Raw genomic sequence first — 115343 nt, 5'->3', positions numbered from 1 at the left:
TCCCCAAAGTTGATAGTTTTTCCTGATTTACAGCAGATGTGAACCGCAAACCAACCAGGATTAGCTAAAGCTAATTGCGGAATGCGATCGTTAACTCGCTCCTGTTTCGCCTGAATTTTAGCTTGTTGTATCCACGCTGATATGTCTGTAGTGGTTAGTTTGTCAAGTCTTTTCAAAGTGTAAATTTTCTAAAAGTTTATTTATTTGGATATAAACATCCTCTAAGAGCAAAGTATACTTTATGATTCCCCGTGTCAGAGCGCCAGCATTACCGCAAAATCACTCTTGGTTCAACACAGAAAAACCCTTGTCTCTTAAACAATTCAAGGGTAGAGTCGTAATTCTAGACTTTTGGACATACTGTTGCATCAATTGTCTGCATATTCTGCCAAACCTGAAATATTTAGAACAAAAATATCAAGATAGCCTTACCGTTATCGGCGTTCACTCCGCCAAATTTGACAACGAAAAAGAAACAGAAAATATCCGCCAAGCTATCCTACGTTACGACATTGAACATCCAGTTGTAGTTGACATCGGTTTTCGGATTTGGGAAGAGTATGCTGTGCGTGCTTGGCCTACATTAATAATTATTGATCCAGAAGGTTACGTGATTGGCCAGATTTCTGGTGAAGGAAACCGTGACACTTTAGATGAGTTGATTCAAAAGTTAATTCAGCAACATCAAGACAAAGGTACAATTAATTTCCAACAAATCAGCTTGACTTTAGAAAAACAGCGCCAACCATTAATCACACCTCTAGCTTTTCCTGGTAAAGTTCTAGCTACTCCAGTGGGTTTATTCATCGCTGACTCTGGACATCATCGCCTGATTATGAGTAGCTTTGATGGGGAAATTTTGCACTTAATTGGTACTGGAAAATCAGGTTTAACTGATGGTACTTTTAACGAAGCGGAATTTTTTGCACCACAGGGAATAGCTTATGATGCCGAAAATGAGATTCTTTATGTTGCTGATACAGAAAATCACACCCTACGGCGGGTTGATTTGAAGCGCCAAGTAGTAGAAGCGATCGCAGGAACAGGTGAACAAAGCCGCAATATCCATCCTCATGGCGGTGCTGGTTTAGAAACCGCGCTAAATTCTCCTTGGGATTTAGTGAAAGTGGGAAATACCTTGTTTATTGCAATGGCTGGGCCTCATCAAATTTGGCAAATGGATTTAGAAACTAGCATCATCAGAACTTATGCTGGTACTGGTGCAGAAGCTTGTATTGATGGTTCACTTACCGAATCTGCCTTTGCTCAACCTAGCGGTATCAGCACAGATGGGAATGAATTATATATTGCTGACAGTGAAGTTAGCTCAATTCGCGGTGTGGGAATTGTCGAACCCTATCAAGTGCGAACTGTTTGCGGTAGTGGAGGTTTATTTGGTTTTGGCGATGTAGATGGAGAAGGTGAAGATGTTCGTTTGCAACATTGTTTAGGAGTAGAATATGCTAATAATTTTCTGTGGGTAGCAGATACTTACAATCACAAAATTAAATTAGTTAGTGCCAGTGGGAATTGTCAAACAGTTTTAGGAGATGGTACTAGTGGCTTACAAGATAGTCAGGGTAAAAACACTCGGTTTTTTGAACCTTCGGGATTGAGTATTTTAAGTTCATATTTATATATTGCTGATACTAATAACCATGCTATTCGTTGCGTAGATTTGAATACTCTTGAGGTGACAACGCTCGAATTTCCTGGTTTATGTTCGCCAGATGTATGTATTCCACCGAATTTATAGAATCATAATCTCACGCAAAGGTGCAAAAGAAAGCTCTATGTCTAGGAGTAATTTCGCAAACACCAAGAGGCTCAGATCCCCGACTTCTTAAAGAAGTCGGGGATCTTTTTGTTCGTAACTTATTTAGAAATGTTGTTGAGCGATCGCTTGATGCTGCTTAGATTGTTTCTTTACAGTTCATACTTCAGTATTTATACTAAAGAACTGTTAATTAAATCACAATATAATTTAGTAGAAATTATAGACTGGCAACTTTGAATTGTCAGTATAAATATTGCTATGAAAGATAAATTCATTCCTCTAGACTGTGGAGATGATGTCATTTTATTGGAGAAAGATACTTATAAAGTAAGTAAATTAAGAGAGTTAGTTATACGAGATTTTATAAAAAAATGGCATCAGGAGATTTGTACATATAAAAGTCGAATTAACAATGATTCAGTTGGTAGTTTGTTTGGTAGTATCTCTGTTGGAGACGAGTCCATACCCTTTAGTGAAATTAAACTAAATGCTGTTAAAGATTGTCAGGTTCTTAAAATTGATGGTAAAGGCTGGCAAAAAGGCAAATTAGAAATTAAAATAATTATATATCCTAATAGCCATAAACGAAATAATGTATGTCTTGAATTTCATCCAGATGAACCTCTTGAGATAAAATAATCTTGATAAAAACAACATGAATACTATCCTACACATCACCAAACGCCAACAATGGGAACAAGCAAAAAACATCGGTAGATATCGCGCTGATTCGTTAGAGAGTGAAGGTTTTATACATTGTTCAAAATCAACGCAAATACTTAAGGTTGCAAAGAAATTTTTTGATAATCAAAAACAATTGGTAATACTTTTTATTGATTCTGATAAAGTACAAGCTGAAATTCGCTATGAACTTGCTGAAATAAGCGAATTATTTCCTCATATTTATGGTGAATTAAATATTGATGCTGTGTATCAAGTGATTGATTTTGAAGCTGGAGAAGATGGTTTATTTGAGTTACCGCAAGAAGTTATAAATTTAGAATTATGAACCGCAGAGGCGCGGAGGACACGGAGAAGAAGAGATGAAAAGAATTTAAGCGATCGCTTTTTGGGCATTTGCTACATCGAATTTGAAAAAATTCCCTTTTCGCTGATCTCAAATTTGAGTAAAAATGAAATTATTTAACAAATAACATCCTATGGTTACTCTTCAACTCAAACAAATTCGAGTTCCACCAGGACAGAGAATAATCCTGGAAGATGTGAGTTGGCAAGTATTTGAAGCAATTATCAACGAGTTAGGGGAGCATCGCGGGTGTAGAGTAGCATACAGCCAAGGAACATTAGAAATTATGGCTCCATTACCAGAACATGAGCGATCTAAGGTAATTATCGGAGATTTAGTGAAAGCCTTGCTAGATGTACTCGATCTCAATTGGGAATCTTTAGGTTCAACTAACTTTAAACGAAAAGATATAAGTGCAGGTATTGAACCCGATGATTGTTTTTATATTCAAAACTATAAGCTAATGATTGGGAAAGATAGGATCGACCTAACTGTTGATCCTCCTCCTGATTTGGCGATTGAAATTGATGTCACCTCTAAAACCCAAATTAGTGCTTATCAGGCGTTGAAAGTACCTGAAATTTGGCGATATGAAAGCAAAAACCTAGAAATTAGCTTGCTGCAAGGTGAGCAATATGTGAAGTCTCTCATCAGCCCCACATTTCCCACTTTTTCTATCACAGAACTGATTCCCCGATTTGTGGAAATGGCGCGAACTACAGGAATGAGTTCAGCACTTAGAGCATTTCGACAATCGGTAAGAGAACAAATACAAGACAGCTAAGGGAATACAATTCGCGGGTAGATAAACTCTCATCCGCCTCTGTGGACTAAGGTAAAATCAAAGTTTTACCTGGGTATACAAGATTTCTAACCGCCCTTTTAAAGGATTCCGCGCTTTACTTAAAGAAGGGGAATTAATCTAGAGCAATTGTGACCGAATTTAATTTACAAATCCAAACAAATAGCGATCGCATCTCTTCTGATATAGAGGATGATGTACCTAGCTTGCTTTCTCTTAAGAATACAATACAGTGCCTCAACACTAAAAGCAACGATCGCCTTGACCGTTACCTTTCCCAAGAATTACCAGACTTATCCCGTTCGCGTATTCAACAGTTAATCGAACAGGGTAATGTCCAACTTAACGACAAAGTTTGCACATCTAAGAAGATTAATGTCAAATTAGGCGATCGCATCACTCTCGAAATACCAGAAGCGCAACCTTTAGAACTCCTTGCAGAAGATATCCCCTTAGATATCCTTTACGAAGACGACCAACTACTCATTCTCAACAAACCCGCAGGTTTAGTTGTCCATCCTGCACCCGGTCATCCAGATGGCACTTTGGTAAATGCTCTATTGGCACACTGCCCCAATTTACCAGGAATTGGCGGAGTTCAACGTCCAGGAATCGTCCATCGATTAGATAAGGATACAACGGGGGCGATTGCGATCGCTAAAACAGAAGTTGCCCATCATCACTTACAAGCCCAACTCAAAGCTAAAACCGCACGCAGAGAATACTTGGGCGTAGTTTACGGTGCGCCAAAAGTTGAAAGTGGTACAATTGACTTACCCATTGGTCGCCATCCGCAAGACCGCAAAAAAATGGCTATTATGACTGTTGAACAAGGCGGACGAGTCGCCGTCACTCATTGGCAAATACTAGAACGCCTCGGTAACTTCACCTTAATCCACTTTCAACTAGAAACTGGACGCACCCATCAAATTCGCGTCCACAGCGCTAAAATGGGTCATCCCATTGTTGGCGACCGAGTTTATAGTTCTGGTCATTCAGTGGGGGTAAATTTACCCGGTCAAGCACTGCACGCTTGGCGACTAAAATTGCAGCATCCCATATCTGGAGAGTTGATTGAGGTGACAGCAAATCCTCCCAACCACTTTACAAAACTTTTGGAGATGTTAAAAAGACGAATTGTACTTTAAGGGACTGATACCATTTCTTTGTGAGGCTGCGCCAAACCCTCTTAACTTCTTCTTTCTTTCTTTCTTTCTTTCTTTCTTTCTTTCTTTGTGTTCTTTGCGGACTTTGCGGTTCGTTTTTCTTTCTTGTACTTAAATATGGTTTAGCGCATCTTCATACAGAATTGGTATGACAATAAATAAATTACTCAAATAAACGAACCACAGAGACACAGAGAACACAGAGGAATAAGGAGGAGAAAGTTTTTTGGGTATTTTTTTATTTGAAAGTCTCTAAGCTCATCCCACATCTGAAAGCAGACCCATTTCACAAACATAGGCATTGAGAAAAAACCTATACCAATCCCCAATTCCCAATCCCCAATCCCCCTTAACAACTAGCGTGCATTAGACATGGGATACAGTTTGTTCCACTAGTTGTACCTAAATGAAACTCCTACATAACCCAAGACTTATGCACGCTATAAAATGATCAAATGGATGTACTAGACAGCCGTTGAACAAAAATCGTTATTTAATTCCAGCCAGTTGCCGATAAGGTACAGACTTTTCGATATCGATGTTGAATGACGAGATCCTTTGTGGCGGATTGCCAGTTGCATTGACACTTTGTGCCATAGACAAGAATAGAGCCGGATCGCCTGCCTTGGGCTTTTGCTCTTGTGGAAGGAATCTGCGTACTTCGACCTGCCAAATGATTTGGGGGAAACCCAGTTTGGCACGGTGGTAAGCTTCGTATCGCGGAGATTTGATGTTAAATGGCAACTCACCTTCAGCGCGAGATGGCAGTATGCGACGGCGCTGATAAGGCACTGTGGAGTCTCCAAAACTGCTCAGGTACTCTTCAGTGTTGAGGACTTGATCAACAAACCCTCTAATACCCTTGGTAGCGACTACAATTGACCAGGCGATTTTTTCCCGTTCACTGTATGGGTCGCGTCCTAGAGCCCGCTGAATTACTTGCTCAACAAAGCGATAATTATTGTTGAGGTCGTAGAAGCTTTTCCTAAAGGTATTGGAAAGCAGCAACCCACGAATAAAGTCCCGCACTGTAATCTGTCCATTACGGAGTTGAGACTCTAAAAATGTTTCGCGATCGGCAGCAAAGGCATGAAAGAAAATTTGACGATATGCTGCTTCAATCAGAACGTCTAAATCTGACGGAGAAAGCAAATTATCTGTACTAAAAATCCTGGGCTGTTCATCACCCGGTACTTCGTATGCAGCTACACGCTGGTTCTGACTTGAAGGGTCGTATGTTAACAGAGGAATTGCCACTCTAAAGCCTCCATATTCTTAATTAAAGTTAACAACTTTAGATCACATATTAAGGGAGTAGTTGTATCAAAACTTCAGATTCTGATAAAATTTCACGAAACTTAACTAAGGCTAATTTAACTATTCCAAAAAACAAAGATTAGCTTCTTGGACTCAACCCATAGCTAATCTATAAAGCGAGTGCGGCTTTCAGCCTAATAACTACCTAAAAAACTTTGTTCACATACTTCAGATTAGAAGATTCAGTTTCACCTTTTTGAAATAAAGCAATAATTTTTAACATATAGCAAAAGAAATTAATGGGGAGTAGGCAATGGGGAATGGTTATTAATTCTTGTCCCTCACTCCCTCACTCCCTCACTCCCTCCTCCCTTGACCTATCCAAAATTGCAGGGGATCTATGGTTGACTTACAGTGAGGCCAGCTACGCAAGGTTGCTGGCATCCCTGCCTCCCAGTAGGGTGGTTCCAATCCTAGTCCTAAACATAGATGAGATAGGATGCTAGCAAATTGCTGATTGTGACCAAAGTCTCCTAGATGGGCATGGGCGTATTCATGGATGACTATGCCAAACCAGTCTCTAGGTGCAACTCGACCGACATCTACCAAAATAGTGATTGGGTTTGTGAGAATGTTGCACAGCCCATCGATGCCGAAGGATTGAGCTATGGGGACTGCAAAAATTTGGATGTGGCGACGCTCTTGGGGATGAAAGCACTCATGACAAAGCTCTAGATAAGTGTTTATCTGAGCATTAACGGTGTTAATATTATCCCCGATCCAAGTACAAATGGGGATGCGATCGCGCACGTTATCGAACACATCCACCATACCCGGTTCTAGGGCAAACCCCTGTACCTGATGCAGATAATCTCGGCCACGAGTGAAAGCATCGGTCTGCTTAAGAATCATTCACCAGCCCAAAACTGAATAAAACTGTCTTTTTGCCAGAACATCGGGCTTTTGTTGGGATGTTACTTCTTTTGGGTTGGAAGCCTCAACAGAAGTTTCAATGCGGGTTTCGCTACAAAATGATGCAGTGCTGAAGCCGCCAAAGCGTTTTACTGTACTGGTTCGCAGTCGCATATTTGGGCTGGCAAACCAGAATCTCTCAATGGAACTCATTGTTTCATATTCGGTTGTCAACACTAACCCATCTTCATCATCCAGGTGAAAAAGACCGACTACAGGCATAATTTCGGCGTAACCTCTTTCACGGAGTAATTTACCCGCTCTTGGGTTATCGCCATCAGGTACGATCGCAAATATGGTTTTCCCTTGATGGTTTTCATCATTTTCTCTATCCCAAGCCATTGTTCCTAGCCATTGTACCCGCGATCCGCCTACTGACAGGCTGGGGTCAATCTGATGATACTGGCACAGTTCAATGATTTCTGGATGATTGGCATCGAGAGTTTCTACCTGTATATCCGATTCTCCTGTTTCTGAGCGCTTAAAGGGCAGGTGATGAGTTGCACGTTGCGATCGCCACTTCCCAGCACTTAGGTGAAAAAAGTCCATTGCGTCTATCAATCTTCTAACTCCTACTTATTACTCCTGCGGATGATGTTTTGCGAGTTTTTTCTTTTTAAAGTTTTTAGTATATAAACATTGTGACATACTCCACACACTTCCTTGTGTAACCATTATAAAAAATAAGCAATTAAGATTAAGGATGTCAGAATGTCGTTTTAATATAATTGCAATTGTATGCAGTTCATAAAAGTAGTTAACTGTGATTTTAGGCACTTGTTGAGCGCCCATAAACCCCCGATAAATTGGGGCGAACCGGAGTTAAATATAAGAAAAAACCTCACCCTCAATCCCTCTCCGATACTTTGGAGAGGGAAGCCGGAGGCTGGGTGAGGTTTTATATTTAATTTGACCCAGTTACTTATCATGAGTTCAAAAAATGAGATGCATACATCTCTACATATCTAGGACTTACGCAAAATGACCAAAAAACGAACCGCAGAGGACGCAGAGAACACAGAGGAATAAGAGTTTGAGAGAGTTTTTGCGTAAGTCCTGATATCTACAAAGGTTTATTACTTGCTATTAGCGATCGCCTCGTTTAAGACTAACTCTGGTTGTGGTGTCTCCTCTTCTTCTGGCAAACCGTAAATTGACCTGTATAACTTCACGTACTCTTTGGCAGATTGATACCAACTAAAGTCTTCGGCCATGCCACGTTTTTGTAGTTCTTGCCATTGTGGTTTGAAACGGAAGCCTTCCCAAGCGCGGATCATACAGGTGAAAAGGTCTAGCGCTTCATAGCGGTCAAAGCAATAACCGGTGCCTGCTGCATTTTCGGGGTCGTGATGGCTTACGGTGTCAACTAATCCACCTGTGCGGCGGACAATCGGTACAGAACCGTAGCGTAAAGACATCATTTGGCTGATACCGCATGGTTCAAAACGACTAGGCATTAAGAAAGCATCAGTACCAGCGTAGATGCGGCGAGACAGGGCATCATTATACAGTAAGTAAGTTGCCATGCGTCCTGGAAAGCGGGATGCTAATTGCCACATCTGAGTTTCATAGTAGCGATCGCCTGTCCCTAACAGCACAAACTGTGCATCTGTATAGGAAAGGAAGCGATCGAGGATTTGCAATATCAAATCAATGCCTTTTTGTTCTACTAATCGGGTCACAATCCCAATTAAAAAGGCTTTGGAGTTAACTTCTAATCCTACTTCTTCTTGCAAAGCAATTTTGTTGGCTTTGCGTTTCTCCAGGCTATCAGCAGTGAAGGTTTGGGCAATGTATTTATCATTTTCTGGGTTATAAACTTCAGTATCAATTCCGTTGATAATCCCAGATAATTTACCGCTAATAAAGGACAGCAAACCTTCTAATGTTTCACCATAAGTAGGTGTCTTGATTTGCTCGGCATAGGTGGGCGAAACTGTATTTACCTTATTAGCAAATTGCACCGCCGCCGCCATAACGTTGTGTCCTTGCATATACCAAGGACACCAAGTAATTTTTTCTAAGTACCAACGCCACGGCCCTTGATAAGCAAGATTATGAATGGTAAAAACTGTGGTGATATCAGGATCTTGGTGCATCCACACGGGAATCATCCCCGTATGCCAATCGTGACAATGCATAACTTCCGGTTTCCAGTAATTCCAGGCAAACTCGGCTGCACCATTGGCAAACAATGTGAATCGCCAATCTTCACCATCTCCAGAATAAATGTGGCGGGGTAGGAAGGACGGATGTCCAAATAAGTACAAGGGAACATCAGTACCAGGCAGAACGCTTTCATAAACAGCAAATTCCTGGAACATCGCATTTCCCCGCCAGATGGGTTCTTTAGGAATTTCCATTTTGTCTGGTAAGAAGCCATAGTAAGGCAAAAATATCCGCACATCATGCCCCATTTCTCTCAGAAATTTGGGTAATGCCCCGACAACATCACCCATTCCTCCTACTTTGGCAATGGGTGCTGCCTCTGCTGCAACAAATAGAATCCGCATGGTAATTTTTGCTTCCCTGAGTCTATATTGTCAAATTAACTCTTGTCGCGTCTGGCACATATGAGAGTGCAACAGCGATCAACTCTTATCTAATCACATCGGCTTGCCCAATTGCTTAGGGACTGACAAGAAATAAATTATCCAATCTTGTGGGGTGGGCAACATCAGCGCCTTTGATTACTAGGCGTTTGTGTCACTCACCCCACAATAAATAGTTGGATATTTTTTTATTTGTCAGTCCTTTAGGAACCGCGTTGAATCACCGCAAAAATTTCTGATAAAATTTCTTGCGCTCCCTGTTCCCGCAACACTTGTGCTAGTTCTATGCCTAACGCTTCGGCATTATTGGCAATGCCTGTGACGGTATCTTTTACGAACTTTTGACCATCGACACTGGCGACTATCCCCGTTAAGGTCAAATTATCACCAGATATTTCTGTATTTACACCAATAGGTACTTGACAGCCGCCCTCTAAAGAGCGTAAAAAAGATCGTTCGGCGAGACAGCGATCGCGTGTTTCGGGGTGTTCGATCGCTTTGAGTAGAGATAGCACTTCACTATCATCAGCACGGCATTCTATACCCAAGGCTCCTTGTCCCACGGCGTGAAGGGAGATTTCTTTGGGGAGAATTTGATGAACGCGATCGCCCATTCCCAATCTCTCTAATCCTGCTGCTGCCAAAATTAGGGCATCGTATTCGCCTGCATCCAGTTTTGCCAAGCGTGTAATCAAGTTCCCCCGGACATCCTTAAATGTAAAGTGGGGGAAGTGATGGCGTAACTGTGCTAACCGCCGCAGCGAAGATGTACCAATTACCGCACCTTCTGGTAATGTATCAATTTGTTTATCTTTGTGCTTTTCATGCACTACTAATGCATCTGCTGGGTTTTCCCGCTCAGTAATTGCTGCCAATGTCAACCCTTCAGGTAAGTGAGTCGGCAGATCCTTCAGGGAATGAACGGCAAAGTCAATCTCTTGATTGAGCATTCCGACTTCAAGTTCTTTAGTAAAAAGTCCTTTATCGCCAATCTTAGCTAATGCTACATCCAAGATTTTATCGCCTTGGGTAGACATGGTGTGGACTTCAAAAGTGATGTCAGGGAATCTTTTCTTGAGTTGCTCTTGTACCCAGTAGGTTTGAACCAGAGCAAGTTGGCTTTTGCGTGAACCAATCCGAATAGTGCGTGGGGGACTAGAAACAACTGAAGTCATAAAACAATATATCAAACTAGGCGAGAAATTCACTCTCATCTAGACTACCGTAGTCAGGGACTCATACCAATTTTGGAGTTTGGATTTGGGATTTTAGATTACAATTCTTTACCTAAAGTTTGTTACAGCAATCTCAAACAATTCTATTTAGTTCAGCATTATTACGGCAAGAGACACTATATTTATTACTCTAATATAATTAAAATATACGGGGCATCGATTGAAAACTGCTATAAACTGAATGTAGGACTTTTGGAGTAGCAGAGGTATGATGTGCTAATTGCTCCGAACTGGACAATTGAAATTATCTCTTTACAGGGTTCTAATCGAGTTACCAGCAATATCTTACACTGCTTAAAATATGGTTGATTGATCCCGATGACCGTTTAGTTCTCGTTTTTCAACCACATCAACAACCAGAATTTTGTCATGAAGGAGATAGCTTGCCTGTTCTAGATGGTGTTAATTTAAAATTGACAGTAGAACAGGTATTTGGCTGCTTAAAGATGAAACCAGAGTGAGCAACTTCAGTTTTAATCGGGGTTTCAGTAGGGCTATTTCATTCTATAACCTTGATAGCCCTCATCCCCTAACCCCTTCTCCCATATTTGGGATTCGGGGAACTAGAATTATGTCTCCCCTCTCCCATATTTGGGAGAGGGGCTGGGGGTGAGGGAAAAGATTTAAGCCAAAATTGGGATGCTCCCCTAGAATCTTTTCTCAGTCATCTTTAGATGACTTTCGCTATTAGACTCAGAATTCATTCTGAGGTGGGCTAGATGAAAATGAAATACCCCTCGCTTTCGGCGTAGGACGTTCGACTGACTTGTACTTCGACAAACTAAATAAAAGTCAGTCGAGCAATTGAAATTATCTTATTAATAAGCTGTTCCACAAATAGATTTGCATATACTGGGCGGCCAGGATGCCCACCCCACAAGAGTTATATTTAATCTGACAATTCAGGTGATCTGGAAAACCTCACTTCTATTTCTCTCATCCTTTAAGGAGAGAGACTTTGAATTTTCCCCCTTCCCTACGAGGGAAGGGGGTTAGGGGGTTAGGTTTTTCCTGGCTTTTCCACATAACGTGAAAAGTCAGATATTTAATAAGGGTTATGCAAGTTTCTTTGTTTTTTAGCTTATCAGACTAATATAAACCACGCCCCCAAAGGCAGGGCTATTTCATTCTAAAATGTGACGTTTTCAAAGTCCCTCTCCCAGACTTGGGAGAGGGATTTAGGGTGAGGGCAAAAACTACGGTTCTCAACTTAAATCGCGTTTAAATTCTTATTTTTCTGAAAAAGATTCCTAAAAACTGCTGTAAAAATAGAATGAAATAGCCCTGCCCCCAAAGGATGTGGTTTATGTAATGACCAATGATTCTCACATTGCGGTTTTATTCAACTATATTAAGGATCAGATTTGAGATAACCCTGTAATTGTTGGGTACGCAGTTTTGTAGTATTTTCTAGACAACTAGAATAAATACTAGGGGCAATACTTCCTCCGTCGTATCTGCTTCTCTCAAACTCACAATTGATATCTCGAAACTTGAGCCATGCAACTTGTGCAGCAATCAATTTCTGTTTCCTAGACGTTTCTAAGGTAGGTAGCAATTGTTGATAAACTTGATTGAGTTTTTTATCTGCCCTTTGATAAGACAACTTCGCACATTCATTAATTGCTATTTGAGTTTGAGCATTATTGCAGTTGAGCTTTTGAACTAAACGCATCTCCCGTAAATGAGGCGTTGTGCCTGCTATTGTCACGGTGGGAGTATTTAAACTGCTGAGAGTTAGCATACTTGCTAAAACTAGTAATAATTGACGCATGGCAAAATGTTTATTGTTTAATTAGAGACAAAAGATACTTAAATACGCCTCAACATTGGTATGTTCCGACGCAGAAGACTTCTAAACTTCTTACAAAAGGTAAACCAGCCGTCAGAAGGAAGCCGAAATTTCACAAGAATGCTAGAAATAATTTGGTATTTTAGTGATCTAAGTTTAGCTTTTATATTTTATGAATCGTTCCGCCTGCCTCATTTTCAATCCAGTTGCGGGTCAAGGTGACCCAGATTTAGAACTGGCAGAAATTCGGACAATATTAGAGCCAGATATTGACCTAGATATTTATCTTACAACTGAAGAAATCGACGCTGACGAACTAGCTTTTGCTGCGGTAGCGAGGGGAGTAGATGCAATCATTGCTTCGGGGGGAGATGGCACTCTCTCGGCGGCAGCGGCGGCTGTAGTGGGTACTGATATTGCATTTGGGATCATTTCTAGAGGCACAGCAAACGCTTTTGCTACAGCTTTAGGAATTCCCGACACGATCGCAGGTGCGTGTGAGACAATTTTGCAGGGAGGAACCCGCCATGTAGACGTAGCCTATTGCAACGATCAGCCAATGGTACTTTTGGCAGGTATTGGCTTTGAAGCTGAAACTGTAGAATTGGCAGATAGGGACGCTAAAAATCGCTTTGGGATGATGGCCTACGTTTTCGCTGGAATTCAACAACTGAGAAACTTAAAAAACTTTGATGTTGAAATTGAAACAGAAGACAGGATAATTAAAACTAGCGCCTGTGCAGTCACAGTAGCAAATGCCGCACCTCCTACTTCAGTTTTAGCTCAGGGGCCAGCCGGTCTAATTTATGATGATGGGTTATTAGATTTGACGATTGTAGCTCCAGTTAACAAAGCAGGAGCGATCGCAGCTACATTTCATCTATTCCAAACGGCTTCTACAGGTAACGCTGTAGATCGCAATGATATTGGCTTCCTGCGAGCCAAAGAATTTAAAATTACAACTAAGCCACCGCAAAAGGTTGTTTTAGATGGTGAAATAGTAGGCACAACACCAGTAGAAATTAAGTGTGTACCAGCAGGTTTGAAGATTTTTGTGCCATTAGTAGAAGAAGTTGAGCCTACCGAAAAACTAGAGGGACTCCCTAATCTGATTATTGAGATGAAAGACACTGTGGAGGAGTGAGGGCAGGGGGCAGTTTTTGCTGGGGGCAGGGGGCAGTTTTTGCTGGGGGAGATAGGGAAGGAAATTGTTCCTTGTCCTCCTCATCGCCCTTATCATCTCTTGTAAAAAACTCAGGAGTAGGTTGCATTGAAACTTGTATCTGATCCAGCGATCGCTAACAAAATTCGTAAAATGAATCAACGGGTACGGTGGCAAGATCCGTTAATTGCAGAACGGAACATCGACCAAACTCGGCTGGTGTTGGAGGATGGCCAAACAGATAATTCTGAGTTCTCATTTTTAGTTGTAGGTGATAGTGGTTCCGGCAAGCACCGGGGACACAACCCCCAGCGAAAGGTGGCTGAACTGATGTTGCCCCATCACAGCGAATCCCGTTTTATGCTGCATACCGGGGATGTGATCTATTTAGTGGGATCGAGTGAATACTATCAGCAGAACTTTATCGAGCCTTATCGAGAGTTTCTCTTGGGAGGAGAACATCCCCAACGGATTGCTTATGACCAGATGATTTTTAAGCTGCCTATTTTACCTGTACCGGGTAATCACGATTACTATAACTTGCCGATTTTATTGAGCTTGGCCTCTCTGACAACATTACCGATTCGCCGCCTGTTGCGATCGCGCTTAGACTTGGATGTAGGTTTGCATGGTTCAGGAACGGGTGAAGCCTACGCACGAGCATTTCTAGACTATCTTCAGGCGTTTCAGCTTCCAGGAGAGTTAAATAATCATTTAAATCAGTATTACACAGCTAAAACAGATACAGGTAATTGTCTGAGCTATCAACCTGGGCATTTTACCCGCCTTCCCAATCGCTACTACACTTTTCGCTATGGTGGGATTGATTTCTTTGCCTTGGATTCAAATACATTTAACGATCCACCGCCTCTACCTAAAACAAAACAAGGCGATGCCGATCGCAGAACTTTAGAAAAACGTCGTGAAGATTTAGAGCAAGAAAAGCAACAAATCATTGAAATCTCAGCCAAGCTTCGTCCAGAAAACCCTATTGAAGCTGACCAATTAGACGACTACCACGCCAAGCTGTCACAAATTGAAGAAATTATTGTTGATATCGACAAACAATTAGCTGCTGATAAAACAACCCTGACTGACACTGAACAACTAGACTGGCTCAAGCAAAAATTAATTGAATCTTGGAATAACTCTGAAGTTCGCGGAAGAGTGATTTATTTCCATCATCCTCCCTATGTAACTGAAGCGACAAAATGGCAACAAGCACAAACTCTGATAATTCGCGATCGCCTTCGTGGTGTGCTGGATGCGGTAGCTAAAGAAATAGGTTCCCTAACTCAAGGGCGTTCTTTGGTCGATTTAGTATTAAACGGTCACGCCCACTGCTTAGAACACCTGGAGACAATGGATACAGGACACGCTGATTCTCATATCCACTGGATTGTTTGTGGCGGTAGCGGGTTTAGTTTGCGCCGCCAACGGATTGAGGGAGCAGATTTGATGGAGACTTTTGGAAATGAAAATAGATTAGTGGCGCGATCGCATCTGTTCATTGGTCGCAATGGTCAAGGTTTTCAAAAGCGACGACCTTACTCAGGTTTACGTATTGACGTTAAAGGCGAAGGCCATCCCAAGTTTATTGTTCGTCCCTTGGTTTCCGAATGGTATCAGCGACAATGGCACGATCGTGAACTTGATCCGTTTATTATCTAGTGGTCTGTCCCAAAGTGTTTCAGAGGTTTGTAGTGTTCAGAACCTCGGCTTCTTGAAGAAGTCGGGGATCTCGGAGTCGTGCAAAATTAATGGGACAGACCACTAGTAAAATATTTCTCGGAATATTGGCCTCATAGCCCATAAATACAAGTAGAGACGCAATCATTGCATCTCTACAAAACACTTATTTAACCTTCTTACGTGTAATTACACCCAGCAAAAAGTGATGATTGTAATTATGTAATTAAATTATTCCTGGGCCTCTACCGCGTGTATCACTATTTTCGGTCAACTTACCTTCCTCGTCCTGATTAACTTCTCCGAGTTCTTCAACACGTTGGGCGGTTTCGGCTGCTGCTTGTTTGCGTGCATCACCCGGTTCTTCGTAGTACATTTCCGGTTCAACTGCATAGTTGTTCAACAAACCTTCTTTGTCCACGGTATATCCGTCAGTGGTGCGTATACTGTCTGGAGCGGTTTGGTCATCGGTAGCTGCATCTGCCTCCCTTTCTTCTGTAGGGACTGTTTTGTAAAGATTTCCCTCTCTTTCCATCCGAGCAGCTGTTTCAGCTGGGATAATGCCGCGATCGTATGTATCTACTTCAGCTCTATCAGATGAATCTATACCTTGATTAACTGGTTCATTAGCCATAAATTATGTCCTCATTAAAGAATCTATTAAATAACCTCAAAGCCTAGATTAGGTTGTTTTTCATCTTCAAACTACTATCTTTAGAAGTGATTTAAAATTAAATATAATCTTATGCTCTCTATCTTTTGATGTATCCAAAAGACTAATCTCAAGTCTGGCTCAATACATGTAATTTCCGTTCATGATATAAAACAAGCGTTTTAGCTGAAGTTGACACTTGACAGCAACATTCTTGTGTCTCCAGTGGGTTTTGTATCCGAAATAAGGTACTTACAAAATTCCCGACTTGTCTAAGAAGTCGGGAATGTGAACATTTAAATTGTATATATTTAATTAGCGAAGCCACAGACTAGTCTATTAAGGCAGACAAACTTACGCCACAGTGTAGTATTCTAATGGGTGGTAAATTTATTCGCCTAAAAACTGGTTTTTCAGTGATTGAATTTCATCGGCTAATTCTTGCCGGGTTGAAGCCTTCAGTAGATAACGGGAAATAAACCAAGTGCCATAGCTAATTCCAACTAACTCAAAAGTCGGTGATAGTAATGGAATATCATTGATTGCATCCAGTACTGCTAGTACTAGCTTGGCTGTAACAATCGCCGCCAAAATCAAACCAACTGTTGTTAGAGCCTGCTTGTAGTTACTAAAAAAGCTACCTAAATATTCGGGCAATTGCTCCAAAAATTGAGAAACTTGTCTACTAATTTGCTGCCATTGAGATTCTGGTTCAGATGCTGGTGGTAACTTTGGCACGTTTGCAGTATCTGTACCTTCAATTGCTAGCGTACCTTGTGAAAAGGAGGCATTGATGGATTCACGTTGCTGTTGTTCGGTTTCCATAATTTATATTTTCCGTAAGTAAAAACTTGTATAACTGTGAGCATCAATAAATATAATTATTCAGGTCATCAGTTGTCAATTCTTAGTAGTCAGTAATAAATATAACTGACCACTAAGATTTAGCAGGAGCATCTCAATTTATTTTTGCCTACCTACTCAGTTGAATTTGTTGCTAGCTGCTCTATTTTGTTGGAGCAATAACAGTTGCTTTAACAACTACAGTTTTGACACCTTTAATCTGTTTAGATAAAGGTTCAATCTTAGCTAACTCCTTCTGATTGTTCACAGTTCCTCCGACAGTGACAATCCCATCTTTTGTTGCATCAACTGTTAGTTGACCCTTGGGTATGTTAGCTTCTAACTTGGAGCGAACTTCACTTGCTAGGTCGCCTGTAGCTCTTTGTGCATCGCCACCAGTTGTATTATTGCGCTGTTCGCGGGCGCGGATATCAGAATTAAGTTGTCTTTTGCGAACATCACTTTGAGCGTCTTGTTGAGAAGCTGTTGTTGTTTGTGCAGTCGGTGATGATGGAGCTTCGTTAGGATTATTGGGTGCAGATTCACTTGTTTTAGAAGCGTTATCACAAGCAGCAACACCAAAAATTAAAAGTGAACTAATTAAGAAGGGAGTTAGCTTTTGCATAGATTTAATTCAGAATCGGAAAGTGAAACTTGTCGAGTGTGTGGATATTTACGGCAGAAGTAAGGAGCAAGTTTCTTAAGTTAGGAGCAAATTTATTTTATTGCTCCTTAAATTAAAGCAAATTAGTGTCAGTGACAACTACCTAGAGTTAGAGTGTTTCATCACGACGGTCAATAATGACTACAGCAGGATCGTCTCCATGAAGACCTGTTGAATAATTGGTGCGATCGCTATTAACTACTGGTGGAGCGCTATTCACAACTGGTGTCTCCTGATGCGTTCCTCGGTCTAAACCTGGGCGATGTTCGCCTAAATCAGTGGCATCATAAATAGCAAATTCTTCAACACCGCGACGGTTGAGAATCGCTTCAGCTTTGCGGATTTCAGCTTCGGTACCATCGATAATTAGCAAGTAGTCGCCTTTTTGGAAGCGATCGCTATATACTCGGGCCCTGTCTTCAGGAATTCCCAAGCCAACTAGTCCGCCAACAATACCCCCAGCAGCAGCACCGATCGCACCGCCAGCCACTGTTGATGCTAAAGCCGTCGCTGCTGCACCACCTGCAATTACAGGGCCGATTCCAGGAATTGCTAAAGTTCCCAGACCAACTAATAAGCCAGTTAAGCCGCCTAAAACTCCGCCTGTAGCTGCTCCAGCTTTTACACCATCGTCTGCTTTATTACCTGCAACATTTCTATCTACATCTACACCAGCGATCCCCTGACCGTTTGTATCCTTGGCTATGATGGAGACTGTATTTAAGGGAAAACCTGCATCTCGTAATTCTGTAATTGCTGCTTCTGCATCTCGACGATGAGAAAAGACTCCAATCGCTCGTTTGGCAACACCACTATTAGCAACATTGGCAACACCAGTATTAGCAACATTAGATGTTGGAGGCACATAATCAGCATTTATCTTTCTACCATCTGGGTTCTCATAAATGCCAAACTCTTCAACACCACCCTGATGTAGAATTGCCTCTGCTCTAGCAATTTCTGTATCTGTGCCATCTATGATGACTAAATAATGTCCCCGTCTCACGCGTTCGTCGTAAACTCTAGCTCGTTCTTCGGGAATTCCTAAACCAACTAATGCACCAAGCAAACTACCAGCTACTGCACCAATACCAGCGCCAGCGAGAGTAGTAGCTAAGGTTGTTGCTGCGGCTCCAGCCAGCATAATTGGCCCGAGTCCAGGAATTGCCAAAGTACCAAGACCGACTAATAAGCCAGTTAATCCGCCCAAAGCGCCGCCTGTAGCTGCTCCAACTTTAGCGCCTTCGTCAGATTTATCACCTACGCGATCGCGTACTTCAGCCCCAGAAATATCATCTCTGTCCCCATCCTGGGTGATGACAGAGACTCTGTTCATGTCAAAACCAACTTTTTTTAATTCATGTAGGGCATGTTCAACATCTCGACGATGAGAAAATACACCTACACCACGTTTGTGTACACCTACAACCATTATTTTTTCTCCTCAGCAAAAATTAATTATTCACTAATTTATAGCTCCTAACCACCTTATTAATACATGTTTGTGTTTATATTTCATCAATCGCTTGGAAGAAATTTTATCTCTATCATTAGACATACGTGGCTGTATCTAAAGATAGCAATAAATTTTAATAATCAAATAACTTATACTTGATGAAAAGTAGATGTTGATTATTTTATTTATCAAAAGAATCTCTAAAACAATTTGTTTTAAAATTAACTAAATTTCTCTTAAAAACCTATCTATTAAATTTAATTTTTAATAAAAATATCTAGTTATGTATTAAATTAAACTTTTGGTTGCAAATTTTACTAACAATAAGCGGATGAAGTTTTATAAAATAAGTTAAGTAGGTAGGCATAATTAAATATAAGATCAAACCTCACCCTCAATCCCTCTCCTTACTAAGGAGAGGGAAGCCGGAGGCAGGGTGAGGTTTGATATTTAATTTGACCCAATTACTTAATAGAAAATCATCAAACTTTACATTATTTACTTTAGTAAAAAGATTTGTTTCTTATAAAATACGACTTTTGACAAGAAAACTTCTTACCTAAGAAAGTGTCAGCTTATCTAACAGGTAAGTAAATTGATAAATAGATCATTTTACCAATGGTTATTTAATTGACTGCAAGTGAGAAAATACTATGTTTCAAGGTGTTTTAACTAGTTTGGAATCGAACTGGCTATCTTTTGGATTAGCGCCAATAATAGCTCAGGAAGCACTAACTCCAGAAGAGGCATCAGTTCTTTTTTCTGGCCCTAAATTCTTGGTAGCATTGGTGGCTGGAGTGTTAATGGCATTTGCCTTTCAATTATTATTGACTAATTTTTCAGTCGCTGTAGGAATTTCATCTTGGGAAATTGACTCAGATTCTGATGATGAGTCAGAAAGTTTGGGTAGTAAAATTCGTTCAGTTCAGACCAAAATTGGTGCTTGGGCGTTACTAACCGTTAGTATTGCATTATTTATTGCTTGTTTTCTAGCGGTAAAACTTAGCTTAATCGAAAGCGAAACTCTAGGTTCAATTATCGGTGTAGTCATCTGGGCTACCTATTTCTCACTGGTAATTTGGTTTGGTTCATCAGCAGTAGGTTCTTTTATTGGTTCTATCGCTAGTACTGTCACTTCTGGGTTTCAAACTTTGATGGGTACAGCAACTGCTGGTATTAGTGCTAATACTGCGAAAAAACAGTTAGTTTCTAGTGTTGAAGATATTACAGCCGCAGTCCGACGAGAATTAACTTCAGGTTTTAATCCTGAAGATATTAGAAATACACTCCAAAGTTCTTTAGGTTCTCTGCAATTACCAAAGCTGGATATCACAGAAATTCGTCAGCAATTTGACCAGCTTCTTAAAGATACAGATTTGCAATCTGTTACAAATAACGACCTATTGCAAAATATCAATCGTCAAACATTTGTTGATTTAATTAGCAGTCGAACAGATTTATCTCAAGAAGATATCAATCGCATAGCTGACCAATTTGAAGGTGCTTGGCAACAAGCTTTGAATCCGAGCAATTCCACAGAAAAAGTAATTAATTTGTTGAAGTCTGCAACACCTGAAGAATTGAATTCAGAGCAATTAGGTGAACGCCTTCAACAACTGGTTACAGTCGGAGGTGGAAATGGCAATGGTATAATCAAGCAAGCTATTCGATATGGCTTGAGTGCGGCTGTACCAGCAGTACTAAATCAGACCAACCTTTCCAATATTGATATCAACAAAATTACTAATCAGTTGCAAAAACTGAAAGGAAAAGTTCAAGATGTCGATATCAATCAAATCACGCAACAATTACAAAAGCTTAGAGAGCAAGCAACTGAGCAAGTATCTGCAAACTTGCCAATATCACCCGAAAACACAATTAAGGCAGATGTAGAAGATTACATATTGAATTCCTTTCCTTGGCATTTTAACCGCATTACCCTAAAAGATGAATTTAAAGAACTCATCTATGATGTTAATGCAGATCCGACAACTGTGAGACGGGAGTTAAAAGAAATCAATCTTGAATATTTCGCCAACTTGCTGAAGCAGCGAGGTGATATCAGCGAAGCTAGGGTGAAAGAAATCTCCGAACAAATGGAAAGCGATCGCCAGGAAGTTTTAGAAACTGTAAAACAAGCCCAAGGGCGAGAAAAAGGGCAAGATTTCCGCAGCCGCATTGAAGATTATCTGCGTTCGACGGGGAAAGAAGAACTCAACCCTGAAGGTATTGAACGCGACTTTAAGAAGTTGGTAGAAGATCCAGAAGCCGGGTTTGAAGATTTAAGCGATCGCTTCGGGCAATTTGACCGCGATACTTATGTACAATTGCTCCAACAGCGTCAAGATATCAACGAAGAGGAAGCTAATAATATTGTTAGTCAACTCGAAAGCAACCGCGATAATTTCTTAAATCGTGCTAGAGTTCTGCAAGAACAAGCAAAAGCCAAAGCCGATGAACTGCGCCAAAGAGTTGAAGATTATTTGCGGAATACTAACAAAGACGAACTCAATCCCGAAAGTATTAAACGTGAGTTTAGAATTTTGTTAGACGATCCCCAAGCTGGAATTAGCCTTTTAACTTCGCGCTTATCGCAATTTGACCGGGATACACTAGTACAATTGCTCAATCAGCGTCAAGATTTGAGCGAAGAACAGATAAACCAAACTCTCGATCAGATTGAAGCAGTCCGAAATAGTATTTTGCAAGTTCCGCAGCAGGCGAAAGAACAGTACGAAAAAACTACAAAAGCGGTTGCTGAATATCTCCGTAATACCAACTTAGAAGAACTTGATCCCGAAGGTATCAGGAGCGATTTGGAAAAATTACTCGACGATCCCAAAGAAGGAGCCTTAGCACTGCGCGATCGCTTATCTAATGTCGATCGAGAAACCTTGGTTAAACTCGTGAGTCAACGGGGAGACTTGAGCCAAGAGCAAGTTAATCAGATAATCGATCAAGCACAAGATGCGATCGCTAGTATTGTGAGAGCGCCACGACGTTTAGCCAAGCGGACTGCTCAACAAGCTTTAGATTTTGAAGCCAATCTGGAAGAATATCTGCGTAACACAAACAAAGAAGAACTCAACCCAGAAGCAATTAAACGCGATTTGCAATTGCTGCTGTCTTCTCCCCGCGCTGGAATTGGAAGTTTAAGCGATCGCGCCTCCAAATTCGATCGTTCGACAATTGTGGCGCTCTTATCCCAACGAGAAGATATTTCAGAAGAAGAAGCTAACCGGATTGTGGATCAAATTGAGTCGGTTCGCACTTCCATTGTCGAACAATTCCAGCAAATCCAGCAAAGAGTCCAATCGGTGCTTGATGGAGTTTTTGCTAAAGTTCGTAACTATCTCAACTCCCTGGATCGTTCCGAACTCAACTATGAAGGTATTAAGCAAGACTTTGCAAAAGTCTTCGACGATCCCCAAGCCGGATTTGAAGCATTGCGCGATCGCCTCAGTGAATTTGATCGTGACACCCTAGTTGCTGTGATCAGTTCTCGTGAGGATATTTCCCAAGAGGATGCTAACAGGATAATTGACCAAATAGAAGCGGCGCGAGATGGCGTACTACAACGAGCCGAACGCATTCAACAAGAAACACAAAAACGCCTGAAAGCGATCCAACAACAAGCTAAAAAGCAAGCTCAAGAAACCAAAAAAACCGTTGCAAATGCTGCTTGGTGGTTATTTGGGACAGCACTGACTTCGCTCTGTGCCAGTGCGATCGCCGGAGCAGTAGCCGTTACAGGGTTACCTCTACCTCGTTAAAATTCATCAGAAATTTATAAAAAAAAGTGGTAATTAATGTAATGACACTTTTTTTTATAAATAAAATAAACTACCCCCAGAGTACTATCATGACTTTATTCTTCCTACATATATTACAAAACCCTATCTAAGCAAAGGTTTCAGATTCTTTTGTGGGCGATAGCAACAAAAGAGGATTAATTATTATTTCTTATAGATCCAAAAAAGTAGCCTTCAGGGTAATATCATAATCTTGTGATTGTGAATACAGTAAATACGTCGTAAAAGCTATGCGATTCTGTACTATAAAATCTGCTTGTTCCCTAGCAGCCTAGTACTTGTAACCACTGAATACATAAAGCACAAACATATAGAAATGAACCTTGGCACGATTTTGATGCCAAACTCATCAATATATGCAGTGCTTTTAAAATCTTTGGAATTAACAGAAAAATCTGTTCCAATCAAGTGTGGTTCAGTTATCTCTTATGACTCGTTATTTCTTTACCTAATTTTTTCGGCATTGCTCAATAAAAGTGTGAAATTCAAAAATTTAATGTTTGAAACTCTTTCCTTTGCGCCTTGGGGGTAAAGGAAATTCATACTCTTAATCAGCGACACCGTTTTCTGATAGTGAAGTGACGAGGTAATTTCTACCCTCTAAACTCAGGAGAAGCTAATTTATGGCAATCATTTCCGATCTCGGTGGTCTTATTCCCAACAACATCATTAGTGTCAGTCTTCCTAACAACTCTGTCCAAGTCTTCGGTAATGGTAACAAGGTGATTAACGGCACTAATGGCAACGATGTCATTACTGCTGGGAATGGCAACGATCGCATCGATGGCGGTGGTGGTAACGATGTCATTACTGCTGGTAATGGCAACAATACCCTTATCGGTGGTGCTGGCAACGATGTCCTTACCAGTGGTAGTGGTAGGGATAGTCTCGTTGGCGGTGCTGGCAACGATGTCCTTATTGGTGGTGCTGGCAACGATACCCTTCTCGGTGGTGCTGGCAACGATACCCTCGTTGGCGGTGGTGGGACTGATATTCTGACTGGAGGATCGGGTAACGATACTTTCAAGTTCAACTCAGTTTCAGATAGTCCTGCTGGTTCTTCACGAGATGTTATCACTGACTTTTTTGGAAACGGTAAGTTGCCAGGTGATATAATCGATCTATCTAATATCGACGCCAACTCCACTATTAAGGGCAACCAAGCCTTCACTTTCATTGGGGCTGCCGCATTTACCGGCGCAGGTCAGGTTCGTTATTCAGGAGGTATTCTTCAAGCTAACACTGATGGAAATCTATCGCCTAACTTGGAGATTCGATTGGCAGGCGCACCACAATTAGTGGCAAACGACATTGTTCTTTAATTTAATAGACCTGCCTGCAAAATAAAGCACGAGGCAGAATTCTAATAATTTAACAGTCGTAGGGAGAGGTAAGCTTAACTTGCCTCTTCCTTTTATAGTGATTATTATTACGCAAATTTATTTCTGTATTTAGGGGGATTGACAAAATGCACTAGTCTTTGACTGTAATACAGTTCGTTTCAGATAGGTTCTGCTGAGAGTTATAAAATAAATTTACTTATTATTTCTTAATATATATAAAAGTCTATCCTTGAAGGTAGTATCATACTCTTGTTATTCTGAATGCAGCAAAAATTTCCTACAATTTATGCAATTCCGTAGGAGATAATCTGCTTTTTACCTAGCAGCTTACTACTGTAACTTATGAACATATAAGACACAAGAATATAACACAACTATTGGCACAATTTTGATGCCAACATCATCAATGCATCAAGTGGTTATAAAATCTTCTCAAGTTTTCAGATTTAACAGCAAACACCTGTTCTATTCAGGTGTCGTTCAGTTATGTCTTCCACTCGTTATTTATCCACTTGTATTCTCGGTGTTGCTGAATAAAAGTTTGAAATTAAAAAATTCCATGTTTGAAACTGTTTTATTTGGGCTTTTGGCGGAAGCCAAATTCATACTCTTAATTAGCAACGTAGTCTTCTAATGGTGAAGTGACGAGGTAATTTTTTTCCCATCTAAGTTTAGGAGAAACTCACTATGGCAACCATTAACGGTACTAATAGCCCTGACAATCTGTCTGGTGGAGTTGATTTTTTTAGTTTCGGTGATATCATCAACGGATTTGATGGCAACGATACAATTAAGGGCAAAGATGGCGACGACACACTCATAGGCGGTGCTGGGACTGATACTCTGACTGGAGGATTCGGTAACGATGTTTTCAAGTTCAACTCAGTTTCTGAGAGTAAACCTGGTGTTTTACGGGATGTTATCAGCTTCGATCGCGCCACGTATACATGAGAAAATCAGTTAATACAATCGCAACAGTTGCGATGATGTCAGGGAAGAAAAAAAGATGTCGGAGAATTTAAGAAGCCAAATTGTGACGCAAGGAGTGCAGCGATCGCCTAATCGAGCTATGCTGCGGGCAGTTGGTTTTAAAGATGAAGATTTCAATAAAGCCATTGTGGGTATTGCCAACGGTTACAGTACAATCACTCCCTGTAATATGGGGATAAATCAACTGGCGCTCATAGCAGAGGCTAGTATAAAATCTGCCGGAGCGATGCCACAAATGTTTGGCACAATAACCATCAGCGACGGTATTTCAATGGGAACAGAAGGAATGAAATATTCCCTAGTATCGCGGGAAGTCATCGCCGATTCCATTGAAACCGCCTGTACTGGACAAAGTATGGATGGTGTGCTAGCGATTGGCGGTTGTGATAAAAATATGCCAGGGGCAATGCTGGCGATCGCTCGGATGAATATCCCTGCAATATTCGTTTACGGTGGCACAATTAAACCCGGTCACTACAACGGACGTGATTTAACTGTTGTCAGTTCTTTTGAAGCTGTTGGTCAATATAGTGCTGGAAAAATTGACGAAAAGGAATTATTAGAAGTTGAAAGTCGCGCTTGTCCTGGCGCTGGTTCTTGTGGGGGAATGTTCACAGCTAACACCATGTCTTCAGCATTTGAAGCCATGGGGATGAGTTTACCCTATTCTTCGACAATGGCAGCCGTTGATGCCGAAAAAGGCGACAGCACGGAAAAATCGGCTTATGCGTTAGTCGAAGCTATCCGCAAACAAATCTTGCCTCGGCAAATTATCACCCGCAAATCGATAGAGAATGCCATCTCTGTGATTATGGCGGTGGGTGGTTCGACCAATGCAGTGTTGCATTTTTTAGCGATCGCCCGCGCTGCTAATGTAGAGTTAACCCTGGATGACTTTGAAACCATCCGCGCCCGTGTTCCCGTTTTATGTGATTTAAAACCAAGCGGTAAATATGTAGCTACAGATTTGCACAAAGCTGGTGGCATTCCGCAAGTAATGAAGATGCTACTTGTGCAAAACTTGTTACATGGTGATAGCATTACTATCACTGGCCAAACCATTGCAGAGATATTGGCAGATATACCAGAAGAACCATCCGCCAATCAAGATGTGATTCGGACTTGGAATAACCCGATGTATCCTCAAGGACATTTAGCTATCCTCAGAGGTAATTTGGCAACAGAAGGGGCTGTAGCCAAAATTACCGGGGTGAAAAAACCAGTAATTACCGGCCCCGCACGGGTGTTTGAATCGGAAGAAGCTTCTTTAGCTGCAATTTTGGCGGGTAAGATTCAAGCTGGTGATATTTTGGTTATCCGCTACGAAGGGCCCAAGGGTGGCCCTGGAATGCGCGAAATGTTAGCTCCTACCTCAGCAATTATCGGTGCTGGTTTGGGTGATGCGGTGGCATTAATTACCGACGGGCGCTTTTCTGGCGGTACTTATGGCATGGTAGTTGGTCATGTTGCACCAGAAGCAGCCGTTGGTGGTGCGATCGCTCTTGTAGAAGAAGGGGATAGTATTACTATTGATGCACCCGCTCGTTTATTGCAATTGAATATATCCGAAGAAGAATTGGCTCGTCGTCGTGCCAACTGGCAACCCCCCGCTCCCCGTTACACTAAAGGCGTGTTAGCGAAATATGCCTTTTTGGTATCTTCTAGCAGTATTGGTGCTGTGACAGATTTAGACTTGTTTTAATTAACCTTACCTAATAGACATCTCCGAAAAAGAATTGTTTTGACGTAGCAGTGCTACGTCTTTTTGATTTCTAGTAATTTTTACCTAACTTTTATGAGTTTTTATAAAAATATTGATAAAATTTCAGGAAATTTACAGAGAGGATATGATGTCAATAGAGAAATTACGGAAATATAGTTGACTCTCAACTGCATAAAAACCGAAAAGGGTACAAAATGAGTCCTGAATCTAACGTCAAGTTAACGATCGCTCTTTCTAATCCAAACTTAGATGCAGATGAGCAAGAACGCGAAACACGGAATCTGCTCAGAGAGATTAGAGATTTAGATGTAGAAAGTGCTGAACTTGTAGCAGTTGCACAAACTCCTCCAGGATCAAAGGCGTTTGGGGCTTTTCTGCTGGGAGTTTTGCAAGCAGAGGTGAGTGTTGCTAATTGTAAAAAATTATTGGGATTTTTGGGCGATCGCTTAGGTAACAAAACTATAGAATTGGAAGTTGAGGCTAACGGTAAAAAACTCAAAGTAAAAGCCAGCAGTCAGGAAGAATTAACAGCAGCGCTGGAAGCCGCGCAAAAGTTTGTAGCCGTAGGTTGAAAAATCCCATAATAAAAGAGAGGATAGCAAGATGGTAAAGGTGGCCTTGCTAATCGGAGTCAGCGAGTACGAGCCTGGTCTTAACCCATTACCTGCGTCGGTAAAGGATATGCAAGCGATCGCCAAAGTTTTGCAGCATCCCGAAATGGGAGATTTTGCTGAAACAGATATCCAAAAACTGGAGAATCCCGATCCTCAGAAAATGCAGGAAGCGATGGAGACGCTGTTTAGTGATCGGCGTAAAGATGACCTTGTAGTACTTTACTTCAGCTTCCTTGATATTGCCAATAACTTCTGTTTTCGTCTTCCCTTGACTGATACAAGCAGGTAAACTAGGACATTCAGCTACCCAATAACCATCTTCTCCTGGATAGATAATAACTTGTCTTTTCATCTATTGCTCATACAAATCAAAAAATCAAAACTGTAGTCTAAACAAATCAAAAAAGCCAAAATTCATAACAAATCTGGATTTTCCCCTAGTTCTCTTAATCTAGCCGCTAAACGAGCCACCTGTGCAGCAGCCGCTTCTGCTTGTGCAACTGCGGCTTGTGCTTGTACAGCAGCAGCCTCCTCTGGTAACAAAACCAAATTGCTAGCCACATCGTAAAACCGCAACCATACCGCCGTTTCTCTATCTATTGTTCCCTCACTCGTCCCTAACCATAAACCTAAACGCTTACACCATAGCCACCCATGCTCATTTGGTGTTAAAGGCTGATACTGCTGATTATCATCTAAATGCCACCCCTGTAAAGAATTAGGATCAAAAGGATCATAGACAAAATAATCTGAGGTACGGAAAGTTTCTTGGTAAAGATTTTTCTTAATCCCCTTGTCAATTGCTGCTGTAGATGGTGACATTAATTCCACGATTACATCAGGATAGCGACCGTTTTCTTCCCAAACTACCCAACCTTGTCTTGAGTTATTGCCGTCAACATTTAGCACCGCAAAGAAATCTGGGCCTCGGAAATCACGGTTACGAACCTGAGTGCTGCTGTAGTAAATAAACATATTGCCCCCAGTGAAGAAATCATTGCGATCGCACCAAGCTTGTTGCAATGACCGAATCAGGACATTCATAGCAATTTGGTGGCGATTTGATTCCAAGGGTTCACCATCATCAAAAATTAAATCTGTAGGTGGGGTAGGGGGTTCCCAGTCCACAATGGCTGCTGGATTTGTCTCAGTAGTCATGAGCGATCGCCTTTCTCAGAAAGCCTTAGATTTCTATCATAATCTGTCAATAGCTTGCTGAAGTAAGGCGTACAGATTACAAATGGTTATAAATTATTCTTCATGCAATCTCGAAAATTAGGCATAGCTTGAAAAATCCCAATTGATTGCAACAATACCAGAACAGATAAACTCGGATTGCCGTGATGATTCGCTATTATGAGCGATCGCTTCATCTACAAAAATATAAACATTAACAATCCTTAATAGATAATATTATTAAGGATTGTTAAGAGGAGCAAAAACTGCTCACAAACGCGATTGTTTCTTAAAAATCATCGAGAAACTGACTAAGGCGACTGATTACGGGGTCAACCTCTTGAGGAGGGGTAGCAACAGTATAAGAAGTATTATTTACTACTTCTAATTGACTTGGAGACTGAATGAACGATCGATCATTGACAATGATCGCCAGTTGTGCAACTTGTTGAGAAAGTTGCAGTAGATGGTGTTCCATCGCCTCCAAACGATTAGATCCCTTGGCAAAAAAACGTTCCTCAAGTCCAGCCACTTGACGTTGCAGTTCACCGATTTGCTGATCAATCGGTGTTGTTGCTGCTGTTTGTGGAGCAGGTTGTACAGGTTCCGGTACACATAAAGATTGCCATAAGGCTTCTTTACAGAGGTCGCTGAAAGTCTTGTCTGGTTGTTTGTCCAAATAACTTTCTACTTGCGCTAACAAGCTTTCATCAGCAAGCTCTGGGTTGAACGTGACGGATTTAACTACCTTTTTTGACCATTGGAACATCAGCTTTATGCCCTAGCAGCGCGATTGGAGGATAATTGTGCCTCTCCATAAATATACTGCCCCAAAGCATTCGCCTGTCGTGAAGGTGCTGCTAAATGAGCATTAATCTTTGCTTCTTTAAGCAGACGTTGAACGTCGTCCCAGAAGAACTCACCACCCCCGCCAGTCAGAATCACATCGGTGACACGTTCTGGCAACCAGGCTAGCACACGGCTACAGATTTCCCGCGAAAACATCTCCGTGAGGTTGGGAAGAAAATCATCTAGGTTGGTGGGCTTGCTAGCGCCTTTAGGACGGTAATAACGTTCACCTCTGGGTTTGTTGACTGCGGAAATCAGAGCTAGAGATTGACTATCTGCTCCCTCGATTTCGGCGGACACCAATTCATAAAACTTGTTCATCCCGAAGTCTTCGCTCTTAGAAGCACCTCTGGCAAAACGGAAGTTATCTACCATCAAAAGATCGACGGTTTGATGTCCAATATCAACGATCGCCACCGATATTTTTGTAAAATCGGGACTACCAGGACTTTTCTTCGGTTGAGCTTCAGACCACAGCAGACTGCCGTAGCCTTCTGGCATTACCCATACCTTACTGACATTCAGCGATATAGATTCGCCTCGGAAGTTCAACACATGAGGCCCGCCTACTTGGCTAATCAACTGGGCTTTTTCTTTTTCAAATTGTTCTAAGGAAAGAAAAGGCAGACCTAGTACGACTGAGATATCGTCTCTAAGTTTGAAGTAGCCAGCACTTGCTAACACTTTTACCAGTGCAGCCTCTACCTTAGATTGCCCAACTCCTAGATTTGCGCCAAAATCGGCTGCCAGTTGACCAACAGCATATCCATTTCCTTGATACTCCAGCCACAAATCCATTAAGGGGTCAGTAGCCCTAGCTTCAAAAACACCACCGCGGACTTGTTCAATTGACATCTGCTTGACGTTGGCAGGTACAAACACCACATTACCGGGTTCACGACTCACACAAGTTTTTGTGGAAGTTCTGCCTAAATCAACACTGAGAATGGTTTTTCCCGGAACAGCGCCCGTCTTGGGAGGAGTATTATTAACAGCATTGATCGGAGTCGATGCTGACACTCTATTCATGGGTATAGCAGCAGCATTGATGGGTGTAGCGGCGGAAGGTTGGTCTGTCATGAAAGCTCCTAGTTCAAACTTAACTGTAAAAAGTTGTCATGCTCATCTTACAAAAATGCGAGCAACCATAAATTCTAGGTTGCGTCAAGTGTAGCTAGAAATACGCCAAAAATTAATTTCGGCGATATCTCTGATAAGCTCATGCCTTCGCACATCTAGTATTATTTGGCATAGTGTAGGCGAATTTTGGCCAGATGTAACCCCTGCTTTTACTGCTTTCAAACCAAAAGCCTCCGTGTTTCATCTTCTAGAACGTCTTAACTGGCGCTTAAATATCCAGAAAATAAATGCTAGTACCAAACCGCCAAGTACGATTTTGGATACAGGAGCAAGGTACTTGTCCACAAGTTCATACTGACTACCCAATATGTATCCTGAGTATGTTAACAAACCCACCCAAGCGGCGCTACCCAATGTTGTGTAAAACAAGAATGGCAGCAAGGGCATATTGCTGATACCTGCGGGAACAGAAATCAAGGTGCGGATTCCTGGCACAAGGCGGCCAATTAATACTGCTTTTCTACCTTGTCGGTCAAACCACTCTTTGGCCTTGGTGATATCTTTACTAGATATAGCCAGCCATTTGCCATACTTGTCAGCCCAAGCTTTCAAACGGGTTTCACCCAAAAACTTACCTGGATAATACCAAATAAGTGCGCCCAATACAGAACCCAAAAGTCCTGCGAAAAACACACCAATGATATTCAGCTTTGCCCCCCCTGGTTGATATGGACTTGCTGTAAATCCAGCCAGTGGCATGATCAATTCTGAAGGAATGGGGGGAAAAAGGTTCTCTAAGAACATTAGTAGGGCGATTCCCCAATAGCCAAAATAGTTAATAGTATTAGTTATCCATTCGAGCATTGAGTCAATTCCTGAAATTGCTGTACTATTCCTGTGACTAAGATTCCGCTTTAGCTTTTAAAAAAGCTAATTATCCCCGCCAATATCAAGGTAATTCGGCTACACGAAAAGTTGACATTGCAATGAAGAAACAGAGTAAGACAAGTGGAAGCTAGCGGTTCATGTAATTAATTTTGAGGCGTAAAAAAGTTCGTAGTAAGGACTTTAGTCTTAGATTTTGCACATGTGCTTACTAAGTAGGTAGGCGTAATTAAATATAAGATCAAACCTCACCCTCAATCCCTCTCCGATATTTTGGAGAGGGAAGCCGGATAGAAGGTGAGGTTTTATATTTAGTTTGACGCACTTACTTACGAAGTAATCAAAATTAATGAGACAGTCCACTAGGGCGCTATTTCATTAATTGCAAGGTTTCTCAAAATTTGTAAGTAGCTCTAGCCCTTAAAATTTAACGATTTATCGCTCGCTACGAACCTGACAAAATCAATGAAACTAACCACCAGATTTTATTTTCTAATTTTTTAGATCCCCCTTAGTCGGTTTTTTAAAAGGACTAGAGAGGATCTAAAGATTTGATGGCAAATTTAAAAATATACTAAGAGGGTTTTGTTCTGAGGTTGTGAGGTTGCGCCTGTAGGAGAGCAGGGAGAAAATTTTACTTTATCCCCCTCATCCCCCTCATCCCCCTCATCCCTTCTTCTAGGCTGTGGGGGTCAATGATTGTACTCTTGGTTCTGATTGCCAGTCTAATGGATTCAAAACTCGATCTTCCAGCGCCATCTGCTCAATCAAACTTGCCAGTCTCAGAGCTTTGAGAGCTTGTTCGCCGCCTACTGAGGGTTGATTGCCCCCATGTACACAGTTGACAAAATGCTCTAATTCTGCGCTTAAGGGTTGAATATTGCTGGTGTAGACTTTTTCAATTACACCATCTTGCCTGTAAAGTACTTGTCGGTGATCGGTGAGAGAATTGGCAGTCGTTTGTCGGTGAATCAAAATTTCATTCTTGAGAAAATCTGCTTCAGTGAATGAATTTTTGCAATGGGCGACAATCCGACGAATTTTGCGGTGGGTAACTTTACTGGCGGTCAGAGTAGCAACAATACCATTGGCAAACCCCAAGGTGGCAGTTACGTAATCTAAATAACCAGAGTCTAGGGCGCGAGTCCCGCTAGCAGTCAATTTTGTGACTGGGGAAGCAGCTAATTCCAAAAGTAGGTCGATGTCATGGATCATTAAATCCAGCACAACCGAAACATCGTTTGCTCGATCTGAGTAAGGACTCATTCTATGGGCTTCTAGCGCCAGCAATTCTTCAGTTTTAAGCACTTGGCTTAGTTCTTTAAAAGCTGGGTTAAAACGCTCAATATGACCCACTTGCAGGATACACCCAGACTCAGCTGCGGCATTTACTAAAGACTCTGCCTCAGAAATACTGGCTGCGATCGGTTTTTCAATCAAAACATGAATTCCCGTTAACAGACAGTTAATGCCCACGGCATAGTGCAGACGGGTGGGAACAGCTACACAAACTGCTTCCACAAGGGGTAGCAGGTCACAGTAATCTTCAAAAAAACGCACTTTGTACTTGCTGGCAGTTTCTAGCCCTCGCTCAACATTAATATCTGCCACTCCGACTAGTTCAACATCTTTCATTGAACTCAGCACGCGAGCGTGATGTTGTCCCATGTTACCCACTCCAATCACGCCTATGCGGATCGGTCGTGGCTGGTTACGCTGTGTATATAGATTCGGTTCTGCCACTGACATGCTATCTTGCACTATTATTCTCTCCTCAACCACCAAATTTAGAGACGCTACGGCCGTTGGCGTTTATACTCGAAATGCCAGTTACGATCCGTCTAAAACCATCCAGATGGTAACATAGAGCCTATGTTTATGAAGAATTTCAAAGTTTGCGATCGGTTCCCGTAATCCAAATATCTTTTGTATAGATAGTTCGGGTTTGTTTTGGATTTTGCACTTTCTACAATAAATATGTGTCTTTTTATTAAATTTAAAACATTAAGTAAGGTTTAAGTGTAAAATTTTCAAATTTATAAGAATTGCCTTTCTTTGCTCCGACTTAACTTAATTGTTGCATTTAGGCAATTAATTACCAGGATCAATATTTAATTGATACTACTAAAATTACAAAGTGATGAAAAAGTAACATTTATGCTTTTTTAAAGAAAAACTATTGGAAATGATCGGTACTGATTAATTGAAAATATTTTTGTATGATTATTTGCAGTATCCATTGTATAAACGTACTCCTGCAAAGAAGCAAGCTAAGCGTAGCGTCTGGTAGAGAAGACATCACACCGCTTTTTGAGAGAAACTAGTGTAGATTGTTTCTTTGAAATATCTAAGGTGCGGCGTTGTTTGTCATCACTCACAGGGTTCAGGAGTCGCTTTGGCATTGCTTCGTGACAATTTGTTGGAGTGTAATCTGGCGATTTAAAATCCAAAATTTGCAACTGAGATGAAAGCTGTAATTCTGTTATCTGGGGGATTAGACTCTTCCACAATTCTATACAAAGCTAAGGCTGATGGCTGTGAATGTCATGCTATTTCCTTTGATTACCAGCAGCGACACCGACGAGAGTTACAGTCAGCCGTGACTATTGCTCAAAAAGCTGCGATCGCAAAACATCAGGTAGTTAATTTTGACTTACGACAATGGGGCGGTTCAGCACTTACCGATGACGCGATTGATTTACCTCAAGAGCGATCGCTGGATGAAATGTCTCAAAATATTCCTGTAACTTATGTTCCGGCTCGTAATACCATCTTTTTAAGCTTTGCTCTTGGTTTTGCCGAAGCGATCGCAGCCGAACGTGTCTATATCGGCATCAATGCTTTAGATTACTCAGGATATCCTGACTGTCGCCCCGACTATATCCAGGCGATGCAGGAAGTTTTTCGTCTGGGAACCAAACAAGGGCGTGAGGGACAACCAATTAATATTGTTGCACCCTTAATTAACCTGAAAAAAACTGAAATCATCCAACTGGGTAACCAGTTGGGAGTTCCTTGGGAGTTAACTTGGTCTTGCTATGCAGGTAATGATGTCGCCTGCGGTATATGTGATTCTTGTCGCTTGCGGCTAGCAGCTTTTGCCGAATTGGGACTTGTTGATCCAGTGGAGTATGCTTTTTGAGTTAGGAGTTAGGAGTTAGGAGTTAGGAGTTAGGAGTTGGGAGTTGGGAGTTGGGAGTTGGGAGTTGGGAGTTGGGAGTTGGGAGTTAGGAGTTGGGAGTTAGGAGTTAGGAGTTAGGAGTTAGGAGTTAGGAGTTTGAAGTTAGGAGTTTGGAGTTTGGAGTTTGGAGTTTTAATTCTTAACTCCTAACTCTCAACTCCTAACTCTTCTAACAACCGTTGCACTTGAATTTGATGCAGGCGTGGGCCAACAATTGATACCACGGTGAATTCGAGATTTTGATAACGGAAGCTTTCGCCAATGACCGGAATTTTCTGTAACTGATACAGCAAAAAGCCCCCTAGTGTTTGGTATTCCCTTGTTACGGGCAAATTCAGATGCAAAACTTCGTTGAGGTCTTCGAGATTAATTTGCGCCTGCACTAAAAATTTATCTTCATCTAACATCTGAATCAGCAAGTCGTCGTTGCTTTCAGGAACGCTTGCGTCGCCAATGATTTCAGCAATGACATCTTTGATTGTCACTAGTCCCACAGTAGAGCCAAATTCATTTACTACCATGACCATAGCTGGTTTCTCTTGCTGCATCATGGGCAAAAGTTCACTCAGGGGCGTGTATTCGGGAACAAATCGGGCGGGACGCATCCAAGGTTGGATTTGTGTCTCTAAACTGAGCTTTCCTACAGCTAAAGGTTGTGCTAAATCTTTAAAATAAACAATGCCGCGAACATCGTCTAAAGATTCACCAATCACGGGATAACGAGAGTAACCAGTAGCAGCCATTTCCTTGAGTAATGTTTGGAAGCTAGCATCTTTTGGCAACGTGATAATACTGGTGCGGGGGATCATCACATCTTGGGCCATGACATCCCCAAACTCAAAGACGTTATTGAGCAATTCTCGCTCTGCACGCTGTAAACCAGTAGATCCCCATTCTGTAGAAATAATCAGTTGCAATTCTTCGGGAGTTACAGGTGGTCTCCAGCCTTGACCTGTGTATTGGATACCAAAAATCCGCAATAAAAAACGAGTTGATTGGTTGAGAATCCAGATGAAGGGGCTGAAAAAACGCACGATCGCTTTTACCGAAGGCCCCAAAAACCTAGCTAGCTGTTCTGAGTACAGCATGGCTAAGGATTTGGGACATAGTTCTCCGATCACAATTTGCAGATAGGTAATCAAGAAAAAGGCAATGGGAATTGATAGAGAATGCGCCAGGAAGGTAGTCATCCTACTTGGTAAAGGCCAGGATTTTAACCATGCATTAACCAGCACGACAATCGTACTTTCGCCAATCCATCCCAAAGCCAAACTAGAGAGGGTAATACCTAACTGGGTGGTAGATAATAGTCGGTCAATACTACGTTGTAGCATTTCGACTGCGATCGCTGGAACATCCCCAGCCTTAACTAGCTGGTGAATACGCGATCGCCGCACGCTCACCATTGAAAATTCCGCCGTCACAAAAAAGGCATTTATGGCAATAAGCAGTAGCACTGACAATAACCGTAGCGCCACATCTGTCCAAATTAAATTAGGAAAACCACTCACCACTAAAGCTCGTGTAAAACTCACGCCCTCCATTTTTGGATTTTGGATTTTGGATTTTGGATTAAGTTTTGGCTATTAGGGACTAGGTAAATTGCTTAGTACCAAGTCTCCAATCTAAAATCTAAAATCTAAAATCTAAAATTGCCCAATCTACCTTTCTACAGGAATATTCAATGCCTCTAGCTTCAATTCTTGAGCGGGATAATCAGTAAGAGCAAGTGATATTTTCTTGACATCATCAAGTAAAGCTGTGGGAATGCTCACTGTACCTGTAAATGCTGGCCCATTTGCAGGCAATTCTGTGGGTAAACTCTCTGTACTAGCACTCAGGGTTCGTCCTTTATCATCGGTAACATCTAAAAAACTATACAGGAAGCGCACAGAATCTTTACCTTTGTTCTGCATTTTCACTTTCAGTAGCAAATCACCACCAGAGTAGCGGACAGATTGCACAGACATGGTTACACCCTGGCTCTGGGCAGTAACTGGAAAACCTGGCTGGAGTTTTTCTTCAACCACTGCTGGGGGTTTTTCCTCTGGCTTCTGCTTGCTGCTATTGGTTTCTTCATCATCGTCCTCTAGCTTTTCCGATTTAGCAGCCTTGGTCTTACCCTCAATTCGCGCTTTGACAATTTTCAGAATTTCGTCCTCTTTTAATAGCACTAGCCCTCCCTGTTGGGAGTTATTTGTCTTATTGCTGGCAAATTTGGTTATGGGACGCCCATCTGGGGTAGTAACGCCTTTAAGTGCTGAACTTCCCAGTTGAAACCCCAAAAGGGCGCTCACAGAACCTGCTCCCATCATCAGGATTAACAAAACCAAAGTAAGAAGTACAGTAGAATTTATTTTCATAAGCTATCACAATAGAATGCTGGTCTATTTAAGAATAGTGAAGCTTTTGACCTCAATCCTTAAAGGAACTTAATCAATATTAGTCTGCACTATTTTATGATTAAATTATGTAGTATAAAAATCTGATAAGCTACCGTAGAGTATTGACAGGTAGTAAATCTGTGCTAAAATTACGCAATTGGCTAAACTCAGTGGATGAGGTATTTTCCTCCCTCTAAAATTAGCAAATCAGGGTGACCTAAGATTTGAAGTAATAGACTCTTAATATAAACCCGAAAGCCAACAAAATAAGCGCCTTTGGCCGATTGGGGAGGCAACGAACTCATAATTCGTCTTCAGGCTGGTTCGATTCCAGCAGGGCGCACTGAATGATCAAAAAGTAGTAAGTAAGTCGGTGAGAATAAATCAAACTAGATTGTAAAAAATCTTGAGATTAGTTATTAGTGAGCGGCTCTAGCCATCTTATGAAGACTTTAGTCGTCACCCAACGCGTTCGTTAGTCGCTCATGGGGGCAAACCCCCAAGACCCCGCTAACTCACTACATACAAACCTTAAATTATTCACTCCGCTCTACTTAATAGAGGCATAAGGGCATTGGGCATTGAAAAGAGCCAGAGCGGCGGGGTGTTCTTAGCAAAGAAGAAATAGCTAATTTTTTATTCTGCCCCCTGCCCCCTGCCCCCTGCCCCCTGCCTCTTCATCTCCCCAATATTACCGAGGTAGTATTTCAAACTTCAATTCAGTTCCCACTTTGAGTTTGTTGCTATTCAAACCCCGATACATCATTAATGATGTGTCATAAGGATTTGGTAAATCAGGAGTACGAATATATGGATCGTTGCCAGCTTGCTGAGTCAGGGCATCATGATATAAAGTGTTAAGCAACTGAGCATCGTGAGCAATTTCATTTTCTGGGAAGGAACCACCAAAACCGTAACCAGCTCCTAGAAGTGAGTCTAGCTGGCGCTTGAGGCTACCATTTTCGTAGAAATTGCGATCGTGACTAAAATAGGCTCGTTCAAATACATCATTCGTAGTTTCTGTTTTGGGGGTTTCCGTTTGGGCAGATGCAACAGAGGGAAAAGCAATACCAGCAGCAAGCAGTATTAATAAACCACCAAAGGTTTTAAATTTTATACCCACGTTCCTAACTCCTCAATTTTTGGGCAATCTTAATTTATGCTTAATTTCAGAACTCTGATGAGTTCAACCTTTGGTGTAGCACAACTTTTAATGTTTTGTAATGACGTATCCTACTGAAACTCTTAGCCACTCAGATATTTGGGCAAGCACTGCTGATTTGACTACTTTGCGCCACAAGCTACTAGATTTATTTTGCCAACTTGCTTATCAAGAAGGTGATTTTCTCCTCTCTTCTGGGTTGCGTAGTTCTTATTATGTAAACAAGACACAAGTAACACTCCATCCTCAAGGTGCTTTGGCAGTCGGACGTTTACTGTTTCCTTTGCTACCTATAAATACACAGGCTGTAGGTGGTTTAACAATGGGGGCTGACCCAATTGTGACAGCAGTGAGTGTAGTTTCTGTTTATGAAAACCGACCGATACCAGCGCTGATTATTCGCAAAGAAGCCAAGGGTTATGGGACGAAAGCTTATATAGAAGGCCCCACTTTACCAGAAGGTGCAAAAGTAGTAGTTTTGGAAGATGTGGTTACAACTGGGCAATCTGCTTTAAAAGCAGTTGAGCGTCTTAAAGATGCAGGTTATACCGTAAATGAAGTAATTTCACTGGTGGATCGACAGCAAGGAGGAGGTGAACTGTATCAGTCAGCTGGGTTGAAGTTTGAAACTTTGTTTTCGATTCAGGAAGTTCAGGAACGCTACCGACAACTTGCAAATTCATGAACATGATGTAAATATACGGTTTAGCTGAAACAGCATTGAATCACCGTTACCGCGAACCAGCGAAATAGGCGATTTGTAATTATAAAATGGCGATCGCCTGTTGCAAAAGTTCGGCTCTATTGATGTCGTCTTCTTTTGTGGGTATTACTGGTAAAAAAAATTTGTTCTCGGAATATTTACCAGAACAAATAGCTGTAGAGTAAGTATTATTTTACAAATTGATGCGAGTTCCCACATTTCTAGCAGAGGGAGATAAGAGAGAATAACTCCTAACTCTGCCAATTTTAGATTTTGAATTTTGGATTTTGAATTGAAGGAAAATCTAAAATCGAATGACTCCTAAGTTTTAATTTCTGAGGGTACTAAAACAGTTATAGCTTTAGGTATAACTCGAAAATAAGCAGGTGTGTAGGTAGTGATTTCACCATCTGTATTGATAGGGTGAGGTTTGCGAGTATGCACCTCTATTTCTTGACCTTGAAGAGAGCGTACACTCTCCCAATGTATATGTCGCCCTTGTCGCATCGCCGGGAGTAATAGTATAATCTGCCACCAATCTTTAATCTCCAAGCTATAGAGGTCTAGCCTTTGGTCATCTATTGTCGCATCGTCAGCCACTGCCATACCGCCGCCGTAATAGCGGCCGTTACCCACAGCAATTTGCACTGTTTTCACGCTAATTGATTCACCATTGATTAAAATCTTTGCAGTAAAAGGTCTAGCTTCCAAAATCACTTGCAATGCAGTGGCGGCATAAGCAAATATTCCCCAACGGCGTTTAACTTCTTTGGTAAGTCGCTGGGTAATTTTTACACTCAATCCCAGACTGGCAACGTTAAAAAAGTGCTTGCCGTTCACCCAACCTAAGTCGATGCGGTGTAAATTTCTATATGAAATAATTTTGCAAGCTTCGCTGAGGGAATTCGGGATTCCCAAAGTCCTTGCTAGGTCGTTGGCAGTTCCTAAAGGCAAGATTCCCAAGGGCAACTGAGTCTCAACTAAAGCATCTACTGCGGCATTGAGAGTCCCATCTCCTCCACCAATGATTACCAAGTCAACTTGATGCTGATAGCGAAGTATAACTTCTGCAAGATGTTTGGGGTCTTCTGTAGACTCCTCAATTAAATCAAAGCCGAGTGTCTTCAGATATTCAATCGCTTCTGATAGACCTTTTTGCCCTTGGCGGGCATGACGATTTACTAACAGCAGTGCGCGAGAACTCATGGGTAGTACCTTTTGTAGTTGATATGTCCAATTATCCGCATCCATGTATTCTGCTTCAAGTTGACTATCAGAAAGTGTTGAATTTATTATGCCACTTATCAAAAATTCATTTAGTCAATGATTATTATGTTGTGCTTAGGAATTTTTAATTTCTATTTTATCTCTATTAACCGTCGGTGTGTTAAGTAGGTAAGCGTAATTAAATAATAAGAGCAAACCTCACTCTCAATGTCTGTCCTTATTCTTTCGGGGGAAGCCGGAGGCAGGATGAGGTTTTATATTTAATTTGACCCATTTACTTAATACTCCGTAAATAGATTTTTTACTCATTAAATAATTGAATTTAGCTATTTTTGATACAGCATATATGTCAATATTATAATAAAAATATGGTTAAGGCTAGGACTCTTTTTTTTAACGAACCACAGAGGCGCAGAGGACACAGAGAGAAGAGAGAGAAGGAAAAATTGCCTAACTGAACTGTATTGCACTTTAGTGGACTTGGGCTATGAGCGGCGCAACTTTAGTTGTGGGCAGTTTAGTTTATGTCTACAACGAAATAGCCCTGCACCTTAACCCAAGCGTATTGATTACAGCATTTCATTAATTAAAGTAACTCGGAAAAATAACTGAAAAATTATTAGGTATCGGACTTTTTGTGCCGTTTAACCGGATTCATCCACACTTCTAAACGACTAAATGCTTGTGAAGAAAGTAACGTCAAACATAAATAAACCACCGCCACAGCCGCGTAAATTTCAAAAGCACGATAGTTATCGGCGACAATTAGCTGTCCTTTGCGAAACAATTCTTCAAAACCAATCACTGCAACTAAGCTTGTATCTTTCAACAAACTAATAAATTCATTACCTAAAGGTGGAATCATCCGTCGGAAAGCTTGGGGAAAAATTATATAACTCATTGTTTGTACAGAACTCAAGCCTAATGACTGTGCTGCTTCTGCTTGTCCTGTTTCAATTGATTGAATCCCAGCCCGAACAACTTCGGCAATGTATGCGGCGCTATTCAAACTTAAGGCAATTACCCCAGCTAGCAAACGATCAAAACTAAATGTCAAACCAAGTTCTTGCAAAATTGCAGGTAATCCAAAGTAAATCATAAAAATTTGTACCAATAAAGGCGTTCCTCGGAAAAAATCCACATACGCTCTCGCTAGCCAACGCACAGGTGCAATATGAGAAAGGCGAACAATACCAATCAATGAACCCCCAATTAAGCCAAACACTACAGAAAGTATCGTCAATTGCAACGTTACCAACGCACCTTGTAATAAAGTTGGAAAAGCTTGCAAAATCACGCCAATTGAGGTCAATATTTTAGGCGCGTTAGTGTTATTTTGATTCTCAAATGGTGATTTAGCTGGTAGTGATGGCGGTTCAGCTTTAAACCATTTCTGGTAAATTTGGGAATAAGTACCATTTTTGAGTACCCTATCCAAACCGTTGTTTATTAATGCCAAATTCGGCGAATTTTTAGCTGTAGCAATGCCGTAAAACTCCTCCGTCAGTAATTGCTGTACTATTTTAATTCCTTGAAGATTGCCCGTATTAATAGCATATAAAGTCACTGGTGCATCATTAATTACTGCATCCACATTACCATTGAGCAATTCTTGCAGGGCTAAAGGCGCTGAATCAAAACTGCGGATTTGCACTCCAGGAATACTCTTAGCCTTTGCAGCCCCGGTTGTGCCAATTTGTACAGCAATTTTTTTATTTTTGAGACTGTCAAAGTTAGTAATATTTTGATTATCTGCGCGAATTGCGATCGCTAACCCAGCCTTAAAATAAGGACGGGAAAAAGAAATCGTCTTAGCCCTCTCCTCTGTAATCGTGATCGAACTAATCGCCGCATCTACCGTTTTGCCTCGCAAAGCTGGGATAATACCATCAAAAGGCAGACTTTGAAAATCCGCTTTAAACTTAGCAGAGGAAGCGATCGCATTCATCAAATCAATGGAAAAACCCTGCAACTCACCGCCTTTTCCCTGAAACTCGAAAGGTGGAAACGCCGGTTCAGTAGCAACCCGCAGAGTTTTTCCAGCACTAGGATTCACCCCACAACCAGCCAGTAACAAACAGCTAAAACTTATAATTAGAGATAAGCACAGCCAACGGATAAAACTAAATGTAGCCATATTATTTTCTCTCTTTCTCTGCGCTCTCTGCGCCTGGAGCGGTTCGTTCAATATATCTTGCAACTGTCCAATCTCCCGCCAATAAATTAATTCTGAGGTCTTTTTAGGACTGCTACAGGTTTACATTAAAAACCTTACAATCAACTGTAGAGTAGTTTGACAGAAGTAATGAACAATACTATCCCTGCCATTATTTTTGACAATATCGAAAAAAACTTTGGTTCCCTAAAAGTCCTCAAAGGAATCACCGGCGAAATCAACCGGGGAGAAGTCGTTGCAGTTATTGGTTCCTCCGGCTGTGGTAAAAGTACCCTACTACGCTGCTTCAACCGCTTAGAAACCATTGACAAAGGGCGTTTAATAATCAACGGAATTAACTTATCCCGACCCACTCTCAACTATAGCCAAGTGCGGCAACTACGAACACAAGTAGGTATGGTTTTTCAACAGTTTAATCTGTTTCCCCATCTGTGCGTATTAGAAAATATGACACTCGCACCGCGTAAAGTCTTGGGAAAAACAGCAAAGGAAAGCGCCCAACTAGCGAGGTTATATCTCGAAAAAGTTGGCTTATCTGAAAAAGCCTCGGCTTATCCCGAACAACTTTCTGGGGGACAAAAACAACGAGTTGCGATCGCTCGTAGTTTATGTATGAATCCTCAAATCATGCTATTTGACGAACCCACCAGCGCCCTAGATCCTGAACTCGTCGGCGAAGTTTTGCAAGTGATGCAACAATTGGCATCAGAAGGCATGACAATGGTGGTTGTCACCCATGAAATGCAATTTGCAAAAGAAGTAGCCCATCAGGTCATATTTTTAGACAATGGTATTGTGACAGAACAAGGCCCAGCCTATGAACTGCTAACCAATCCCCAAAGCGATCGCCTACGTATTTTCCTAAGTCGCCTCAATGTTAGATAGTTAGGAGTTAGGAGTGAGGAGTGAGGAGTTAGGAGTTAGGAGTTAGGAGTGAGGAGTGAGGAGTTAGGAGTGAGGAGTTGTCAATTAAAGTTTTTTTCATAACTCATAACTCATAACTCATAACTTATAACTCATAACTCATAACTCATAACTCATAACTCATAACTCATAACTCATAACTCATAACTCATATAACTCATCACTTTTCAAAGATACTCGCGCAAAAAATCAAAGGGATCATCTTCCCAACAAGGTTCAGGTATCAGCCAAAACAAACTCCTGTTAATGTCGGCTTCAATTTCATCACCGTCGTCTCTATGAAATAGTTCTATCAAAGCTGTCCAATCACGCTCTCTCAGAGACGTTAACGATGGGGCATATACCTGAAAATTATTTGAGTAATTCACGCGCAAAGTTGTGCTTGAGTACCGGAAAAATTTAGTATAGAAATTTGTAAATAATCAAATTTTAGCTTTGACAACCGTAGTTAGATAAGTAGGTCGGCGAGCAAAAACCAAACTATGTAACGAAAAGTAAAATATCTGGATTTGGCTCGTAGCTGTGCTTTAGCGCTAAAGCGCAACTACAAACCAGTTATGATTATTTGCACCGATTTACTTAGTTATTTTCATACTATTAAATGTGGATTACTCTCATCAGTGTCTCACAATTTAAACAGGACTGCTATAGTATTTATTACATAATTACAAGCTTAATTTACTCGCACCGGAAAAATTCTTGATGCTGCGAATCGACTAATTGCACACTAAAGACTTCAGCAAAGGACTGTGCTACATAAAAACGCACTTCTTCGCAGGTGATACCTGGAATCGATTCGGCTAAACTGCCTACAGGTTTATCAGAAATACCGCAGGGTACAATGCGCTCAAAGCCTGTCATGTCTGGACAAACATTTAATGCAAAGCCGTGCATGGTAATCCAACGACTGACTTTTATACCAATAGCCGCAACTTTTCGCCCTTGTAACCAAACACCAGTAAAAGCCGGAATTCTTTCTCCCTGCAATCCATAAACTGCCAATACGCGAATTATGACTTCTTCGAGTTCGCGTAAGTACCAATGGAGGTCTTTACGATAACGTTGCAGATTTAAAATTGGATACCCCACTAGTTGACCAGGACAATGGTAAGTAACCTCGCCGCCTCGTTCAACTCGATGCACATCATATTCACTTTTGTCAATATCAAATTTGATAAAATCTGAGTTGCTGCCTTGTCCTAGAGTGTAGACGGGTGGATGTTCTAGCAAAATTAACACGTCGTCTAGACTGGGATTATGGATACGCTCAGTTAGGAGCGATCGCTGCCATCTATGAGCTTCTAAGTAAGGCATTAATCCTTGATTATACAACAAACAACGGTTTTTATCTAGTTCCATACTATGGATTATGCCAAAAATCAACTGTATTAATAGCGAAATATATTTCAAATTAGAGGATTGGAATCAAAAAATGTCAAGATTTGCAAAGGATTTTAAAGGAAAGTCAAGGGAACAGGCATAAGAAAATACAAAGTGCTAGCTTGAATATACAACCTCAATAATAGGTTTTTAGGAGGAATTCTCTGCAATAAGCATCATGCCAAGACGATAAAGACAAATGTACTGGCTGATGACTCTCATAAGATTAATTTGCAATTCAAACAGAATCAAATTTCCCCAAAGACTTGTATTATTGAACAACAGCAAGCAAACTTCAACCGAACACAGAAGGAGCAACTATCAACAGTTCTGTAAGCGTTGTTTTAACACAGAAGACAGTTACAGGAGCTATTGCTCAAATTTCCTCACCAAAGAGTTCTAGGTGGATATCCAATTGGATATCAGCGCAGAGATGAGGAGGAAAATCAAGGATATAATGAGCAAAAGCTTAAATGCAGTAAGTCTAGAAAAGCTTACCAGCACTACATAGAAAGAGTTCACAATTTGTTTTGGCGGGAGTAATAGACCTTACCGCAATTTCTTTTCATACAAAGCAAATTCACACATTAAATATTCAGTGGGAGAGTTTACATGAAGCTTGTCATCCACGGCAAAAATATTGAGATCACCGATGCGATTCGGGAATATGTACATCAAAAGATTGAAAAAGCAGTTAGTCACTTTCAGAGCATTACAAATGAAGTAGATGTGCATCTTAGCGTAGCCCGTAATCCTCGAATTAATCCTAGACAAGCGGCTGAAGTAACTATTTACGCTAATGGTAGCGTTATCCGTGCCGAGGAGAGCAGTGAAAGCCTCTATGCCAGCATTGACTTAGTTGCAGATAAAATTGCCCGTCAACTGCGGAAATACAAGGAACGCCGTCAAGACCAGAAAACTCAGTCCCAACCAGAAGAAGTAGTTGTTGTAGAATCGGTAGTTACAGATTTAATTGGCGATCGCACCCCCGAATTACCCAACGAAGTCGTCCGCACCAAATATTTTTCTATGCCGCCGATGACCCTTGCAGAAGCCCTAGAACAACTGCAACTTGTGGGACACGACTTTTATATGTTCCGCAATTCTGAAACTGGAGAGATTAATGTAATTTACGAACGCAACCACGGCGGTTATGGCGTGATCCATCCCCGCAATAATAACGGTCATACTAACGGCAAGAATGGTAAAGCAACCCACGCTAATATTGTCATGCCGGAAAAGTCGCATTCTAAATAGGGAATAGGGAATAGGCAATGGGGCATGGGGCATGGGGCACGGGGAATAGGGAATGGGTGGATAAGGGAGAAATAACTAATCTCCAATGCCCAATGCCCAATGCCCAATGCCCTATTTCGCAATCTGTTGCAAAGTTTTCAGCGCTTCCTCAACGTGACCTTTAAAGTTAAACATTGAATCAAAGACGTATTGCACAACTCCTTGTTGGTCAATAACGTAAGTAACGCGACCAGGGAATAAGCCAAAGGCTGCTGTTGCGCCATATAGCTTCCGCACTTGGTCGCCTTTGTCAGTTAACAGGGTAAAAGGTAGATTGTATTTCGTAGCAAATCGTTGGTGAGATTCTATGGAGTCAGAACTCACACCGACAACTTCAGCGCCAGCACTTTTAAACACTTCATACTGATCGCGAAAGGCGCAAGATTCAGCCGTACATCCCGGTGTGTCATCTTTGGGGTAAAAATATAGGACAACATTTTTGCCGCGAAATTCTTGAAGACTAATTGTTGAGCCGTTTTGAGCAGGTAAAGTGAAATTAGGAGCAGTATCTCCAACTTTGATTGGCATAGCGAGTTGTGGTAATTATTTAACAAAATTTTACCTTGTATCTAAGTTTATAAATTTTGCTTGATTACTTGCATCAAGCGGGGTAACTTAGTACAACTTTGCGTAAAATCGTAGCGTTTTTAATGCAAGGGGACACATTGGCATTGTCAGTCGATGCATTGGCATTGTCAAATTTAATTCGCTACGAATTAATGAAATGCTGTACTTAGATACTCATCTAACAGAAAATTCCGCCTATGCGCCTGACTTCACTGGATGTTTTTCGCGGTATTACCATCGCTGCGATGATTCTCGTCAATATGGCGGGAGTCGCAGATGATGTATATCCTCCCTTAGCCCACGCTGATTGGCACGGTTGTACACCAACTGACTTGGTATTCCCCTTTTTTCTGTTCATTGTTGGTGTAGCGATTACTTTCTCGCTGTCAAAGTACACCGAAGACAAGAAACTAACCTCAGCTGTTTACTGGCGCATCTTACGCCGCGCTGTCATTCTTTTTGCCTTGGGATTGCTACTAAATGGCTTTTGGAATCAAGGTGTTTGGACTTTTGACTTGGGTAGTATCCGCATTATGGGAGTGTTGCAGCGCATCAGCATTACCTATTTGCTGGCTTCCTTAATAGTTCTCAACCTTCCGCGTAAAGGTCAATGGATACTAGCAGCAGTGATACTTATCGGCTACTGGCTAACGATGATGTATCTACCAGTACCCGATTTTGGCGCGGGAGTTCTGACGCGGGAAGGTAATTTCGGCGCTTATGTTGACCGCCTGATTATTCCCAAAGTACATCTATATAAAGGTGATGGTTTCAACTTTATGGGAGATCCAGAGGGACTGTTCAGTACTATCCCTGCGATAGTAAGCGTCCTCGCTGGCTATTTTACTGGTCAATGGATACGCAGTCAACCTGTAAAGTCACGCACAAGTATCGGGTTAGCATTATTTGGGGTTGGTTGTTTAATTATCGGTTGGGCGTGGGGGTGGACATTTCCCATCAATAAAAAGCTGTGGACAAGTTCTTATGTAATCTTTACTAGCGGTTGGGCGTTACTTTTGCTAGCAGCTTGTTATGAACTCATCGAAGTCCGGGCAAATCGTCGCTGGAGTAAACCTTTTGAGATTATGGGCTTAAATGCGATCGCACTTTTCGTTCCATCCGTTTTATTGATTAAAATCTTAGTGAAAACCACTATTGGCACAGCTAAAGACGCTCCCAGTACCTACAATTGGATTTACCATAATTTTTTCGCATCTTGGGCCGGAGTTCTGAATGGTTCGCTATTATTTGCCCTAGTCACCGTGTTGTTGTGGTGGGCTGTTGGTGTTCTGATGTATCGCCAACGCTGGTTTCTCAAAGTGTAATAATTGCAAGCAGCCATCATAAAATGAAAATTAATCTATAGAAAAATTGTGAGGTAATGGATGCGTCGCATGAAATTTTGGGTATTTTTACCAATTGGGTTGATATTTGGCTGCTCAGATCAACTGTTTCAATCTAACCCGTGTGTAGCCAATTCTAACCCAGTAGTAGTTTCACAAACTAGTCCGACTTTATCAAAAGTGAGTTACCTTTCATCGTTGGAAAAAGAAGTAATTGTTGAAACAAATAAAGTACGAACAAACCCCCAGTCATACCTCCCGATTTTGGAAAACTATAGAAAGCGCTTTGAGGGAAACCTAGTCAACATTTCTAATAATACTTATTGGCAAACTCAAGAAGGAGTCAAAGCAGTTGATGAGGCGATCGCATTTTTGAAATCAGCGCCTCCTGTAGGAGCATTGAGTGTATCTAAGGGTATGTCTTTAGGAGCAAAAGACCACGTTGAAGACCAAGGCCCAAAAGGTATCACAGGTCATGATGGTAGCGATGGTAGTACCCCCTATACTCGCATGAATCGCTATGGTAGATGGCAAACAACCGCAGGCGAAAATATCATTTATGGCTTTAACACTGCTGAAGATATCGTCATGCAATTAATTATTGATGATAGTGTGAGCGATCGCAGTCATAGAAAAAATATTTTTAACGGCGCTTTTAAAGTGTCTGGTGTTGCTTATGGAACTCACAAATTATATAGAACAATTTGTGTAATTGATTACGCTGATGGCTATAGGGAGAAATAATTGGAGTTGGGGAGTGGCGACAAATACCGAAGGTTCTGAATTATTGTACTTAAAAGCAGGCGTAATAAAGTAAAAAAATTTTTGTGCTTTACGTTTCAGTGTTAGCTAGGTTACAACAGGTATTAAGTAACCTTTTTTAACACTCCAGGAACAAAGACGATCCCAGCGTTATCTATACTCTTGATCAACTCATTTCCGTTCTTGTTAGGGGAATGATTCAAGTTCTGATGTCTGATAATTCTGAATAAAGAAGCGTCTACATACTTCTGTGTGTGTTTAAAATTATTATTTCTTCTAATTCACTAAATTAATCCATAGAAAAAATTCTGAGGTAATGAATGCATCGCATTAAATTTTGGGTACTTTTGCCAGTAGCCCTGATATTCGGTTGCTCAAATCAACTGTTGCAATCTAACCCATCTGTGGCAAATTCTAACCCAGCAGTAGTTAAACCTAGTAGTCCAACTTTATTAGCAAAGGCGAGTTATCTTTCACCACTAGAACAACAGGTAATTGTTGAAACAAATAAGGTACGAACAAATCCTAAGTCATATCTCCCAATTTTGGCAAACTATAGAAAGCGCTTTGAGGGGAACCGAGTCAAAATTTCTAATAATACCTATTTGCGAACTCAAGAAGGAGTTAAAGCAGTTAATGAAGCGATCGCATTTCTCAAATCAGCACGTCCTGTAGGAGCCTTGAGTGCATCAAAGGGTATATCTTTAGCAGCAAAAGACCACGTTAAAGACCAAGGTCCAAAGGGTGCTACAGGTCATGATGGTAGCGATGGTAGCAACCCTTTTACTCGCATCAACCGTTATGGTACATGGCAAACAACCGCAGGTGAAAATATCAGTTATGGGCCAAATACCGCTCAAGATATCGTCATGCAATTAATTATTGATGATGGTGTGAGCGATCGCGGTCATCGAAAAAACATTTTTAACGGCGCTTTTAAATTGTCTGGTGTTGCTTATGGAACTCACAAATTATATAGAACAATCTGTGTAATTGACTACGCTGGGGGGTATAGGGAGAAATGATTTGAGATGAGGGAGAAAGAACCAATGCCCAAGGTCCCATACCCAATGTTAAAATTATTTAAGTACACCGGAGAATTCGCAATGGTCAGCAGCCTTAAAGAACTAATTGATGAGCCAGAATTGGGTGATGCTGACGACCCTGAGGAAAGGTTTATCAGCAGTGGGGTAATTTGGGAAAACTACGAATTGCTATTAGCAAAACTAGAAGAAAACTCTCATTATCGTGTTACTTATTTAGATGGAATATTAGAGATAGTGTCACCATCAATCAGGCATGAAAAAATCAAAACAAATTTAGGGATGCTGTTAGAGCGTTTCTTTTACAGCAAGCGGATTCGTTTTGTACCTATGGGAAGTTCTACTTTTAGGAACAAAGCAAAAAAAGCAGGTGTCGAACCAGATGAATGTTACTGCATAGGTGAAGAGAAAAATGTACCAGATTTAGCGATCGAAGTAGTTGTCACCAGTGGTAACATAAATAAACTGGAAATCTACCGAAGATTAGGAGTTGCAGAAGTTTGGTTTTGGGAGAGAAACCAGTTTAAGTTATACCACCTACGGGACAATTCTGAGACTGAGCAAGCCATTCTTTACCCTGATACCTATGGGTATGAGCAAATAGCAAAAAGTGAGCTAATACCAACATTGGATATTTCTTTATTAGAGCAATGTATTTCAATTTCAGATTCAATTCAAGCTATTGATGAATTTGAACAAGGGTTAAGTAATTCGTAATTCGTAATTCGTAATTAAGTAGACATGGGTGAATGTCATAAAGCTTTTTGAGAGCGATCGCAGATTAATTTCCGGTCAAAATTATCCTAAACTGAAAAGATTGGCGATCGCAGGTAATAATTTATTACCCGCTTCAACCAGAGAGGCGATCGCAGGTAAACCAGAAAATATCCCTTTCAACATGGTGATTGCAGTTTTTGCCGTCTTCTGCTTGGTGGATTCTTGAGGAGTTTTACCCGCTTCAGCTAAAGCTTTCACCTGTTCTAAAGCTTCGGCTTTCTCTTCTTCTGGCAAATATGTGGATTGGATGATTGCATCTTGCAACTGCGACAATAATTCTTTAATTCCTGGTTTGTCGGCATCGGTTGCATCAGGTAACTCATTGAGGGCAATACTCACGTTACCGCTAATGGTTCCTAGATTAGCAATAGAATTATTGCCAGCTATCCCGCTAACATTACTGCTGCCTTCAATATTGATGCCGCTAATATCTGACATGATGGTATCTCCTTGTGTATAAAATTTCGGCTGCCCAAATGCAGTTGTAATCATATTTTCTAAACTACGAATGCGGTCGCTTCTTTCTACAAGCAATAATTGCTGACTCTGCTGTAAAGCTTTGGATTTATTATAATCATCAAAATATTCGGCACTCAGTTGAGATTTATCGGTACTTGCTGCGGTTTTGGCTCTGAGTAAGATTTTATCATCGCCGCGTTTCTCCATTCCTACGATTTATAACTCAGCTTCGGGATGGTTTTCAGCGAGGTTTTTCAAGGCGATCGCGATCGCGCGAGGGTCAACGCCTTGATTATGGTAAAGGTCGAGAGTGTCAAAAATTGGTTTGATAAAATCGGCAAAGTCGCCGTCTGCAAATACCTCTCGTTTATTATCAGGTTTGCGGAGGGGGTCGGGGTCTTCTTTTGTGGGTAAGCGCATGAAGACATATTCACACCTTACCCCATGCAATTTAGTTGTATTTGTAATCCCCCAATCTTCAATATACGCGCCGGTGAGGGTTGCACCTGTTAAATCGGTTCCGTCTAGTTGCGTTTGTTTCAGCTTTGCTCTTGACAAATCGGCATCTTGCAAGTTTGCTTCACTGAGGTCAGCGCCGATAAAGCTGGTATCAGCTAAGTTTGCTGCTTGTAAGTTGATACCCCGCAGGTTTTGACGGTCAAAGTTTGTGTCTTGTCCCTGTCCGGTAACTAGCAGTTGTCGTACTTGTGCATACTGAAGATAAGTTAAACCAGGACGAACACGGTCAAGCATTTTGGCTTGATACCAACGGCTACAGATAAGGCTAGTGTTTCGGAAATCTGTACTTTTGAGTATGGCTTGGGTGAAATCAGCATTGGTTAAATTAGCGCCACGAAAACTTGTACCTCCTGTTGCAGCAAAAGCGATCGTAATATTACGAATTAAGGAGTGTTTTTGATCTCCTTTCATGGCTCGCCAGCTGATGTAGATACTAAATAACGTTCCGGCTACGGCTCCGGCTACGGCGAAGGCTCCGGCTCCGGCGAAGGCTCCGGCTACGGCTCCGGCTCCGGCGAAGGCTCCGGCTACGGCTACCGCTACGGCTCCTAAACCAGCTATTATTCCTTGGCGAATTGTGATGAAGAAAAAGGCAATTAATACGATTAAAGCAACCCAGCCGCTAATTCGATTCTCTAACCTGGAAGTATCAAATATTTGTGATACGAAATAACCGTTGACAGCCCATAAATATCCTGACAGTCCCGACAATAAGAACGAGACAATAACTAGGAAAGTTGCCCAACGGCGTTGCAGTCCAGCTTTGACATGACTGAAATTTGCGCCTGTTAAATTAGCGTTAGTGAAGTTTGCCCCTCGGATGTCGGCATAGCTAAAGTTTGCACCCGCAAGGTCTTGTCCTTTGAAGTTGCGTCCTCGGAGATTTTGACCGGAGAAGTCTAAAGCCATGTTCCACTTTACAGAGGTGAGCAAATTTTACTACACGCTCACCCCTATAAATTCAGGAATAGTTAGATATATTTCTAAATTGAGGTTAAAAGGTGCAACTTTGAGGATAAAAGGTGCAACGTTGAGGTTCAGAGGTTCAATTTTGAGGATAAAAGGTTCAACGTTGAGGTTCAGAGGTTCAATTTTGAGGATAAAAGGTTCAACGTTGAGGTTCAAAGGCTCAATGTTGAGGTTCAAAGGCTCAATGTTGTGGTACTACAATGCTCTAAGAAGCAATCATTTGGTGTAATTGTAATGCAATCAATTTTCTGGACTGTAGAAGAAGTAGCCTTAAGAGCTAAACAGTTTTATGAAAACGGTATTCGTCAAAATGTCGAATGTGGTGACAATATCGGCAAGATGATTGTGATTGATGCAGAAACTGGTGAATATGGAATAGATCCAACTGGTGTAGAGACAGCGTTAAAGTTAAAACAGAAAAACCCTAATGCTAGATTGTTCACCATCCGAATTGGTTATGATGTTGCCGTCAGTTTTGGTGGTGCGATCGAGCGTACTGCTGAATGATTTATGGCAAAGTAATCAATAGTAGGGTAATAATTCCAGTGGTTTTTCGTTTACCTTCGCAACCAGATTTTTCTCTAGATTTTGTCATTGATACTGGTTTTATATCATGTCCGCATAATTAGTTATGATTCCCACAGTCATTGCACCCCACCCCTTAATCCCCTCCCCGCTTGCGGGGAGGGGAGACAAAGCGTAGCTTTGGCGGGGTGGGGTTCTTCAGATGCGGTACAACATTATATCGCCAGGTGTAGGGGCATGGCACTGCCTGGCCCTTACCGATGTACCTCACATAAACGAGAACCGCTATAGTCTTTCGTAGAGACTGCGATTCATTGCCTCTGTTGCCTTAACTGAACGGTATTATTTACCTAATTTATTCCCCTGCAACCCAGCCACCATGAAACCCATAAGGCACCCGTTGAGGAATTATCACCCGCGCTACAGGTTCAGCCGTTATATCTTGGGCATTCACCACTACCAATTCTGAAGTATCTGAACTCTCATCGTGGACGAAAGTCATAAGCCAACCATCATCCTCAGCCGTTGCACCAGAACGCGGCGCAAACACAGCTTCACCGCCATAACGTCCGTGTCCGAATTCATGAGTTTGGGACTTTCCACTGCTGAAATCGTACTTAATAATACCTTCAAATAAAGGTAGGGGATTGTTTGCCATTTTGTTAGTGTAACCATATCGGTTTTGTCGCCCCACTAGGTTTTCGTTGACGCGGGGAAATTCAGAAGCTAGATCATCTAACATTTCTTCGCTGACTTTCCCGGTTTTGAGGTTAAATCGCCACCGATACAAACGGGGGATATTTCCTTCTGGGTCGCGTTGCGAATCATCTGAACTCAAAACAGTAGTAGAACTCATGCGACAGGCGATAAGTACTACTTCGTCTCCCTCTTCGTAAGCGTTGAGGGTATGGAAAACGTAGCAGGCAGGGCTTTCAAACCACCGGATATTACTGTTGTCACCGTGACGTGGTAAAATGCCAAAACGACTAGGGCGATCGCGCTCAAACATCATTACAGGTTCTCCCCGTTGCGCTCTTTCTGGGCTGAAAGTCAACGGCAAATCCATAAAAATGGTGTAGTTTTCAGTGATGGCGAAATCGTGCATCATCACCCCTATTGGCAGATCAATTGGCACTGTCCGTAACAGTTCCCCTTGTGCTGAGACAACACTATATTGCAGGTAAGGTGGCGCAAAAAAAGAGTAGCCAAAGAAAATCATTTCACCTGTAACCGGGTCTACCTTAGGATGGGCCGTGAAGGGAGAAACCAACTTGCCATTGTAAGTATACTCGCCAATGGTATCTAATTCAGGAAGCTTGATAGCGTGAGGTCTACCCCCCTCATTCAGCGCCAACATCTGACCAGCGTGGCACACTAAAGCAGTGTTGGCAGTATTTTTGTAACCACCATAAGGATTATCCTTCTGCCGTGGTTCTAACAATCCACTCCAAATAGCCTTACCCGCCTCTCGTTCTTTTTTCCATCCGCCTGTCTGGACGTAACGGTTGCGATAAGTGGCTACACCGTTGCTAATTTGCACACCATGTAACATCCCATCCCCATCAAACCAGTGATATTCTCCGATGGGTTTCCATTGAGGGTTAGGGCCATTTCGGACAAACATCCCCGATAAGTCAAGGGGTAATTTACCGATGACTGGCAATTTGTCGGTAGTGATTTCTTCACGAACTGGAGCAAAATTGCGATCGAGATAAGGATTGACTGCTATTGTTACCATTGCCTTGATTTATCAGAGTTACAGAAAAACGAGCTAGAGCCAACGGCTTCCTCTTTTTGAGATGCTAGCGCAAAGGTTCTGCTGAAAACGCCCTATAGTAGATAGAATTTTAAGCCTGTGTAGGTTTTGAAGTCTCAAAGAATCTGGTAATTTGATGCATAAGGCTTTTCGTGAGCGATCGCATTAAGCGCTATCTTCAACCAATCAATATAAGTCTGTTCTCTTCGGATCACTAACTCCAGCACAAGCCTTTGCATTACTTGCTCACGGTTGGCAGACTGATCGCCAAGTGATGGTAAATCGATGGTTTCACATTCAGCAAGCTTTTTCCTTCGAGCTGCTAATTGTTGCTCTAGTAAATAAATGATAGTTTCATTCGGCAACTGTTGTCCAAAATGCAACTGAGCTAGCATTGGTTCTCGTACAGTCGTCAAGGGCTGATGAGTTCCAAGCCATCGGGCTAATTCGCCTTTCCCTGGCTCCGTTACGCTGTAGACTTTGCGGTTGGGGCGATCGCGCCCAATCTCAATTGTACAGGTAATCCAGCCTTGCTCAACTAGCTTATCGAGAGTTCTGTAAATTTGTGCCTGGTCTGCTGGCCACAAATGGGCAATACATCGATCAAAGCAGCTCGTTTTCAGGTCATAGCCCGTCATTTCTTGCTGCTGAAGAAGACCTAGAATTACGTATGCTAGCGACATTAAGACAGTTTTCCCATAATTGATATTTTCTCGATAGGTTCCACAGTATGTACTTCTTATAAGTTTATGCTAATATATGAGTAATCAAATATAAGATACAACAGTTATAAAAAAATATGTTGATTGTCATGCGTCTTAACAAGGAAACCGAATACATGTACTGAGGTTGGGCAGATGGCTAATAATGCTGTTTGCACAAGACAGTGAGGAAGTGGCAATGTATGTTGAGTGCCGCTCCCGTACACCTGCGGGGATCTTGCTACGCCATGATTGGATATGCTACTCATCGCTAGCATATCACTCAACAAACCAGTTATTCGCTACAGTCTATTCGTGATGAATACTGAGGCAGCAATTATTTAAGCCATTGAAGACTATCGTAACGAAAGGATGGGTAACATTGACTTCTAACGCACTTTCACAAAGAATCCGTCAACATCAATATCTGCGTGATTTACGAAATAAATTACTCCACCTTCATAAAATGTTGTTGGATACAGAACGGATTGCCTACGAACAGGTTAGTGGACGAGTATCAAGCGGAGAACTACTTCAGCTAGTTATCGCTCATGAACAATTTGCTTGGCTACATCGCATTTCTGAGATGGTTGTGCAAGTTGATGAAATGCTCGAAGCAGATGAACCGATAGCAATAGAGGATTTTGAAAAGTTGATTGCTGATGTCCGCACGCTGATTATACCGTTAGAGACGGGCAATACCTTCGAGAGAAAGTATTACAACGCTCTCCAGCGCGAACCTGCTGCTGTGTTGGCACATGCGGAAATATCAAGATTTCTCACGTCTAAGGTTTAAGGGTAGCTATGTGAAGGTGACATCGCTTGACTTGGGGCTTAAGCCCCAGAATGATCCCAATACAATAACCTTTGTAGGACTTACGCATTACATACGAAATGTAGGGGCAATTCATGAATTGCCCCTACGATAAATCAAGGCTTTCACTGCCTTGAAAGCGTAAGTCCTGCTTTGGTGAAAATGTGGAAGACTTGCGGCGGAATCGTCAGCCTTGATTCAGGAGAATGGTTGCTTTTATCTGGGGTTGGTTTCAGTAATTTAGGTAATCTGCATCGGCTGCATTACCCGCCTGGGATTCAAATCCCAGTCTAATAGCTTAACTCCTCTAAAGAGGACTAAGCCATTTTTTGAGATTAATTGCAGTCCACTTGAGTGGACTTAGGCTATTAGCCCGGTACTTTGAGTGCTGGGCGGCATAGGGAGCTAATTAAGATACATTAATGAGTGCTTTTAGTTATCATCTGCGGTTAAACACAAGTTAATTGCGATCGCAGTGTGGCAATCTAAAACCTTACCATTGCGATCGCAATACCTGCTGTTTAGATTTATTTCCCACGTCTCTGTTGTTTAACTGCATAGCCGTAGGGCAAAGCCCAGTTTGGTTCTTCATCCAACTGGCAACGCGCACGAATCGACCAATAAGGATCGCGGAGGATTTCTCGACCGATAAGAACTAAATCCGCACATCCACGAGTAATTACTTGGTTGGCATACTCAGCCTCCTTGATCATCCCCACAGCCCCAGTCCTAATCCCAGCCTCTTCTCGGATTTTGGCAGCAAAAGGCACTTGATAACCTGTCTGCACGGGAATCCTGGCATGAGGGACTAAGCCTCCTGTGGAAACATCGATCAAATCAACGCCTAATACCTTTAGTTCACGGGATAATATCACTGACTGCTTGAGATCCCAACCTCCCTCTACCCAATCGGTAGCAGAGAGGCGCACAAAAAGCGGCATCCCCGTTGGCAGAATTTCTCGGATTCGTCTTGTCACCTCCAGTAACAAACGCATTCGGTTTTCCAACGAACCTCCATAACGATCTGTTCGTTGATTACTTAGCGGCGAAAGAAAAGAATGCAGTAGATATCCATGAGCCGCGTGAATTTCGATAATCTCAAAGCCCGCTTGAACAGCACGCTGCGTTGTGGTAACGAAGGCTTCAATCACCTCTTCAATCCCAGCTTCATCGAGGGGTATGGGAACGGGGCCACCCTCTTGAAACGGAATTGGGCTTGGCCCAACTACCGGCCAACCGCCTTCTTCAGGTGTTAACGGTGTACCACCCAGCCAGGGAACATTGCAACTCGCCTTCCGGCCAGCATGGGCTAATTGAATCCCTGCGATCGCTCCTTGCTCACGAAGAAAGCGGACAATCCTAGCTAGTGGCTCGATGTGCATATCGTCCCAAAGACCAAGATCGCCGGGAGTGATTCGCCCTTGGGCTGTTACGGCTGTCGCTTCCACTACAATCAAATGAGTGCCTCCAGTAGCTCGACTCCCCAAATGGACAAAATGCCAATCATTTGCGAATCCATTTTCTGCCGAGTATTGACACATTGGTGACATCGCTATGCGATCGGGCAGGGTAATGTCTCGAATTTTCAGTGGACTAAACAAGTCCACTTCCGTTACATCCGAGTCGTGCAGACTTGTTGATTGACAACCGGGAGAATCTATGAATTCTAATTCCGTCTGGGCTGGAGATGATGGCAAAGTAGTTAGGTTCTCTGTAGTCATGCTGTTACTTTTCCGTGCTTTATGGACTAACACCCGTGTCCTTTGTTAGCTCGTCAACATCAATGCTGGATAACGAGTCTCAGATATTGGGTGTCCGATATTTTGTCGCTTCCCAAACGATTTTTAACTAATTGCCATAATTCCCCATCCCTCTATAGTGTAGAGATGTAGAATTTTCTCCCTTATCCCTCCTCATCCCCCTCATCTCCCTTATAACCCCGCAAACCACTCATAGCCCTGATCCTCCCAATAGCCTTTACGAGGTAACAAATTGCTGACGAATGTAATTTGAGTCACCCATTTACTTTGCTTGTAGCCCAGTTTAATTGGGGATGCTAGGCGTATGGGCGCACCATTATCAACTGATAAAGGTTGTCCATTCTTTTGATAAGCCATGAGAGTTTGGGGATGTACAGCAGAGGCAATATCCCAGCTTTCATAGTAGCCATCAGCAGATTTGAAGTAGACATAGCGGACGTTTGACTTAGGCTGTACCAGTGCTACTAAGTCTCGTAATCGCACACCTCCCCATTGAGCGATCGCAGCCCAGCCTTCAACACAGACATGGCGAATTACCATTGAAGTCAAGGGGAGTTTTTGAATATCTACCATACTCAATTGCATCGCGTTACTAACCTCGCCATCAATTTTCAGGCGAAACTGCGCCGGATCAATTTGCGGCGTGAAGTCAAAGGTATTAATCAGCAATTTGTCTGGTTCTATGGCACTAACAGGAAATTCTGGTACTGGTTTTTGACTTAGCAGGAGTGCTTCAAGACGTTGGTTTAGTGGCTCAGATATTTGCCGCAGATTATCTGAGAACAAATTTGTCCCACAGCCACCTAAAAGAAAGCCTACCCCTGAAAGTCCAGATACTTGCAGTAACCGACGACGGGATAGGGTGCGTTTGGGAAGAATCAGACTCATAAGTACCTCTACAGGAACATAGACTTAATTAGACGGATGCTTCCTAGCTTTAAAGCAAGTAAAGATTGAGGAATTATAAATAGTATGACAGTGGGGATACTAAGGAAAGTGGATTAAATAAAATACAAAACTTCATCTTGTATCTAGCTTCCCTCTGCTTTATTATCTAGCTTCCCTCTCCTTTATAAGGAGAGGGATTGAGGGTGAGGTAAACCACGGACATAAATGTATGTTATTTAATTCTTATTCCTAAACTAAAACTTGATATGCGATGCCTACGACTGCAAGCTACGCAACTCAATTTCTTTGAGTAATATTTTGTTATTGAAGAATATCTGCGCTTTGATGCTCCTGAAACTAATCTATGGGTAACAGAAAAACAAAGCGACTTTTAAGCAACTGTTGGGACATGCGATCGCTAAGTATAAATTAGGGTGGACACTGTTACCCACCCTAACACTCTAACTTGCTACTGCCTCAGCAGGGACTGCCTCAGCAGCAGTTATCGGTAAATAAACACTAACTTTTTTACGAGTCTTGCCCTTTCTCTCAAACATTACAACACCGTCGATTAAGGCAAACAGAGTGTCATCGCTACCAATACCGACATTGTTACCAGGGTGGAATTTGGTACCACGCTGACGCACGAGAATGTTTCCTGCACGTACAACTTGACCACCATAACGCTTGACACCCAGACGTTGGGCATTAGAATCACGACCGTTGCGTGTACTACCTGTTCCTTTCTTATGAGCCATGATTTCCTCTTGTGTATCTTCTTATTAATTATTATTCAGCAGCAGCTTCAACTTCTTCGGCAGGAGTCTCATCTAAAACGGGGGTTTCCTTCTCCGTTTCTCCTTGGAAAGCAAATACTGCACCGTTAAGGGTGATGGAGTCAATCATAAGTCTGGTAATTTCCTGACGATGCCCCCGCTTTTTGCGGGTTTTCTTTTTAGGCTTCATCTTGTATACCAAGACTTTACGACCCCTGTAATGTCGCATTACAGTGCCTTCTACAGTCGCACCTGTCACTAGTGGCTGTCCAATGGTAACTTCACCATCGTGCTGCACGAGTAATACAGAGTCTATTGTAACTTTTTCATCTGGTTCGGTCGGAAGCAGTTCAATATCGTAAAACCGGCCTGGCTCTACTCGTATTTGTTTGCCGCCAGTTTCAATAATCGCGTAGGTCATGAAATTGTCCTTGAGGTTGCCGTACAGGTAGCTGGTTCTGATCTCGTGTAGAGAAGCTTTTGCCAGCTTTTGTAATATGTCTACCTGATCCGAGCAGGAATTAGACAGACAATCTAAAATTCTATTTTATTAACAGGTGTTAAGTCAAGCTTCTATTTGCCAGAAGTCGTCATGGCTAAATCACCCACGCAAAGAATGTAAGGTAAATTTACAATTAAAAATAAATCTTATTTAGTTAAATACTGCTTCCATCTTAGGGCTGACTTTTACAAAATAGTAAAAATATTTAGACTAAAACTTATATTTTCTTATCAGAATCTACACAATTATCTTCTTTGTTTTAAAATTAAACTTACACTCTTAATTTAAAGGTTCTTCACAAAATTTAGTGATTCCACAGGAGTCAAATTACTACATTCAAACCTGATATTTAAAACAGGAGATGGACTGTCATGACACAGCAAAATGCTACCCGACTTTTTAAAGCTGTAAAACAAGATCAAGCATTACAGCAAAGACTCAAAGCAACAGCTAATCCAGAAGCCTTCGTTAAGATTGCTCAAGAGCGTGGCTATGATTTCAGCGTCGAAGAACTAGAGAGTGAAATCAACAAATTGTCTGAAGAAGATTTAGCCGCCATTGTTAATCCAGGATGGGGGACTAGACGGCACATTAATCCTAGATAATTCCTGTTCTAGGAAAGCAAAAGTATAGGAACAACTGAATTAATTTGTTAAGTTTTGCTCCTCAAGGAGATATCGTTGCATGATCTCTTTTAGGGGCATTTTTATTAAACTAAGCAACTCTTGGTATTAGTCATTTGTCATTTGTCATTCGGTATGGGGATTTTTATTCTGCTCCTCTGTAAGTAGGTAGGCGTAATTAAACATAGGATAAAACCTCACCCTGAATCCCTCTCCAAACTCACGGAGAGGGAAGCCGGAGGCAGGGTGAGGTTTTATATTTAATTTGACCTACTTACTTATCACCATTTCTCACTCACTTCCCACCTGCTTAAATCATGAGTTAGGATGGCTGTATTTTAATCAGGTGATATGAAAAGAATAGAAGTTGAACAAAGAACTATTTTAATTGGTTTGGCGGGTAGCCACGGCTATGGTTTAAATCGTCCTGATTCAGACTTTGATTATCGGGGAGTATTTATCGCACCCAAAAGGTACTACTTGGGATTTGATTGCATAGAACAAAAAGATACTGGTTGGGATGAACCAGGAATATTTCCATTCGTTGATGGTAATAAAGATACAGTTATATATGAATTAAGAAAAATCCTCCAATTATTAGCGGGCGCGAATCCCAATGTTTTAGAATTGCTGTGGTTAAATAACTATCCTTTTTTAAACGCAGTCGGACAGCATTTAATTAATCATAAACAGTTATTTTTGAGTAAGAAAGTAAAACATACTTACACTGGTTATGCCTTTGCTCAAATCAAAAAGATGGAAACTCATCGTAAATGGTTGTTAAAGCCACCGCAAAAAAAGCCAATACCATCTGATTTTGCCATAGAAGACGAAGCGCCCTTAAGCAAAGATGAGTTAAATGCTTTTCTGGAATATCTTTATAACTTAATCAGAGGAAGGATTGAGTTTTTGGAAGAAGCGGAACAATTATATCAATTGCTGACGGCAGATATTGATTTTAAAGGCGTGTTGAAACAATACACTTTACCCGATGAAACTTTGGAATATACCCAAAAGTTAACCAATAGCCGTAAAGATTTTATCCGCCTGCTTCAGAAAAGCCAAAGTTATCAAATAGCTTTAAGAGAATGGAAGGCTTACTTATCTTGGCAGGAAAATAGAAATCCGGCTAGGGCAGAAATGGAAAGACAATCGGGTTTTGACCTCAAGCATGGAATGCACTGCATTAGATTGTTACGCAGTGGAGTAGAAATATTGCGGCGAGGTGAAGTGATTGTAGATAGGAGAATAGCTGGTGATTTTGAGGATTTAAAAGCTATTTTAAAAGGTGAGTATTCTTATGAAGAGGTGATGAAAATGGCAGAAGATTTGGTCGCTGAAATGGAAATGGTTTACGAACAATCTGGTTTACCTCAAAAACCTGATTTAGAGCAAATTAATGAATTGTGTATGGAATTGGTGGAAATGCAGAATTGGTAAATGAAAAAGTTAGGAGTTAGGAGTTAAGAGTTTGGAGTTAGGAGTTTGGAGTTAGAAGTTAGGAGTTTGGAGTTAGGAGTTTGGAGTTTGGAGTTGGGAGTTTGGAGTTGGGAGTTGGGAGTTTGGAGTTGGGAGTTTGGAGTTTGGAGTTGGGAGTTTGGAGTTTGGAGTTTTTAATTAATTTTTTGCTCATAACTCAGGGAGCATCCCGTCAGGTGCAAAAACTTTGATAGCCCTCATCGGCTAACCCCGAATCCCAAATGATGGGATTCGGGGAACTAGAATTATGTCTCCCCTCTCCCGGAATCGGGAGAGGGGCTGGGGGTGAGGGAAAAAATTTAAGCACTCATTGGGATGCTCACCATAACTCATAACTAATTTTATAGAGTGTGCATTAAGTCAGCAAAACCATAGAGGCTGATGATGAGCAATAGCGATGCTGTTAGTTGGGTAATTCGCCTCTGGGGTGAGGGCGCGATCGCTTCTCGCACTAAAATAGAAATAGATGCCCCAACTACTAAGCTCAAGCCTAAGATTAAATAGGGTCTATCGGGTAAAATACTGGCTATTGCCAACATAGCGATCGCTAATAAGAGCATCAATAATTCTACAAACCTGGGCGGGTTGTATTGGCTAGATAGAACAAAGCTGTTAAACCAAAAAGACCAAAATCTCATAATCAGTGTTGAATTAGAAGTTAGGAGTTAGGAGTTAGGAGTTAGGAGTTAGGAGTTAGGAGTTAGAAGTTAGGAGTTTGGAGTTATATAGTCAGTGCTGAATGCTGAGTTAGGAGTTGTGAGTTATATACTCAATGTTGAGTGAGAAATTAAAGTTGTGAGTTATGAAGCAGCTTTCCATTCAAAACTCCTAACTCCTCACTCCTCACTCCTAACTCCTAACTCCTAACTTTTGACCTGTGCCATTTTTTTGTGTAATATCACTTTCTGGTAGTTCAACCCCAAAGACGCGGCTAAAAACTTTGGCGACTTTGTAACCAGAATCAATCGATTCTAAGGGGTCTTTTCGCAGCCTGTGACGCAAGCATAGCGTAATTACGCGGTGGATATCATCAACTGTAACTTCAGTACGTCCTTCATAAGCTGTTAAAGCTTTGGCGGCGCGGTTACTAACAATGTCACCCCGTAAACCATCTACATCAAGTTCTGAGCAGACTTCAGAAATTTTTACCCGTAGTTCATAGTCCATTTTCACTTCTGGCAAAAGCTGTTGAGCATTGACAATTTGCTCTTGCAGTGCTTCTTGCTGGGGTTTGTAATTTTCGAGAAATACTGGAGGATTTTGGTCAAAATCCGCCCGTTGTTCCACGATTTGCACCCGTAAGGCTGGTTCTTTTACGGTGTGAATTTCTGCGTGCATCCCAAAGCGATCGAGCAATTGCGGGCGTAGTTCGCCTTCTTCTGGGTTTCCAGAACCTACAAGAACGAAACGCGCAGGGTGACGAATAGAAATACCTTCTCGTTCTACAGTGTTCCATCCACTCGCGGCGGAATCGAGTAGCACGTCTACGAGGTGGTCATCTAGTAAGTTGACTTCATCCACATAGAGAATGCCTCGGTTAGCCTTTGCCAGCAGTCCCGGTTCAAAAGCTTTCACACCTTCAGATAAAGCTTTCTCAATGTCGATTGTGCCACAAACTCGGTCTTCTGTAGCTCCTAGTGGCAGGTCTACCATTTGGACTTTTTTGTGAGCTACAGGTATTTGGACCCCTTGTTCTAACATTTGGCGGACTTCATCGCTCATCAAGTCGGGGTCGCTAGGATCGCTACTGAAGGGGTCATTGGCAACCACAGAAATTTCTGGCAGCAGGTCTGCTAGCGCCCGGATAGTTGTGGATTTACCGGTGCCGCGATCGCCCATGATCATTACACCACCAATTTTGGGGTCAATCACGTTCAATAGCAACGCCAGTTTCATTTCTTCCTGGCCCACAATTGCCGTAAAAGGAAATACCACGCGACGCGCACTTGCCGTGGATTGAGCAGTTGGACTCACTAAATTACCTTAACAATATTTTTCTTATTACAGTTTTCTATTGTGACACAGTTGGGGTGTGGAATAGGTTAGTAATTTTCAAAGTATTATTCAATACATTATTTTGAGTATATACACTAAAATAATAATCATTTAATAGTGTCGCGGCAAAATCACTGATTGCGGAAAATGCTATTTAAATGAGTATGTAACAGAGAAACTAATGAATCAAAATACAGTACAACCTGGTCTTTTTGGATTAGCTAAATCTAATAGAGATTTCTCTCAGGCTAATAGTTGGGGAAAAAATCAATTTAATAATTCTTTTCCTGCTTCATTGGCTTGCTATATGCACAGTCAAGGGCTACAGCTAGTCTATTTAACTCTTGATAAAAACCTAAACATTAAACATGGGAAAATTGATGTAACCGATATTTTTGGTATTACACCACTATCTCCTAACTTATTTTTTGCATTTGAAAGCGATTATCTTCCTTATAGAAAACTAGTTATAGGAAGATTGCCCAGAGTAGACTTAGTTACATTAAATACTTTTAATAGTGATGCTTGCTTGCGTGGCATAGAAATTAAATTAACAGCCTTACCAGATAACTCAACTTGTCGCTTACCTGATCATAAATATGGTTGCGAAATTGTTACTCGTCCAGATACCATAGTGTATTTAGCATTAAGTATTGCTGACAGATTTAAAGACTCTAGAGAACAAATAGTTAAATATCTTGATCCTGTTTGTAGTGAAATTAGTGATTGGATTAGTATTCGTAATATGCTTCCTTATATTTCAAGATTGATAGAAAGTCTAGATAATCTACTTTACGATCATATAGAAATGCAATCTCCATTAGTAATGCAGCCAGTATGGAAAACCGTAGGTAAAACATCAAAATTATATCAAAATTGTTTAGATATATTTATTTGGAGTGATTTTAGTTTTACTAGATTATTTTTTGATGTTACAAAAAGATTACTAATTGGGGCAGAAAGTATCCAACGGCATACGCGAACAGTAATATGGCTGGCAAAAATGTTATATGAATTTGCCACAAATGGGAAAATACCATACGCATCAATAATTGACATATTGACGTATCATACTAAGAATGATAAAGCTTTTGCATCAAGTGGATTAAATACTCACCCTTATATGATTTGCGATGAATTGATTAAACCTAGAATTACTAAAGAAGAGATTGGGAATATTATTTTAGGTGGAGGACAAAATTACTTAAGTCCTGAAAGAAGATTTGATGGTATTATTCTAAGTAATCCAGAGATATTTGATGAAGTATTAAAAAACATATAAATATATGAAAGAAAAATATAGAGATGATACCAAAAGCTCTTCAATTAGAGTTTTAGACCTTTTCGCAGGTTGTGGAGGGTTATCTTTAGGCTTTCAAAATGCTGGTTTTAATATCTTAGCAGCATTTGATAATTGGAAACCAGCTATAGATGTTTATCAAAAAAACTTTAGCCATGAAATTTTTGATTACGATCTTAGTAATTTAAGGAAAAACTATCAAATTTTTAGAGAAAGGTGTCCTGAAATTATTATTGGGGGGCCACCTTGCCAAGACTTTTCTAGTGCCGGGAAACGCAATGAAAATTTAGGAAGGGGAGATTTAAGTATTGTATTTTCTGAGATAGTTACAAGTGTTCTTCCTCAGTGGTTTTTGATAGAGAACGTAGACTTATTTCGTAAAAGCAATAAATATAAAGAGGTTAAACAAATATTCAAAGGTGCTGGATATGGGTTAAGTGAAATAATTTTGGATGCAAGTTTGTGCGGTGTCCCTCAAAAGCGAAAAAGATTTTTTTGTTTTGGAGAGTTACAGGGAAAAGACGAAAGTCTAGAACCTTACCTGAAAAAAAAGTTAGCAGATAAACCAATGACCGTTAGGGATTATCTGGGAAATAAATTAGAAATTGAATATTACTACAGACATCCAAGAAGTTACCAAAGAAGAGGAATTTTTAGTATTGATGAACCTAGCCCAACAGTAAGAGGAGTTAATCGTCCTATTCCTAAAACCTATAAGAAACATCCTAAAGATCCAGTAAGCGTTATACAAAACTTGCGCCCATTGACTACAATTGAAAGAAGCTACTTGCAGACTTTCCCTGAAACGTTTATTTTTGAAGGTACAAAAACAGACCTTGAACAAATGATAGGAAATGCTGTACCAGTTAAGCTTGCAGAATATGTTGCTCAAAGTATCCTTGAATATATTAAAGATAATTTAAATAAATCTATAAAAAATATTGAAAAAACTTATGTTTTAGAATTCAGTTCAGATAAACAAATTGAATAACTATATCTTTTCTAATAGTTCCTTCAAGGTGATAGCTAATATGCTAAATTTACTTAGCTATTTGTTAACATTATCAATGTTAGTCTAGGTTATTTATGAAGTCATGTTTTGCAAATTAAAATATGAACGTCAAATCCATAATTTCGTCCGAAGAGAATGATTTTTTGAGTATAAAGTAAAAGCGCTCATTGGATCGCACCTCAAACAAAGAAATGGTAAGCTAATAGATTCAGCTTAATTTTATGGATGAGATTATTGTTATTTAAGAAAAGTTGAGTATGGAAAATTTAATGGAAGAAAAGAAATTTAAACAATGGTTAGAAAATAAGGTAGGTCTTAAACCTAGATCATCTCGTGATGTTATATTTCGCTTAAAACGAGCAAATAGATTTGTTAATATTACCTTATCTCCAACATCTGATCATGCAATTTCTGAACTTTCTTATCAGCCTAATTTTCAAGAGCTTAGTATCATACTAAATCACAACTTTGCCGCTCCATCAATTTTTTTTTCAAATTCCGTGCTTATAACAGTATTATATAGTATAATCAGCGAAAAAAAGTAGAAATCAGTTATTAAAATAAAATGGGAGATTTCATTCAATAGTTTAAATCTCCCAAAGTGTTTTTACTTTATTCATTAGTTTAACTCATATTTATCCAAGTGTACATCAAGTTCTTAGCGAAACTTTCTGCATCAATGATTATCATTCCAATAAACTGGTGATTTTATTTTTTGGAAGTGCAAAAGGGAGATGGAGTATAACCAATGCCCATTAGACATTGGACACAAATGCCTAGTAGCTGCGTCAACTATCTTAATTTGTCTGCTTTAGTTTTTCTGCTGCAAAAGTTTCATAAGCAGGGAACGAACAACTACCAACTCATCAATCCTGTACTAAGCATAAATACTTGTAGACTACATGGTTAGTAGATTCAATCATCAAAAGCAGCAATTGCGTGTGTGAGTAGGTAATGTATCATTCAAATTTATGAAATCACGAAGTATTATTCAAACTTGGCGGCGACTACTTAAGTTTGTCTTTAAATTTATCGTCCGAATCTGCAAAGTTTTGTCGCTAATATTTCCCGCCCAGAAATTCAAGAAGCGCAACAAATAATTCCAACTGGAATTGGCATTATGACAGGGTTACGAAATAATCCAGTTCCCATCCAGCAAATTAAGTCTCAGGTGCGGGCTGCCCAAGAACGCAGTTTAGGCGTAACCTTCTTTTATTATGAAAGTCTTTGGAACGATGCTCTAGAACCTTTAAACGAGCGCCAAGCTGAATTTGAAAGTCTCTTTCCATCGCCTGCACTCCGCGCCAAAGTTGAATAAATTTCTGTTGAAGATGATGTTATAGCATTTCACTTTAATAATGATACAAATATGTTAGTAAGGCCATGGCATTTAACAGCGCTTGGTAGGGGGTTTAATCCTGGCTCATATTCACCCTATGCTAATTTTGCGCCGTAACGCACTCTACAGAACTAAAATATCTGAAGTTGGGGATATGGAATTGCGATCGCTATATGCTTTTATATATTCTGATGGTACTGCGATCGCTGCATAAAATCGATAGGGTAAATTTTATCAAAAATCTATTCATCGTCCACATCTGCAACTATAGATTTTAAATCCCGATAACCGCTAATTGCCCGCACAATCACAACACTATCTTTAAAAACTCGATAAAATATAATTTAGCCATCTAAGGGCATTCCTCTAAGAGGATGTTTGTAAAGTCTAATTTCTTACTAGCCGTGGCGATTATAAATCGCGGTTACACAGCCTAAACCCACCTCCGTGGGTTTAGAAGTCTTGATTTTCTCTTAGTCCACGGAGGTGGACGAGAGTTTGTGTAGTAGCGAATTCCAGGGCTATTTCATTCTAAAATGTGACGTTTTCAAAGTCCCTCTCCCAGACTTGGCAGAGGGATTTAGGGTGAGGGCAAAAACTACGGTTCTCAACTTAAATCGCGTTTAAATTCTTATTTTTCTGAAAAAGATTCCTAAAAACTGCCGTAAAAATAGAATGAAATAGCCCTGTAGCGAATTCTATTCGCCCAATACTTTTTAAACATCCTCTAAGGCTTAGATCAAACTTGGCGTAACTTCGTCCTATATTTGCAAATTGAGTTATGTTTTGCCACTTGTTATTAAATTTTTGAATAAATCTTTCCCCTGCGTTGATATTGCGAACTATAAAATAATCCAAAATTTCATCTAATTCTTGGCTTGCTTCTTTGGCAATAAAATATTCCATTATCCTTGGGCTATTTATCAAGGTTTGTTGCAGTCAATTTGTGGCAGAACATTAAACCAATTCGCAATTACGTTTTGTGACTCTTATTTAGACCCCGACACAAAACGTGCTGCCCTTCAAAGGCTAGGACTTAAACCCCCAAAGTTCGTTAAATAAAACAAGTTTAGTGGAACCCAACATTATATTAGGTTAACGTTGGGTTTCACAGCATTCAACTAGCTTGATTAGGCCGTATTTCTTCAGGTGGTGCTTCCGCCGGGGGAGCGAGTACCGCATCGGGAGCAATTTCTTCTACAGGAATCGGTTGCTTCTCCTCAATTTCAAAATCTGGTTGCGCTGCTTCCACCAATTCAGGAGATGGGGGATGTGGTGGAATCGCTTCCGGTACACTCTCAGTTTTTGCTGTCTCCTCTGCTAGTGGTTCTGGTATGGCAGTAGTTTTGTCGATAATCTCAACAGTAGGTTTCTCTGCTATTACAGAGGTAGTGTTTTCAGGTTTGGGGGTTGTGGGTGTTTTTTTACTCCCAGTCTGTTGCACTTTATCTTTCACGCCACTGAAGGTGCTACCAAGACCTTTTTGCAACTGGCCTAGCCGTTGCTGAAGCGAGAACTTATTTACCTGTTCCTGAATGCCAGTTTTCACCGTCTCAGGACTGGGTACTTGGGTTTGTTGTGGGTGGGGGGTCAATTGGCGACGTAATGATAGAGTTTGCCAGCCAAACCAGACCAAAAGAGCCACACTAGCCACATGGCCCAGCAACAAACCTCCAGTAATGCGTGGTGCAAACACCCATAAGACTAAGGCATAGAAAAGTCCTACACCACTCCAGATAAAGTCATTCTTACGGTGGATTTCTGGGAAAAAGAAAGCTGCTATGTAAATGGCTAAACTACCAAGACCGACCACCAAAGCTAGGACATATGCCAGCATTATTTGGTTACTCCTTTCACTAGGGATTGGGGATTGGGGATTGGGAATTGGGTACTAGGAAAGAATTTCTCAGTCCCCAGTCCCTAGTCCCCAGTCCCCAATACCTTAATTAACAATTTTGCCCGTCAATTGTTGATTTAGATACAAATTAAAATTAATTATCCGTGTTAGTTGTGGATTTTTGTCATTTATTCAACTCTTAAGGTCTTCTTTAGGAGAGAAGGGAAAATATCGGACTACCCTTAAAGTAAAAGGATCTGCAAGAGTTAGCCAGAAATTTTTTATGACACTACAAAGCTTTGGTGTGATTGGATTAGCCGTTATGGGTGAGAACATCGCTCTAAACGTGGAGCGCAATGGCTTCCCAATTGCAGTTTACAACCGCTCCCGCGAAAAAACGGATGCGTTTATGGCGCAACGTGCGCCAGGAAGGAACGTCAAAGCCGCCTTTACTCTAGAAGAATTCGTTGCCTTATTGGAACGTCCCCGCAAAATTCTAGTAATGGTGCAAGCTGGTAAGCCAGTAGATGCGGTGATTGCTCAACTCAAACCCTTGTTAGAGGAAGGCGATATCATTATCGACGGTGGCAACTCTTGGTTTGAAGATACGGAACGACGCACTCAGGAATTAGAACCGGCAGGGCTTCGGTATCTTGGCATGGGTGTCAGTGGCGGTGAAGAAGGGGCGCTAAATGGCCCATCTCTGATGCCTGGAGGTACAACAAGCTCTTACGAGTTTCTATCGCCAATTTTCAACAAAATTGCTGCCCAAGTCGATGATGGCCCTTGTGTAACCTACATTGGCCCTGGTGGTTCTGGCCACTATGTCAAAATGGTACACAACGGCATTGAGTACGGCGATATGCAGCTAATTGCTGAAGCCTATGACTTGCTGAAAAATGTCGCTGGATTAGACCATAATCAGCTACATGAGGTGTTTGCTGAATGGAACACCACCGATGAACTCGATTCATTTTTGATTGAGATTACGAAGAATATCTTCCCATATCTTGACCCAGAAACAAATAAACCCCTGGTGGATTTGATTGTTGACGCAGCAGGTCAAAAGGGAACTGGACGCTGGACTGTGCAAACTGCCTTGGAATTGGGAGTCTCTATTCCCACAATTACAGCCGCAGTTAATGCCCGGATTATATCTTCGATTAAAGAGGAGCGGGTTGCAGCATCTAAAGTCCTTACAGGCCCGGGTGGCAAGTATGAAGGGCAAACTAAGGACTTTATCAACAAAGTTCGTGATGCTCTCTATTGCTCAAAAATCTGTTCTTATGCTCAAGGGATGGCGTTGCTATCCACAGCTTCAAAAACATATAATTGGAATTTGGATCTGGGCGAAATGGCGCGGATTTGGAAAGGTGGTTGTATTATTCGCGCTCGCTTTTTGAATAAGATTAAGAAGGCTTTTAGCGAAAATCCAGCTTTGCCTAACTTGCTGTTAGCCCCCGAATTTAAGCAGACAATTCTCGATAGACAGACTGCTTGGCGGGAAGTGATTGCAACAGCTGCAACACTGGGAATTCCAGTACCCGCATTTAGCGCATCCTTGGATTATTTTGACAGCTATCGCCGCGATCGCTTACCTCAAAATCTAACTCAAGCACAACGCGACTACTTCGGCGCACATACCTACCTGCGTCTTGATAAGCCCGGAAGTTTCCACACTGAATGGGTACCAATTGCTGAAGCTAAGAAGTAAATTTTCACAGTTAGACAATCAGTGAAAGGTTAATAAGTTTCAGAATACAGTTTTAAGAGTGGCTCTGAGTTTCAGAGTCACTTTCTTTTTAAAGAACCGCAAAGGAGGCATAGAATAGCAATCCTATCTGATTTGTGAAAATTCTCGGTGTCCAAATCCCCGGTGGATCTAACTTTTCACAAATGATTTTAAGGATTGTTATTACCAAGATATTTGGCTTTTAATTCTTCTAATTCTTCATCTATTTTGCTCTTACTAGAAGCCCCAGATGTAGTATTTGGTGGTTGTATTTTATTTTGTTGAGGTTTGTTGCTACCCAAAAATTGGGTTTTCATTTCCTCTAATTCTAGATCAATTTGACTAGGAGATGGCGATACAAATGTGAGTGGAGAATTGGGTGGGGCTTGAGCAATAGGTTTTGGCGCACTCGCTGGCGTGGCTGCTACTTGCGACTGTTGATTTAAGTCTTTGAGAACTTCATCTACTGTTTGATAACGCCGAATTGGGATACTTTCTAACATCTTGTTAAGAATGCGGGTCAACTGATTACTAACATGAGTTTTCAAGTATTGTTGCCAAGCCCATGTACCATCATTGGTATCATAAGAATCGAAAGGCGATCGCACTGTTAATAAGTTAATACAAGTCGCACCCAAACTATAAATATCGCTGGCGAAAATAGCCCTACCTTTCATTTGTTCAGGGGCAACATATTCTGGACTACCAATACTTGTACCAGTTTTATTTAAGGCAGTACCAGTAGCAGATTTAGCCGCACCAAAATCTACTAAAACTAGTTTGCGATCGGTTTCGCGTAAAATAATATTTTCTGGCTTAATATCGCGGTGAATTACGTGTCTAGCGTGACAAAATTGTAATACTGATAATAAATCATTTAATAGTTGCCGGATTTGCGTTTCATTAAAAGCACCCCTATGTGTCAATTCCTGGGCTAAGTTTTTCCCGTCGATAAATTCTTGTACAAGATACTGTCGGTCTTCTTGGGTAAAATATGCCAGTAGTTCGGGAATTTGGGAATGTTTGCCCAATTCGTCTAACTGCACTGCTTCTTGGTTAAATAACTCTACGGCTTTGGCAAGAGTGTTAGTGCCTTGGGCTTGAGGATAAAATTGCTTAATTACGCAGCGTGGTTTTGAGGGTTTATCTTCATCCACAGCTAAGAAGGTTTTGCCAAAACCACCTTGTCCGATTGGTTTGATAGCCCGGTAACGTTCTTTGAGGAGTAACTTAGAACCACAAGTCCGGCAAAATTTGACATCATGAGGATTTTCCGGCTTGGGACAATGGGGATTAAGGCAGTAGCTCATATAGGCGATCGCTCTTATATCTCTTTATTTTCTCCTGTTCCACGTAAAAGGGTGTAATCAACAGATTTTGGATTTTAAATCAGGACTTACGCACAGGTAACGGAAAATCGAACCACAGAGGACGCAGAGAAGCCAGTGTGTTGGGCGGGTTCCCCGACTTGTCCCTTGCGCGTCTCCCCTTGGGAGAAGCAACTGGCGCGACACGGAGGAATAAGAGTTTGAGAGTTTTTTTGCGTAAGTCCTATTTAAATTTTAAATTTTGGATTTATGTCACCCAGAAGGGTTGAAACCGCGTTGCTCCCGTATTAATCTGGGATGAACCAAAAGAATCTAAAATCTAAAATTGGCTCGATCAAGTGCCGCAGCTAACTAAGTAGTACAGCTTGGCGGAAATCAAGCTACCATTTTAAAATTTGTAAAAGCCTTAATATACAAAACTTTTGACTTTTAACTTTTAACTTTTGATATCATGTCCGGCTAATTAGTTACAGTTACCACATCTGTGCAAAAATTGGAAAACCCTCTTTCCCCCAGCAAGAACTGCCCCCTTGCAGTCTTAATAATAAGTCTTTAACCGGACACGATATGACTTTTGCCCTGCGGTACTACCCCATACCTTCCATAACTGGATGGAAGTAGAAGGCGAACCCCAATACTGTATAAGCAGCTAATAACAAAGTGCCTTCGAGCCAATTGGATTTACCATCAGAACTAATACTGTTTGCAATCAACACTGACACAACCACAGCTACTAATTCAAAGGGTTTAAAATCCAAATCCATTGGTTTACCCAATATCCGCCCTGCTATTACCAACACGGGCGCGACAAATAGGGCAATCTGCATACTTGATCCCACAGCTACCGAGAGGGAAAGATCCATCTTATTTTTCATGGCCACGGTGACTGCTGTGGCGTGTTCAGCCGCGTTACCAACGATGGGAACCAAAATTACCCCTGTAAACAGCGCCGTCAAACCTAGCTGAGATGTGGCCACTTCCAGAGAATCCACTAGCATTTCTGATTCAATTGCCACTAGCAAGGTACATACTAGCAACACACCAACCCACAACATCATATTTGGTTTGGCGTGAGGCGTTTCCTCTGCTTCTGTCTCCGCTACACCCACATCATATAAATAGGAGTGGGTTTTCATCGAAAATAGCAGCGTTAGGGCGTAAACCAAGATTAATACTACAGCAACAGCAATAGAAAGATTTTGCAGTGTTTCTTCGTTAATTCCTTCAGAGGTATAATTCATTGCCGTTGGCATCAAAATGGCAATCACTGCCAAATTCATCGAAGCAGCATTCACCCGCGCCACAATGGGCTGAAATGTCTGTTCTTTGTAACGCAGTCCTCCCAGAAGCATAGAAAAACCCATCACCAGTAATAAGTTGCTAATAATCGATCCCGTGATACTAGCTTTGACTACATCTATCAACCCAGCATTAAGCGCTACTAGGGCGATGATTAGTTCCGTAGCATTACCAAAGGTGGCGTTTAACAAGCCCCCCAATGATGGCCCCACTACAACAGCAATTTCTTCTGTAGCTGTACCCATCCAAGCTGCTAAGGGCAGAATTGCTAATCCAGCTGTAATGAAAACTATCAATTCTCCCCACTCCAGAAAGTGGGCTGCTAGGGAAACTGGGATAAATAGTAATAAAACGAAAAGAATAATGTTTTTGGTTGACATTTGTTCTTTTGGGTTGAAGGTATCATTCACAGCGAGCAATCCTAAATTTGAAATTTGGAGTGTTGAATTAAAAATTACTTTCACTCATCACTCCGATATGGTACTCTTAACCGTCTGTAGAGCAATTCAGAAATTGTACTGTTTTCAGTTCACTGCTGTGTATGTAAAATCAGATTGCGATATAATCAGTTTTTGTAATCTTTTGTTGCAAAAGTATGAATTTGAGCCAAAATTTTACACCCAAAATGGGGTTTAATATATTAAAAGACAATTAAAATTTTGATTAGCGCCCAAGAAGAGAAAATCCCTAACTGAGGCTTTGTTCAATGGCTAATTACTTTAAGCCTTCAGAAAAAGGGCTGTGCGATAACGCAGATTTCCCACTAGAATAAAACAGCTTTATCAAAATTGGCTGGGATTTCATAGTTGTTATTTATACCGGATTTTGTGTTCCAACTATTGTAGAAAGGTTTACGCACAATGCTTTCGGTGCAACTGCAAGTTTTTTGTTTTGGATAAATATACATGACTTCTGCTGACCAAATGCCAGCTAGTGGCTCAACGTTAACATTACATTCAGATCCCAATAACACCAAAGAAACCGATCCCCTGAGAAAGGCGAATGGTGTTTATGTGACGGTGCATGGTCATTTTTACCAGCCACCAAGGGAAAATCCTTATCTGGACGCAATTGAACGCCAAGCGAGCGCTGCACCTTTCCATGACTGGAATGAGCGGATTCATTGGGAATGCTATCGTCCAAATGCCTTTGCCAGAGTCTTAAATGACCAAGGCGAAGTGGTGGGGATCGTCAACAATTATGAGTATTTTAGTTTTAATATTGGGCCAACGCTGATGTCGTGGCTAGAACGCTACGATGTGGAGGTTTATCAGCGAATTTTAGAGGCGGATGCCAAGAGTAGCGATCGCTTGCAAGGTCACGGGAATGCGATCGCGCAAGTATACAATCACATCATCATGCCTCTGGCGAACGAACGCGACAAATACACCCAAATTCGCTGGGGTAAAGAAGACTTCCGCTCCCGCTTTGGCCGCGATCCCGAAGGCATGTGGCTAGCAGAAACTGCTGTAGACTACCCCACCCTAGAAGCTCTTGTTGCTGAGGGTATTCGCTTCATTGTCCTTGCACCGTCTCAAGCCCTGCGTTGCCGTCCCCTCCCCACTGAAGATCATCCCGATGCTGAATGGATCGAAGTCGGGGGTAGTCAGATTGATTCTACCCGTCCCTATCGTTGTTATTTGAAAGATAGTCAAGAGTCAAACCAAACAAATGACAAACCCTACATTGATATCTTCTTCTACGATGGGCCGATATCACGAGACATGGGTTTTAGTGATGTCGTTTTTAATTCCAGTCACTTTGCCGGACGTATCGGTTCGGCAGTGCGTGGGGATCATCGTCTGGCACAGTTAATTTCTGTGGCGACAGATGGGGAAACCTTCGGACACCACAAAAAGGGAACTGAGAAAACTTTAGCCTACGCCTTTACTAAAGAGTTTCCCCAACAGGGTTGGACGGTGACGAACTTCGCCCACTACCTCAGCTTAAATTCTCCCGGTTGGGAAGTGGAATTAAAGTCAGTCACAGCCTGGAGTTGCGCCCACGGTGTCGGCAGATGGGAAGATGACTGTGGTTGCGGTGGAGAAGGTGGAGTTTGGCATCAGAAATGGCGTCGTCCGTTGCGGGATTCCCTAAATTGGCTGCGGGATCAGCTAACTGAGGTGTATGCAGAACATGGTAAGCAGTTATTTCGCGATCCCTGGCTAGCACGAGATGAATATATCCAAGTATTGCGCGATCGCTCTGCTACCAATGTCAACCGTTTCCTCGCGCGTCATCAAACCCACAAACTAACCGCAGCCGAACAAGTAGACGCTTTGCGCCTGTTAGAAATGCAGCGTCACGCTTTATTGATGTTCACTAGTTGCGGTTGGTTTTTTGAAGAAATTTCCCGTCCAGAGGGGACACAAATTCTGCGCTACGCCGCCCGTGCATTGGAATTGGCAGGGGATGTAGCTGGTGTACAGTTAGAAAAAGGCTTCGTCAAACGTCTTGGTTTAGCCCCCAGTAATGTAGATCAGTTTAAACACGGTGCGGAAATTTATCGGCAACTCGTGTTAACTGCCCAACTTGGATTTAAGCAAGTAGCAGCCCATTACGCCATTACTTCCCTATTTACTAATCAGAAACCAGCAGAGGCGCACAATTCCTTACCTAGAAAAGATGCTGCTGACAAACAGTCTCAGCGTTACCACAAAAAGGTTTATTGCTACGCTGCTAATGAGTTAGATTACCAAATGCAACGCATGGGATCGCTAACTCTGGCTATCGGAAATTTAAAGCTGGTATCAGAGATTACTTGGGAAAGTGAGCATTTAGTATTTGCAGTTCTGCATTTGGGAGGCTGGGATTTCCACTGCTGCATTCAACAATTTACTGGGCGGCGTAACTACAGCCAATTAAAAGAAAAGCTGTTTGGGGCGCTAAAACAAGCGAGTGCGGCTCATACTATCTTGGTGATGACACAGCTATTTGGCGAAGAAGCTTTTAGCTTGCAAAATCTATTTGCTGAAGAACGCCACCGAATTATGCGGCTACTTTCTGAGGAAACACTCTCACGCTTAGGACAGTTGTATACCCAAGCGTACCGTGATAATTATGGTGTGCTGATGGCATTTCATCGAGATGAAATAGCAGTACCGCAAGAATTACAGGTTGCAGCAGATATTGCTTTAGGGCATCGCTGTTTGATGACATTACGATCGCTTGAGCAAGATATCGCTGATCCCCAAAAGAGTTGGAATCACATCTTAGAATTGGAGGCGATCGCTACTGAAGCAAAACATCTGCGTTGTCGGCTGAATATTCCCGACGGTAAGCAGATGTTAGAACAATTAATTGCGCGATCGCTCTGGCAATTATTGCACGATGCCAATGGTAGTTTTAATGCAGATATCCAACTGTTGGAGAGATTGATTGATGTCGGGGATCAACTAAATATTGATGTTTCCCTACAGCGATCGCAGGAACTATACTTTAGTTGTCTGCAAAGTCAGATAGCGCCAGTGTGTATCACTAGTTTTGGTAATGAAGCAGAGAATCAGTGTCTTCAGTTGCTCAAGTTGGGCAAAAAGTTAGCCGTTGATGTCAGCACCATCTCAAATCAGTTGGCATAAATGTAGTAGCAAACAGCAGTACATTGGTGTCAACTTCAGCCATAATCAGCAGTTTGTAGTGGGGACTTCAGTCCCCCAAGACAGGACTAAAGTCCTTATACCATTTCTTTGTGAGGCTGCGCTTTCTTTCTTTCTTTGTGTCCTTTGCGCCCTTTGTGGTTCGTTCCTTGTATATTTTGGCGCATCTTCATACAGAATTGGTATTACTACGAACGAACATTTTGATTTAGCTTGATTTCCCAGACAAGTGTTTAACTAAACTTGATATTACTTAACGTGGGAGCGATCGCAATGGTAGGGATAAAGCCACTCACACCTGAACAGTCCGTGGGTATGTTTCTCAAAAAAGGTTCCTGCATGGCGTCCAGGTGATATATCGATCCCAGCTTTGGTTTTAATCTCATATAACCAGGGAAAGGCTACTACTAAAACAGCTATGACAGCGAAGAGGTAGAGAATCGTAGTTTTAATATTGAGGAATCTTAGGGAATTGCTATTTTGATCTTGAGGCATAAATAATCAGAAAATAATAGCTCATCCGATCCTAACCTAAAGCTGAAAATATTGCCTGAAGCGGGGATCAATGTTGTCTGTTTTCTGTTGATTCCAGTTAAGACAGAGGGTTTGTAAATTGCTGATATGATTTTGACCCCCACGGGCAAGGGGAATGATATGGTCAATGCTGAAGTTAGTTTCTATAGTAATTTTACCGCAGCTTTGGCATTGATATTTGTCACGTTGAAAAACATATTTATTTACTGACGGCGGGATATGAATACGGGGAGTTTTGCTCATGTTCTCTCTAGTTACTAAGAAATTCTTCCAAGCTTGGTACGTCTACCCAACTTGCTTTTTGATGCGATTCATGAGATAAATCCATCAACAACTGAGAATAAATTCCTTCTCGCAGCGATGGTATAATTTCTTGATTGCGGTCAATTCCTTGTATCCATTGGTCTACTACGCGGATAAATGCCGAAATGCGTCCATCAGCATAATTATTGGTAAAAATTAACCGATTCGGTATTTCGATTTCCGTCAAAGGTTTACCTACCTGGGAACCCCAAACACGAAAACCATGTATATAATCTTTTTGATTTTCACTACCCACAATTAATGTACCGCGATCGCCATATACTTCTACCCAATGAGTTCTTGATGCATGAACCACCGCACTGATAGAAAGTTGGCAAGGTGTACCATCTGCTAATTCCAGTGTTAATATACAGTTGTCATCTGTATCAACTGCTTTAGATTCCCCACTAACAGGGTCAACTCGTCTAGGAATAGCAGTAGTTAAATGGGCGTTTAATCTACGCACTGGGCCGAATAACCAGTAAATATAATCGAAAGCGTGGGAACCCAAAGATCCCAATGCACCGCCTCCTTTCTCTTTGTCAGAATACCAATTCCAAGGGCGTGAAGTATCAGCACGAGAAGAACCTAACCAATCAATTTTAATTAAGCGTAACTTACCCACATAATCTTCTGACAATAATTCAGCAAACAACTGCCATCCTGGTACAAAGCGAAATTCAAAATCTACAGTTGCAATAACACCTTTTGCTTTAGCTAACTGATAAAGTTCTTTAGCCTCAACTGCATTTAAACTTGTCGGTTTTTCTAATAATAAATGTTTCCCAGCTTCCAATACGGTTTTTGCCATTTCATAGTGCAAAAAAGGCGGCGTAGAGATGCTAACTGCTTGCACTTCTGGTAATGCCACAATATCTGTCAGTGAGTCGGAAGCGTGGGGGATATTATGGGATTCTGCTATAGCTTTAGCTTTATTTATATCTCGGTGATAAACAGCAACTACCTCAGTTTGAGGATGTGCTTGGAATCCAGGGATGTGGACTTTTTGACCAAATCCAGTGCCTGCGATCGCAATCCCAATCATATCATTATTTACTCCTATAATTATCGAACAGAATAAAAGCGCCAGTCGTCAGAATATTGTCTATAAAAAAGCCAAATAAGAGTTTAAAACCTGAGTATTCCTCTGTCATAGTTCTTGGTAAGAGGTTATATAGACTATACCTTTTTCTGGCAGCAGCGCAACTTCTAAAGCTTTGAGGACTTTATCAAGAGCAATGTCTACGACGGGTTATTCGGCGTCGCAATCTGAAGACAGTTTGCCATATACTCAGTAGCAAAAGTGTTGAATGTTAAGAAAAATCCGATAAAAACAGCCCAAAATATGTTAAATTTTGGGCGGAAGATTAAAGTATATCTATTTAGTAGTGATTATAAATTCATTTCCCAAGATTGTCAAAGGTATCTTGAGAGGACTGCCAAAAAACGATTATCCAGTATTGAACAGTCGTCTGTTCTTTGAGTGCTGGTTATCTTATGCTATGGATAACAGTTTAACAAGTATGCGAGATTTGTTTAACAGATTAAACAACACAGGATTTGAGGTAGATATTTCTACTTTCTCGAAAGCAAACTTACATCGAAGTCAAAAACCTTTTCAAGAAATTTACCAAAAATTAAATGAACTAGTACAGAAAAAAGTTCAAAAAAAGTTACATGATAAATATGCAATTTGTCCAATAGATTCAACAATTATTACTCTCACAAGTAAATTGTTATGGGTATTAGGACACCATCAAGTAAAACTTTTCAGTTCTCTAAATCTAGCTACTGGAAGTCCATCAGATAACTTCATCAATTTTGGGCATGACCATGATTATAAATTTGGCTCAAAAATGATGTCTAATCTACCAATAAATGCTGTTGGAGTAATGGATAGAGGGTTTGCTGGATTGAAATTTATCCAAGAATTAGTGCAAGAAAACAAATACTTTGTTTTGCGGATTAAAAACAATTGGAAACTAGAATTTGAGGATGCAAGTGGATTAGTCAAAGTAGGTGCATCTGATGATGCTCAATCCTATAGAGTCATTAATTTTTGTGATCTAGAAACTAAAACTGAATTCCGTTTAGTAACTAATTTACCTTCATCGGAAGATGCAGCTGTTAGTGATGATGAAATTAGGGATATTTATCGATTACGTTGGGGAGTTGAACTCTTATGGAAGTTTTTAAAGATGCACTTGAAACTTGACAAATTAATTACCAAAAACGTCAATGGTATCACCATACAAATTTACGTTAGTTTGATAGCTTATCTGATTTTACAGATATTATCTATCCCACAACAATGGGGACATACGCTATTAGATAAATTCCGCTATTTACAATCTTGTATGTGTCAGAAAATCAGTTATGTTCATTGGTTTGAGGAGATGATGTCATGTTAACTATTTTAGGCTTTTTAGAGTTAGTGTAATTAAATATGTAAAGTTTTGTATTAGGATTCAACATTTCTGACTCAGTAGTTGCACAAGCAACCGGATTTTGGGATACCCAATAGCAAGGTTCATCTAGAACTTACGCACAACAGATTCGCTTTACGTGGTAAAGTTAATAACACTAACGGATTTTAAATATGCGAGTTCAAATAACTGTAGTTGCGATCGCACTAATGTTAGTGGGTGGGAAAAATCTAGAAGCCCTTGCAGACTCGCAATCTTCTACTCAGGATACATCTAGTGGTATTGTGACCCCAGAAGCTACGATCCATATAGAAGAGGATGCCAAATATGCTGATTATATAGCAGGGACTTCAGGAGATAACCAGACCCTTGAATTTTCCCAAAAAGTTGTCAAAGACATCCAAATTCGTTTTATTAATGACAAAGGTGAGTTGTTTGATGATAAAGGTCAGCCGATCAAAGGGCGGACTCAGACAGATTTTATCATTGGATTGCTAAGACTCAAACCTGGTCAAGTATTCCGTGAAGATTTACTTCAAGCAGACTTGCGACGATTGAGGAGATTAGAGTCATTTAATCAAGTAAATGTCGATCGAAAAGAAGATGCAAACAGTGTTAATATCATCTATAAAATCAAAGAGCGTCACTTTCCTTCTCTAATCTTAGGAGGCGGAAATAACGATGATGTTGGGCTATACGGTCGGGTAGGTTATAAAGATGCAAATATTAGCGGTTTTAACGATAAATTAGATACAACTGTGCAGTTGAGCAGTAAAGATGTCCAGTTTAATGGTCAATTCACTAGTCCTTATCGTCCTGGAGAACCAAACCGCTTAGGCTATAGCATTAGAGGTTTTCGTAGTCGAAATATATCGGGAACCTTCAACGAAGATATCAGATTGTCTAACGGCAACAAAGTGCGAGAGGGAAGGTTTGGCGGTTCTGTGGCACTTTTACGAGCTTTTGATGAGTGGAATACATCAGTGGCTCTCAACTATACCCGGATTAGCCTACGCGATGGAGAATATAACGTTGTACAGGTCGATAGATTAGGGAGTCCCCTATCTGTGAGCGGTACTGGCATTGACGATCTATTTACAGTATCATTTGCTGTATCCAGAGATCAACGCGATCGCAAAGACAAGCCGACTCAAGGATCAATCCTCACCTTCAGCACAGAACAAGCAATACCTATTGGATTGGGTAATATTTCCAGCAACCGCCTACAGGGAAATTATATTCAGTATTTACCAGTCAGTTGGATAGGGAATGGTAGACTAACTGACAATCCCGAAATGTTGGCGATTAATTTACAAATTGGCACGACTATTGGAGATTTTCCACCAGCAGATGCCTTTAATATTGGTGGGCTAAATTCTGTCAGAGGTTACGGTTATGGTAAAGTTGCCAGTGGTCGCAGTTATGGTTTAGCTTCGGTTGAATATCGTTTTCCAATTTTACAGTCAATCGGAGGAGTTCTCTTTACTGACCTCGCCTCAGATTTCGGGTCTAGCGAAACCGTATTAGGAGAACCAGGAGTCCTGCGAGACAAGCCTGGAAGTGGCTTTGGTTACGGCTTAGGATTGCGAGTCAAGTCATCCTTTGGGTTGATTCGAGGCGACTTAGGAATTAGCGACCGGGGAGAAGTTAGATTTGAAGTTACCACAGGTCAGCGATTTTAATCCCATTAGTTTTTACTCTGCGAACCGACAGCGTTAACCTCCGCGTTTCTACCCTGCGGGAATAGTTACCTAGAGTTTTCCAATATCCTTAACTCTTCAGCAGTAGGCTTAGGATGACTAGACTCAAAGCTACCTTTAGGGCAACGTACTTCAAGCATTAGATTATCACCAGTTTCCGCATCCAGCACTTGAGTCAACTTGGCATTTGATTTACAACGCCCACTGTCAAAGTCGATACCGCCTACATAATCAGCTGTAACTTTCCAAACCTTACGGTTGCCGTCGATATTAGGATTATCTTCTTTTGGTGGTTTAGCATCTTTCCACTTTAGGAATTTAATTTCTTTAATTTTCCGATTGCCTAAAAGCTTGGTTACGTCATCTTGCGTTTTGAGCTTCAGTTCGCTATCAAGCTTATTTGAGTTATCACTGTATTTACTGTTAAGCTTATCTGTGGTTTGATTAAAATACGGCATTTACATCAAATTATCGTAGTTTGTTGATGACTCAATTACCTGAATTAACTTGTCAGCCACAAAGTAAATATAAAACTTTCCATGCCTATCCAAACTATTGGTATTTTAAGTCCAGGTGATATGGGACAAGCGATCGCAGCCGTTCTCAATCAAAATGGATTGAAAACTATTGCTGCTCTAGACAATCGCAGTGAACGAACTCGGCAATTAGCAGCCGCAGCCAACATTCAAGATGTGGGTTCCCTCACGCAACTAGTAATTGAATCTGATGTAGTCTTGTCAGTTCTAGTCCCCGCAGCAGCCACCGAAGCAGCGAAGCAAGTAGCTGAAGCGATCGGCAATGTTAGTAAACCCATTCTCTATGTTGACTGTAATGCAATCGCACCCCAAAAAGTGATCAGTATCAGCCAAGTGATTGAATCAGTTGGGGGAACATTCGTAGATGCATCAATTATTGGCCCACCACCACGAGTTCCCAATCGCACCCGCATTTATGCTTCGGGAAAACAGGCCAGTCAACTCCTACAACTGCGGGATCATGGCTTGGATGTGCGGGTGATTGGTGATGAAATTGGTCAGGCTTCCGGTTTCAAAATGACCTATGCAGCCCTGACAAAAGGACTTACAGCAATCAGCACAGAATTACTAATAGCAGCCCATCGTTTAGGCTTGGATAAGCAATTATGGGATGAAGTGTCTAGTAGCCAACAGGAACTTGCTAGCATATTAACCCGTTCGATTCCATCTATGACACCGAAAGCGCATCGTTGGATAGGAGAAATGGAAGAAATTGCAGAAACTTTTAAAGAGTTAGGTCTGACTGAGCGCATTTTTTACGGCGCAGCCGACGTTTACCGCTTGGTGAAAGAAACCTCCTTGGGTAAGGAAACACCAGAAGAATGCAATCGCGATCGTCCATTGGATGAAATCATTACAATCCTCTCCAATGAAGCAATATCTGACACCTAATCTTGAATATTTTATAGATTAATACGCTTGGATTAAGGGTTGATCCTCCCTAACCCTCGTTAAAAAGGAGGGAATTAGAGCAAGCCTTTTTAAAGTCTATGAAACGAGCGATCGCTGTATCTAAATATTTCCTTAAGCCCCCCTTAAAAAGCAGGGCTGTTTCATTCCATTTCAAACAGGATTTGTCAAGATGGTTAGCGAGAAAAATTGTAAGTGAGGGTGACGATGAGATGAACTTTTAAGCACTTAAACAACAGTAAAATTGTTCATTTTATCGGCACGTTAGTAACAAAATAATCAATTTTTAATCGCTAGAAACCTTGATTTTTCTAGCTATTTAGGGAATGAAACAGCCCTGCCCTTAAAAAGGGGGGTTGGGGGGATCTTTCTTTCATGGCAAAATATCAAATAACACCAAGCGTATTGTTTTATAGATAGGGTAAAAAGCGAGAATCTATGACTCAAGAGCAATGGACTGCGGTCGATCATTACTTTACCGATCTGCTTGTGCCGCCCGACCCGGCGCTGGATGCGGCGCTCCAGACCAGCGCGGCAGCCGGACTGCCACCGCACAACGTTTCGCCAAACCAGGGCAAGCTGCTGCTGCTGTTGGCACAAATCCAAGGGGTGCGAAGCATCCTGGAGATTGGCACCCTGGGCGGCTACAGTACTATTTGGCTAGCGCGGGCTTTACCTAGAAAAGGCCGTCTGATCACCCTGGAGGCTGACCCAAAGCACGCCGAAATCGCCCGTGCTAACATCGCCTATGCTGGTCTGTCAGATATTGTTGACCTGCGCCTTGGACAGGCACTCTCTACGCTGCCACAGATTGCCGCCGAGGGTCATACATTTGACCTGATCTTCATTGACGCCGACAAACCTAACAATCCAGATTACTTCACATGGGCGCTCAAGCTTTCCCGTAGCGGTAGCCTAATCATTGCCGATAATGTTGTGCGTAACGGAGCGGTGATTGATGCCACCAGCAGCGATCCTAGCGTCCAGGGGGTGCGTCGCTTCAACGAACTACTCGCCTCTGAGCCGCGTGTCAGTGCCACGGCAATCCAGACCGTGGGCAGCAAAGGATACGATGGCTTTGCGATCGCGATCGTCACTGCTGACCAATAAGGCATTCAACCAAGAAGCTTGAATTTATTACTAAATTTTGGCAGTCGCTCTTTAAGCTTGAATAGCAAGAGATTGTTATTTGCTTAATCTTGGGAACCATTTCGAGGGAAGAGGTAAGCGATCGCAGCGTAACCCGAAACACTGAGTAAACTAACCAAAAAAGCAGCCAAAATAAAAGCAGACATAATGTTATACTCTATGCACTTCCAAAACCTTGGCATCCATCAAAAAACAAAGACTTTGGATACTTTCAAATTAGCAATTGCGTATGACACAGGAGTGACTAGCTTATGTCAATCCCTTGTATCTCCTGCCTCCTGCCTCCTGAACTTAAGCCAAAGGCAGAAAAAACCGAAACGTACTGCCAACTCCCAACTCGCTTTCTACCTGAATCTGACCGCCTTGTAGTTCAATCAAACGATGGGAAATAGTTAAGCCAATACCCGTACCTCCCGAATGGCGATCGCGCGACTGATCGGCTCGCCAGAAGCGCTCAAACACATGGGGCAAATTCTCTGGAGCGATACCTATACCTGTATCTATAACCGCAATCCAGAGAAGAGAAGCTTCAGTCCCAACACGAATCGTAATTGCACCTTCATTCGTGTAACGCACTGCATTACCTAGCAAATTAACCAACACCTGTTCTGTGCGGTCAATATCTGCCAATACAGGAGGCAGCACAGATGGACATTGTAATACCAGAACTGGCCCATCTTCCAACAGCTGGTCAGTGAATTTCTCCACTAATGACTCTAACAATGGACGCAGATTTACCCGTTGGATATTAATTGGCAAATAACCAGCTTCTGCCTTAGACAGTTCTTGTAAATCGTTCACCAACCGCTCTAAGCGCCTAGTTTCTCTAGCCAAACGCCGATAAATTTCAGGAGACGCTTCAATTTCTCCATCAGCTAGTTCTTCTAAATAACCGCGCACCACTGTTAACGGTGTCCGTAATTCATGGGTCATGTCTCCAATTACTTCTCGCCGCCGCGCTTCTACCCCTTCTAAACTGGCCGCCATCAGGTTGAAACTAGCACCCAGTCCATTAAGTTCTGGAATGTCAGACATCGGTAGTCGTGCATCCATCTGACCAGCAGCAAATTTTTGGGTGATTTGTTCCATCTCGGTTAGCCTCTGCATAATCCGTCTAGACACCCAGTAACTCAATCCTCCGGCGGCGGTGGTGCCAACTAACACTGACCAAATAGTGCTTCGCTGCCAAGCAAGTTCAAATCCTGTAACCAATTCAGTACGGACATCGATTAAGTCAAACCCCTGATTTTCTAATCGTTCCAAATGCAGTACAAACAAGCGAGGGGAAGAGATTTTACTGATGCTCACCAGACTAGCTACCCCTACGATCATTACTACTAAGTGGGAGAGAAATAGGCGCCCTCTCAGCCCTATTTTCATAAGATTTAGCCTACCAGAGGATCTTCAAATTTATAGCCCACCCCAACAACAGTTTTAATAAAAGTAGGATTTGCCGAATCAGGCTCAATCTTTTTTCGCAACCGAGCTACATGAGTATCCACCACTCGTTCATCCCCAAAAAAGTTATCTCCCCAAAGTTTATCAATTAGTTGAGTGCGGTTCCAAACTCGACCAGGATTGCTGACAAAGGTAGTTAGCAAGTTAAATTCTAGGGTAGTTAAATCCAAAATTTCAACTTCCTGAGAATCCATCTGACGACTAGCAGTGCGCTGGTCTACATCGACAATAAAGTGTTGAGTACGATTGACTTGATGCTGTCCCCCTTGGCGGAGACTACGCCGCAATAATGCCCGTACCCTAGCTACTAACTCTCTGGGGCTAAAGGGTTTGACCATGTAATCGTCAGCACCAGTAGACAGACCAATGACGCGATCGATTTCCTCACCCTTAGCCGTAAGCATCAAAATGTAAGGATCTTTTGCACCTGGTTTTTGGCGAATTCTGGCACAAACTTCTAACCCATCCAAACCAGGAATCATTAAATCCAGAATAATTAAATCAGGTGGTTGTTCCTGAAACATCCGCAAAGCATTCATACCATCGCGGCTAGTGCGACAAAAAAATCCTTCTTTTTCTAAAGATAGTTCGATTAAATGAGCAATTTCTGGTTCATCTTCAACGATTAAAATATCCATTTAAATTAGGTCTAAGCAAAATGGGACTGAAGAAGATAAAGGAGAGTTCTTTCACCGCGTCTGGTAGTCTTTGCGTATTCTTGTTTGCATGATGTACATTTTTCAACCTCACCCCCAACCCTTCTCCTTGACAAGGAGGGGGGAGTGTTTGTGTCAGCAAATACGGGGTGAGGTGACTAGTGTATGCACCGAAGTGAGAACCGCTATAATTAAAGGTTTGAATTTGACGGCGTGCGATAACTATAGCCAACATTAGAATCTTTTTGAATGTGTGTTTTAATACTATCAAGGTCAATGAAGCAGTCAGCAACATCAATCAAGCTTTCACTAGTGCTATTTTGTAGACTCACCACTTCCACCCGAACCCCTATTCTGCTAACAGCGTTTACAGCATAGGCTAGATCCCCATCGCCACTGACTAAAATCGCAGTATCATAATAAGGCGCTAAAGTTATCATGTCTACAGCAATTTCTACGTTCAGATTTGATTTTTTGAAATTTTCTGCTGGTTGCGTGATATCTTTACCTACTACACGATAGCCATTACGACGCATCCACAATAGAAAACCCTGTTGTTTTTCATTAGTGATATCAACCCCAGTATAGAAGAAAGCACGCAACAGTCTTGAACCGTTAGTTAAATGACAAAGCAATTTAACATAGTCAATTTCTATACCAAGTTGTAAAGCTGTATGAAATAAGCTTAAGCCATCAATAAAAATGGCAACTCGACCACGATTCAAGTTATTTAAAATCGAGCTATCAGGTACAGGATCTTCCGTCTTGGTATCTTTACCTTTGACAGGAGTATCGTTCAAATTTTGCCCTTGCCAATGTGGTTTAGCTTTGAGTACTTTAGGTTCTTTAAATTCATTTCTTTGTTTGCTAAAATTAGTTATAATCATTGATACCTCTGATTTTAAAGCTGGAAAGAGTTTTAGGTAAATTGTCTATACTATATATAGTCTAATCTGTGCTGATTTATAACCCTAGCAGGCAATGGTCTTAAGTCACTACATCTAGATAAACTTAACTAGTGTCTTCTGCACAAGCGGGGAATAAGTTCTAGTGCAAAGCTTTCGATCTGCCCTAGAATTGGCAAACGTCATCTATCTATATTTTATTTTACAGCTAGGAATTTGAAATTTACCGCAGGCTAAGGACGCTCAAATACTGCCAGAGTTACAATCATTTATAATGTAATATGCGATGCCTGCGGCGGGCTACGCCAACGCGCCTCAAAAGGTAAGTTTTAGTAAAATATTTAAGTAATCTTTAATACAACTTTTATAAAAGTTTATCTACAGGCAGTGCTAAATGGTCAATAGTCAGAAAGCGCTGACGAAAATACAAGATTCCCGACTTCTTTAAAGAAGCCGGGAATCTGAATCTTAGTCTTTAGCTAACTTATTATTGGATGTGTAGTAAACCTTACTACCAGTATCAGGGACAAAATGGCAACTGATACATGAATTCCATACTGACTTCCAAATTGGTTCTTCCGATTTGTGGAAATATTCACCCATCACTGGTTTTATTGCCTCAGTTGCCTTCAGCAAATTGTAGTGAGGGATGTTAAGGAATATATGGTGAGCAACATGAGTACCGATATCGTGATGGATATGATTAACCAAACCATAATCACGGTCAATACTAGAAATTGCGCCTTTTAAGAAAGTCCAATCTTCTCCACGATACCAGGGAAGCTCTGGCTCAGTGTGGTGCAAGAATGTCACCAAATCTAGCCAAACTATGAACACAAGGTAAGGCACAGCGTAATATTTTAGCAACCACATCCAACCCCACTGGTAGGTGAGGAAACCTAGCAAACCTACCATGCAAATCAAAAGTACAGTGCTAGTGATGACATCCCATTTTTCCGAGGGTTTAAAAAGCGAACTGCTGGGCAAAAAGTGTGAGCCTTCCTTATTAGGAGAACGCTTAAACAAATACAGAGGATAAGCCAAGAGAAAAACATAATATCTGCCTATCTTCTGGGCTAAAGGCATCTCCTTATATTGTGATTCTGTCACAGGATACCAGCTTTCATCGTTATCAATATTGCCAGTATTTTTGTGATGAGTTCTGTGGCTGATCCGCCAACCATGATAAGGAACAAGTATTGGTGTGTGAGAAAGATGTCCAATCAAATCATTGAGCCATTTATGCTTAGAAAAAGATTGGTGTCCGCAGTCATGCCCGACTACAAACAAAGCCCAAAACATCGTTCCTTGCATTAGCCAGAAAATCGGGAAGAAAAGCCAAGAATCCAGGTAATGAGCAACTGCATAAAGCAGACCGATAATCATGATGTCACGAAAGAAGTAAAAAACTGATTTTGTCACATTGGGCTGAAAGCATTCAGCAGGAATTGCAGCTTTTAAATCCCCAAGTGTGAAAGGTAATTTAGTTGTATCCTCAGAGGTTTCACTGCTAAGAGGATTGTTGAAACTGATGGTATCTAATTGCACTGGATTCTTTTGTTGGATAGAAATCGGAACTTTATTTGAGACAAAATTATCTCATTTCTAGGATGCCCACGAAACTAGCGATCGCTAACACACAAGAGGATAATTTCTGGCAATATGCCTAACAGTTTTAGTAAGTAAAAAATTGCCAGATTTTATTTAAATACAGCATGATAAACGCTCTCGTCGATTCAAGAGCGTGAATGTAATCACAGCGCTATTTATTGCTCTGTGTAATATTCGTTGAAAGTCTTATAACCAACATCAGTTGTGTATAGTTGACATTGGTCTGTAATCTGCTTCATTAAAGGCCAAGAAAACTGACACTCATCATGGAGATAAGGCTGCCAATTTTCTTTGATGCTGCTGTAAGCTAGCCGCAAATTATAAGAAGGAATCGCAGTGGAAATATGATGAGGGACATGAACATTGATATCGTGGCATAGGATTTCTACCCAGCGCGGATAATCGCAATGAATAGTGCCAAATAACTGTGCTAAAGCTTCGTTCCATTTATTCGCTGTCCTAAAAGGAACATCTGCGGCAGTGTGGTGAACAATAGTAAAAGTACTCATCCAAAAATGGTAAATCATCCAGGGTACTAGCCAAAATTTGACAAATCCCCAGATACCAGTTGTGGCGATGAGAATCGGAAAAGCGATCGCAGCAAACACCACTACTACAGCCACCGAAAGCTTGATACTCGATTGGTCTTTAGTTTTGAAGTTCCGCCAATCAAAATGCACTACAGCCCAATGTCCAATGGAACCTACCCACCAAAAGCGTTTACGCATGAACAACTCAAAAGCAGACTGCCGGGTTTTATCCCAATTTTCAAACACTTCTGGTCTGATTGGATGCCAAGCATTGTCCTCATCCAGCTTGTTGGTATGAGTATGGTGATAATTATGCTTAATCCGCCAACTGTGAAAAGGGTAAATTAACGGCATCATGAAAAAATGCCCCACCAAATCATTTACCCAACGACGTTTGGCAAAAGACCGATGACCACAATCATGGGCAATTACAAAAAAACCTGTTAAAGCAGTACCCGTAAAAATCCAAGCTAGGGGCAAGAGAAACCAAGGAGTGATGATTAGGCTGTAATAGCCCAAGGCAACTGCTAATACACTGAGCAGTACTTGTGTCCAAGCTTTGCGACGGTTCTGCTGAAAACATTCCCGTGGCAGGGTTTTGACAATATCTTTGAGCCTAAAGTCGGAATTACCAGGCTCGTCAGTTAGTTTCTGGCTATTAATTATTGATGTAGTCATGGACACCTGAAAAACAACAAACTCCTCTACCAAGTCACTCAAAAAGTGGCTTCCCGCAAAAATTCTTAATATTAGCGCTTTGGATTATAGCAATCTAACCGACACAAGCGCACCCGTAAATAGCTTTTTTAAAAGTTAGGAGTTAGAAGTGATGAGTTAAAAACGTTACACATCATAACTCCAAACTCCAAACTTCAACTCCTAACTCCTAATTCCTAACTCCTAACTAATCTTTGCTGGGGCTAACTTCACATTAGTAGCCAGACCAACTGCTTGTAGCAATTGAACAGTCATCCAAGTTAAATCGATTTCCCACCATTCCAGCCCATGACGAGCCGAGTATTGAAAAGCATGATGGTTATTATGCCAGCCTTCACCGAAAACTAGTACGGCTACCCACCAACAATTAGTTGAGCGATCGCCAGAATCATAACTCTGATAGCCAAATTTATGAGTAGCACTGTTTACCAACCAAGTGCAGTGGTAAACCCAGACAATGCGAACAAAAATTCCCCAAATAACAAACGGCCAGCCACCCAGAAACAAAAGCAATACACCCAGAGCAACCTGGAGCAAAATGAAATATTTTTCTAAAAACTGATAAACTGGGTCTTCTGCAATGTCTTTGGTGAAACGAGGAACATCAGCGTGAGCGGGACAATAATGAATCAGCCAATCCATGTGGCTCCACCAGAAGCCTTTATTAGAATCATGGGGATCAGCGTCAGTATCAGAGTTTAAATGATGAATGCGATGTGTCCCGATCCACTCGATTGGGCCTCCTTGACACGATAGTGTCCCAAAGAAAACCAGGAGATACTCTAGCCACTTGGGAGTTTGAAAACTGCGGTGGGTAACAAGGCGATGAAATCCTAGAGTAACGCCTAAGCCGCCAGTTACCCAGTACAGCAAGAAACCCACACCAACTGCCGTCCAGCTAAAATTGCCAGGAACAAAGGCAAATAAAGCGCCGATGTGCAGTCCAATGAAAAACAGGGTATTAACCCAGTTAATTTGAGGTTTTGTTGAGGTAGCAATTGTCATGCAGTAACCTGAATTTGATTTTTCCAGCCTAGTCTGCGCGATCTTAAAATCCGCATATCTATAAATTTAATTTTTTTTGAACGAGGAACTGATGAACAGTTTAGAACACCTGCGGCAAGCAGAAAAGGCACTATTAGAAATTTTTTCTGGAATTGACACTCAGGTCAAGCATAATCTAAAACGAGTGCTGGATGCTTTTCGTAATCACCGTGTGGGCGCACACCACTTTGCTGGTGTAAGTGGCTATGGCCATGATGATTTAGGACGAGAAACTTTAGATAAAGTTTTTGCTGAAGTTATGGGTGCCGAAGCTGCGGCCGTGCGGGTGCAGTTCGTTTCGGGAACTCATGCGATCGCTTGTGCTTTGTTTGGTGTACTCCGTCCTGGAGATGAAATGTTAGCAGTGGTCGGTTCTCCCTACGATACGCTTGAAGAAGTTATTGGTTTACGGGGTAAAGGTCAAGGCTCCCTAATCGAGTTTGGCATAAATTACCGTCAATTGGAGCTAACCCCAGAAGGAACTATAGATTGGCAAGCTTTAACTACTAGTGTGAACCAAAACACTCGTTTAGTGTTAATTCAGCGTTCTTGTGGCTATTCTTGGCGTCCTAGTTTATCAATTGCCGATATTGAAAAAATCATCCATTTGGTAAAACAGCAAAACCCGAACACCGTTTGCTTTGTGGATAACTGCTACGGCGAATTTATCGAAACCAGAGAACCTACAGCTGTAGGTGCTGATTTAATGGCGGGGTCATTGATTAAAAATCCTGGTGGTACTATTGTCAGCGCTGGTGGTTATGTTGCCGGTCGTGCCGACTTAGTGGAAGCATCGGCTTGTCGCCTGACTGCTCCGGGTATCGGTAGTTATGGCGGCGCTACTTTTGACCAAAATCGTCTGCTGTTCCAAGGCTTATTTCTGGCTCCACAAATGGTAGGAGAGGCGATGAAAGGGACATACTTAACTGGTTATGTATTTGACAAACTTGGTTATCCAGTTAATCCCGAACCTCTGGCTCCCCGTGGAGATGTAATTCAGGCAATCAAACTTGGTTCTGCCGAAAAGCTAATTGCTTTCTGTAAGGCGATACAACAGCATTCTCCTATAGGTTCCTATCTTGACCCTGTTCCAGATGATATGCCGGGGTATGAGAGCCAGGTAGTCATGGCTGGGGGGACATTTATTGAAGGGAGTACCTTGGAATTATCAGCAGATGGCCCTTTACGTGAACCCTATGTGGTTTATTGCCAAGGTGGAACTCATTGGACTCATGTAGCGATCGCATTAGAGGCTGCGATCAATGCAGTAGGAAATGCTAATTTTATATTATAGCATATATTCCACAGCGCATGAGGTTTCTTGAGAAATTAGTGAAAGGCGATCGTATTACTCATCTTGTGACAACTCCTAACTCCAAACTCCTAACTCCTAACTCCTAACTCCTCACTCCAAACTTCTTACACCTAACTCCTCACTCCTCACTCCTAACTTCTTACACCTTGACTTCTTCGGCAAAACTACCCCATCTGACAAAGTGAAATGGGCCGGCGATAGAACCCCATAGATGTTCATCGGTGTCTAAATCTCTTCCCCGATCGAGGCTGGAAAATTCTTTAGCATCAATCTCAAATTCGTTATCCAGATAAGTATTTTTGCCGTCACGAACCACAATGCAGCATTTTCCAGGTTCAACCCTGCCTTTAAAGCTTTTACCTGTCCACTCTACGAGCATGTTGCAACCTGACATTTTTTCCAATTGGTCAACGGATAAACCTTTTAAACGTTCGGGATCGCGAGATGCACCGTAAAATTTTTGTTCTTCTTTAACCGTGTAGTGTTCAATAACAATGTGGTTTTCTGCCGGAATCAACTTCATTACCCGCATCCGGTAGGGTTGATTGAGCATAAAATCATAAGCTTGTTCGAGAAACAAACTTACTCCTGAGAACAATTCTAAGGGAAGGGGACGGATACACACGCGAATGTGGGCATAAAAAGGCGGGTTTTCAAAAGCTTGTTCTTGATTGCTAAAGTCAGCTGCCATCCACTGGGCTAAAGTGGCAATATCAGTAGAATGAGTCACGTCGTTTCGCTCCGAATTTAAAATTCACACATTCAAAATTCAATAATTTTTAATCCCCATAAATAAATTTAGAGGCTTGTATTCATGAGTCTGTTTTGGTCATTACAAGACGATCAACTAGTTGTTTAAAAATTATCTAGGATTATTTTGACACTTCCCAGACTAAAAAATCCTGGCTGCGATACCTTTGTTGGACTTTGCCGAAGCAATTTTTCAATTAGCTATTCCGATCGCATTTACTTCTAGAGTGCTTAAAATCCCATTGCTTCGGCTACTGCACCCAATTTTGCTGCAATACCCTGTTTAAATTGACTGTGATTGTGTTTAATCGCTGTATCTGGGTCTTTTAGACCATTCCCTGTGAGGACACAAACCACTGTCGCCCCTGTAGGAATTTGATCTTTTACCTGCAACAATCCGGCTACCGAAGCGGCGCTAGCAGGTTCACAGAAGATACCTTCTGATGATGCCAAAAGTCGATAAGCTTCGAGAATTTCTGCATCGGTAACGGCGTGGAAATTACCCTGACTTGCGGTTTGGGCTGCAACAGCTAAGTCCCAACTCGCAGGGTTACCAATCCGAATTGCTGTCGCTAGGGTTTCGGGATTTGCTACTGGCTGACCGTGTACTAAGGGGGCTGCACCTGCGGCTTGGAATCCCATCATTCGGGGTAAGCGATCGCATTTACCATCTTGATGATATTGACAAAATCCCATCCAATATGCTGTGATATTTCCCGCATTGCCCACAGGAATGCAGAGCCAGTCTGGGGCATCACCCAGCGCATCTACTATTTCAAAGGCTGCTGTTTTTTGCCCTTCTAGGCGGTAGGGATTGACGGAATTTACCAAAGTCACCGGATAGCTTTCGGACATCTCGCGGACAATTTCTAGGGCTTGGTCAAAATTACCTTTAATTGCCAATACTTCTGCCCCGTAGAGTAAAGCTTGAGCTAATTTGCCCAGCGCCACATAACCGTCGGGAATCAGTACAAAGGCATTCATGCCTCCACGCCTTGCATAAGCGGCGGCTGAGGCTGAGGTGTTGCCGGTGCTGGCACAAATTACTGCTTTTGCGCCTGCTTCCTTGGCTTTGGAAATTGCCATAGTCATCCCCCGGTCTTTGAAGCTGCCGGTGGGATTCAAACCGTCGTATTTTACAAAAACCCGTACTTGTCTGCCAATGCGTTCTGCGATCGCTGGCGCTGGTATTAGGGGTGTGTTACCCTCCAACAGAGTCACAATCGGAGTTTTTTCGCTGACAGGCAAGTATTCGCTATAGGCTTCTATCAGTCCGGGCCAGGGTTGGCGATGAGATTTAGCAACAGACAGGCTCAAAGTCACGGGATTTAAAATTTCTTAATGTTTTGGATTGGATATTTAGAAAGGGTGGCATAGGGAAGCGCAGAATCGGGAATGAGGAAGAAAGTGAATTTTTCTTTGCCCTGTTCCAGTTAGAAGTCCCCTAGTTCCAAAATGAATATTATGTAAGAATATTATTTTTTGTGGTACAGGCGTTTGATTTTTGCCATTTTTATTTTATTTAGAATGTCAGTTTATCATAACCGCCACGGCGACCTGGGGATGCTGACAAAGTGAAAAATGATAAACAAATTTATAGGACTTACGTAATAACTCTCTGAAACACTTGTTCCTACTTTGCAAAATGCCACTTCTGTGCTAGGCGCTCCGCGAACACCTTTCTGTATATTTTACCACTTTAATCTCTGCATTTTTTAACTTAAAATACGCAGTAACCTGCCTTTCCTTTGCGGTAGTTTTATCTTTGTGCTGAGAAAGACGCTCTTGCTAGCTTGCTTCCACGTTCGCGGAGCGTGCCGTAGGCAAGTGGTACAAAGACTCTACACTAGGACTTACGCATCAAGTACGAAATGTAGGGGCAATTCATGAATTGCCCCTACGGTAAATCAAGGCTTTCACTGCCTTGAGAGCGTAAGTCCTATACACCAGAGGTAAGTGCTTTACACTAGATTTTTTCCTAATCTGGCGTAATTTAATATCATCTACAGGGAATTTTTGAGGTAAATTACTCAATAACAGCGAGAATAATTAATACAACTAGAATTGGCAGGCTATCAATTAACTATTGCTAAGTACCATCGAATGGAAGGAAGTTTTGTACACTTGGGGCAATGTTTTCTCAGGAACATAGCCATTACGATCGCTGTCTCTTATGATTGAACCTGAAATCCATTCATTAGAGTAATCGATTGAAAATATACAATATTTTAATAAAGCTTAAAAAAGCAATATTATAATATTGCTAATGGTGTGAGTTAAGTTTTGGATTTAATTAGCGATGCCTACTTGTTTATCTAGTGTTTCCGATCGCGAGTCCCACGCTAACTGGGTCAGTAAGTTAACCAAGTCTTATTATCAAGACGATCAGCAAGCTAAGTTGATGCATTTACAAGCAGAGGTAGACTCTCTGTTACAGCAGTTGGAAAACCTGAAGCAGCAACGTTTAGCTGAAACTAACCAAAAAGAATAATTCAGTTTTGCAGATAGCGATGTCTACGACGGGCTATTCGGCGTCGCTTTTCCCCTCTCTAATCTAAATTTAAGTGAGGGGTAAATTTCAGTAAGGGGCGTGCTATTCAAAGCGCTGATTTTTCTCTGACCAGCGCCTCAAACTGTAGTTATGAGCATTTTCGACTAATAAAGCTAAGGATTGCACCCCTGAAAGCTTGGCGAAAGCAGATAGTCTTTGTAAGTTATTTCCTGTAAAATCAGTATAAATAACTTTATTGCTATCAGACAAAATTATAGTCCGGTCACGGCGTTGCTCTGGGTTTTTCCCTTGAATTTCAGGTTTAGGCTGATTCAAGGATGCTATTGCTGCTGCTGAGATAGTCAGTATTATTTCTGGTTTACCGTTATTTGTTAAATCAATCACTTGAACCGGCCAATCGCCCAACTTTTCTTGCATCTGCTCAAAGCTAGGAATAGCGCCACCCGGAACTTCATCAGATTGCTGCAAAGATTGCCACACACTCGATAACATTACCTTCACCCCTTGGGGATTTTGTTGATGCAGTTGTTGTAGAGTGATAGGAGATGGCTGTACCCATTCCAGTGCTGCATTTGTCAAGGCTAAAGGTTTAGGTTGGAGAACATCGTTTTGATTCTCTGGGATTTTGGGGCCAGCAGCTAATAGCCGCAAAACTTTACCCCGTAGTTGCACCGCTTTAATAGCGGCTACAGTAATTTTTTGTTCTCCATTTGGCAACCATACCACAATTTGAATTTCCGGGTCAGAAGTGATTCCCAAAGTTTTCCATAAAAATTTCGCGGCGTCAGTTTTGGGTAGATTGAAAGTCTCAAAGGGGGAATTTAGCCAGCGTTTCCCGTCATTAAATGCACTCACCTCTATTTGATACCATTGGTTATCTGTGAGTTTCAAGTCTACTGAGGAATTTGGTTGAAGCCACTCAGTGTTAGTAACTTGAGTGATTGGTTGGACTGTACCAACAATTCGACTAGGATGAGTAGAGGATATTTGCGATGCACCCTCACCATTAAGTCTTGCTAACAAATCTTGAATATAGGCAAGATTATCTTTTGTAATTTTTGGTTGCGCCTTCAACCAAGAATTAGCATGTTCTTCTCCCTGCTGAACTGCTAAAATTAAAGCAAACCAAGCTTGCACCTCTGGTCTATTTGGGTTCATCCGCAACGCTGCCGCCATGCGATTCCACAACCGTTTTTTATCAGCTTTGAGTAGGGTAGCAATTTCTTGAGCATTATTTGGCGACGCTTCAAACACCTGTAAAGCTTTCTCCCAACGACCATCAATCAAATCTGCTAGCACTTGTTGACTAGGACTTGCCCAATTTTTCTGGGCTTGGGTTTTAGTAAGTTGGGAGTGCAAGCGAATCAAATCCATTTGAGCTTGCGCTGCCTCTGGCAAAACTCCTTTGTGCTGTTTCTTGATAAACTTCAACCATTCAAAGGCAGGTGTCCACAGTCCACTACGGGCAATTGACAGGGCGTTTTGGTAGGCATAATCCTTGAGGGCTGGTGATTTGAGGGTAATCGTCTCTAATTGAATTGGTTTGAGGAATAACTTCAGAGGCTTGACTTGGTAAACCTGTAAGTGCGGTTCTAAACCTATAGTTTGGTCAACAACTAACTCTTTGGTACTATCACCAGTTACCTGCTGCCATTTGGGCAATTGTCCATTGGGACTAGTCCAAGACAACATTTGTAGTAAGTTTGTGCGTTCTGGATTGTAGTATACAACGTAACCGTAGGCGAAGACACCAGTACCTTGTTGTCGTTTACCCCACAAATTAAACCAAACACCTGGTGATGGTGTCCCACCTTCAAAGCGTTGCACTTCAGTTAAAGTTAGGGGAATGCTGATATCCTGGGGTTCTAATGTCCCATCAAGTGAGGGAGAAATCACAAAGGATTCATCTGGCCTAGTTACAGGTAATTGAGTTGCCAGATAGTAGTAATTTTTTGACTGAGATTTAAACTCTAACTCTTCTGAGCGTTGATAAACCCTGAGTTCTACAAGTTTTTTACAATCAGATTGACAATTAGCACGCTCTTGAAAAACTGGTAATAAAAAGGAGTTTTCCACATTTTGATGTAAAGGCAGAGTTTCCCCAAATATTTGGTTTTTTTGACTCAAATCGAGTTGAATTTGTTTGAGAGTTTGGGGGCGTTCGTGCTTACTAAGGGGGATTTGCGCCCATACAGGTAAAATTTTATTTAGCCAGCTTACCTGGTCAGGATTGAAGATGAAGAGAATACTAATCCAGGCAAAAGCCATAATTAGACTAGCACTACTTAAGAGAATTGCGATCGCTAGCATTGACGACAACCAACTTCCCCGTTTTAGCTTTTTCTGGGGTTTTTTAACGACGCGTTTCACCATACCTGCATGAGGTTTATTTTGTTTACAGGTTTTTGGCGTCAGCTTGCGTGAGCGATTTGGCATATTAGTTTTCAATCAATCCAGTGGATATTTTTTGGTATTGGACACAAGAAGCACAAGAGGCACAAGAAGCAGAAGGGAAACATTTAATGCAACTTCTCCCCTATTCCCTACTCCCTACTCCCCACTCCCTATTACCTAATACCCTGTTATACTCGTCCTTTCAGAAGTTGCCCAGAAGCATTAAGTCTCATTTGGGACAAAATACGTAAATTTTCCCATGTGAACGCTAGACAATAGCGAATACACTTGTCACTTAAGTATGTGAGCAGAGTGTAAAAAGTTGAAAGGTAGACTTATTAGCCGCAGTCATAGCAAAATCTGGATGCTCGCATGGTTACTAATTGCGGGAGTAAATGGAGTTGCACAAAAAGCTCTAGCACAAGAGTACACAGATACAAAAACTACTCAGGCGCAAGAGAGTGTAGATTTAAATGCCCCTCTCCTCTCCCCAATAAATCCGATGGCGCAAGTTACATCGGTTTCTCAACTCAAGGACGTACAACCCAACGATTGGGCATTTCAAGCATTACAATCTTTGGTAGAACGCTATGGTTGTATAGCTGGTTATCCAGATAGCAACTATCGAGGTAATCGTGCCTTAAGTCGGTATGAATTCGCTGCTGGCGTGAATGCTTGTTTAGATAGAGTCAACGAATTAATCACTACAGCCACCAGCGATTTAGTCACCCGCGAAGATTTAGCAATATTACAAAAGTTGCAGTCAGAATTTGCTCCTGAATTAGCAACTTTGCGCGGTCGTGTCGATAGTTTAGAAGCCAGAACCGCCGAAATCCAAGCCAACCAATTCTCAACAACAACCAAACTCAGCGGACTACTAATAGTTGGTATTCAAGGACGGACTAGCAATCGTGGTGATGTCAATCCTAGAGATGGACAAAAAGATACAAATGATGCGGGGACAAACATTAATGTCATATCCCTAGCGCAACTATATTTAACTAGTCAAATAACTCCCCGTAGTTATTTGTTTACAGGTCTTTTAGATGGTAAAGGAAAAACTTCGCCTAGATTTACTAATAGTGTTTCTCGGAATGATGTTTTACTTGGCTACGAATTTCCTACAGATAGCTTGATTGTAAGTGACCTCAATTTTCATTGGCTAGTAACAGATAAATTAGCAGTAATGGTGGGAACAGAAGGCGTAAGTATGCCAGCTGCTTTCCGAGGTCCAAATCGGGTAGAAAGTGCTGCAACAGGGCCGCTATCTTATTTTGCCCAAAGAAACCCAATTTTAAATATGGGATACGGTCACGGCGGTATAGCTATTGATTGGCAACTTGCTAAACGCGCTAGTTTGCAGGCAATTTATACTAGTTATCAACCAGGAAATTCTGGTAAAGGTAGCGGTTTATTTGATGGAAGCACGACTACAGGTGTGCAATTGCTGCTGACACCAACCGATACTCTAGATTTAAGTTTGTATTACGTTAACAATTACTCTTCGGATGGTTGTTTACTAACCTTTGTTGGCGATGAATGCTTAACTACAGTTAATACCAGTACCGGAAAATCAGCACCACTGCAAACCAACGCTGTGGGTGCGACAGTAACTTGGCAAATTTCACCCCGCATTAGCGCCGGTGCATGGGGTGGTTATACTAAATCTTACATTCCTGGGCAATCGGGAAATGTAGAGACGACAAATTATATGGTGTTTCTGAATTTTCCTGATTTATTTGCTAAAGGAAATTTGGGCGGAATTTATGTCGGTCAACCTCCTAAAATTACCAGTAGCAACTTACCTGTAGGAAATAATGTTCCTGATTTTGTCAATACTGGTTTAGGACGTGCAGGTGGACAACCAGGGACGACTACTCAAATTGAGGCATTTTATCGTTTTCAGCTAACAGATAACATCAGCATTACACCAGGAATAATTCATATCATCGAGCCTGGTCACACACCAGATAGTGACTCAGTTACCATCGGCATTCTACGGAGTACTTTTCTTTTTTAATTCCGCTTATCAATAAATATTATTGAACTTAAATATTGACAGATATTTATACCCAATTGGGCGCAAAAAACAATAAAAATCCCTTTTGCAATCCCCTCTAGTCAATTTTTTATACACTATATCTCATTTTAAATAGATATAAAAATAAGGTTTGGTTCACTGCCAAACCTCTATATAAATCCAGTGCATAACAACATCCCCAATTAATTTACTCATTATTATATTCATAGGGCATCTTCCCATAGGGTGTATGCAAATATCTATAATAAGTAGGTAGACGTAATTAAAATAATTCGTAATTCGTAATAGAGCCTCCGGCACGCTGCGCGGTTTTCATGGCCCTTTGGGCTGTACGTAATTCGTCAATTTTGTTTTGTAATGAAGAGTGCTGTTGTGGGGACGGTTTCCGACTCGCATTACAACGTGCGATTTAACCCCAATCGCATTACTTACCGGTTTTAGAACCGGAGGACTTAAACCCCCGGAACTAGTTAAACATAATAAGAAAAAACCTCACCCTCAATCCCTCTTTGATGCTTTGGAGAGGGAAGCCGGAGGTAGGGTGAGGTTTTATATTTAATTTGACCCACTTACTTAGGACTGTTGTCGATAATACTAGAAAAAAATTACTCTCCACAAAGTTCACCTTGTGTCAACTTCAACCAAAATACCGGAGAAAATCTCATTTTCACGATCTAAGAAGGAAATACTGGTTATATCGTCTATGCCACGAATAAAAGAGGCATCAGCCCACTAATGAGTATTCCCAGCCGGAGACTGGGAACCAGGCAATATCTCAAAGCTTTGTCTAGTCAGGCTTCTAGTTTATTTGGTATTCTCTGTATTAACCACCGGCGACAGCTGGGACAATACTTACTTCATCGCCATCTTTCAGGGCTGTGTTAATACCATCTAAATAGCGGATATCTTCACTATCGACATAAAAATTTACAAAGCGACGGAGCTTTCCTTCATCATCGCACAACCGCGATTTAATTCCAGGAAAGCTTTGCTCTAAGGAGTCCAACAATTCAGCAATGGTGCTACCGTTGGATTCTAGACTAGCTTGGTTATTAGTCAAATTCTGAAGAGTCGTAGGAACTAAAACTGTTACAGCCATAGAAGTAGAAAGTGAGGAGTTAGGAGTGAGGAGCGAGGAGTTAGGAGTGAGGAGCGAGGAGTGAGGACCGAGGAGCGAGGAGTGAGGAGTGAGGAATAAAGTCAAGAGTTATGCATAAAAAACTCATAACTCATAACTCCTAACTCCTAACTCCTAACTATACAAGGACTTGTTGCCATTCCAAGCGATCCAGAGTACGCGATCGCTCTAGCGCACGTTCAAAACTATCGAGTTTTGCATCAATAGTCAAGGGTTCGCCAACGTAGCCTTGAATTGCTTCTTGAGTTTTCAGACCATTGCCGGTGATGTAAATGACGGTAGTTTCATCTGGATCAATTTTGCCAGCTTCTACCAGTTTTTTCAGCACCGCCACAGTTGTACCGCCAGCCGTTTCTGTGAAAATGCCTTCGGTTTCTGCCAGCAGCTTGATGCCATCAATAATTTCTGCATCATTGACTGATTCAATGTTACCACCAGTCTTCTGAGCTAGCTCCACAGCATAAATACCGTCTGCTGGATTACCGATCGCTAGCGATTTAGCAATTGTATTCGGTTTTACTGGCTTAATAAAGTCGCGTCCTTCTTTGAAGGCTTGGGCGATGGGTGAACAACCTTCAGCTTGAGCGCCACTGAAACGGACTTTCTTGTTTTCTACTAAACCAACTTCAATAAATTCTTGGAATCCTTTATAAATTTTTGTAAATAGTGAACCAGAAGCCAAGGGAGCAACAACATGATCGGGTAGTTCCCAGCCTAATTGTTCTGCAACTTCAAAACCTAACGTCTTGGAACCTTCAGAGTAATAAGGACGCAGATTGATGTTGACAAAACCCCAGCCATGTGTATTAGCAACTTCTGAACAGAGACGATTGACTTGATCGTAGTTACCCTTTACTGCCATCAGAGTGGGACTGTAGATCAGGCTACCGATAATTTTACCGGCTTCTAAATCTGCGGGGATGAACACACAGCAATCTAAACCTGCGTGAGCTGCGATCGCAGCTGTAGAATTTGCCAAATTACCAGTGCTAGCGCAAGAAACGGTAGTGAAACCTAACTCTCGCGCCCTCGATAGAGCAACTGAAACTACCCGATCCTTAAAGCTAAGGGTGGGCATATTAACGGCATCATTTTTTATATAAAGCTTATTTAGACCCAGGCGACGGGCAAGGCGGTGGGAACGAACCAAAGGAGTCATACCCGTTCCCACATCTATAACATTGTCAGTTGCAACAGGCAAAAAGGGACGATAGCGCCAAATTGAATTGGGACCAGCTTGAATTGTTTCACGAGTCACAGTTAGACGGAGGGCGCTGTAGTCATACTTCACTTCTAAAGGCCCAAAACATAACTCACAAACGTTACTGGCTTTGAGTTCATATTCTGCACCACATTCCTTGCACTTCAAGGCTTTAAAGTAGGCAGTGCTGGTTTGGGTTTGGGTTTGGGTTGCCTGAGTCATAAACTAGCTTTAATAAGTTTGTCTGTCTGCTGTCGCTTGATACTAACACGAGCAAAAATACCAGTCAAACATACCCGATTAAAAATGTCGGGTATTCTTAGTATTGAAAAAATAGATTTCTGTAAAATTTTTATATCCGTAATCGCTATATTGGGTATTTATGCTTTTACTGGCTTTGTTAAAAAATTAGATCATAGTTTCAGGTACTCAGTATTAACGCTGCGATTTAATATGATTAAATTGCATTACATCTATGATGAACTTGCATTGATTGAAATCTTTATTCAATTTTAAGTGATTTAGATCACTTCGTTAAGCTTATATTTTTTTATTTAAATGACTCCACAAGGTAGTGAGATTATGACAGTAAAAATTCAAAAACCTTTCTATATATAAGTTTTATGGTTTTTAACGTCTGATTAAACCCCTAAAATTGCTCTATGTATTGCCAAAATGAAGTTGATTTTTCAGCTTTGATGCACTCAATTCATCGTTAAAGAAGTTAGTTATTTATACGGAAGATTTATTTTGCTGCCAAAGTTACATTTCTACTTACATGGATGATTCAGCAGGACACAGTGGTAAGTTACCCATATTTGCGATCGCTAGCCTTGATAATCAACGGTAAGCGTAAAACAAGTAGGCAATAACTTTTCTGTTTATTGCCTCAATCTAGTTTTTCAGGAGTAGCCAATAAGTTAACTCCTCAAATAGACATCTCCCAAACACTAACGTTTTGGCTCGTCTAATCGGTAATTCTTAAGGAATTGCCGAACCTTATCCTGTCTCAAAACCCAAGATACAAGTTCAGCAAATAAACAAACTACTTCTATGGTAAACCGAAACAAATCTCTCAACAAGCAGCGCCAGCGCTATCAGTCTCTAGTAGCAACAGCATTATTAAGTAGTAGCCTTTTCCAGTTTGTCGCACCTGTACTAGCTGACGGTACTAAAGCAGGTACATCTATAAGTAACACAGCGACAGCGACCTACGAAGATCCCAATGCGCCAGGGAGTCCCATCAATGCCACATCTAACGCCGTCACCGTGACTATAGCAGAGGTGGCTGGTATTACTGTTACAGGTTCTGGGATTGCAAATCAAACTAACCCAGGTGCTAGTACTAAGGCTGGTGATACACTAGTTTACACTTATACTGTAACCAACGTCGGTAACGACCTCACCAAATTCCAGATTCCTAACTTAGCGACACCAACAGGACCAGCCACAGTTTCGGGTCTATTACCTGGTAGTACTACATCTGGTAACTTGCAATACAGTACTGATGGCGGTACAACCTGGACAAATATCCCTGCTGGTGGACTAACTACAGGTGCAATCCCAGTTAATGGTAGTGTGTTGGTGCGTGTACCAGTTACCGTGCAAGCTGGGGCTCAAACAGGCGATATTATCACTGTCCAATTAGGACAAACTCCTGGTGATGCTCAAAACCAACCCCGGAGTGCTGATGGTGGCGACGTTTACACTGTAGATAATAATAACGCAGCAGGAGCTTCAATCAATGGTGTGAGAGAAGCCAGTGTTACCCAGAAGATTACAGTAGGAAATACTGCTAAAACTAAAGCGTTAGCAACTATCCTCAAAACTAAGACAGCCTATGATAATGCTGGCACTTCTAGCCTAAGTGATGACCTACTAACTTATGGTTTGAGCTTGCGGGTTGAGAGTAACGATGTAACTAATAGTGGTGTTACTCCCGCAGCTTTGGCTGGTACAACTATCTCTCTTGATGGTGCCGCCCACATCTTAGTTTCTGATGCTATTCCAGCAAATACAGTACTTAATGCCACTCCAACTGCTCCGACAGGTTGGAAAGTAGTTTACACCACTACTGCTACTACTACAAATGCTGAAAGCGCTACGTGGTCATATACCGCACCAGGCTCCTTGAGTTCAGTTACACGGATTGGTTTCGTTAACGATCCTAGCGTTGTCACTTCAGTTGGTACTGGGACAACAGTTAGCGGTTTTAACATCCAAGTTAAGGCAAGTGGTATTGCTGCAAATACTCCCTCAGCAACTATTAGCAACATCGCTCAAGTGGCTGGTACAACTGCTGGAGACCCGACCAGCAAAGTCTATGACAACTCAGGTGACCAAAACCCAGATAACTATAACTCTAGCAATAACACCTTTGCTACTACACCAGACGCTGGTACTACTAGTACGACGACTGACACACAGAATAATAACACTGCTACCAATAGTACTACTGGTGCTGTAAACACAACGACCCTCACAGTCCCCAGTCCCACCTCTGTGTTGAATGGGCCAAATGGAGCGCCTGATGCCGTTGGTCCAACCAACAACAGTGATGACTTCACTAATAAATCAGCACTAATTCCACCCAATATTGCTCCTGGCTCAACAGTTGATCCAGCTGCGGTATCCTTTACTAACACAGTTCAGAATACTGGTACATCTGCTGCCAATATTTCTCTTATACCTACACCACCAAATACACCAGGTGATTTGCCTACGAATACAGTGGTGACAGTATCATATCAAGGTTTATCAGCTGCTTATAAGTACAATGGCACAAGCTTTGTCTTCGTGACAGGAAGTGGTGCGGGTAGTGTCGGTGGTAACCCAATTAGCGCCACTAATCCAGTGCGAATTGATGCAGTTGCAGCCAATGGTGGTAAAGCTAACTATGGTATAAGCGTTGACCTGCCTGCTGGTACGCCACTCTCAACTGATACTACTGCTCAAGGTGCAGCTGTCACAGCTATTATAGAACGCGGCTTCCCCACACCGGTTACGGCTTTTATTGATGCAAACAATAATGGCTTACCTGATGACGCAGCTACTAACGTCAGCATTGACCGTGTATACACTGGCTTCTTGCAATTGCTGAAACAGTCACGAATTTTACAAGGAACTGGTCCAGCACTAGTAAATAGTGCTGATGGTACATTTAGTGTTACACCCAAAAAACCTGCCCCAGGCAACATTATTGAGTATCAGATTAGTTACAAAAATATTTCTACTGCTCAAGTGGGAACCGGAAATGTAATTCTGAATGCTGACAAGATTGTGATTAGTGAAGATGGTACGCAAAGCCCCAACAACTGGGCGCTAGACAACGATACCAGTGGTCAAATTGATACCAGCAACATTGTTGGTTCGGCTAAAGATTCTGGGGCTTCAACTATCCAGTTCTTCACTGGTAATCCAGCTACTAGCTCTGGCGTCGATCAAACTGGAACCACGGTAAATAGTGATGTCACAAAGTATGTAAATACTGCTACTGGACAGATTGCACCTGGTGTTCTAAGAACATTTACCTTCCAACGCAAGGTTAACTAGATAGTTTGATTTCACCCCTCTTTTTTTACAAAGAGGGGTGTGATAGCGCATCTGTGTTTGTAGTTGGCAATTTAGCCCTAAATCCCCAACTACAAACTGATTATTTCCCAGCGAAAACAGGGAAAGATAAGTTAGCAATCAACATTGTGAAAGTTTTTTGAGGTTATTTATATGAAGCGTCTTTCTTTTGCAGGTTTAGGAGCGATCGCACTCATTGCTACCGTTCCATTTGTCAGTCAAGTGCCGGGAATGGCTTCTCTATGGCATTCTACAAGCGCCATCGCTCAAAATGTCAAACCTCAAGGGCAGTTACAGCTGCACTTAGAAGCAGAAAAGCAAGTAGTGGCACAGGATCAACAAGGTAAGCAAAGTAAGAGATGGCAACCTTTGAAAGGTCAAGGTGTGGTGCAGCCAGGTGATGTGTTGCGATATACCTTAACTGGTGAGAATAAGAGCGATCGCCCAGTTAAAAATCTGACTCTCAATCAGCCTATTCCTAAAGGAATGGTATATGTGCTTAAATCTACGACTGTCACCAATGATGCAAAAATTAGTTACAGCATTGATGGTGGGCGCAGCTTTGTCGAAAATCCCACTGTAAAAGTTACTCTTCCTGACGGCAAAGTGGAAACTAAACCAGCACCAGCTATTGCTTACACCCACATCCGTTTACAGGTTCCGTCAGTTGCAGCCAAGACAATAGTCAAGGCAACTTATCAAACCCAAGTGCGCTGATTGAAATTGGGCTTGTCCAAAGTCCAATTAGTCATTAGTCATTAGTCCTTGGTCATTTGTCCTTTGTAATTAGTAAATGACCAAGAACAACTTTCACGCAATATTTAACCAATCCAATTGCATTACTGTAGCAATCAACTTGCGGTAAACATCTCCAAAAAAGAATCATAAACATCGCAGTGTCAAATGTAGACACGTAGAACTACTACGTCTATACAATGGTTCTCGATAACGCATATTTAATTTTTGGAAATGTCTATTAAATACTATTCAATTATTTAGATTTTTTCACATAAAGCAGTGTTTTTGTTAATAACAACCTTGGCATCCCAGAGGAGGTATGTTTAGTGAGCCGTCCTCAAAACCAAAAGCAAATTACTTCTAGCAATAACTGGTGGCGACGGTTAACAACAACTGTTATCCTGGGAAGTTTTTTGCATAGTACTATAACTCTACCAGCGATCGCACAACAGACTAACAATCCGGCTACGTCTGTGCCATTGATAAATCAAGCTGCTTATACTTATACAGATTCTAAAAATAATTATAGATATGAAGGAACTACTAGTCAGCTTAATGTTAATCCTACACCATTAGTTGATCCATTAGGGCGGATTTTAGGTTGCAATGGCGCAATTATACCTGACTATACAGGTTTTTCAGTTGGGATATACGAACCTAACGCTAGCGATCCTACAGGGACAGAATTGGGAAACTTGGCTCCTCTAACTCGAACAGAGTTACCTGATATTCCTAATAACAAGGTTCCTGGGGGTAAATCGCCAAATATCGAGAATAGTAACCCCTACTTTATTACGAATAATCCTGCGGGTGGCTACAATTTCCTACTCGATCCGAATAAAGGTCAAACTGATCCAGGTAGAACTTACATTTTTGTAGTCAATCCACCAGCAAATTCTATCTACAAACAACGGCGCATCAAGATTGAAATCCTTAATAGCACAGGTACACAAGGTAACGGTGTTGTGCGATATGTCGCTAGTTCTCTAGATGGTCAACCAATCAGTATCACAGGCGAAACCAGGATAGAGCAAACAGTTGTCTTGGTTCCTAATGCAGAAACAGTAGGACTGGACTTATCAGCCTTTGAATTTACTACAAATATGTGTCAAGCCAATCAGTTACAAATTATCAAAACAGGCGATCGCGCAGCTGCTGAACCTGGAGATACGGTAATCTACCGTCTTTCGGTGAAAAATTTAGCTGATGCTGGTTTGAATAATATAGTTGTCACCGACAACCTACCTTTAGGATTCCAGTTTTTGCCAAAAGCTGTGCGGGGAGAATTAGATGGTCAACCAGTCACTCTCACATCTGTTCGCAATGGTAACACAGTGACATTGCAAACAGATGTAACAATTCCCAGCGAGAAAGTCCTGAATATTGCCTACGCTGCTCAATTAACAGCCGATGCGGTGCGGGGAACGGGTCGCAATAGTGCGATCGTTAATGCCCAACGAGCTGATAACCGTTTTAGCATCAAAGATGGACCAGCAACCTACCAGTTGAAAATTAATCCAGGAATCGTCTCTGATTGTGGCACGATTATCGGTCGAGTATTTGTTGATAAAAACTTTGATGGTGAACAACAACCTGGTGAACCTGGAATACCAAATGCAGTGATTGTTATGGAGGACGGAAACCGCATCACTACAGATCCTAATGGTTTGTTCTCCTTGGCTAATGTCTTACCTGGATACCACACAGGGGTATTAGACCTCAGTAGTCTTCCTGGTTACACCTTGGCTCCCAATCAAAAATTCCGCGAACGAAATAGCCAATCTCGCTTGGTGCGTTTAGAGCCTGGTGGCTTGGTACGGATGAACTTCGCTGTCACCCCCACATTTCAGGAGCCAGTCAAAAAATGAAACCCAGACTGCACCATACAACTATATTTAACCTGAAATTGATGGGGGCGATGCCAGTAGCTCTGGTCTTAGTTTTGTATCCTGCTATTGTCAAAGCAGAACTTACCAACGAAAATCAGGTTTTCCCTGATTCTCCTTTGCAAACACAGAAGGCTGTTGAAGATCAAACCGATCAAGACAAAGTGTCTGAAAAAATTATAGGTGCCAATTCTGGCACTGCTGTCTCAGGATATGAAATAGGGGAAACGCAAACACCCAGCGAAAAGTCTGATCGTCAGCTTCCCGCAATCAGAAATTTTCAAGACAAAGGCGCAAAGCTAAGGAGAATAATTCAACAACGCCTAAATTCTCCCGATCTTGTAGGAACTTCCAAGCAGCAGTTTCCACCGATGGAAGTTGCCTCAACTTCTCCAGCACCAATTACTGATACTTCAATTCCAGATATCCAGCTAAGGGAAACGAAAATACAACCATTTCAACCAGCGACTTCTGTGGAATTGCCTAGAGGCTTACGCGAAATTGCCAAAATAGCGGATAACAACGACGCACACAAAGACACTGAGCCACAGTCTCCAGCTTCTCCAACCGAAATACAACCATTTCAACCAGCAACTTCTGTGGAATTGCCTAGAGGCTTACGCAAAATTGCCGGAGTAGTCAACAAAGACGCGCAGGGACAAGGGGTAAATGAAAATCTGCCGATGTCCTCCCCTTCTATACTCCCTGCCACTCCCCCCATATCTACAGCGCTCAAAATTTTGACTCCAACGCCTAAAAGTGTTGTAGATGTACAAGCTACTACGGTAGTTGTGCAATTTCCCGTTGGTAGTAAGGTGGAATTGCGGGTAAATGGCACGTTGGTAGACTCTTCGTTGATTGGACGAACGGAAACTGATGCTAGTACTAACTTAATAACGCAGACATGGTATGGTGTCTCGTTAAAAGAAGGTGCAAACACCATATCTGCACAAGTTGTTGGTGCAACAGAACCGCCTGTAACAGTGCAAGTAGCAGTCCGGGGAGCGCCGCTGAAAATAACTTTAGAAACAGTTGAGTCACGTATTCCAGCCGATGGACGTTCTACGGCTACAATCAAGGGTCAACTGATTGATGCAAATGGTAATCGCTCTAACCGCGATGCTATTGTAACTTTGATACCCAGTGCTGGGGAGTTTGTGGGGACAGACTTCAAACCCGATCAACCTGGATTTCAAGTCGAGGCGAAAGGGGGGCAATTTACAGCGAGTTTACGATCGCAACTCAAAGCCGAAACTGTCACGATTCGCGCCATCACTAATGATTTAGAAGGCTTTACTCAACTACAATTTGAAACTGCGCTGCGTCCGAGTTTGGTGACAGGGATAATAGATTTACGTTTGGGCGCTAGAGGGACAAATTATTACGGCAGTTTCCGTGATTTCCTTCCTCCTGACAAAGACAATGGAACACAATTAGATTTCCACTCGGCGGTATTTGCCACTGGTGCGATCGGGCAATGGTTGTTTACAGGCGCATATAACAGTTCTCGTAACCTCAATGAAGATTGCGACTGCAATAATCGCCTATTTAAAACTTACCAATCCAGTGAGCAAAATTATCCTGTCTATGGCGATAGCTCGAAAGTTGATGTCCTCGCTCCTTCTATTGACAGCCTATATCTGCGTTTGGAGCGCTCAACTGGTATCCCTGGATCTTCCCCTGATTATGCCATGTGGGGTGACTACAATACAGAAGAATTTGCGCGGCGATCGCAGCAATTTACTTCTATCACCCGTCAACTTCACGGTTTTAAGGCTAACTACAATTTAGGGAACCTACAAATTACAGGTTTGTATGGCAACCATTTAGAAGGCTTTCAACGGGATACTATTGCTCCTGATGGCACTAGTGGTTATTACTTCCTCTCCCGTCGGATACTACAACCAGGTAGCGAAAATGTCTTTATCGAGTTAGAAGAACTCAATCGTCCTGGGACTGTATTAGAACGCAAACAGCTTAACCGAGGCCCAGACTACGAAATTGATTACGATCGCGGTACCTTAATATTCCGCGAACCCATCCTCCGCACCGATATAGATGAAGTCGGACAAGTCTTAGTACGCCGGATTGTTGTTACCTATGAATACGACAGCCAAAACTCTGATAGCAATATCTATGCTGGTCGTTTGCAATATAACTTTTCCCGTAAGTCCAACTCCGAAAGCTGGATTGGAGCAACTTACGTTCAAGAAAATCAGGGAGTGCGTGACTTTCAACTCTACGGTGCAGATGCGCTGATTTCTTTGGGTAATCAGGGTAATTTAATCGCAGAATATGCTCATTCTAGTAATGATTCTGACGTTGTGGGAAAAGTTAGAGGTGACGCTTACCGCTTGGAAGCTGAGGGAAAAATCACTGATGGGATTCAAGCTCGCGCCTATTATCGCTTTGCTGATACAGGTTTTGCCAATAATGCCACTATCAGCTTTGTCCCAGGACAAAGCCGTTATGGAGCGCAGGTTACAGCTAAACTTAGCTCAACTACCAATGTCAGGGCGCAATATGACCACGAAGACAATTTTGGGATTGCTCCCCAACCGCTAGATACTTTTGAAGAACTGTTTGGGCCGCGTTCTGAAGCCATACCTGGGAGCAAAGTTGATAATTCGCTGACGACGATTTCCGCCGGGATTCAACAACGCTTGGGTAAAGCTACTATTGATCTGGATTGGATTCATCGTCAACGAGAAGACCGCATCCCCGACAGCGCCTTAAGTGGTAATTCCGATCAATTGCGATCGCGTTTTTCAGTTCCTATTGCGAATAACCTGACTTTTCAGGCGCAAAATGAACTAAGTTTATCTTCCCAAAAAGATAGTGTTTACCCAGACCGTACCATTTTTGGGTTGAATTGGGCAGCAATTCCTGGTGTAAATATCAGTCTAGCCCAACAGTTTTACACTAGCGGTCAATATTCCGGTAATTCCATCACCAGTTTGAGTGTCAACGGTGAACACAAACTCGGATCGGATACTACTTTGACTGGTCGTTACTCAATTTTGGGTGGTGCTAATGAAATGACCACTCAAGGGGCAATTGGTCTAAATAATCGTTGGACTATTGCTCATGGATTGCGGCTGAATCTTGCTTACGAACACGTATTTGGCAACTTCTTTGGACGGACTGGAGCAGGCCAACAATATGCCCAACCGTTCGCTTTTGGTCAATCAGCATCGTCTATCGGATTTGATGGTGGCGATAGCTATAGTGTGGGGCTGGAATACTCTGATAATCCGCAATTTCAAGCCAGCGCTCGTTATGAACATCGTTCTTCTTCTAGCGGTAGCAATACAGTAATTAGCGCCGGGATTACAGGTAAAATTTCTCCGGCTCTCACGGCTTTAGTCCGTTATCAACAAGCTGGTTCCTCCAATCAAACGCTTTCAGGATTGGGAGATACTGCTAACTTAAAGGTGGGTTTAGCTTACCGTGATCCGAACAACGATAAATTTAATGCTTTGTTGCGTTATGAATATCGCCAAAATCCCTCAATTATCCCTGACACCATTCTGTTAGGAAGTGGTACGGGTTCCCAAGACCATACCTTCGCTTTAGAAGCTATATATGCTCCTAACTGGCAATGGGAATTTTACGGTAAGTATGCCTTGCGTAACAGTACTTCTTACATAGCTAGCGATTTAGCTGGTACTAGCACAGTAAATCTGGCCCAATTCCGCACTACCTATCGTTTGGGATATAGCTGGGATTTGGTGGGTGAGGCTCGTGTAATTAGTCAGTCTAGCTACAGCGAAACAGGCTTTGTTCTGGAAACAGGTTACTATCTGACTCCTAACCTGCGCGTTTCGGCTGGATATGTGTTTGGTAAAGTTGATGACCGAGATTTTTCTGGTACACGCTCTGCGGGAGGTGCATACTTAGGTGTATCTGTCAAGCTTAACGAATTGTTTGATGGATTTGGACAACAAAAAATTGCACCACGTCAGCAGCAGGAGTCTACAATACAAACCCTGATCCAAAAAATCCGCGAGCAGAGGAGCAAAGTTACAGAGGTAGGGAAAATATGAAACTTCAAATTAGTCTAGCTGTTTTTTTGTTTCTGGCGACATTACCAGATGTTGCCTTTAGCCAAACTCAAAACTTATCTGTGCGAGTTGTGGTGAATAGTAACCAAGATGGCGCTATCCAAGCTGATGATGTCGTGACGTTACGAGAAGCGATCGCTATTGTCAATGGTAAGCTGTCTATTGATAAATTGAGCGATCGCGAAAAAACTCAGGTGCAATCTCTCGGTGGTAAAGGTTCTTCCCGCATTGAGTTTAATTTGCCTCCCCAACAAAATACTATTGAACTTACAGAAATATTGCCACCCCTGACTAGTCCAGGCTTAGTAATTGAAGGCGGATCAGCAGCAACACCAACTGTTACCATAACTCCCGCATATAATTCTGTAATTTTTCGCGGTTTGACGGTAGCAGCAAATAATATTACGATTCGGGGTTTGAGTCTCTATGGTTTCACTTATCGCCACGGTGATACTGCGAGTCTTCCCCCTGCGGATATTTTCATTAGCCCAATCGATATTAAACAACCACCACCGACGAATGTCGTCATCGAAAATAACTGGTTGGGTATATCACCAAATATCATTATTGAAACTAGACCTCCAAGCAATTCTGCCTTTGGAGTTTCTGTTTTTAATGGTGTAAATACAATTATCCAAAATAACCGTATTTTTAATCATGATGGTAGCGCTATTATTACCTCAGTTCGGGCAGAGAATTTGCAAGTTAAAAACAACATCATTACTGGCAATGGTTTTGCTGGAATGCCCGATGCGATCCGTTTAGAAGGGGTAATTAGTAATGCTGAAATTATCGGCAACCAAATTGAGAAAAATGCTGGCAGTGCTATATACCTTTTTAAGCCAGAAGGTTCAGTAAAAATTCGTTCTAATAGAATCAAAAATAATGGTCAGATGTTGCGTCGAGCGGCGATTTACTTGATGGGTAATAACCATGAAGTAATTAATAACCAGATTACCGATCAGTCTGGGCCAGGTGTGGTAATAGCAGCTTATCCGCCAAGCCAGGGAAACCGGATTGAAAATAATCAGTTTGCTAAATTAAAGGGATTGAGTATTGACTTAGTGACTCAATACCATGTTGGTGTGCAAGACTATGAGCAAGGCGATGGGGAAAATGCTGTAAATGACACATATCAGCGTCATCGCAAAACAGGTAATTTTGGCATTGATGCGCCACGCTTTTTGAGTCCAGAGTTTTTTATTAGTCCTCAAGATGGAACAGTACTTCTAGATGGCTTTGCTAGCCCTGGTTCTGTGGTGGAAATTTATCAAGTTAGTGAAGATACAGAAATTCGAGGACCACTAAATAAAGTAATTGCAAAGGTGAATGTGAATTTAGATGGGAGATTCTCGTATAAATTGGGAAACCTAAAAACGGGCGATCGCTTCAGTGCGATCGCTACTCATCCCCAATATGGAACTTCTGAACCTGCTGTTAATACCATTGTTCGCTCCATAGCAAAACCAGCAATTCGCTAGCCTTCCCTACTTGTTCAGCAATTAATCATGAAATATTTATTTAAGCATTTAAGAGTAATTGATAAAACCGCTGGATCTCCCTTGAAGAGGCATCAGATTCAGCGATCGTTAAAGATATGCAAG

At 41.6% G+C, this 115343-nt stretch carries 100 protein-coding genes, 1 tRNA gene and 3 pseudogenes (2 of these 104 cut by a window edge); 48 read left to right on the top strand and 56 right to left on the bottom strand.

All coding sequences use genetic code 11. The features are described 5' to 3' along the window. Positions 1 to 176 carry the beginning of a glutaminase A gene (gene glsA, locus V7K73_RS21630; protein WP_334882902.1) on the bottom strand. 739 nt of this gene lie to the left of the window's left edge, so the window shows 176 of its 915 coding nt (coding positions 1-176); it begins with the start codon at positions 174 to 176; its stop codon lies beyond the left edge, outside the window. Between the two features lie 65 nt (positions 177 to 241). Here glsA and V7K73_RS21625 point away from each other — a divergent pair, with 65 nt between their 5' ends. From V7K73_RS21625 to V7K73_RS21600, 6 genes are all read left to right on the top strand, one after another. After that, a complete protein-coding gene (locus tag V7K73_RS21625; protein ID WP_334882900.1) occupies positions 242 to 1756 on the top strand; it encodes a thioredoxin-like domain-containing protein in 1515 nt (504 codons plus the stop codon). A gap of 20 nt (positions 1757 to 1776) precedes the next feature. Further along, positions 1777 to 1917: a hypothetical protein gene (locus tag V7K73_RS21620; RefSeq protein WP_334882898.1), complete on the top strand. Its 141-nt coding sequence runs from the start codon at positions 1777 to 1779 to the stop codon at positions 1915 to 1917. Between the two features lie 118 nt (positions 1918 to 2035). Continuing rightward, entirely contained in the window at positions 2036 to 2416 is a 381-nt protein-coding gene (locus V7K73_RS21615; protein WP_334882896.1) for a KGK domain-containing protein, read from the top strand. A gap of 16 nt (positions 2417 to 2432) precedes the next feature. Further along, complete coding sequence (locus tag V7K73_RS21610) at positions 2433 to 2786, top strand: DUF952 domain-containing protein (protein ID WP_334882894.1); 354 nt, start codon at positions 2433 to 2435, stop codon at positions 2784 to 2786. A gap of 151 nt (positions 2787 to 2937) precedes the next feature. After that, positions 2938 to 3588 carry a Uma2 family endonuclease gene (locus V7K73_RS21605; RefSeq protein ID WP_334882892.1) on the top strand — a complete coding sequence of 217 codons (651 nt, stop codon included), beginning with the start codon at positions 2938 to 2940 and terminating at the stop codon, positions 3586 to 3588. Between the two features lie 245 nt (positions 3589 to 3833). Beyond that, entirely contained in the window at positions 3834 to 4754 is a 921-nt protein-coding gene (locus tag V7K73_RS21600) for an RluA family pseudouridine synthase (protein ID WP_334882972.1), read from the top strand. Between the two features lie 507 nt (positions 4755 to 5261). Here the strand turns inward: V7K73_RS21600 and V7K73_RS21595 are convergent. From V7K73_RS21595 to hemC, 5 genes are all read right to left on the bottom strand, one after another. After that, positions 5262 to 6029: a phycobilisome rod-core linker polypeptide gene (locus V7K73_RS21595; protein ID WP_334882890.1), complete on the bottom strand. Its 768-nt coding sequence runs from the start codon at positions 6027 to 6029 to the stop codon at positions 5262 to 5264. A 357-nt stretch (positions 6030 to 6386) separates the two neighbouring features. Next, on the bottom strand, positions 6387 to 6941 hold the full coding sequence (locus tag V7K73_RS21590; protein ID WP_334882889.1) for a hypothetical protein: 555 nt from the start codon (positions 6939 to 6941) through the stop codon (positions 6387 to 6389). Then, positions 6942 to 7559: a phycobiliprotein lyase gene (locus V7K73_RS21585; protein ID WP_334882970.1), complete on the bottom strand. Its 618-nt coding sequence runs from the start codon at positions 7557 to 7559 to the stop codon at positions 6942 to 6944. A gap of 518 nt (positions 7560 to 8077) precedes the next feature. Next, the gene (gene glgA / locus V7K73_RS21580; protein WP_334882887.1) at positions 8078 to 9514 is read right to left on the bottom strand and encodes a glycogen synthase GlgA; all 1437 of its coding nucleotides are present in this window, start codon (positions 9512 to 9514) and stop codon (positions 8078 to 8080) included. Between the two features lie 242 nt (positions 9515 to 9756). Next, the gene (hemC, locus tag V7K73_RS21575; RefSeq protein ID WP_334882885.1) at positions 9757 to 10728 is read right to left on the bottom strand and encodes a hydroxymethylbilane synthase; all 972 of its coding nucleotides are present in this window, start codon (positions 10726 to 10728) and stop codon (positions 9757 to 9759) included. Positions 10729 to 11093: 365 nt separating this feature from the next. Between hemC and V7K73_RS21570 the strand changes: the two genes are divergently transcribed. Next, positions 11094 to 11249: a hypothetical protein gene (locus V7K73_RS21570; protein WP_334882883.1), complete on the top strand. Its 156-nt coding sequence runs from the start codon at positions 11094 to 11096 to the stop codon at positions 11247 to 11249. Positions 11250 to 12139: 890 nt separating this feature from the next. On the opposite strand, the gene V7K73_RS21565 is transcribed toward V7K73_RS21570, so the two are convergent. Continuing rightward, positions 12140 to 12562 (bottom strand): lysozyme inhibitor LprI family protein, encoded by a 423-nt coding sequence (locus tag V7K73_RS21565; RefSeq protein WP_334882881.1) that lies wholly within the window; start codon positions 12560 to 12562, stop codon positions 12140 to 12142. 190 nt (positions 12563 to 12752) lie between these two features. Here V7K73_RS21565 and V7K73_RS21560 point away from each other — a divergent pair, with 190 nt between their 5' ends. Next, positions 12753 to 13724, top strand: coding sequence for a YegS/Rv2252/BmrU family lipid kinase (locus V7K73_RS21560; protein WP_334882879.1), 972 nt, complete (start codon positions 12753 to 12755; stop codon positions 13722 to 13724). A 126-nt stretch (positions 13725 to 13850) separates the two neighbouring features. Then, the gene (locus tag V7K73_RS21555; protein WP_334882877.1) at positions 13851 to 15413 is read left to right on the top strand and encodes a metallophosphoesterase family protein; all 1563 of its coding nucleotides are present in this window, start codon (positions 13851 to 13853) and stop codon (positions 15411 to 15413) included. 244 nt (positions 15414 to 15657) lie between these two features. Here the strand turns inward: V7K73_RS21555 and V7K73_RS21550 are convergent, their stop codons facing one another. From V7K73_RS21550 to V7K73_RS21535, 4 genes are all read right to left on the bottom strand, one after another. Next, entirely contained in the window at positions 15658 to 16065 is a 408-nt protein-coding gene (locus tag V7K73_RS21550; RefSeq protein WP_334882875.1) for a hypothetical protein, read from the bottom strand. Positions 16066 to 16473: 408 nt separating this feature from the next. Continuing rightward, the gene (locus V7K73_RS21545) at positions 16474 to 16908 is read right to left on the bottom strand and encodes a CAAD domain-containing protein (protein ID WP_334882873.1); all 435 of its coding nucleotides are present in this window, start codon (positions 16906 to 16908) and stop codon (positions 16474 to 16476) included. A gap of 181 nt (positions 16909 to 17089) precedes the next feature. Further along, a complete protein-coding gene (locus V7K73_RS21540; RefSeq protein ID WP_334882872.1) occupies positions 17090 to 17551 on the bottom strand; it encodes a BON domain-containing protein in 462 nt (153 codons plus the stop codon). 148 nt (positions 17552 to 17699) lie between these two features. Further along, positions 17700 to 19022 (bottom strand): general stress protein, encoded by a 1323-nt coding sequence (locus V7K73_RS21535; protein WP_334882870.1) that lies wholly within the window; start codon positions 19020 to 19022, stop codon positions 17700 to 17702. Positions 19023 to 19699: 677 nt separating this feature from the next. On the opposite strand from V7K73_RS21535, the gene V7K73_RS21530 reads away from it, so the two are divergent. The 6 genes and pseudogenes from V7K73_RS21530 to V7K73_RS21505 all read left to right on the top strand — a co-directional run. After that, positions 19700 to 22819, top strand: a complete 3120-nt coding sequence (locus tag V7K73_RS21530; protein WP_334882868.1) for an MFS transporter — start codon at positions 19700 to 19702, stop codon at positions 22817 to 22819. Positions 22820 to 23481: 662 nt separating this feature from the next. Beyond that, positions 23482 to 24180, top strand: coding sequence for a calcium-binding protein (locus tag V7K73_RS21525; RefSeq protein WP_334882867.1), 699 nt, complete (start codon positions 23482 to 23484; stop codon positions 24178 to 24180). 708 nt (positions 24181 to 24888) lie between these two features. Next, entirely contained in the window at positions 24889 to 25152 is a 264-nt protein-coding gene (locus tag V7K73_RS21520) for a hypothetical protein (protein ID WP_334882865.1), read from the top strand. Positions 25153 to 25207: 55 nt separating this feature from the next. After that, positions 25208 to 26893 (top strand): dihydroxy-acid dehydratase, encoded by a 1686-nt coding sequence (gene ilvD / locus V7K73_RS21515; RefSeq protein WP_334882863.1) that lies wholly within the window; start codon positions 25208 to 25210, stop codon positions 26891 to 26893. A 215-nt stretch (positions 26894 to 27108) separates the two neighbouring features. After that, positions 27109 to 27486, top strand: coding sequence for a hypothetical protein (locus V7K73_RS21510; protein WP_334882861.1), 378 nt, complete (start codon positions 27109 to 27111; stop codon positions 27484 to 27486). Positions 27487 to 27517: 31 nt separating this feature from the next. After that, positions 27518 to 27697 (top strand): annotated as a pseudogene (locus tag V7K73_RS21505) (caspase family protein); the annotation flags it as partial. 45 nt (positions 27698 to 27742) lie between these two features. Here V7K73_RS21505 and V7K73_RS21500 read toward each other — a convergent pair. From V7K73_RS21500 to V7K73_RS21470, 7 genes and pseudogenes are all read right to left on the bottom strand, one after another. Then, positions 27743 to 27880 (bottom strand): annotated as a pseudogene (locus tag V7K73_RS21500) (type II toxin-antitoxin system HicB family antitoxin); the annotation flags it as partial. Positions 27881 to 27942: 62 nt separating this feature from the next. Continuing rightward, positions 27943 to 28686 carry a Uma2 family endonuclease gene (locus V7K73_RS21495; RefSeq protein WP_334882859.1) on the bottom strand — a complete coding sequence of 248 codons (744 nt, stop codon included), beginning with the start codon at positions 28684 to 28686 and terminating at the stop codon, positions 27943 to 27945. A gap of 307 nt (positions 28687 to 28993) precedes the next feature. After that, on the bottom strand, positions 28994 to 29473 hold the full coding sequence (locus V7K73_RS21490; RefSeq protein WP_334882857.1) for a plasmid segregation centromere-binding protein ParR: 480 nt from the start codon (positions 29471 to 29473) through the stop codon (positions 28994 to 28996). Positions 29474 to 29478: 5 nt separating this feature from the next. Next, positions 29479 to 30633, bottom strand: a complete 1155-nt coding sequence (locus tag V7K73_RS21485) for a ParM/StbA family protein (protein ID WP_334882855.1) — start codon at positions 30631 to 30633, stop codon at positions 29479 to 29481. Between the two features lie 240 nt (positions 30634 to 30873). After that, positions 30874 to 31497, bottom strand: a complete 624-nt coding sequence (locus V7K73_RS21480) for a DedA family protein (protein ID WP_334882852.1) — start codon at positions 31495 to 31497, stop codon at positions 30874 to 30876. 699 nt (positions 31498 to 32196) lie between these two features. Further along, positions 32197 to 33279 carry a Gfo/Idh/MocA family oxidoreductase gene (locus V7K73_RS21475; RefSeq protein ID WP_334882850.1) on the bottom strand — a complete coding sequence of 361 codons (1083 nt, stop codon included), beginning with the start codon at positions 33277 to 33279 and terminating at the stop codon, positions 32197 to 32199. A 509-nt stretch (positions 33280 to 33788) separates the two neighbouring features. Then, positions 33789 to 33920, bottom strand: coding sequence for a hypothetical protein (locus V7K73_RS21470; RefSeq protein WP_334882848.1), 132 nt, complete (start codon positions 33918 to 33920; stop codon positions 33789 to 33791). Positions 33921 to 33982: 62 nt separating this feature from the next. Here V7K73_RS21470 and queC point away from each other — a divergent pair, with 62 nt between their 5' ends. Further along, positions 33983 to 34660: a 7-cyano-7-deazaguanine synthase QueC gene (gene queC, locus V7K73_RS21465; RefSeq protein ID WP_334882846.1), complete on the top strand. Its 678-nt coding sequence runs from the start codon at positions 33983 to 33985 to the stop codon at positions 34658 to 34660. Positions 34661 to 34845: 185 nt separating this feature from the next. Here queC and V7K73_RS21460 read toward each other — a convergent pair whose 3' ends face one another. Together V7K73_RS21460 and V7K73_RS21455 are read right to left on the bottom strand one after the other, a co-directional pair. Next, positions 34846 to 36243: a hemolysin family protein gene (locus V7K73_RS21460; RefSeq protein ID WP_334882845.1), complete on the bottom strand. Its 1398-nt coding sequence runs from the start codon at positions 36241 to 36243 to the stop codon at positions 34846 to 34848. 117 nt (positions 36244 to 36360) lie between these two features. Then, positions 36361 to 37062 (bottom strand): hypothetical protein, encoded by a 702-nt coding sequence (locus V7K73_RS21455; protein ID WP_334882843.1) that lies wholly within the window; start codon positions 37060 to 37062, stop codon positions 36361 to 36363. Between the two features lie 291 nt (positions 37063 to 37353). Between V7K73_RS21455 and V7K73_RS21450 the strand changes: the two genes are divergently transcribed. Further along, a tRNA-Ile gene (locus V7K73_RS21450) sits at positions 37354 to 37426 on the top strand. 348 nt (positions 37427 to 37774) lie between these two features. Here V7K73_RS21450 and V7K73_RS21445 read toward each other — a convergent pair. Continuing rightward, the gene (locus V7K73_RS21445; protein ID WP_334882841.1) at positions 37775 to 38206 is read right to left on the bottom strand and encodes a hypothetical protein; all 432 of its coding nucleotides are present in this window, start codon (positions 38204 to 38206) and stop codon (positions 37775 to 37777) included. 100 nt (positions 38207 to 38306) lie between these two features. Here V7K73_RS21445 and pyrE point away from each other — a divergent pair, with 100 nt between their 5' ends. Continuing rightward, positions 38307 to 38930 (top strand): orotate phosphoribosyltransferase, encoded by a 624-nt coding sequence (gene pyrE, locus V7K73_RS21440; RefSeq protein ID WP_334882839.1) that lies wholly within the window; start codon positions 38307 to 38309, stop codon positions 38928 to 38930. Positions 38931 to 39269: 339 nt separating this feature from the next. Here the strand turns inward: pyrE and V7K73_RS21435 are convergent, their stop codons facing one another. Together V7K73_RS21435 and V7K73_RS21430 are read right to left on the bottom strand one after the other, a co-directional pair. Next, positions 39270 to 40154 (bottom strand): lipid kinase, encoded by an 885-nt coding sequence (locus V7K73_RS21435; RefSeq protein WP_334882968.1) that lies wholly within the window; start codon positions 40152 to 40154, stop codon positions 39270 to 39272. A 640-nt stretch (positions 40155 to 40794) separates the two neighbouring features. Then, positions 40795 to 42312 (bottom strand): ABC transporter permease subunit, encoded by a 1518-nt coding sequence (locus V7K73_RS21430; protein WP_334882837.1) that lies wholly within the window; start codon positions 42310 to 42312, stop codon positions 40795 to 40797. Between the two features lie 168 nt (positions 42313 to 42480). On the opposite strand from V7K73_RS21430, the gene V7K73_RS21425 reads away from it, so the two are divergent. Continuing rightward, complete coding sequence (locus V7K73_RS21425; RefSeq protein WP_334882835.1) at positions 42481 to 43236, top strand: amino acid ABC transporter ATP-binding protein; 756 nt, start codon at positions 42481 to 42483, stop codon at positions 43234 to 43236. Positions 43237 to 43442: 206 nt separating this feature from the next. On the opposite strand, the gene V7K73_RS21420 is transcribed toward V7K73_RS21425, so the two are convergent. Further along, the gene (locus V7K73_RS21420; RefSeq protein ID WP_334882833.1) at positions 43443 to 43643 is read right to left on the bottom strand and encodes a hypothetical protein; all 201 of its coding nucleotides are present in this window, start codon (positions 43641 to 43643) and stop codon (positions 43443 to 43445) included. A gap of 310 nt (positions 43644 to 43953) precedes the next feature. After that, positions 43954 to 44634, bottom strand: a complete 681-nt coding sequence (gene lipB / locus V7K73_RS21415) for a lipoyl(octanoyl) transferase LipB (RefSeq protein ID WP_442936784.1) — start codon at positions 44632 to 44634, stop codon at positions 43954 to 43956. 633 nt (positions 44635 to 45267) lie between these two features. Here lipB and hpf point away from each other — a divergent pair. Beyond that, positions 45268 to 45912, top strand: coding sequence for a ribosome hibernation-promoting factor, HPF/YfiA family (gene hpf, locus V7K73_RS21410; RefSeq protein ID WP_334882831.1), 645 nt, complete (start codon positions 45268 to 45270; stop codon positions 45910 to 45912). Positions 45913 to 46023: 111 nt separating this feature from the next. Here the strand turns inward: hpf and V7K73_RS21405 are convergent, their stop codons facing one another. Then, positions 46024 to 46479: a peroxiredoxin gene (locus V7K73_RS21405; protein ID WP_334882829.1), complete on the bottom strand. Its 456-nt coding sequence runs from the start codon at positions 46477 to 46479 to the stop codon at positions 46024 to 46026. A gap of 236 nt (positions 46480 to 46715) precedes the next feature. Between V7K73_RS21405 and V7K73_RS21400 the strand changes: the two genes are divergently transcribed. From V7K73_RS21400 to V7K73_RS21385, 4 genes are all read left to right on the top strand, one after another. Continuing rightward, the gene (locus V7K73_RS21400) at positions 46716 to 47843 is read left to right on the top strand and encodes an acyltransferase family protein (protein WP_334882827.1); all 1128 of its coding nucleotides are present in this window, start codon (positions 46716 to 46718) and stop codon (positions 47841 to 47843) included. Positions 47844 to 47903: 60 nt separating this feature from the next. Next, positions 47904 to 48605, top strand: a complete 702-nt coding sequence (locus tag V7K73_RS21395; protein WP_334882826.1) for a CAP domain-containing protein — start codon at positions 47904 to 47906, stop codon at positions 48603 to 48605. A gap of 338 nt (positions 48606 to 48943) precedes the next feature. After that, positions 48944 to 49648 (top strand): CAP domain-containing protein, encoded by a 705-nt coding sequence (locus V7K73_RS21390; RefSeq protein ID WP_334882824.1) that lies wholly within the window; start codon positions 48944 to 48946, stop codon positions 49646 to 49648. An 81-nt stretch (positions 49649 to 49729) separates the two neighbouring features. After that, positions 49730 to 50383, top strand: a complete 654-nt coding sequence (locus V7K73_RS21385) for a Uma2 family endonuclease (protein ID WP_334882964.1) — start codon at positions 49730 to 49732, stop codon at positions 50381 to 50383. Between the two features lie 81 nt (positions 50384 to 50464). On the opposite strand, the gene V7K73_RS21380 is transcribed toward V7K73_RS21385, so the two are convergent. From V7K73_RS21380 to V7K73_RS21370, 3 genes are read right to left on the bottom strand one after another with little or no spacing between them, the layout of a single operon-like run. After that, a complete protein-coding gene (locus tag V7K73_RS21380; protein WP_334882822.1) occupies positions 50465 to 51109 on the bottom strand; it encodes a hypothetical protein in 645 nt (214 codons plus the stop codon). A 9-nt stretch (positions 51110 to 51118) separates the two neighbouring features. Beyond that, positions 51119 to 52330, bottom strand: a complete 1212-nt coding sequence (locus V7K73_RS21375) for a pentapeptide repeat-containing protein (protein WP_334882820.1) — start codon at positions 52328 to 52330, stop codon at positions 51119 to 51121. A 30-nt stretch (positions 52331 to 52360) separates the two neighbouring features. Then, complete coding sequence (locus V7K73_RS21370; RefSeq protein ID WP_334882818.1) at positions 52361 to 52567, bottom strand: hypothetical protein; 207 nt, start codon at positions 52565 to 52567, stop codon at positions 52361 to 52363. Positions 52568 to 52624: 57 nt separating this feature from the next. Between V7K73_RS21370 and V7K73_RS21365 the strand changes: the two genes are divergently transcribed. Beyond that, entirely contained in the window at positions 52625 to 52897 is a 273-nt protein-coding gene (locus V7K73_RS21365) for a hypothetical protein (RefSeq protein ID WP_334882816.1), read from the top strand. Positions 52898 to 53270: 373 nt separating this feature from the next. Here V7K73_RS21365 and V7K73_RS21360 read toward each other — a convergent pair whose 3' ends face one another. After that, positions 53271 to 54653, bottom strand: coding sequence for a carotenoid oxygenase family protein (locus tag V7K73_RS21360; RefSeq protein ID WP_334882814.1), 1383 nt, complete (start codon positions 54651 to 54653; stop codon positions 53271 to 53273). A gap of 134 nt (positions 54654 to 54787) precedes the next feature. After that, on the bottom strand, positions 54788 to 55354 hold the full coding sequence (locus V7K73_RS21355) for a PadR family transcriptional regulator (RefSeq protein WP_334882812.1): 567 nt from the start codon (positions 55352 to 55354) through the stop codon (positions 54788 to 54790). A gap of 400 nt (positions 55355 to 55754) precedes the next feature. On the opposite strand from V7K73_RS21355, the gene V7K73_RS21350 reads away from it, so the two are divergent. Together V7K73_RS21350 and V7K73_RS21345 are read left to right on the top strand one after the other, a co-directional pair. Continuing rightward, entirely contained in the window at positions 55755 to 56168 is a 414-nt protein-coding gene (locus V7K73_RS21350) for a hypothetical protein (RefSeq protein WP_334882810.1), read from the top strand. A gap of 180 nt (positions 56169 to 56348) precedes the next feature. Continuing rightward, a complete protein-coding gene (locus V7K73_RS21345) occupies positions 56349 to 56480 on the top strand; it encodes a hypothetical protein (RefSeq protein ID WP_334882808.1) in 132 nt (43 codons plus the stop codon). Between the two features lie 233 nt (positions 56481 to 56713). On the opposite strand, the gene V7K73_RS21340 is transcribed toward V7K73_RS21345, so the two are convergent. From V7K73_RS21340 to rplU, 4 genes are all read right to left on the bottom strand, one after another. Further along, positions 56714 to 57907: an NADH:flavin oxidoreductase/NADH oxidase gene (locus V7K73_RS21340; RefSeq protein ID WP_334882806.1), complete on the bottom strand. Its 1194-nt coding sequence runs from the start codon at positions 57905 to 57907 to the stop codon at positions 56714 to 56716. A 210-nt stretch (positions 57908 to 58117) separates the two neighbouring features. Beyond that, positions 58118 to 58834, bottom strand: coding sequence for a molybdopterin-dependent oxidoreductase (locus tag V7K73_RS21335; RefSeq protein ID WP_334882804.1), 717 nt, complete (start codon positions 58832 to 58834; stop codon positions 58118 to 58120). 461 nt (positions 58835 to 59295) lie between these two features. After that, positions 59296 to 59592, bottom strand: a complete 297-nt coding sequence (gene rpmA, locus V7K73_RS21330; RefSeq protein WP_292733079.1) for a 50S ribosomal protein L27 — start codon at positions 59590 to 59592, stop codon at positions 59296 to 59298. 31 nt (positions 59593 to 59623) lie between these two features. Beyond that, entirely contained in the window at positions 59624 to 60031 is a 408-nt protein-coding gene (gene rplU, locus V7K73_RS21325; protein ID WP_334882802.1) for a 50S ribosomal protein L21, read from the bottom strand. 452 nt (positions 60032 to 60483) lie between these two features. Between rplU and V7K73_RS21320 the strand changes: the two genes are divergently transcribed. Continuing rightward, the gene (locus V7K73_RS21320; RefSeq protein WP_334882800.1) at positions 60484 to 60717 is read left to right on the top strand and encodes a Nif11-like leader peptide family natural product precursor; all 234 of its coding nucleotides are present in this window, start codon (positions 60484 to 60486) and stop codon (positions 60715 to 60717) included. Positions 60718 to 61086: 369 nt separating this feature from the next. Continuing rightward, a complete protein-coding gene (locus V7K73_RS21315) occupies positions 61087 to 62175 on the top strand; it encodes a nucleotidyltransferase domain-containing protein (protein WP_334882798.1) in 1089 nt (362 codons plus the stop codon). A 380-nt stretch (positions 62176 to 62555) separates the two neighbouring features. Here the strand turns inward: V7K73_RS21315 and V7K73_RS21310 are convergent, their stop codons facing one another. Then, positions 62556 to 62852 (bottom strand): hypothetical protein, encoded by a 297-nt coding sequence (locus V7K73_RS21310; RefSeq protein ID WP_334882796.1) that lies wholly within the window; start codon positions 62850 to 62852, stop codon positions 62556 to 62558. 211 nt (positions 62853 to 63063) lie between these two features. Next, positions 63064 to 64188 carry a magnesium chelatase ATPase subunit I gene (gene bchI / locus V7K73_RS21305; protein ID WP_334882794.1) on the bottom strand — a complete coding sequence of 375 codons (1125 nt, stop codon included), beginning with the start codon at positions 64186 to 64188 and terminating at the stop codon, positions 63064 to 63066. 202 nt (positions 64189 to 64390) lie between these two features. Between bchI and V7K73_RS21300 the strand changes: the two genes are divergently transcribed. From V7K73_RS21300 to V7K73_RS21285, 4 genes and pseudogenes are all read left to right on the top strand, one after another. After that, positions 64391 to 65491 carry a HindVP family restriction endonuclease gene (locus tag V7K73_RS21300; protein ID WP_334882793.1) on the top strand — a complete coding sequence of 367 codons (1101 nt, stop codon included), beginning with the start codon at positions 64391 to 64393 and terminating at the stop codon, positions 65489 to 65491. Positions 65492 to 65495: 4 nt separating this feature from the next. Then, complete coding sequence (locus V7K73_RS21295; protein WP_334882792.1) at positions 65496 to 66500, top strand: DNA cytosine methyltransferase; 1005 nt, start codon at positions 65496 to 65498, stop codon at positions 66498 to 66500. Positions 66501 to 66778: 278 nt separating this feature from the next. Next, positions 66779 to 67066, top strand: coding sequence for a hypothetical protein (locus V7K73_RS21290; protein WP_334882790.1), 288 nt, complete (start codon positions 66779 to 66781; stop codon positions 67064 to 67066). A gap of 482 nt (positions 67067 to 67548) precedes the next feature. After that, a pseudogene (locus V7K73_RS21285) lies at positions 67549 to 67839 on the top strand (glycoside hydrolase family 10 protein); the annotation flags it as partial. 633 nt (positions 67840 to 68472) lie between these two features. On the opposite strand, the gene V7K73_RS21280 reads toward V7K73_RS21285, so the two are convergent. Both V7K73_RS21280 and V7K73_RS21275 read right to left on the bottom strand, forming a co-directional pair. Beyond that, positions 68473 to 68766: a type II toxin-antitoxin system RelE/ParE family toxin gene (locus tag V7K73_RS21280; protein ID WP_334882788.1), complete on the bottom strand. Its 294-nt coding sequence runs from the start codon at positions 68764 to 68766 to the stop codon at positions 68473 to 68475. Positions 68767 to 68977: 211 nt separating this feature from the next. Next, positions 68978 to 69697, bottom strand: coding sequence for a Ycf66 family protein (locus V7K73_RS21275; protein WP_334882787.1), 720 nt, complete (start codon positions 69695 to 69697; stop codon positions 68978 to 68980). Positions 69698 to 69980: 283 nt separating this feature from the next. Between V7K73_RS21275 and gndA the strand changes: the two genes are divergently transcribed. Continuing rightward, a complete protein-coding gene (gndA, locus tag V7K73_RS21270) occupies positions 69981 to 71411 on the top strand; it encodes an NADP-dependent phosphogluconate dehydrogenase (RefSeq protein WP_334882786.1) in 1431 nt (476 codons plus the stop codon). A gap of 188 nt (positions 71412 to 71599) precedes the next feature. On the opposite strand, the gene V7K73_RS21265 is transcribed toward gndA, so the two are convergent. Together V7K73_RS21265 and cax are read right to left on the bottom strand one after the other, a co-directional pair. Continuing rightward, positions 71600 to 72739 carry a serine/threonine-protein kinase gene (locus V7K73_RS21265; RefSeq protein WP_334882785.1) on the bottom strand — a complete coding sequence of 380 codons (1140 nt, stop codon included), beginning with the start codon at positions 72737 to 72739 and terminating at the stop codon, positions 71600 to 71602. 605 nt (positions 72740 to 73344) lie between these two features. After that, the gene (gene cax, locus V7K73_RS21260; RefSeq protein WP_334882784.1) at positions 73345 to 74436 is read right to left on the bottom strand and encodes a calcium/proton exchanger; all 1092 of its coding nucleotides are present in this window, start codon (positions 74434 to 74436) and stop codon (positions 73345 to 73347) included. Between the two features lie 525 nt (positions 74437 to 74961). Here cax and V7K73_RS21255 point away from each other — a divergent pair. After that, complete coding sequence (locus V7K73_RS21255; protein ID WP_334882782.1) at positions 74962 to 77634, top strand: DUF3536 domain-containing protein; 2673 nt, start codon at positions 74962 to 74964, stop codon at positions 77632 to 77634. Positions 77635 to 77901: 267 nt separating this feature from the next. Here the strand turns inward: V7K73_RS21255 and V7K73_RS21250 are convergent, their stop codons facing one another. The 3 genes from V7K73_RS21250 to V7K73_RS21240 are packed head-to-tail and all read right to left on the bottom strand — an operon-like array spanning position 77902 to position 79534. Continuing rightward, positions 77902 to 78147, bottom strand: a complete 246-nt coding sequence (locus V7K73_RS21250; protein WP_334882781.1) for a hypothetical protein — start codon at positions 78145 to 78147, stop codon at positions 77902 to 77904. Positions 78148 to 78183: 36 nt separating this feature from the next. Continuing rightward, entirely contained in the window at positions 78184 to 78429 is a 246-nt protein-coding gene (locus tag V7K73_RS21245) for an HNH endonuclease (RefSeq protein WP_334882779.1), read from the bottom strand. A 7-nt stretch (positions 78430 to 78436) separates the two neighbouring features. Next, positions 78437 to 79534: a Gfo/Idh/MocA family protein gene (locus V7K73_RS21240; protein ID WP_334882777.1), complete on the bottom strand. Its 1098-nt coding sequence runs from the start codon at positions 79532 to 79534 to the stop codon at positions 78437 to 78439. Between the two features lie 343 nt (positions 79535 to 79877). Between V7K73_RS21240 and V7K73_RS21235 the strand changes: the two genes are divergently transcribed. Both V7K73_RS21235 and V7K73_RS21230 read left to right on the top strand, forming a co-directional pair. Further along, entirely contained in the window at positions 79878 to 80900 is a 1023-nt protein-coding gene (locus tag V7K73_RS21235; protein ID WP_334882961.1) for an IS4 family transposase, read from the top strand. 188 nt (positions 80901 to 81088) lie between these two features. Continuing rightward, a complete protein-coding gene (locus tag V7K73_RS21230) occupies positions 81089 to 82597 on the top strand; it encodes a BamA/TamA family outer membrane protein (RefSeq protein ID WP_334882776.1) in 1509 nt (502 codons plus the stop codon). A gap of 65 nt (positions 82598 to 82662) precedes the next feature. On the opposite strand, the gene V7K73_RS21225 is transcribed toward V7K73_RS21230, so the two are convergent. Further along, positions 82663 to 83073 (bottom strand): hypothetical protein, encoded by a 411-nt coding sequence (locus V7K73_RS21225; protein WP_334882775.1) that lies wholly within the window; start codon positions 83071 to 83073, stop codon positions 82663 to 82665. An 81-nt stretch (positions 83074 to 83154) separates the two neighbouring features. On the opposite strand from V7K73_RS21225, the gene V7K73_RS21220 reads away from it, so the two are divergent. Further along, complete coding sequence (locus V7K73_RS21220; protein WP_334882774.1) at positions 83155 to 84042, top strand: NAD(P)-dependent oxidoreductase; 888 nt, start codon at positions 83155 to 83157, stop codon at positions 84040 to 84042. Positions 84043 to 84498: 456 nt separating this feature from the next. After that, complete coding sequence (locus V7K73_RS21215; RefSeq protein WP_334882772.1) at positions 84499 to 85170, top strand: O-methyltransferase; 672 nt, start codon at positions 84499 to 84501, stop codon at positions 85168 to 85170. Positions 85171 to 85500: 330 nt separating this feature from the next. Here the strand turns inward: V7K73_RS21215 and V7K73_RS21210 are convergent, their stop codons facing one another. From V7K73_RS21210 to V7K73_RS21185, 6 genes are all read right to left on the bottom strand, one after another. Then, positions 85501 to 86589, bottom strand: a complete 1089-nt coding sequence (locus tag V7K73_RS21210) for a sensor histidine kinase (protein WP_334882771.1) — start codon at positions 86587 to 86589, stop codon at positions 85501 to 85503. Positions 86590 to 86594: 5 nt separating this feature from the next. Further along, a complete protein-coding gene (locus V7K73_RS21205; protein WP_324978015.1) occupies positions 86595 to 87305 on the bottom strand; it encodes a response regulator transcription factor in 711 nt (236 codons plus the stop codon). A gap of 209 nt (positions 87306 to 87514) precedes the next feature. Then, on the bottom strand, positions 87515 to 88210 hold the full coding sequence (locus V7K73_RS21200; RefSeq protein WP_334882768.1) for a LabA-like NYN domain-containing protein: 696 nt from the start codon (positions 88208 to 88210) through the stop codon (positions 87515 to 87517). 486 nt (positions 88211 to 88696) lie between these two features. Beyond that, positions 88697 to 89776 carry a fatty acid desaturase gene (locus tag V7K73_RS21195; RefSeq protein WP_334882766.1) on the bottom strand — a complete coding sequence of 360 codons (1080 nt, stop codon included), beginning with the start codon at positions 89774 to 89776 and terminating at the stop codon, positions 88697 to 88699. Between the two features lie 218 nt (positions 89777 to 89994). Continuing rightward, positions 89995 to 91047 (bottom strand): fatty acid desaturase, encoded by a 1053-nt coding sequence (locus tag V7K73_RS21190; RefSeq protein ID WP_334882764.1) that lies wholly within the window; start codon positions 91045 to 91047, stop codon positions 89995 to 89997. Positions 91048 to 91269: 222 nt separating this feature from the next. Further along, entirely contained in the window at positions 91270 to 92091 is an 822-nt protein-coding gene (locus V7K73_RS21185) for an acyl-CoA desaturase (protein ID WP_334882762.1), read from the bottom strand. A 91-nt stretch (positions 92092 to 92182) separates the two neighbouring features. On the opposite strand from V7K73_RS21185, the gene V7K73_RS21180 reads away from it, so the two are divergent. Further along, positions 92183 to 93424 (top strand): methionine gamma-lyase family protein, encoded by a 1242-nt coding sequence (locus V7K73_RS21180; protein WP_334882760.1) that lies wholly within the window; start codon positions 92183 to 92185, stop codon positions 93422 to 93424. A gap of 160 nt (positions 93425 to 93584) precedes the next feature. Here the strand turns inward: V7K73_RS21180 and V7K73_RS21175 are convergent, their stop codons facing one another. Both V7K73_RS21175 and thrC (V7K73_RS21170) read right to left on the bottom strand, forming a co-directional pair. Further along, positions 93585 to 94175 carry a chromophore lyase CpcT/CpeT gene (locus tag V7K73_RS21175; RefSeq protein WP_334882759.1) on the bottom strand — a complete coding sequence of 197 codons (591 nt, stop codon included), beginning with the start codon at positions 94173 to 94175 and terminating at the stop codon, positions 93585 to 93587. Positions 94176 to 94426: 251 nt separating this feature from the next. Continuing rightward, complete coding sequence (gene thrC, locus V7K73_RS21170; RefSeq protein WP_334882757.1) at positions 94427 to 95518, bottom strand: threonine synthase; 1092 nt, start codon at positions 95516 to 95518, stop codon at positions 94427 to 94429. Positions 95519 to 96494: 976 nt separating this feature from the next. On the opposite strand from thrC (V7K73_RS21170), the gene V7K73_RS21165 reads away from it, so the two are divergent. Next, positions 96495 to 96686, top strand: coding sequence for a hypothetical protein (locus tag V7K73_RS21165; protein WP_334882755.1), 192 nt, complete (start codon positions 96495 to 96497; stop codon positions 96684 to 96686). A 102-nt stretch (positions 96687 to 96788) separates the two neighbouring features. Here V7K73_RS21165 and V7K73_RS21160 read toward each other — a convergent pair whose 3' ends face one another. Further along, positions 96789 to 99143: a hypothetical protein gene (locus V7K73_RS21160; protein WP_334882753.1), complete on the bottom strand. Its 2355-nt coding sequence runs from the start codon at positions 99141 to 99143 to the stop codon at positions 96789 to 96791. Positions 99144 to 99465: 322 nt separating this feature from the next. Here V7K73_RS21160 and V7K73_RS21155 point away from each other — a divergent pair, with 322 nt between their 5' ends. After that, complete coding sequence (locus V7K73_RS21155; RefSeq protein WP_334882959.1) at positions 99466 to 101121, top strand: iron uptake porin; 1656 nt, start codon at positions 99466 to 99468, stop codon at positions 101119 to 101121. A gap of 844 nt (positions 101122 to 101965) precedes the next feature. On the opposite strand, the gene V7K73_RS21150 is transcribed toward V7K73_RS21155, so the two are convergent. Together V7K73_RS21150 and thrC (V7K73_RS21145) are read right to left on the bottom strand one after the other, a co-directional pair. Then, positions 101966 to 102241, bottom strand: coding sequence for a ubiquitin-like small modifier protein 1 (locus V7K73_RS21150; RefSeq protein ID WP_334882752.1), 276 nt, complete (start codon positions 102239 to 102241; stop codon positions 101966 to 101968). Between the two features lie 157 nt (positions 102242 to 102398). Continuing rightward, positions 102399 to 103703, bottom strand: a complete 1305-nt coding sequence (thrC, locus tag V7K73_RS21145) for a threonine synthase (protein WP_334882751.1) — start codon at positions 103701 to 103703, stop codon at positions 102399 to 102401. A gap of 831 nt (positions 103704 to 104534) precedes the next feature. On the opposite strand from thrC (V7K73_RS21145), the gene V7K73_RS21140 reads away from it, so the two are divergent. From V7K73_RS21140 to V7K73_RS21115, 6 genes are all read left to right on the top strand, one after another. Next, positions 104535 to 107033, top strand: coding sequence for a beta strand repeat-containing protein (locus V7K73_RS21140; protein ID WP_334882749.1), 2499 nt, complete (start codon positions 104535 to 104537; stop codon positions 107031 to 107033). Positions 107034 to 107204: 171 nt separating this feature from the next. Then, on the top strand, positions 107205 to 107768 hold the full coding sequence (locus tag V7K73_RS21135; RefSeq protein WP_334882747.1) for a hypothetical protein: 564 nt from the start codon (positions 107205 to 107207) through the stop codon (positions 107766 to 107768). 347 nt (positions 107769 to 108115) lie between these two features. After that, the gene (locus tag V7K73_RS21130) at positions 108116 to 109657 is read left to right on the top strand and encodes a hypothetical protein (protein ID WP_334882745.1); all 1542 of its coding nucleotides are present in this window, start codon (positions 108116 to 108118) and stop codon (positions 109655 to 109657) included. Then, positions 109654 to 113721 (top strand): TonB-dependent receptor, encoded by a 4068-nt coding sequence (locus tag V7K73_RS21125; protein WP_334882743.1) that lies wholly within the window; start codon positions 109654 to 109656, stop codon positions 113719 to 113721. The genes V7K73_RS21130 and V7K73_RS21125 overlap by 4 nt, the downstream gene beginning before the upstream one ends. Further along, positions 113718 to 115220 carry a right-handed parallel beta-helix repeat-containing protein gene (locus tag V7K73_RS21120; RefSeq protein WP_334882741.1) on the top strand — a complete coding sequence of 501 codons (1503 nt, stop codon included), beginning with the start codon at positions 113718 to 113720 and terminating at the stop codon, positions 115218 to 115220. The genes V7K73_RS21125 and V7K73_RS21120 overlap by 4 nt, the downstream gene beginning before the upstream one ends. Before the next feature lie 27 nt (positions 115221 to 115247). Next, positions 115248 to 115343, top strand: partial view of a hypothetical protein gene (locus V7K73_RS21115; RefSeq protein WP_334882739.1) — the start only. Its footprint extends 2817 nt past the window's final position; the window shows 96 of its 2913 coding nt (coding positions 1-96); its start codon is at positions 115248 to 115250; the stop codon falls past the right edge of the window.

Origin of the sequence: Nostoc sp., from assembly GCF_036916975.1 — a bacterium.
In the GTDB taxonomy this organism is placed as follows: Bacteria; Cyanobacteriota; Cyanobacteriia; order Cyanobacteriales; family Nostocaceae; genus Nostoc.
This window is presented reverse-complemented; position numbering and strand designations above follow the sequence as displayed.

Coding starts and splice junctions, on each gene's coding strand:
- V7K73_RS21340 (WP_334882806.1), bottom strand. CDS start 57,907: ATGACTACAGAGAACCTAACTACTTTGCCATCATCTCCAGCCCAGACG.
- V7K73_RS21395 (WP_334882826.1), top strand. CDS start 47,904: ATGCGTCGCATGAAATTTTGGGTATTTTTACCAATTGGGTTGATATTT.
- V7K73_RS21160 (WP_334882753.1), bottom strand. CDS start 99,143: ATGCCAAATCGCTCACGCAAGCTGACGCCAAAAACCTGTAAACAAAAT.
- V7K73_RS21190 (WP_334882764.1), bottom strand. CDS start 91,047: ATGACTACATCAATAATTAATAGCCAGAAACTAACTGACGAGCCTGGT.
- V7K73_RS21375 (WP_334882820.1), bottom strand. CDS start 52,330: ATGGCTTTAGACTTCTCCGGTCAAAATCTCCGAGGACGCAACTTCAAA.
- V7K73_RS21120 (WP_334882741.1), top strand. CDS start 113,718: ATGAAACTTCAAATTAGTCTAGCTGTTTTTTTGTTTCTGGCGACATTA.
- V7K73_RS21185 (WP_334882762.1), bottom strand. CDS start 92,091: ATGACAATTGCTACCTCAACAAAACCTCAAATTAACTGGGTTAATACC.
- lipB (WP_442936784.1), bottom strand. CDS start 44,634: ATGGAACTAGATAAAAACCGTTGTTTGTTGTATAATCAAGGATTAATG.
- V7K73_RS21495 (WP_334882859.1), bottom strand. CDS start 28,686: ATGACTACTGAGACAAATCCAGCAGCCATTGTGGACTGGGAACCCCCT.
- V7K73_RS21275 (WP_334882787.1), bottom strand. CDS start 69,697: ATGCTGGCATATGTCCTAGCTTTGGTGGTCGGTCTTGGTAGTTTAGCC.
- V7K73_RS21345 (WP_334882808.1), top strand. CDS start 56,349: ATGTGGAAGACTTGCGGCGGAATCGTCAGCCTTGATTCAGGAGAATGG.
- V7K73_RS21165 (WP_334882755.1), top strand. CDS start 96,495: ATGCCTACTTGTTTATCTAGTGTTTCCGATCGCGAGTCCCACGCTAAC.
- V7K73_RS21545 (WP_334882873.1), bottom strand. CDS start 16,908: ATGGAAACCGAACAACAGCAACGTGAATCCATCAATGCCTCCTTTTCA.
- V7K73_RS21360 (WP_334882814.1), bottom strand. CDS start 54,653: ATGGTAACAATAGCAGTCAATCCTTATCTCGATCGCAATTTTGCTCCA.
- V7K73_RS21135 (WP_334882747.1), top strand. CDS start 107,205: ATGAAGCGTCTTTCTTTTGCAGGTTTAGGAGCGATCGCACTCATTGCT.
- V7K73_RS21530 (WP_334882868.1), top strand. CDS start 19,700: ATGTTTCAAGGTGTTTTAACTAGTTTGGAATCGAACTGGCTATCTTTT.
- V7K73_RS21315 (WP_334882798.1), top strand. CDS start 61,087: ATGAAAAGAATAGAAGTTGAACAAAGAACTATTTTAATTGGTTTGGCG.
- V7K73_RS21290 (WP_334882790.1), top strand. CDS start 66,779: ATGGAAAATTTAATGGAAGAAAAGAAATTTAAACAATGGTTAGAAAAT.
- V7K73_RS21510 (WP_334882861.1), top strand. CDS start 27,109: ATGAGTCCTGAATCTAACGTCAAGTTAACGATCGCTCTTTCTAATCCA.
- V7K73_RS21205 (WP_324978015.1), bottom strand. CDS start 87,305: ATGGATATTTTAATCGTTGAAGATGAACCAGAAATTGCTCATTTAATC.
- V7K73_RS21425 (WP_334882835.1), top strand. CDS start 42,481: ATGAACAATACTATCCCTGCCATTATTTTTGACAATATCGAAAAAAAC.
- V7K73_RS21215 (WP_334882772.1), top strand. CDS start 84,499: ATGACTCAAGAGCAATGGACTGCGGTCGATCATTACTTTACCGATCTG.
- V7K73_RS21365 (WP_334882816.1), top strand. CDS start 52,625: ATGCAATCAATTTTCTGGACTGTAGAAGAAGTAGCCTTAAGAGCTAAA.
- V7K73_RS21490 (WP_334882857.1), bottom strand. CDS start 29,473: ATGTTCCAATGGTCAAAAAAGGTAGTTAAATCCGTCACGTTCAACCCA.
- V7K73_RS21455 (WP_334882843.1), bottom strand. CDS start 37,062: ATGAAAATAAATTCTACTGTACTTCTTACTTTGGTTTTGTTAATCCTG.
- V7K73_RS21230 (WP_334882776.1), top strand. CDS start 81,089: ATGCGAGTTCAAATAACTGTAGTTGCGATCGCACTAATGTTAGTGGGT.
- hemC (WP_334882885.1), bottom strand. CDS start 10,728: ATGACTTCAGTTGTTTCTAGTCCCCCACGCACTATTCGGATTGGTTCA.
- queC (WP_334882846.1), top strand. CDS start 33,983: ATGAAAGCTGTAATTCTGTTATCTGGGGGATTAGACTCTTCCACAATT.
- thrC (WP_334882751.1), bottom strand. CDS start 103,703: ATGACTCAGGCAACCCAAACCCAAACCCAAACCAGCACTGCCTACTTT.
- V7K73_RS21220 (WP_334882774.1), top strand. CDS start 83,155: ATGCCTATCCAAACTATTGGTATTTTAAGTCCAGGTGATATGGGACAA.
- V7K73_RS21155 (WP_334882959.1), top strand. CDS start 99,466: ATGCTCGCATGGTTACTAATTGCGGGAGTAAATGGAGTTGCACAAAAA.
- V7K73_RS21460 (WP_334882845.1), bottom strand. CDS start 36,243: ATGGAGGGCGTGAGTTTTACACGAGCTTTAGTGGTGAGTGGTTTTCCT.
- V7K73_RS21180 (WP_334882760.1), top strand. CDS start 92,183: ATGAACAGTTTAGAACACCTGCGGCAAGCAGAAAAGGCACTATTAGAA.
- V7K73_RS21295 (WP_334882792.1), top strand. CDS start 65,496: ATGAAAGAAAAATATAGAGATGATACCAAAAGCTCTTCAATTAGAGTT.
- V7K73_RS21485 (WP_334882855.1), bottom strand. CDS start 30,633: ATGACAGACCAACCTTCCGCCGCTACACCCATCAATGCTGCTGCTATA.
- V7K73_RS21560 (WP_334882879.1), top strand. CDS start 12,753: ATGAATCGTTCCGCCTGCCTCATTTTCAATCCAGTTGCGGGTCAAGGT.
- V7K73_RS21335 (WP_334882804.1), bottom strand. CDS start 58,834: ATGAGTCTGATTCTTCCCAAACGCACCCTATCCCGTCGTCGGTTACTG.
- V7K73_RS21405 (WP_334882829.1), bottom strand. CDS start 46,479: ATGCCAATCAAAGTTGGAGATACTGCTCCTAATTTCACTTTACCTGCT.
- V7K73_RS21250 (WP_334882781.1), bottom strand. CDS start 78,147: ATGCCTCAAGATCAAAATAGCAATTCCCTAAGATTCCTCAATATTAAA.
- hpf (WP_334882831.1), top strand. CDS start 45,268: ATGAAGCTTGTCATCCACGGCAAAAATATTGAGATCACCGATGCGATT.
- V7K73_RS21385 (WP_334882964.1), top strand. CDS start 49,730: ATGGTCAGCAGCCTTAAAGAACTAATTGATGAGCCAGAATTGGGTGAT.
- V7K73_RS21470 (WP_334882848.1), bottom strand. CDS start 33,920: ATGCCAAAGCGACTCCTGAACCCTGTGAGTGATGACAAACAACGCCGC.
- V7K73_RS21310 (WP_334882796.1), bottom strand. CDS start 62,852: ATGAGATTTTGGTCTTTTTGGTTTAACAGCTTTGTTCTATCTAGCCAA.
- V7K73_RS21605 (WP_334882892.1), top strand. CDS start 2,938: ATGGTTACTCTTCAACTCAAACAAATTCGAGTTCCACCAGGACAGAGA.
- ilvD (WP_334882863.1), top strand. CDS start 25,208: ATGTCGGAGAATTTAAGAAGCCAAATTGTGACGCAAGGAGTGCAGCGA.
- V7K73_RS21435 (WP_334882968.1), bottom strand. CDS start 40,154: ATGAGTTCTCGCGCACTGCTGTTAGTAAATCGTCATGCCCGCCAAGGG.
- V7K73_RS21590 (WP_334882889.1), bottom strand. CDS start 6,941: ATGATTCTTAAGCAGACCGATGCTTTCACTCGTGGCCGAGATTATCTG.
- V7K73_RS21535 (WP_334882870.1), bottom strand. CDS start 19,022: ATGGTTGTAGGTGTACACAAACGTGGTGTAGGTGTATTTTCTCATCGT.
- V7K73_RS21140 (WP_334882749.1), top strand. CDS start 104,535: ATGGTAAACCGAAACAAATCTCTCAACAAGCAGCGCCAGCGCTATCAG.
- V7K73_RS21265 (WP_334882785.1), bottom strand. CDS start 72,739: ATGAGCTACTGCCTTAATCCCCATTGTCCCAAGCCGGAAAATCCTCAT.
- V7K73_RS21280 (WP_334882788.1), bottom strand. CDS start 68,766: ATGGAATATTTTATTGCCAAAGAAGCAAGCCAAGAATTAGATGAAATT.
- V7K73_RS21480 (WP_334882852.1), bottom strand. CDS start 31,497: ATGCTCGAATGGATAACTAATACTATTAACTATTTTGGCTATTGGGGA.
- V7K73_RS21390 (WP_334882824.1), top strand. CDS start 48,944: ATGCATCGCATTAAATTTTGGGTACTTTTGCCAGTAGCCCTGATATTC.
- V7K73_RS21355 (WP_334882812.1), bottom strand. CDS start 55,354: ATGTCGCTAGCATACGTAATTCTAGGTCTTCTTCAGCAGCAAGAAATG.
- cax (WP_334882784.1), bottom strand. CDS start 74,436: ATGTCAACCAAAAACATTATTCTTTTCGTTTTATTACTATTTATCCCA.
- V7K73_RS21625 (WP_334882900.1), top strand. CDS start 242: ATGATTCCCCGTGTCAGAGCGCCAGCATTACCGCAAAATCACTCTTGG.
- V7K73_RS21380 (WP_334882822.1), bottom strand. CDS start 51,109: ATGGAGAAACGCGGCGATGATAAAATCTTACTCAGAGCCAAAACCGCA.
- V7K73_RS21520 (WP_334882865.1), top strand. CDS start 24,889: ATGGCAACCATTAACGGTACTAATAGCCCTGACAATCTGTCTGGTGGA.
- gndA (WP_334882786.1), top strand. CDS start 69,981: ATGACACTACAAAGCTTTGGTGTGATTGGATTAGCCGTTATGGGTGAG.
- V7K73_RS21125 (WP_334882743.1), top strand. CDS start 109,654: ATGAAACCCAGACTGCACCATACAACTATATTTAACCTGAAATTGATG.
- V7K73_RS21525 (WP_334882867.1), top strand. CDS start 23,482: ATGGCAATCATTTCCGATCTCGGTGGTCTTATTCCCAACAACATCATT.
- V7K73_RS21320 (WP_334882800.1), top strand. CDS start 60,484: ATGACACAGCAAAATGCTACCCGACTTTTTAAAGCTGTAAAACAAGAT.
- V7K73_RS21610 (WP_334882894.1), top strand. CDS start 2,433: ATGAATACTATCCTACACATCACCAAACGCCAACAATGGGAACAAGCA.
- V7K73_RS21550 (WP_334882875.1), bottom strand. CDS start 16,065: ATGGCTAATGAACCAGTTAATCAAGGTATAGATTCATCTGATAGAGCT.
- V7K73_RS21400 (WP_334882827.1), top strand. CDS start 46,716: ATGCGCCTGACTTCACTGGATGTTTTTCGCGGTATTACCATCGCTGCG.
- V7K73_RS21540 (WP_334882872.1), bottom strand. CDS start 17,551: ATGCAAAAGCTAACTCCCTTCTTAATTAGTTCACTTTTAATTTTTGGT.
- V7K73_RS21255 (WP_334882782.1), top strand. CDS start 74,962: ATGACTTCTGCTGACCAAATGCCAGCTAGTGGCTCAACGTTAACATTA.
- V7K73_RS21615 (WP_334882896.1), top strand. CDS start 2,036: ATGAAAGATAAATTCATTCCTCTAGACTGTGGAGATGATGTCATTTTA.
- V7K73_RS21565 (WP_334882881.1), bottom strand. CDS start 12,562: ATGCGTCAATTATTACTAGTTTTAGCAAGTATGCTAACTCTCAGCAGT.
- V7K73_RS21210 (WP_334882771.1), bottom strand. CDS start 86,589: ATGAAAATAGGGCTGAGAGGGCGCCTATTTCTCTCCCACTTAGTAGTA.
- V7K73_RS21245 (WP_334882779.1), bottom strand. CDS start 78,429: ATGAGCAAAACTCCCCGTATTCATATCCCGCCGTCAGTAAATAAATAT.
- V7K73_RS21200 (WP_334882768.1), bottom strand. CDS start 88,210: ATGATTATAACTAATTTTAGCAAACAAAGAAATGAATTTAAAGAACCT.
- V7K73_RS21225 (WP_334882775.1), bottom strand. CDS start 83,073: ATGCCGTATTTTAATCAAACCACAGATAAGCTTAACAGTAAATACAGT.
- V7K73_RS21150 (WP_334882752.1), bottom strand. CDS start 102,241: ATGGCTGTAACAGTTTTAGTTCCTACGACTCTTCAGAATTTGACTAAT.
- V7K73_RS21240 (WP_334882777.1), bottom strand. CDS start 79,534: ATGATTGGGATTGCGATCGCAGGCACTGGATTTGGTCAAAAAGTCCAC.
- V7K73_RS21300 (WP_334882793.1), top strand. CDS start 64,391: ATGAATCAAAATACAGTACAACCTGGTCTTTTTGGATTAGCTAAATCT.
- pyrE (WP_334882839.1), top strand. CDS start 38,307: ATGACGTATCCTACTGAAACTCTTAGCCACTCAGATATTTGGGCAAGC.
- rplU (WP_334882802.1), bottom strand. CDS start 60,031: ATGACCTACGCGATTATTGAAACTGGCGGCAAACAAATACGAGTAGAG.
- glgA (WP_334882887.1), bottom strand. CDS start 9,514: ATGCGGATTCTATTTGTTGCAGCAGAGGCAGCACCCATTGCCAAAGTA.
- rpmA (WP_292733079.1), bottom strand. CDS start 59,592: ATGGCTCATAAGAAAGGAACAGGTAGTACACGCAACGGTCGTGATTCT.
- V7K73_RS21430 (WP_334882837.1), bottom strand. CDS start 42,312: ATGGCTACATTTAGTTTTATCCGTTGGCTGTGCTTATCTCTAATTATA.